Below are 114828 nucleotides of genomic sequence, written 5' to 3'. Positions count from 1 at the left end.
GGCCTGCAGGTCGGGGTTGCGGTACGAGTTGCAGTTCACGAGCGGGCCGAACTCGATGCGGGACGTGCTCTCGGCGATCGCCGCGAGCATCGTCCAGGCCTCGTAGTGCAGGCCGTCGGGATCGCCCGAGAGCGGGAAGAAGTGGTCCCAGTTGAAGACGACGTCGGCGCCGAGGTCCTCGACGCGGCGCACCGCATCCCGGATGACGGCGTAGTCGGCGTGCTGCGGGGCGAGCTGGATGGCGATTCTGATCGGCTTGTCGGTCACCCGTCCACGCTAGCGGCGGCCGAGCATCCTCTGCAGGGCGGCCAGCTCCTCCTCGGTGGGGGGCTTCTGGCCTCCACCGGCGCCGAGGCCGAAGCCGGAGCCCGAGGGAGCGGATGCCGCGCCCGGCTTGACGCCCTGGGCGATCGCCGCGTTCTCGGCGGCGCGCTTGGCAGGGTTGCCGGAGCGCGAGCCCTTCTTCTTGGCCTGCTGCTTCTTGCCGCCGTGCGCGCCGGGGATCGGGCCCATGCCGGGCACCTGCGGCACGCCGCCCTTGGCGACCGTCTTCATCATCTTGGCGGCCTGCTCGAAGCGCGCGACGAGCTGGTTGACGTCCGTCACGGTCATGCCGGAGCCCTTGGCGATGCGCAGGCGCCGCGAACCGTTCAGCAGCTTCGTGTTCTGCCGCTCGGCGGGCGTCATCGACTGGATGATCGCCTCCGTGCGGGTGAGTTCGCGCTCGTCGAAGTTCTCGAGCTGGTCCTTCATGCCGCGGGCGCCGGGCAGCATCCCGAGCATGCCCTTGAGCGAGCCCATCTTCTTGAGCTGCTGCATCTGCCCGAGGAAGTCGTCGAGCGTGAAGGAGTCGGTGCGGAACTTCTCCGCGACCTTGAGCGCCTCCTCCTCGTCGAACGCGGCCTGCGCCTGCTCGATGAGGGTGAGGATGTCGCCGAGGTCGAGGATGCGGGACGCCATGCGGTCGGGGTGGAAGGGCTCGAAGTCGTCGAGACCCTCACCCGTGGAGGCGAAGATGATGGGCCGGCCGGTGACCGAGGCGACCGAGAGCGCGGCGCCGCCGCGCGAGTCGCCGTCGAGCTTGGTGAGCACGACGCCCGTGAAGTCGACGCCCTCCTGGAAGGCGCGCGCCGTGTTGACGGCGTCCTGACCGGTGAGCGAGTCGATGACGAACAGCACCTCGTCGGGGTCGACGGCCTTCCGGATGTTCGCGGCCTGCTTCATGAGCTCGGCGTCGATGCCGAGGCGGCCGGCCGTGTCGACGATGACGACGTCGAACTGCTTGCGCTCGGCCTCCGCGACGCCGTTCTTGGCGACCTTCACCGGGTCGCCGACACCGTTGCCGGGCTCGGGCGCGAACACGGGCACGCCCGCCTGCTCGCCCACCACCTGCAGCTGGGTGACGGCGTTCGGACGCTGGAGGTCGGATGCCACGAGCAGGGGCGTGTGCCCCTCCTTCTTGAGCCACTTCGCGAGCTTGCCCGCGAGGGTCGTCTTGCCGGCACCCTGGAGGCCCGCGAGCATGATGACGGTCGGCGGCTTCTTCGCGAACTCGAGCTTGCGCTGCTGCCCGCCGAGGATCGCGACGAGCTCCTCGTTGACGATCTGCACCACCTGCTGGGCGGGGTTGAGCGCCTTGTTGACCTCGTCCGAGAGGGCGCGCTCGCGCACCCTGCCGGTGAAGTCCTTCACCACCTCGAGGGCGACATCCGCGTCGAGCAGGGCGCGACGGATCTCGCGCACCGTGCCGTCGACATCCGCGGGGCTGAGCTTGCCCTTGGTGCGGAGGTTCTTGAAGGTCTGAGTGAGCCGGTCGGAGAGCGTGCCGAAGGTTGCCATGACCGCCTTATTCTAGGCGCCGTGGGCGCGGGGGTTTCGATACGCCCGCTCCGCGGGCTACTCAACCCGCGGGGGTGGCGCGGTAGCGTGGCGGGATGAGCGTCATCCTGGGCTTCGGCGGTCGCGAGCCGCGCATCGACGAGACGGCGTGGGTCGCGCCGAACGCGACCGTCATCGGCGACGTCGTGCTGCAGCCGGGCTCCTCGGTGTTCTACGGGGCCGTGCTGCGCGCCGACAGCGACACCATCACGCTCGGCGCGGGCTCGAACCTGCAGGACAACGTCGTCGTGCACGTGGATGCGGGCGTGCCGACCACGATCGGTGCGGGCGTCTCCGTGGGCCACGGCGCCGTCGTGCACGGCTGCACGGTCGAAGACGACTGCCTCATCGGCATGAACGCGACGATCCTCAACCACGCGGTCATCGGGCGCGAGTCGCTCGTGGCGGCCGGGGCGCTCGTGCTCGAGGGCACCGTCGTGCCGCCGCGGTCGCTCGTCGCGGGCGTGCCGGCGAAGGTGCGCCGCGAGCTGAGCGACGAGGAGGTCGCCGGCATCCGCCGCAACGCCGAGATCTACCTGGGGCTCTCCGCCCGCCACCGGGAGCTCACGTGACGGATGCGGCACCCGGCGAGCCGCGCACCTTCCACCCGTCCTGGCCCGCCTTCCACCGACGGATGCTCGTGCGGCTGCTCTGGCTCGCCCCGCTGCTGCTCGTGGCGGTCATGGTGGCCGCCTGGCCGAGTTTCGGGCTCGCGCTCGTCGTGCTCGGCGCCGGCATCCTGCTGACGGGGCTCGGTCTCGCCGTGTACTTCGCCCGCGCCCAGGCGAGCGTCGCGGACGGCGAGCTGCGCATCCGGGGTGTGCTGCACACCCGACGCTGGAGCGTGCACTCGATCGGCGCGCTCGTGTTCGTGCCGCTGCCCGGCACGCGGCGGCCGACCCTGTACGGGGTCTCGCCCGTGCGCGAGCGGATGTTCGCGCTCTCGGCCGAGCTGTGGGAGGACGCCGAGCTCGAGCAGCTCGCGACGGCGATCGGCGCCCCCATCGTGCGGGCGCCCGCGGGGCTCACGGCCATCGACCTCACGGAGCGCTACCCCGGCACGATCGGCTGGACGACGCGGCACCCGTGGCTCGTCGTGGCGCTGCTCACGGGCGGCACGGTCGTGCTCATGCTCACCGTCGCGGTCATCTCGACGATCGTGTTGATCGCCACCGGCCAGGTGACGCTGCCGACCGGCTGACGCCTCAGGCGGTGCGCAGGGCGGCCAGCAGCTGACCGGCCAGCTCGGGGCGGATGGGGTAGCTCGCGCTGAACGACAGTCGCGTCGCGAGGCCGCCGAACCGGGCGCGCAGCTGCGCGGCGACCTCGGCGGGCGAGCCGACCGCGGCGAACGCCGCCAGCATCTCGTCGTCGACGTGCTCACCCATCGTCTTCCACTCGCCGCGACGGGCGGCCGCGTTGAGCTTCTCGTGCACGCCCTCCCAGCCGTGCAGGGCGAGCACCGGCAGGTAGTCGGGGGTCGAGCCGTAGAAGGCGATCTGCCCCTTGGTCGCCTGGATCGCCCGGGCGAGCTCCTCATCCGTCTCGCCGATCGCGACGAACGCGGGCACGCTGATGCCGAGCGCCGCCGCGTCGCGACCCGCGGATGCCGCCCCGCGCTCGAGCGCCGGACGCGTCACCTCGCGCAGGTAGCGCTCGGTCGTGAAGGTGTGGGCGAGCAGGCCGTCGGCGACGGCGCCCGCGGTCTCGGTCATCCGCTCGCCGACGGCGGCGATCCAGATCGGCGGGGTGCCGTGCGGGTTGGGGCCCGGCGAGAAGAACGGTGTCATGAGGGTGTGGCGGTAGTGCTCCCCGTCGAAGGCGAGCTTCTCACCCGTCTCCCACGCCGACCAGATGGCGCGCACCGCACCGACGAACTCCCGCATCCGGGCGGCGGGCGCCGACCACGGCATCGAGAAGCGGCGCTCGATGTGCGGCTTCACCTGCGAGCCGAGGCCGAGGATGAAGCGGCCGCCCGAGACGAGCTGCAGGTCGTTCGCGGTCTCGGCGACCGTCATGGGGTTGCGCGCGAAGGCGACCGCGATGCCCGTCATGAGGTCGACCCGCTCGGTGCGCATGGCCGCGGCGGTGAGGGCGACGAAGGGGTCGTGCTTGGTCTCGGCGGCGAAGATGCCGTCGTAGCCGGCCGCCTCGAGGCCGGCGGCGCCGTCGGCGAAGGTGCGGGGTCCGGTGCCGGGGTCGCCTCCCGCGTCGATGAGGAAGGGGGTGCCGGTCGTCGCGTCGTCGCTCACCCGGCCATCCTGCCGCATCCGCCCCGCCGCGTCCGCGTGGCTTGTGCGGGCCCGACATCCGTGCTCGCCGGGAGTTCCGACGTCATGCAGGAGTTCCTACAGACCGGGGCGTCGCGACGGCTAGCGTGGGCGCATGACGGCGCGACTCGAGCGGAGGCTGCGTGCCGCGTTCGGCGGGCGGGTCGTCGTGGTGACGGGCGCCTCGCGCGGGATCGGGGCCGCGGCGGCCCGGATGCTGGGGGCGGCCGGCGCCCGGGTCGTGCTGCTCGCGCGGGATGCCGAGGCGCTCGAGGAGCTCGCGAGCGGCATCCGTGCGGCGGGCGGCGACGCGGCGACCGTCCCGCTCGAACTGCGCGACGCGACCGCCACGGCCGAGACCGCGCACCGCATCCTCGCCGAGCACGGCGCCCCGGCGCTCGTGCTCGCGAACGCCGGCCACTCGATCCGCCGTACGGCGCGCGACTCGGCGGGCCGCGCGCACGACGTGCAGCGCACGGTCGCCGCGAACTACACGGGGCACGCGGCGCTGCTGCTCGAACTGCTGCCCGCCATGCGGGCCTCCGGGCGCGGACGCGTCGTGGTCTCGTCGACCGCGGCGCTCGCCGTGCCGGCCCCCGGCTGGTCGGCGTACGTCGCCTCGAAGGCCGCGCTCGAGCGGTGGATCCGCGACGTCGACGCCGAGACACGGCCCGAGGGCGTGACGTTCGGCGCGGTGCGGCTGCCGCTCGTGCGCACGGCGATGAGCGCACCCACGGCCGCCTACCGCGAGGCCCGCGCCATGTCGGCCGATCGCGCGGCGCGGATGCTGCTCGTCGCCGCGCTCGGACGGCGGCGGCTCGTGCAGGCGTGGTGGGTGGGCCTCGTCGGCTTCGCGGCGACACTCGCACCGGGCCTCGCCGAGCGGGTGGGACGGCGCTGGCAGCGTCGGCTGGCCGCGGCGCAGGAGGCGGGGTGACGACCCTCCGGCCCGGCCCGTCCGCCACCCCGCGGGCGGCCGCGCACCTCGTCCGGCTGCTCCTCGCGACGGGGCCCGCGGCGCTCGGCTGGGGCGCCGCCGCGCCCGTCGCGGTCGCGGCGCGACGCGACCGCGATGCCGTGGCCCTCATCCGCGGAGCCGAGCGGCTCACCGCGGGCGCCCTCGCCGAGCGCGTGCGGGAGCGCGCCGCCGAGCTCGCCGTGCAGCACTCCCCCGGAACGCGGCTCGGCGTGGAGCTCGACGGCGGCATCCCGGGGCTCGTCGAGCTGCTCGCCGCGGTGGTCGCCGGGTGCGACGTCGTGCCGCTCGGTCCGCGCCTCGCCCCGGAGGAGCGCGCGGCCCACGCCGACCCGGTGGTGGGTGCGCCGCGTCGCGGGCCCGGGCGCGTGCGGACGCTGTCCTCCGGTACGACGGGCGTCCCCCGCCCCGGGGCCGGCCGGCTCGGCATCCGGCGCCTGCTGCAACTGGCCGACCTCGACCGCCGCATCGCCCCGCCCGACGGCGCGCTGCTCGTGCTCGCTCCGCCCGACCACGGGCACGGCCTGAGCGCCGTGCTCGCGGGCCTCGCCCACGGGCGGCCGGTCGTGCTCGGCTCCGGGCTGCCGCTCGAGGAGCAACGGGCGCTGCTCGCGGAGACCCCCGCGACCGTCACGGGGGTGCCCGCGCAGCTCGCCCGCCTCGACGCACCGGGCGCGTGGCGGGGGGTGCGGCTCGTCGTGAGCGGCTCGTCGCGGCTCGACGCGGGGCTCGCGGAGCGGATGCGCGCGGAGGGTGCACGGGTGCTCGACGCCTACGGCACGACCGAGGCGGGCACCGTCGCCCTCGACGGGCGCCCGCTCGCCGGATGCCGCATCCGCCTGGCCGCGGACGGCGCGATCGTGCTGCGCTCCCCCGGCGCGCGGGGCTGGCGGCATCCGGGCGACCGCGGCGAGCTCGTCGAGGGCCGGCTGCGCGTGCTCGGCCGCACGGACGGCAGGCTCGACCACGGGGGCGAACTCGTCGACCCCGCCCGCACCGCGGCGGTGCTGCGGGCGATCCCCGGCGTGCGGAGGGTGCGCGTCGAGGCCGAGCCGCACGAGCTGCTCGGCCACGTGCTGACGGCCGAGCTGCACGTCGACCCGTCCGCGGGGCTCGACGCCGACCGCATCCGCTCGCTCGCCGAGCCGCGCCTCGACGCGGCCCACCGCCCGCGCCGCCTCACCCTGCGCTGAGCGACACCGCGCGCCGGGTGGGCACGTCAGCCGATGAGCTGCTGCGCGAACGCGTGCGGCGTGAAGCCCGTGAGGTCGCCGATGCCCTCGCCCTGGCCGACGAGCTTCACGGGGATACCGGTCTTCTCCTGCACGGCGAGCACGAAGCCGCCCTTCGCCGTGCCGTCGAGCTTGGTGAGCACGAGCCCCGTGACGCCCGCGTGCTCGAGGAAGGCGTCCGCCTGGGCGAGCCCGTTCTGCCCGGTCGTCGCGTCGAGCACGAGCAGCACCTCGGCGATCGGCTCGAGCTTCTCGACGACGCGCCGCACCTTGGCGAGCTCGTCCATGAGGCCCGACTTGTTCTGCAGGCGCCCCGCGGTGTCGACGAGCACGATCTCGACGCCCTCGCGCTGCGCGAGTTCGACCGTCTGGAACGCGACGGATGCCGGATCCTGCCCCGCCTGCTGCGGCCGCACGATGCGGGCGCCGGCACGCTCGGCCCACGTCGCGAGCTGCTCGACGGCCGCCGCCCGGAAGGTGTCGGCCGCGCCCACGACGACGCTGCGCCCGTGGTTGGTGAGGAACTTCGCGAACTTGCCGATCGTCGTCGTCTTGCCGACGCCGTTCACCCCCACCACGAGCACGACCGCGGGACGATTGCTGAGGGTGAGGGTCGAGTCGAGGCGCGCGAGGCGCTCCTCGATCGTCTCGCGCAGCATCCGCTGCAGGTCCTTCGGGTCGGTCGTGCGGTAGCGCTCCACCTTGGCGCGCAGCTCGTCGACGATCGTCTCGGTGAGGTCGGGCCCGAAGTCGGCCCCCAGGAGCGCCGACTCGAGGTCGTCCCAGGTGCCCTCGTCGATCGTCGCCTTCGCGAACATGCCGCGCAGCGCGCCGCCGAGAGACCAGGATGCCGCCATGCGCCCAGGCTACCGTCCGGCCGCTGGCAGGATGGTCGGGTGACGCTCGCCTTCATCCGCCATGGCCAGACCGACTGGAATCGGGACGACCGCATCCAGGGTTCGAGCGACATCCCGCTCAACGACACGGGGCGCGAACAGGCGCGGGACGCCGTCGAGATGCTCGCCGACTGGAGCTGGGATGCCGTGGTCAGCTCGCCGCTGTCGCGGGCGCGCGAGACCGCGCAGATCGTCGCCGACGGCCTCGGTCTGCCGCTCGGACCCGCCTACCCCGAGCTCGCGGAGCGCGACTACGGCCCCCTCGAGGGCGCCCCGAGCACGGAGACGATGGCGCGCTGGCCGCGCCGCGACTACCCCGGCGCCGAGCCGCTCGACGCGGTCGTCGAGCGCTGCCTGCGCGGACTCGCCCGCATCGACGAGGACTACCCCGACCAGAACGTCGTGGTGGTGTGCCACGGCACGATCATGAAGTACACGCTCATCCGCCTCACGGGCCACCCCGTCGACGTCATCCTCAACGGCACCGTGTCGGCGATCGAGCGCGAGGGCGACGCCTGGCGCGTGCTCACCATCAACGGCGAACCGGTCGGCTGAGGCGCCTCAGCCCCCGGCCGGGGCGGGCCCCGCGGCCTTCCGGCGCCGCTCGATCACGACGTCGACCGCCCACGCCCCCACCGCGAGCGCCGCGAGCCCCACGAACAGCAGCAGCCAACGGCCGAATCCGCCGCCGATCTCGCCCCACGCCTCGGGGATCGTGAACATCACGAGCACGAACGCGGCCGCACCGACCGCGTAGGCGACCGCCCACACCCACTTGCGCCACGCGAACAGCACGGCCCCGTCGAGGGCGAGCAGCGGCAGCAGCGCGAGCGGCAGCGTCGAGATCCCCTCCACGACGACGCCCGAGCAGAGCTCCACGACGCCGCGCAGCAGCACGCTGCCGGGCACGGCATCCGCGACCGGTGCGAGCGCGCTGAACCCGATCCAGGCGAGCCCGGCCATCGCGAGCGCGGCACCCGAGCCGAGCAGGATGACGAGGGCGTCCCGGGATGCCGCGAGGGTGATCGCGAAGGTGAGGCCGGCGACGAGGCCGAAGACGACACCCGGCTGGAAGTCGAGCAGCCGCGCGACGAGCACCGTCAGGGCGACGACCACGAGCGACCCCCAGCGGAAGGTGATGCGCGGGCGCGCGTCGGGCTGGATGCGACGCAGCACGCCGATGACGAGCAGCCAGCCGACCACGTTGAGCAGCACGAAGGAGATGAGCGCGGTCACGAGCAGCCGCACCGACATCGGGTTGGGGCCGAACGCGGGGTCGACGAAGCCGGAGATGATCGCGGCCGCCACGAATCCCGGCCACACGAGCCACGACGGCGCGCGACGTGCCGGGGCCCCGGCCGCGGCATCCGCGGCGAACGCCGCCTCGGCCGCCGAGCCGGGTCGCGGCGGCTTCGACACCCGGCGCCGCCGCCGCAGGTGCAGCCACCGCGCGAACCCGCTCCAGTGCTTCTCGAGCACCTTGTTGAACAGGTAGCCCGGGAAGCCGACGACGAGCATGAGGAACACGGCCGAGCCGCCGAGGAAGGCGAGCTGCGTCGAGCTCGGCAGGGCCTGCGCGATCGTGCGCAGCGAGCTCAGCACGCTCGGGTCGGATGCGCCGGTCGCGTCGACGGGCGCCCGGAGGTACACCGCGATCTCCAGTGTCGGCGCCTCGAGCCCCGGGTCGACGGCGCCGACCAGGCCGTCCTCGAAGTCGAACTCGATGATGTTCTCGCCGTCGCGGGCGTCGCTGAAGCGCGTGATGATCTGCGAGGGCGGCGGATCCCAGCCGCGCAGGCTGCTCGCCGCCATCCGGTCGTTCTCGGTGCGGCCGTCGGATGCGGTGGCGGAGATCATCTCGGTGCCGTCCAGCCAGCCGGCGTCGGCGAAGCGCTCGAGGATGCCGATGGCGTCGCCCGCGCCGATCCCCGCCCACAGCAGCGTGTAGGAGATGTCGTACCGGCCGTCCTCGAACGGGCGGTCGGCGATGCGGGTGGCGCAGTCCCACCCCGTGCCGCGCAGGGGCTCCGGCACGAAACGCTGCTGCAGCTCGAAGATCGAGTACCCGCCCTGCGCGAGGGAGGCGTCCGCGCAGTCCGCCTCGTCGGCGGCGGCGGGCGAGGCGACCGCGATCGCGCCGAGCAGGGACGCCGCTGCCGCGAGCATCGCCGGCAGGGCGCGCCGCGGGCGTGGGGTCATGGGGGAAAGCTAGCGGAGCGGACCGCCGTCGCGACAGGGGTGCGGAGCGCTCAGCTCGCGCGTTCCTCCGTCGCCACGCGTTGCCCGACGACGGCGCTCACGCCGTCCTGCCGCATCGAGACGCCGTAGAGCGCATCCGCGATCTCCATGGTGCGCTTCTGGTGCGTGATGACGATGAGCTGCGAGTTCTCGCGCAGCCGCTCGATGACGCTCAGCAGCCGGCCGAGGTTGGCGTCGTCGAGCGCCGCCTCCACCTCGTCGAGGATGTAGAAGGGGCTGGGGCGCGCGGTGAAGATCGCGAACAGCAGCGCGACCGCCGCGAGCGAGCGCTCGCCGCCCGAGAGCAGCGAGAGGCGCTCGATCTTCTTGCCCGCGGGCTTCACGGTGACCTCGATGCCCGTCGTGAGCAGGTTCTCGGGGTCGGTGAGGTGCAGCGAGCCCGTGCCGCCGGGGAACAGGATGGGGAACACCTCGTCGAAGGCGGCCTTGGTGTCGTCGAAGGCGGCCGCGAAGATGTCCTGCATCTTCTCGTCGAGCTCCTCGATGATCGTCAGCAGGTCCTTGCGGGTGGCGGTGAGGTCGGCGAGCTGCTCGGTGAGGAACTTGTGGCGCTGCTCGAGCGCGGCGAACTCCTCGAGCGCGAGCGGGTTGACGCGTCCGAGCTGCGCGAACTGCCGCTCCGCCTTGTCGAGGCGGGCCTTCTGCTTCGCCCGGTCGAACGGCTCGGTCCGCAACTCAGGAACATCGACGTCTTCCGGCGCATCGGATGCCGCATCCGTCTGGTTCTCCTGAGTTGCGGAAACAGCGGATGCGGGGGGTGCGTCGACGGGGACGGGCACCTCGGGGCCGTACTCGGCCACGAGCACCTCCTCGACGAGGCCCAGCTCGTCGGCGGCGCGCTCGATGAGGCTCGAGAGGTGCAGCTTCTTCTCGTAGGCCTGCATCTCCAGGCCGTGCACGTTCTCGTTGAGGGCGGTCAGCCGCTCGCGCAGCTGCGCCTCGGCGCGCCGCAGCTCGGAGAGCTCCTCGTTCTGCTTGGCGCGCTCGGCCTCGGCCGCGGCGAGCGCCACACGCGCCTCGGTGACGGAGCGGTCGGCGGTGTCGAGCACCGCGGGCAGCGCCTCGATCACGCCCTCGGCCGCGTCGATCTGGTGGCGGCGGATCACGGCGAGCCGCGCCGCCTCCTCCGCCGCGTGCCGCTCGGCCTCCAGCCGACGCTTCAGCTGCTCGGCCTGCTCACGCTGGGCGCGCACCCGCTCGCGCGCCGTCTCCAGCTCGACGCGGGCACCCACCTCGGCCGCGCGGGCCGCCTCCAGTTCTGCGAGCAGCCCGTCACGGGCCGAGACGTCGAGCATGGGGCGCGGGGTGGCGGCGTGCGCGTCGCGCTCGGCGACCGCCCGCTCGACCACGGCATCCGCCGCCGCGACCTGCTCGCCGAGGCCCGCCACGGCCTCCGCCAGCCGCTCGCTCTCGGCCGCCGAGGCCTCCAACTGCACGCGTGAGCGCCCGAGCGCCTCGCTGCGCTCCGCGAGGCGGGTCTCGAACTCCTTGAGCGCGCCGGAGGCCTGCACGAGGTCGATGCGGGCGAGGTCCAGCTGCTCGCGGTGCTCGGCGAGCTCGCCCGCACGGCGCTCGATCGTGGTCGTCACGCCCACGAGCTTCTCCTGCGCGGCGTCGCGCTCGGCGAGCAGCTCGAGGCGGCTGCGGCCGCCCGCCGAGCCGCCGCGCAGCACGTGCTCGGCGAGCACCTCGCCCTCGCGTGTGATGACGGTGATGCCGCCGGTCTTCGCGAGCGCCGGCCAGGCGGCACGCGCCTCGGCGAGCCCGTCGGCCACGACGACGCCGGCGAGCACCCCGCGGATGCCGTTCGGCCCCGTCACGAGGGAGGCCGCGGCGCGCACGCCCGCGGGCAGGTTCACGGGGTCGGCGGGGGCCGCGGCATCCGCCACGACGATCTCGACGCGCCCCGCCTCCGCGCCGCGGGCATGGTCGAGGGCGGCGACGCCCGCGTCCCAGCTGTCGGCGAGCACGGCATCCGCGAGCGAGCCGAGCGCCGCGGCGATGGCCGCCTCGTAGCCCGCCGCGACCTTGATGTGCTCGGCGACGAGACCGCGGATGCCGCTCAGGCCGATGATCTGCTGGGAGCCGTCGCGCTGATCGGTGGCGAGGGTGAGGGCGCTCGTGCGGGCGGCGAGGGCGTCGCGCTCGCGCTCGGCGGCGTGCAGCTCCTCCCGCAGGGCGTCGACGCGCTCCTGCAGGGCCGCGACGGCGGTCTCGGCCGCCTCGACGGCGCCCGCGAGCTCGGTGTCCTCCGCGGCACCCGCGTCGTCGCCCTCGAGCGCGACGAGCTCGGTGCGGGCCGCCTCGCGGCGCTCCTCGGCGGCGGATGCGGCGGCCTTCTGTCGCTCGAGCTGCGCCACGGTGGCGGCGCGGCGCTCCTCGGCGGCGCGCACGGCGCCCGCGAGGCGCCCCTGCTCGAGGTCGTGCTGGCTCACGAGCGCCGACTGGGCGCTGATCTCCTCGTCGAGAGAGTCGAGACTCGCGCGCGCGGTCGCGGTGGCCGCGGTCGCGCGCCCGAGCACCGCCTCGGCCTCGGCGATGCCCGCCTGCAGTCGCTCGGCCTCCGCGAAGGCGTCGGCGACGGCCGACTCCGACAGCGTCGAGTTCATGCCCGGCAGCTCCGCCTGCTGACCGAGCAGCGAGAGGCGCTGGTTGGCGAGGGTGAAGAGCGAACGCAGGTGGTCCTGCACCTGCTCGAGCCCGAACGCCACCCGGCGGGCCTCGTCGACGGCATCCCCCGTCATCGACTGCTCGATGCGAGCCTGGCGCAGCTTCGACTGGTCGAGCTGCTCCTGCAGCACCACGCGCTCGGTCTTGCGCTCCGACTCGCTGCGGGTGACATCCGTGATCGCGCGGCGCAGCTCGACGACCTCGTCGGCGAGCAGGCGCGCGCGGGCGTCGCGCACGATCGCGGCGATCGTCTGGGCCTCGCGGGCGATCTGCGCCTGCTGCCCGAGGGGCTTCAGCTGCCGCCGGATCTCGCCCGCGAGGTCCGAGAGGCGCGTCAGGTTCGCCTGCATCGCGTCGAGCTTGCGGAGCGTCTTCTCCTTGCGGCGGCGGTGCTTGAGGATGCCGGCCGCCTCCTCGATGAAGCCACGGCGGTCCTCGGGGGTCGCGTGCAGCACCTGGTCGAGCTGGCCCTGGCCGACGATGACGTGCATCTCGCGGCCGAGCCCGGAGTCCGAGAGCAGCTCCTGCACATCCAGCAGGCGGCACTGCTCGCCGTTGATCGCGTACTCGCTGCCGCCGTTGCGGAACAGGGTGCGCGAGATGGTGACCTCGCTGTACTCGATCGGCAGCGCGCCGTCCGCGTTGTCGATCGTCAGCTGCACCTCGGCGCGGCCGAGCGGGCCGCGGGTGGCCGTGCCGGCGAAGATGACGTCCTCCATCTTGCCGCCGCGGAGCGTCTTCGCGCCCTGCTCGCCCATCACCCAGGCCAGCCCGTCGACGACGTTGGATTTGCCGGAGCCGTTGGGGCCGACGACGCAGGTGACGCCCTTCTCGAAGGCGAAGGTGGTCGGCTGGGCGAACGACTTGAACCCCTTGAGGGTCAAGCTCTTCAGATGCACCCGGCCACCTCCTCCACGCGTCGCGGCATCGTCCTACGCTAGCGTGCGGAAACGCTGCAGCGGCACGCCCCGCGCGGCAGTCATCACCGCCGCCCGAAGCCGGACGCTGCAGCGTTTGACACAAGACGGCATGCTGGGGGGATGGGCGGGCTCAGGGTCGAGGAGGTGCCGCTTCCGGCCGCGATCGACGGCTCGGCGGCGGCGGTGGACTTCGCGGCGACGGTCGACATCCGCAACCTCGTCGAGGAAGCCGGATACGGCACCGTCGACGTGCGGGTGACCCCGGAACGACTGCTCGGCTACTTCACGAACCCCTTCGAGCCGCACCGGCTGTTCGTCGCACGCGAGGACGGGCGGGTCGTGGCGCGCGGCCTCTACGAGACCCTCGCCGATCCCGACTCCCCCGTGTGCTGGCTCGACGTGCGGGTGCACCCGGCGCACCGCCGTCGCGGCGTCGGCACCGCGGTCGCCGCGCAGCTGGAGGCCCTCGCCCGCGCCGAGGGCCGCACGCACGCGATCGTCTACATCGTGTCGCCCGAGGGGCCGGGGCCGCGCCTGCCCTCGCCCACCGGATCCGGCTCGCTCCCCGCGGACAACCCCGAGGTGCGCTTCCTGCGGGGGCGCGGCTATCGCCTCGAGCAGGTCGTGCGCGCGAGCCGCCTGCCGCTGCCGCTCGACGCCGGCGAACTCGCCGTGTGGTTGCACGCCGCCCGCGACCGCACGGGCGAGGGCTACTGCGTGCACCGCTGGGAGGGCGTCACGCCCGAGCGGTTCCGCGACGACATGGCGGTGCTGCTCACCCGGATGAGCACCGACGCCCCGCAGGGCGCCCTCGACGAACCCGAAGACGTCTGGACCGCCGAACGCGTCGCCGAGCACGAGACGCGCACGACGGCCGACGGCGCCGAACTGCTCACGAGCGCCGTCGAGCACCTCGGCACCGGCCGCCTCGTCGGCTTCACCCAGCTCGGGCTGCCCGCCGACCGCATCCGTCCGGTCGACCAGTTCGACACGCTCGTGCTGCGCGAGCACCGCGGTCATGCGCTCGGGATGCTGCTCAAGCTCGAGAACCTCGCCGCGCTGCAGTCGCGGCACCCGGGGCGCCCCTCGGTGCTCACCTGGAACGCCGACGAGAACCGGCACATGCTCGCCGTCAACGAGCAGCTCGGCTTCACGCCGATGGGCTACGAGGGGGCGTGGCGCCTCGACCTGTGAGCCGAGGCGCCCGCGACGTCAGCGGCGCAGGATCGCGATGAGGCGCAGGATCTCGAGGTAGAGCCAGATGATCGTGACCATGATGCCGAAGGCGCCGGTCCACTGGTACTTCCTCGGGATGCGGTTCTGCGTGCCCTTCTGGATGAAGTCGAAGTCGAGCACGAGCGAATAGGCGCCGAGCAGCACCGCGAACACACCCAGGATGACACCGAGCGGGATGCCGAAGATCTCGACCCCCGTGCGCAGACCCCACGGGTCGGTCGTCACGCCGAAGACCATGAGACCGACGTTGACGAGCGAGAAGGCCAGGTAGCCGACCATCGCGATGAGGAACACCTTCGTCGCGCGCGCCGAGGCACGCACCTTGCCGCTCGCGAACAGGGCGAGGGTGACGCCGACCACGACGAACGTCGCGAGCACGGCCTGGCTGACGATGCCGGGCCACATCGACTCGTAGAACGCCGAGATGCCGCCGAGGAACACCCCCTGCACACCGGCGTAGCTCAGGATGAGCGCGGGCGAGGGCTCCTTCTTGAAGATGTTGACGAGCGCGAGCACGAAGCCGACGATCGCGGCCCCGATCCACAGCAGCGGCACCAGCGAGACGGTGATCCAGCCGATCGCGGCGCCGACCAGCAGCACGCCGAAGGTGCCGAGGCTGGTGCGCACCGTGCCGTCGACGGTCATCGGGGCGCCGGCCGCCGGGTCGGGCGCCGAGGGCAGGTCGAACTGCTGCTGCAGCTGGTCGGCCGACGGAGTCGGGATCGCGGGCACCCCCTTGCCGTTGAACGCGGGGTTGTTCGTGAAGGCGGGGTTGGCCATGGCGTTTCCTTACGTCAGAGGTCCTGTCCCCCAGGGTACAGGCGCGCGCCCACCGACGGCTGGGCGTCCGCCCAGGGCGATCATGGCATCGGGCGATCAGTCCTCGATCGCGAGCAGCACGCAGACCCGGGCGAGGGTCGTCGTGACGATCTTGTTCTCCGCATCCGCCTCGGTCGCCTCGAACTGCAGGATGCCCGCGTAGGGCCCACCGTCGACGCCCGAGGGTGCGAACGGGCCGTGCACGGCGAGCACGTGGATGTCGTCGCCCTCGGGGAAGAGGATCCCCGAGTCGTTCGGGAAGACCGTGCCGTCCTCGTCGAGGTAGCCGAGCGAGTAGCTGTAGGTGGTGTACTCGCCGCCGCCGCCGTCGGTGAAGGTGAGGCTCTCGCCCTCTTTCGTGAGCGGCACGACATCCGCCGCGGGGTCCACGGTGACGCGCGGGTCGACCATGAGCTCCCAGCCGGCGGTCGTCGCCCCGTCGCAGTTCAGCCCGCCCGCGGCGTCGCCGCCCGACCCGCCGCCGTCGCCGCTGCCGCCCGTGTCGCCGGATGTCGTGGTGGCGCATCCGGAGAGGGCGAGACCCAGCGCGGCGAGCAGGGCCGCGGTGCGGAGGGCGTGACGGGACGAGACGGGCATGGCCTCATCCTGCGGCGCGGGGCGGCGGCGGGTAAGTCGGGTTCCGGCTTATTCGGCGCCTGTGGCGCGGGCGGACGCGACGCGCAGCACGCCGACGCGCGTCGTCACGCCGAGCCTCCGCATCGCCTCGTGCAGGTGCTTCTCGACGGTCTTCGCGCTGATCCCCAGGCGCGCGGCGATCTCGGCGTTGCCCGCCCCGGTCGCGAGCTCGGCGACGACCGCGCGCTGCCGCGCCGTGAGCACGCCCGCGGCGTCGAGTGTCGGCGGCTCGAGCGGAGCGCGCGCCGCGAGCGCGAACCGCGACGGCGCCCCGAACGCGGCGAGCACGCGCGACACGTGCACCCGCACGGTGTGCGGTGAGACGTAGAGCTCGGCGGCGATCTCGGCGTTGGTGAGCCCCTCGAGCAGCAGCTCCGCCACCTGCCGCTCGCGCTCCGAGAGCCCCGCCCACTCGGTACCGGCCACGGGACGCAGCCGCCGGCCGGTCGGTCGCAGCGTCTGGTTCGCGGCCCGCACCGCCGCGTGGTGCCCGATCCGGATCGCCTCGGCCGCCAGCGCCTGCAGACGGCGCTCGGCGGCACCGCTCGCCCGCGCGGCGATCGCGGCCCGCGCGGCGAGGATGTCGGCCTCACTCGCCTCGATCCAGCGACCCTCCGCGCGCGCCCGCTCTGCGGCGCGTTCCGCCTCGGCGAGCGCCGCATCCGCATCGCCGCGGGCGAGCAGGACGCGGCTGCGCACCCGCGCGACGGTCGCGTCGGCGATGGGGCTCGCGGCGAGCTCCTCCGCCCGCGCAGCCCACGCCTCGGCGGCATCCGGGTCGTCCTCCTGCAGGGCCGCGTTCACGAGCAGTTCGAGGCCGATCGCGCGGTCGGTGATCATGAGGCGCTCGAGTCCCGCATCGCCGCCCGCGCGCAGCAGCAGGGCGGCCGAGCCGCGCACGTCGCCGAGCGCGATGAGTCCGTAGCTCGCGAGCAGGCAGCATCCCGCTGCGACGCGGTCGTCGGGCAGCGGCGCCTCGCGCTCCACCCGCTGCACGAGCGCGCGGGTCTGGGCGGGGTCGGCCACGTTGCCGAGCACGAGCGAGCGGGTGGCGTCGAGCAGCAGGGCGAAGAGAGGCACCTCGCTCGTCGCCCCGGCCATCGCCGCGTGCGCGGTCGCGAAGTCACCGTGGAACGCGGCCGCCCGCACGGCCAGCACCGTGAGGATCGCGGCGAAGGGATGCGGGCGTCCCTCCCGCACGAGGAAGACGGCGGGGTCGGGCAGCGGCAGGGTCGCAGCGACACCCACGCGCGCGCAGCTGAGGGCGGCCTCGGCGAGCAGGTAGCGCACGAAGGCGGCCTCGTCGCCCTCACCCAGCCCGTCGAGCATCGGCGCGGCATCGGCGATCGGGTCGCCGGTCGGCGTGAGCCCCGGCGCGGCGTCGGTCCACTCCCCCGCGAGCAGCTCGGTCGTGGCGGCGAAACCGCGGGCCGCGTACGCCGCGGCCCGGTCGAGTGGTTCGGAGACCTCGGTCAGCGCCTCGAGTGCGCGCACCGACAGCGCGGTCGAGGCGGTGTGGTCGAGCCGGTCGTTCGCCACGAACGCGGCGACGGCCAGCTGCCACGGCTCGGCGGCATCCGGTTCCGGGGCCGGCCCGCCGCTGACGACCGCGTCGAGCGCGCGCTCCAGGAAGGCGCGACGGGTGCTCACCTCGCGATCCTGATGCGTTGGCAGCGCGGGCAGAGGTGCGACCCGCGGTTCATGAACACCTCGCGCACGATCGGGGTGCCGCAGCGTGGGCACGGCACGCCCTGCTGCCCGTAGGCGTTGAGCGAGTGCGAGAAGTAGCCGGAGGCGCCGTTGACGTTGACGTACTGGGCGTCGAAGCTCGTGCCGCCCTCGGCGAGCGCCCTGCCGAGCACGGTGCGCACCTCCGCGAGCAGGGCGCGGGCGCGCGGACGGCTGAGGGATCGCGTGGGCTGGTCGTAGTGCACACGCGCGGCCCACAGCGCCTCGTCGGCGTAGATGTTGCCGATGCCCGAGACGAGACTCTGGTCGAGCAGGGCGCGCTTGACGGTCGTGTCACGGCGGGCGAGCCGGTCGAGGAACGCGCGGTCGTCGAAGTGCTCGTCGAGCGGATCGCGCGCGATGTGGGCGACAGATGCCGGCAGCCGCTCGCCGGGCACGTCCGCAGCCGGCACCAGGCGGTCGATCGCCATCGAGCCGAAGATGCGCTGGTCGACGAAGTCGATCCGCACCGGCCCGTACCCCGGCTGCTCGACGTCGAGCACGATGCGCGTGAGCTTCGCGACCTCGGCATCCGGATCCCGCAGCAGCACCTGTCCGCTCATCCCCAGATGGACGACGAGGGCCTCCTCGGACTCCCGGATCGGCATCCAGAGGTACTTGCCCCGGCGGGACGGGTGGGCGAGGGTCGCGCCGGTGAGGCGGTGGGCGAAGTCCTCGGCGGGGCCCGGATGCCGACGCAGCGAACGCTCGTCGAGCACGCGGATGCGGGTGATGGTGGCGCCGGTCACCGCGGGGATGAGGCCGGCGCGGACGACCTCGACCTCGGGGAGTTCGGGCATCGTGGGATCAGCGGCCGGGACGCTGCAGGATCGACCAGGCGGCGAGCGCCGCGGCCATCTCGGCCTGCTTCTTGCTCGTGCCGTCTCCCGAGGCGATCGGGTCGCCGCCGAACGCGACCTCGGCGTGGAAGCGCTTCGAGTGGTCGGGGCCGGAGTCGGTGATGCGGTACTGCGGCAGCCCCTTGCCGAGCCGGGTCGACAGCTCCTGCAGGCTCGTCTTCGGGTCCATCGCGGCGCCGAAGCGGTCGGGGTCGGCGAGCAGCGGGGCGATGAGGCGCATGACGAGCGCCGTCGCCGCCTCGGGGCCGACCGACAGGAAGGCCGCGCCGATGATCGCCTCGACGGCATCCGCGAGGATCGACGACTTCTCGCGGCCTCCGGTGAGCTCCTCGCCGCGACCGAGCAGCAGGTAGCGGCCGAGCCCGATGTGGCCGGCGATCTCGGCGAGCGCCGCCGAGCTCACGAGGCTGGCGCGGCGCTTCGCGAGCTCGCCCTCGTCGACGTCCGGGTTCTCGAGGTAGAGCATGACCGTGACGGCCTGCCCCAGGATCGAGTCGCCCAGGAACTCGAGGCGCTCGTTGTGCGCGATGCCGCCGTTCTCGTACGCGTACGAGCGGTGCGTGAGCGCGAGCGTGAGCAGCTCGGAGCGGATCTCGAGCTGCAGCACCGAGTTCAACTCGGCGGTGTCGACCTCACCATCCGGCGCCGCGGCGCCCGACGGCAACGGCTCAGACGTCGGCGACCTTACGGCCCTTGTACTCCAGGAACAGCGGAGTACCGGCGGAGTCCTCCACGACCTTCGCGCGGTGCGGGAGGCTGTAGGTGACCTTGCCGTTCTCGACGGTCTTCACGAGGGTCGGCACGGAGGCCTTCCACTGCGAACGGCGGGCGTGCGTGTTGGCACGCGACTGGCGGCGCTTGGGAACGGCCATGGCTTCTCTTCTTTCGTGATCGGCGCGCGCGGCGCCGGAGGTCTATTCGTTCTCGGTGGGCTGGAAGCCTTCGAGCGCCGCCCACCGGGGATCGGTCGCCTCGCGGTCGCCCGGCACGGCACCATCCTGCAGTTTCTCCCCCGTGGCGGGGTCGAGACCGGGGCAGTCCGGCCGGCAGACCGGCTGGAACGGCAGTGCCAGCACCACCGCATCCCGCACGACGGATTCGAGATTCACGTGATCGTCTCGAATCGCGAAGTCGAAAGCTTCGTCCTCAGAATACGCGAAAAGCTCCTGGAATTCGACTTCGACCGGGATCTCGACGGGGTCGAGGCAGCGCACGCACTCGCCCGTGGCGACCGTGTCGACGTCGGCGGTGACGAGCACGCCGTCGTGCAGGCCCTCGAGTCGCAGGTCGATGCGCACGGGGGCGCCCTGCTTCACGACCGCGACGGCCTCGCCGAGCTGCTCGGGTGCGTCGAATTCGAGCACGCGTTCACGCAGCTCGCCGGGGCGGTGCATGACGTCGTGCACGGGCACGTTGTACGGGTTGGGTGCGGACACGATCGCCGATTCTACGCGTGAGCTCTGTCAAACGCTGCAGCGCTCGGCCACGCGCGACGGGGATGACCGGCGCGCGGAGCCAGACGCTGCAGCGTTTGACAGAAGGGTCAGTGATCGAGGGCGGTGAAGGCCTCGTCGAGGATGGCGAGGGCGCGCAGGCACTCCTCCGCCGTGACCGTGCACGGGGGCACGACGTGGAGGCGGTTGTCGGCCGCGAAGGGCAGGTAGCCGCGGGCGAGCAGCTCCTTCTTGAGCGCCCCGATCGTCGCGGCGCCCACCGGCTCGCGCGTCTCGCGGTCGGTCACCAGGTCGAGCGCCCAGAAGACGCCGATCCCCCGCACCTCGCCGATCATCGGATGCTGCTCCGCGAGGGCGTGCAGCCCCGGCCCCAGCACCTCGCGGCCGAGCTCCGCCGCGTGCTCGACGATGCCCTCCTCCTCCATCGCGTCGATCGACGCGACGATCGAGGCGGCGGCGAGCGGGTGACCCGAGTAGGTGAGCCCGCCCGGGAAGACCTGGTCGTCGAACTGCGCCGCGATCGACTCCGAGATGATGACGCCGCCCACCGGCACGTAGCCCGAGTTGACGCCCTTCGCGAAGGTCACCAGGTCGGGCACGACGCGCTCGGGGTTGATCTCCGGGTTCTGCCAGGCGAACCAGTCGCCCGTGCGCCCGAAGCCCGACATGACCTCGTCGACGATGAGCAGGATGCCGTACTTGTCGCACAGCGCCCGCACCCCCGCGTACCAGCCGGGCGGCGGCATGATGACGCCCGCGGTGCCCGGGATGCCCTCGAGCAGCAGGGCGGCGATCGACGCGGCACCCTCCGAGACGATGACGCGCTCGAGGTGGTGCAGCGCGCGCTCCCCCTCCTGCTCGGGCGTCTCGGACCAGAACTCGGAGCGGTACGGGAACGGGCCGAAGAAGTGGGCGTGCCCGCGGGCGTACTCGTTGGGCACGCGGCGCCAGTCGCCCGTCGCGACGATCGCGGCGCCCGTGTTGCCGTGGTAGCTGCGGTAGGTGGAGAGGATCTTGTCGCGACCGGTCGTGAGCCGCGCCATCCGGATGGCGTTCTCGTTGGCATCCGCACCGCCGTTGGTGAAGAAGACCTTGCCGAAGGCGGGCCCCGCCTTCGCGAGGATGCGCGCGGCCGCTTCGCCGCGCACCCGGTTGGCATGGGCGGGCGCCACGGTCGGCAGCACGGCCGCCTGCTCCTGGATGGCCGCGACGACCTTCGGATGCGCGTGGCCGATGTTGACGTTGACGAGCTGGCTCGAGAAGTCGAGGTAGCGCGTGCCGTCGTCGTCCCACACCTCGGTGCCGGAGCCGCCGGCGATCACGAGGGGGGCGAGCGAGCCCTGCGCCGACCAGGAGTGGAAGACGTGGGCGCGGTCGAGGTCGAGGGTGTACTGGTTGGTGCTCATCTCTGTTCCCTGGCTGGGCCGCCGGAGGGCGGGGTGCGGGGCGGGCGGCACTCGAACCGCCCGCCCCGCGAGGTGGGTGTTACTGGCCGCCCTCGGTGAGGGTGACGTCGATCGGCGTGTACTCGCCGGACATGTCCACGCCCTCGTCCGCGAGCTCGGCGAGCGCCTTCTCGATGTACTCGTTCGAGTAGGCGGATGCCGGGGGCTCGGCCGTGATGAGGTTGAGGCCGTCCTGGTTGACCGCCGCGAGCGCGCCCGCGACCGTCTTCTTCCAGGCCGCGGAGTCCACGACGCCGAAGTCGGCGCCCGTCCAGATCAGCTTGTTGACCTCGTTCATCATCCACAGCTGGTGCACGGGACCGACCGGGTAGGCGGCCTCGGCGTTCGCGGCGATGTCGTAGACGATCGACGCGGCGTCCTCCGGGTTGTCGCGGGCGTACAGCCAGCCCTTCGCGATCGCCTTGAGGAAGCGCACCGCGGCGTCCGCGTACGCGGGGTCGTCGGAGAGGCGCTGGGTGTCGGCCCAGATGGCGTCCTGCAGCATGGCGCCCTCGGTGTCCTCGTAGTGGATGACGTTGAGGTCGTCGAGCGTGTAGAGCTCACCGGTGGCCGGGTTGACCGTCTCGAGCACCTGTGCGAGCTCGTTGTAGGTCATGGCCTGGGCGGCATCCACGTCGTTGTCGAACAGGGCGTTCATCGAGAAGTCCTGCGTCGTGATCGACACGGAGGTCGAGTCGAGGCCGTCGGCGGCCATGGCGGCGAAGATCTCCCACTCGTTGCCGTAGCCCCACGAGCCGATGCGCTTGCCCTCGAAGTCGGCGACGGAGGTGATGCCGCTGTCCTTCCAGGAGACCTGCGTCGTGCCGGACTTCTGGAAGACCTGGGCGATGTCGGTCAGCTCGACGCCCGCGGCCTCGATGCTGCCGAGCACCTTCGGCACCCACGCGATGGCGAAGTCGACGTCGCCCGCGACGAGCGCGTCCTGGGGCACGATGTCGCCGCCCGAGGGGATGATCTCGACGTCGTCGAAGCCCTCCTCCTCGAAGTAGCCCTTCTCCTGCGCCAGGTAGTAGCCCGCGAACTGGGCCTGCGGCAGCCACTGCAGCTGCAGCTTGATCGAGGTGATGGGGGTGAAGTCGCCGCCGTCGTCCGACGAGTCGTCATCGCTCGGCGTGCTCGCGCACGCGGAGAGCGTGAGCGCGGCCACGGCTGCCGCGGATGCGATGGCGAGACCGCGCCTCTTGCTGAGTCTCATGCTGTTCCCTTTCGTGTGTGGTGTTTCAGGGGTGGTGCGGGGATGGTGCGGATGCCGGTCAGTCCGGCGCATGCCTCGTCACGAGGCGTTCGAGCAGCGAAGTGACGAGGAAGAACACGAGGCCGATGAGGATGCCCCCGAAGACGTAGGCCCAGGCGAGCGCCGCCCGCCCGGATTTGGCGTAGGTGGCGATCGAGGTGCCGATTCCGTCGGCGGGGCCGCCGAAGTACTCGGCGACGAGCGCGGCGATGACGGCGAGCGAGCTCGCGATCCGCAGGCCCGTCATGAGGTACGGCAGCGCCGTCGGCAGCGTGAGCACGCGGAAGGTCTGCGCGCCGCTCGCCGCGGATGCCCGCATGAGGTCGCGGTGCACGGGCTTGGTCTGCCGGAGGCCGCGCAGCACGTTGACGAAGACGGGGATGAACGCCGCGATGGTGGCGACCGCCTGGCGGCCGAACTGGCTCGAGGCGCCGAACATCGTGTTGAGGATGGGCGTGATCGCGACGATCGGGATGACGGCGAGGGCCGCGATGAGCGGCGCCAGCATCCCGTCGATCGGCCGGAACGACGCCGCGAGCCCCGCGAGCAGCACGGCCAGCACGGCGCCGACGGTGAGACCGATGAGGGCGTTGGTGGCGGTGATGACCATGTCGTCCCAGATGATGCCCCAGCGCAGCACGAGCTCCGAGCCGATCGCGGCGGGCCCCGGCAGCATCCGGGGGGCGTCGCCGAACTCGACGTAGAGCGTCCAGGCGGCGAGCAGCAGCACCCCCACCGCGATGGGGGCGGCGACCCGCAGCCACGAGGGGAGGCTCATCGCTCGTTCGCCCTCTCGACCTTGGTGCCGTGCAGCGCCTCGCGCACGGCGGTCACCTTCTCGAAGTAGAGCGGGTTCTCGCGCAGCGCCTCGTCACGGGCGGCGCCGAGGCCCGTAGCGATGACGTCGGTGATGCGTCCCGGGCGCGGGCTCATCACGACGACGCGGTCGGAGAGGAACACCGCCTCGGGGATCGAGTGCGTCACGAACACGACCGCGGCGCCCGTCTCGGAGGCGATGCGGGTGAGCTCGCCCTGCAGGTACTCGCGGGTCATCTCGTCGAGCGCGCCGAACGGCTCGTCCATGAGCAGGAGCTTCGGGCTCGCCGCGAGCGCGCGGGCGATCGCCACGCGCTGCTGCATGCCGCCCGAGAGCTGGTCGGGGAAGCGGTCCGTGAAGTCGGTGAGTCCGACGAGCTCGGCGAGCTCGGCGACGCGCGCCTCGCGGGCGGGCTTCGCGACACCGTGCAGCTCGAGCGGCAGGGCGATGTTCGCCGCGACCGTGCGCCACGGCAGCAGCCCGGCCTGCTGGAACGCGATGCCGTAGTCCTGGTCGATGCGGGCGCGCCGGGCGGGCTTGTCGAAGATCGACAGCTCGCCCGAGCTCGGCTGGTCGAGGTCGGCGATGAGACGCAGCAGCGTCGACTTGCCGCATCCGGAGGGCCCGATGAGCGAGACGAACTCGCCCGCCTCGACCTCGAGATCGACGCCCGTCAGGGCGGTCACGTCGCCCGCCTTGGCGGCGAACACCTTGCCGACGCCGGTGGCCTTCACTGCGAGCGTCATGAGACCGCCTCTCCTCTGCGGTAGCGCCCCAGACCGAGGCCGATGAGCGCGACCGACCCGGCGGCGATGAGGCCGAGCGCGATCGAGCCGAACATGGGGCCCCACGGTGCCGCGGGGTCGCTCGAGCCCTGCCCGGCGAGCTGGATGAGCATGCGCCCGATGCCGCCGCGCATCCCGATCGACACCTCCGCGACGACCGCGCCGAGCACGGCGTTGGCGGCAGCGAGGCGCAGGGCGGGCAGCAGGTAGGGCACGGATGCCGGCAGTCGCAGGCGCAGCAGCGTGGGCCAGTAGCCGGCCGCGTAGCTCGTCATGAGGTCGACGTGGATGCGGTCGGGCGCCTCGAGGCCCTTGAGCACGCCGACCGCGACCGGGAAGAAGGCGAGGTAGGAGGCGATGACCGCGACCGAGAGCCACTGCGGCCACGGCGTGCCCGCGCGGTCGAGCTGGTTGCCGATCGCGTTGACGACCGGGGCGAAGGCGATGAGCGGCACGATCTGGCTCACCACGATCCACGGCAGCAGCCCCCACTCGACGAGCTTCCAGCGCTGCATGAGCAGGCCGAGCAGCGCCCCGACGAGCACACCGATGAGCCAGCCGACGGCCGCCATCCCGAGGGTCACGAGCGCCGCCTGCACGACCGAGACGAACAGCGGGGGCGTCTGCCCGCCGCTCGTGGGCTCGAACAGCCGCGCGATCATGGTCCAGATGTGCGGCATCGCGCGGTCGTGGGTGCGTGGCAGGAGCATGACGCCCGAGCCCGTCTCCCCCTCGACGGCGCCGACCGTGAAACCGTCCGCGGGCCCGAGGAACTTGTAGAGCTCCCAGAGCACCGCGACGGCGATGACGCCGAGCGCACCCCAGGCGGCCGCCACCCAGCCGCGCCCCGTCGTGCGCCGGCGGGCGGCGACGGGGCTCTCGGGGCGGAGGGTGCTCACGACTTGGCCGTCACCGTCTCGCGGAGGGCCGGGATGACGGTCTCGCCGTACACCCGCAGGGTCTCCTCCTTGTTGTCGTGCTGGAGGTAGCCGGCGAACTGGTGCACGCCGATGGACTTCAGCTCCTCGAGCTTGGCGATGTGGTCCTCGGCGGTGCCGAGCAGGCAGAAGCGGTCGACGATCTCGTCGGGCACGAAGTCGACGTGGTCGTTGTGGGCCTTGCCGTGCGAGTTGTAGTCGTAGCCGGTGCGCTTCTCGATGTAGTCGGTGAGCGCCTTCGGCACCGCCCCGCTCGTGCCGTACTTGGCGACGATGTCGGCGACGTGGTTGCCCACCATGCCGCCGAACCAGCGGCACTGATCCCGCATGTGCTCCCAGTCGTCGCCGATGTAGAACGGCGCCGCGACGCAGAAGGTGATCTCGTCGGGGTCGCGGCCGGCGGCCTCGGCCGCATCCCGCACCGTCTTGATCATCCACTTGGCGATGTCGACATCCGCCAGCTGCAGGATGAAGCCGTCGCCCACCTCGCCCGTGAGCTTGAGCGCGAGCGGGCCGTAGGCGGCCACCCACACCTCGAGCTCCGAGCCCGTCGACCACGGGAACTGCAGCTGCGAGCCGTTGTACTCGACGGCGCGGCTGTTGCCGAGCTCGCGGATGACGTGGATCGACTCGCGCAGCTCCGTGAGGGTCGTGGGCCGGCCGTTGGTGACCCGCACCGCCGAGTCGCCGCGCCCGATGCCGACGACCGTACGGTTGCCGTACATCTCGTTGAGCGTCGCGAACACGGATGCCGTGACGGTCCAGTCGCGCGTCGCCGGGTTGGTGACGAACGGGCCCACCTTCACCTTGCGGGTCTCCGCGAGGATCTGGCTGTAGATGACGTACGGCTCCTGCCAGAGGATGTGCGAGTCGAAGGTCCAGACGTAGTCGAACCCGTGGTTCTCGGCGAGCTTCGCGAGCTGCACGGTGCGACTCGCCGGCGGGTTGGTCTGGAGGACAGCTCCGAAGTCCATGTGGTGCCTTCCGTTCAGACCAGGTACTGGGTCAGGCCGCGCTTGACGAAGCGCCCGTCGCCCTTGGAGCCGAGGTACCGGTCGCCGTCGACGACGACCTTGCCGCGCGAGATGACGGTGTCGACGTGGCCGTCGATCTCGTAGCCCTCCCACGCGGAGTGGTCCATGTTCATGTGGTGCGTCTTGTTCACGCCGATCGAGGTGTGCCCGTTCGGGTCGTAGACGACGATGTCGGCATCCGCACCGGGCTGGATGACGCCCTTCTGCCCGTAGAGCCCGAACATGCGCGCCGGGGTGGTCGAGGTGAGCTCGACCCAGCGCTCGAGCGTGATCTCGCCGGTCACGACGCCCTGGTACATGAGGTCCATGCGGTGCTCGACCGAGCCGATGCCGTTCGGGATCTTGCGGAAGTCGCCCAGCCCGAGCTCCTTCTGGCCCTTCATGCAGAAGGGACAGTGGTCGGTCGAGACCATCTGGAGGTCGTTGGTGCGCAGGCCCTGCCACATGGCGTGCTGGTGCCCCTCGGCCCGGGCCCGCAGCGGCGTCGAGCACACCCACTTGGCGCCCTCGAAGGCGCCCCACTCTTCGCTGGATGCGCCGAGCTGCTCCTCGAGCGAGAGGTAGAGGTACTGCGGGCAGGTCTCGCCGAAGACGTTCTGGCCGCGGTCGCGGGCGGCGGCGAGCTGCTCGACCGCCTGCTTCGCCGAGACGTGCACGACGTAGAGGGGGGCGCCGGTCAGCCGGGCGATCATGATCGCGCGGTGGGTGGCCTCCTCTTCCATCTCCCACGCCCGGGCGATGCCGTGGAAGTAGGGGTCGGTCTTGCCGGCCTCGGCGAGCTGCGCCGCGAGCACGTCGATCACGGGACCGTTCTCGGCGTGCATCATCGTGAGCAGCCCCGTGTCGGCCGACACCTGCATGGCCTTCAGGATCTGCGCGTCGTCGGAGTAGAAGACGCCCGGGTAGGCCATGAAGAGCTTGAAGCTCGTGATGCCCTCGTCGACGAGCTTCGGCATGACGGCGAGCGAGTCGGCGTCGACGCCGCCGATGATCTGGTGGAAGCCGTAGTCGATCGCGCACTCGCCCGCGGCCTTCTCGTGCCAAGCGGCGAGGCCGTCCATGACCTTCTGGCCGTAGGTCTGCACGGCGAAGTCGATGATCGTCGTCGTGCCGCCGTGGGCGGCCGCGCGGGTGCCCGTCTCGAAGGTGTCGGAGGCGTTGGTCCCGCCGAAGGGCAGCTCCATGTGGGTGTGCGCGTCGATGCCGCCCGGGATGACGTACTTGCCGCTCGCGTCGACGACCGTGTCGACGGAGGCCGTGAGGTCGGTGCCGAGCAGCTGCGAGCCGGGCTCGAGGACGGCGACGATCTTCTCGCCGTCGACCAGCACATCCGCCGCCGCACGCCCCGTGGCCGACACGACGGTGCCGCCCGTGATGAGTGTGGTTGCCATGGTGACTCCTTCGTCTACGGCTTCGCGATCTCGGTGTAGGTCTCCGGGCGACGGTCGCGGTAGAACTGCCAGTCGTCGCGCATCTCCTGCACGAGGTTCATGTCGAGGTCGCGCACCAGGAGCTCCTCGTGCTCGCCCGAGCCGCGCTCGCCGACGAAGTTGCCGCGCGGGTCGATGACGTTGCTCGTGCCGTAGAAGTTGACCGCCTCGGCGCCGTACTCGTTGTCCTCGAGGCCGACGCGGTTGGGCTGCAGCACGAAGTAGCCGTTCGCGACGGCGGCCGCGGGACCCTCGACCTCCCACAGGCGGTTGGAGAGGCCGGGCTTGGTGGCGTTCGGGTTGAAGACGATGTGGGCGCCGCGCAGGCCGTACTCGCGCCATCCCTCGGGGAAGTGGCGGTCGTAGCAGATGTAGGTGCCGATCGGGCCGACGGCCGTCTCGAACACCGGGTAGCCGAGGTTGCCGGGCCGGAAGTAGAACTTCTCCCAGAACTTCTCGACGTGCGGGATGTGCACCTTGCGGTACTTGCCGAGGATGGAGCCGTCGGCGTCCACCACGACGGTCGTGTTGTAGTACACGCCCGTCTGCTCCTCCTCGTAGATGGGGAGGATCGTCACGACGCCGAGCTCCTTGGCGATCGCGGCGAAGCGCTGCACGATCGGGCCGTCGGCCGGCTCGGCGTAGCGGTAGTACTTCTTGTCCTGCGTGATGCCGAAGTACGGACCGTAGAACAGCTCCTGGAAGCACATGACCTGCGCGCCGTCGGCGGCCGCGTCACGGAGGAAGCCCTCGTGCTTGTCGAGCATGGATTCCTTGTCGCCGGTCCAGGTGGTCTGGCTGATGGCGGCGCGTACGACGGTCATGCGGTGACTCCTTGCAGTTGCTTTTTGTTATCTTTCGACGTAAACATTTCTCTGACGTTACGCACTGTGACGTAGGCGTAAAACTACGGCGGTTTGAGTGAAGTCGGTAGCCCTTTCCATCGAAGAGCGATCCCCGCACGGGATCGCCACCGGGATCGCGCGTCTCATCACGACGGGCGACCTCGCCCCGGGCGACCGGCTGCCCACGGTGCGCGAGCTGGCATCCGAACTGGGCGTCTCCCCCGCGACCGTCTCGCACGCCTGGCAGACCCTCAGCTCGGCCGGGCTCATCACGAGCCGCGGCCGCAGCGGCAGCTTCGTGCGGGCGGAACCGCGCGAGTGGCTGCCCCGGCGCTACCGCGGCCTCGACGGTCAGCTCGACGCGCGCCTCGACCTCTCGCGCGGCACCCCCGACCCGGAGCTGCTGCCCGCGCTCGGCCCCGCGCTCGCCCGGGTGGGGGCGCGCGCCGACACCACGAGCTACCAGGCCAAGCCCGACATCCCCGAGCTGCACGACCTGCTGCGGGCCACCTGGCCCGCACCCGTCGAATCGATCACCGTGCTCAACGGCGCCCTCGACGCGATCGACCGCGCGCTCGCCGCGCTCGTGCGCTTCGGCGACCGCGTCGTCGTCGAGAACCCCACCTTCCCGCCGTTCATCGACCTGCTCGACCACTACGGCCTCGAGCCCGTGGGGGTGGAGCTGGACGCCGAGGGGATGCGGCCGGAGGCGTTCTCGGCGGCGCTCGGCTCCGCCCCCGCGATCGTGCTGCTGCAGCCGCGCGCCCACAACCCCACGGGCATCTCGATGACCGCCGAGCGCGCAGAGCAGCTCGCCGGCATCCTCGAGCGCAGCCGCATCGCGCAGGACGCGATCGTCATCGAGGACGACCACTCGGGCGCGATCAGCTCCTCACCCGACGTGACGCTCGCCCGCTGGCTGCCGCAGCGCGTACTGCACGTGCGCTCGTTCTCGAAGTCGCACGGCCCGGACCTGCGCATCGGCGCGATCGGCGGACCGCGCCCGCTCGTCGACCGCGTCGTGGCGCGGCGCCTGCTCGGGCCCGGCTGGACCTCGCGGATGATGCAGGCGATCCTGCACGAGCTGCTCACACATCCGAGCTCCACGCTCGCGATCGACGAGGCGCGCTGGGCCTACGCGGGCCGCCAGGCGGCGCTCGCCGAGGCGGTGCGCGAGGCGGGCGGCTGGCTCGCGGGCGGCGACGGCATCAACGCCTGGCTGCGCGTCGCCGACGAGCGCGCCGCGATCGTGCAGCTCGCGGCGGTCGGCATCCGCGTGGCGGCGGGCGGGCCGTTCCAGCTCGGCGAGGCGCAGGACCCGCACATCCGCGTGACGGTCGGCGCGCTCCGCGACGAGATCGCGACGGTCGGCGCGGCACTCGCCGTGGCGCAGAACGCGAGCTGACGCCGCGGGCACCCTCCGCGGGTTGAGTAGCCCGCGCAGCGGGCCACCCCTCCGCTGGTTGAGTAGCCCGCGCAGCGGGCGTATCGAAACCCATGCAGACCCGCAGGGTGAGGCCTCACGGAGGAAAGACGCCCCGTCGAGGGGCGCCTTTCCTGGTTTCGATACACCGCCTTCGGCGGCACTCAACTAGCGGGAGGGGTGACGCGCGGCGGCGCGGTATCGTGGGGGCAGCCGGGTCCGACCTGACCCGTCGCACGTCGTTCCCGCCATGAGGTTCGGCTCCCCCTCTATGCCCCTGCCCGCATACACCGGAGAAACCTCATGGCCCCGCGCTTCGCGCCCCTCGCCCTCGTCCCCGCCCTGCTGCTCGGCGGATGCGCCGCATCCGTCGCCGCACCCGAGACGCCCTCGCCGACACCGACGGCCGCGTTCCCGCTCACGATCGACAACTGCGGCACCGAGGTGACCTTCGACGCCGCACCCGAGCGGGTCGTCACGATCAAGTCGACCTCGACCGAGATGATGCTCGCCCTGGGCGTCGGCGACCGCATCGTCGGCACCGCGTTCCAGGACGGCCCCGTGCCCGAGGAGTGGGCGGATGCCGCGAGCGGCATCCCGAGCCTCGCCGACAAGATGCCGAACGAGGAGACGGTGCTCGCGAGCGAGCCCGACCTCGTCTACGCCGGCTGGGAGTCGGCGTTCAGCGCCGACACCGCGGGCGAGCGGGCCGAGCTGGCCTCGCTCGGGGTGGCGAGCTACGTGCAGCCGGCCGCCTGCCAGAGCGCAGGCCGGCCCGCGAAGCTCGACTTCGACGAGGTGTTCCGCGAGATCGAGCAGGCGGGCGACATCTTCGGCGTGCCGCAGGCGGCCGACGAGCTCGTCGCCGCCCAGCAGGAGCAGCTCGCCGCCATCGAGCCCGCCGACGGCTCCCCCACGGCGCTCTGGTGGTCGTCGGGCACCGACACCCCCTACGTCGGCGCCGGCATCGGCGCCCCCGAGCTGCTGCTCGAGACGGCCGGGCTCACGAACATCGCCGCCGACGTCGACGCCACCTGGGCTCCGCTCGGCTGGGAGGCGATCATCGCCGCCGACCCCGACGTCATCGTGCTCGTCGACTCGGACTGGAACTCCGCCCAGCACAAGATGGAGTACCTCGCCGGGAACCCCGCCACGGCGGCCATGACGGCCGTCACGGAGCAGCGCTACATCGTCGTCCCCTTCGCCGCGAGCGAGGCTGGCGTGCGCAGCGTCTGGGCCGCCGCATCCATCGCGAGCCAGTACGCGGAGCTCGGGCAGAAGTGACCCGCATCGTCGTCGCCGCGATCGCGCTCGGAGCGGCCCTCGTCGCCTCGATCACGGTCGCGGTGACGATCGGCTCGGCCGACCTCTCGGTCGCGGACGTGTGGGGTTCGGTGCTCGCGCACCTCACGGGCGGCACCTCGCCGCTCGACCGACTGCACGACGGCATCGTCTGGCAGCTGCGGCTGCCGCGCATCCTGACCGCCGCCGCGGTCGGGGCGGGTCTCGCCCTCGTCGGCGCGGTGATGCAGGCGGTGACCCGCAACCAGCTCGCCGACCCGTACCTGTTGGGCCTCTCCTCGGGTGCCTCGCTCGGGGCGGTGGCGGTGCTCGTGCTGGGCGTCGGCATCCTGCTGCCGGTGGCGGCGTTCGGCGGAGCGATGCTCGCCCTGCTCGCGACCCTCGGCCTCGCCTCCGCGTTCGGCCCGCTCACCCCGACCCGCACCGTGCTCGCGGGCGTCGCCGTCTCGAGCTTCGCCGCCGCCCTCACGAGCTTCGTGATCTTCTGGACGGCCACGGGCGACTCCTACCGCGAGATCCTCGGATGGCTGCTCGGCTCGCTCGCGGGCGCACGCTGGCCCGAGGCCACGATCGCGGGCGTCGCGATGCTCGTCGTGGGCGTGCCGCTCATGCTGTCGGGTCGCGTGCTCGACGCCTTCGCGTTCGGCGACCGCTCGGCGGCGTCCCTCGGCATCCCCGTGACGGGCACCCGCTGGGCGCTGCTCGGTGCGGGGGCGCTGCTCACGGGCGCGCTCGTCGCGGTGTCGGGCTCGATCGGCTTCGTCGGGCTCGTGCTGCCGCACGCCGTGCGGCTCATGATCGGCCCCGGCAACCGTGCGCTGCTGCCGCTCTCGGCGCTCGCCGGCGGCATCTTCCTCGTCTGGGCGGACACCCTCGCGCGCGCCGCCTTCGACCCGCGCGAGCTGCCGGTCGGCATCGTGACGGCCCTCATCGGCGCCCCCGTCTTCGCGGTGCTGCTCGTGCGCCGCCGGAGCGCGGCATGACCGCGGCATCCCCCGGCGCCGTCGAGGTGCGGGCGGTCACGGTGCGCTCGGGCGCCGCGACGCTCGTCGACCAGGTCGCCTTCGACGCACCGGGCGGCGGCTTCACGGCGCTCGTCGGACCGAACGGCGCCGGCAAGTCGACCCTGCTGCGGGCCATCGCGGGCATCGAGCACGCGGCCTCGGGGATGGTGCTGCTGGACGGCGAGGACCTGCTCGCGCTGCCGCGCCGGGCGCGGGCCCGGATGCTCGCGCTCGTCGAGCAGGACTCCTCGACGGAGCTGCCGCTCACCGGGCGCGAGGTCGCGCGGCTCGGCCGCACCCCGCACGAGTCGATCGTCGGAGGCGGCGACCCCGCATCCGACGCCGTCGTCGAGGAGGCGCTCGCGCTCGCGGGGGCGGGCGACTTCGCGGGCCGCGACGTGACGACGCTCTCGGGCGGCGAGCGGCAGCGCGTGCTGCTGGCCCGCGCGCTCGCCCAGCAGCCGCGCGTGCTGCTGCTCGACGAACCCACCAACCATCTCGACCTCGCGGCGCAGCTCGACGTCGTCCGGCTGGTGGGCGGGCTCACCGCGCGCGGGGTGACCGTGATCGCGGCGGTGCACGACCTGAGCATCGCGGCCGCCCACGCCGACGCGGTCGTCGTGCTCGCGGGCGGCCGGGTCGTGGCGGCGGGCCCGACCGAGGCGACGCTCACACCCGAGCTCATCGGCGGGGTGTTCCAGGTGGCGGCGAGCTGGACGCGCAACCCGCTCACCGGCCGGCCGCTGCTCGCCGTGGGGCCCCTCTAGGCTCGCGTCCTCCGGCGCGTCACTCGGCGTCGGGCCGCCAGCGCGCGAGCAGCGACGGCGGCAGCGCGAGCACCCGCAGACGCGTGCGGAGCGAGTGGGTGCGGGCGATCGCCCGCCGCACCTCGGCGAGCTCCGCGACCGAGACGGTCGCCGCATCCGGGCGACCGTAGGCCGAGACCTCGACGCTGCCCCGCAGCGCCCGCAGGGCCGCGACGTCCTCGCCGAGCGTGGGCTGCAGACGTTCGGCGAAGGCGCGCGGGGTCTCGGAGTCGGGGGCCGACCAGCCGAAGTCGCGCGCCGTGTCGCGCAGCTCCTCCCAGGCGGCGGCCGCGGGATCCGGCCCCCGCCGCATCCGCCGGATCCGGCGTGCCCGCACGACCGCGCGGAAGGCGCCCGGAACGGCGAGCAGCGCGATCACCCCGGCGAGCACGGCGAGCGAGATCGCGACCGCGGGGCTCGACTGCCGGGTCTGCTCGTCGGGCAGGGCGCCCGACTCGTCGCGGTCGGGGCGCGCGTCGGGCGCGGTCGTCGCGGTCGGCAGCGGCGTCGGCGAGCTCTCGTCCTCGGGGGTGGTCGGGTCGTCGACGAGCTCCTCACCGTAGTCCGGCACCGAGCCGCGGCCCGGCGTCGGCTCGAAGCGCAGCCACCCGACGCCCTCGAAGTAGAGCTCCGGCCAGGCGTGCAGGTCGTTCGAGCTCACCTGGTACTCCGCGACCCCGTCGACGAGCACGCGCTCACCCGGCTGGAAGCCCACAGCGATCCGCGAGGGGATGCCGAGCACGCGTGCCATGACGGCCATCGCGGAGGCGTAGTGCACGCAGTAGCCGACCTTCTTCTCGAGGAACGCCGCGAGCGCGTCCATGCCCGAGCCGTCGAAGCCCTCCTCGACCGGGGCGTCCTCGGAGTAGGCGAAGGGGGCGGAGCGCAGGTAGCTCTGCAGGGCGAGCGCCTGGGCGTAGGCACCCTGGGCGTCGGCCGTCGCCTGGAACGCGGTCGTCGTGACGATGTCGGGCACCTGGGGCGGCAGCGCGAGTGTCTGGGCCGCGAGCCCCTGCGGCACGGCGACGCGCTCGAGCTGATCGAGGGTCGGGTCGACCTCGAGGAAGTCGACCGTGTACTCCTGGCCGCGCGCGCTCGTGCCGGCGGAACGCACGGAGAGGCCGTCGGCATCCCACGTCCAGTCGCCCACGACACCGTCGACCCTCTGCGCCGGGTACGGCACGGGGAGCCAGCGGCTGAGCACCTGCGCGACGTCGACGTCCACCTGGACCGCCTGGGTGGAGACGGTGGCGCCGAGGCCCGGCGGGTCGGGGAAGTCGCCGAGGTCGCTGCCGGACCCGGTGTCGCCGAAGACGGGGCCCCAGGTGTCGCCGGTGAAGTTGAGCAGCGTCGTGAGCCGCAGGTAGACGGGTTCGGTGGCGTTCGTGGTGTAGCTGAGCGCGAGCACCGGATCGCCGCGGCGCAGATCGTCGCCGAGGGTGACGAGCGGGTTGACGCCCGTGCGGACGCCGGCGACGGGCGCGGAGTCCTCCTGCACGGCCGGAAGCGCGAACGGCGCGACGAGCGATCCGACGAGTGCCGTCGCGCCGACGAGCAGGGTGACCCGTCGGCTGTCGCGACGACGCCCGATGCGCAGGATCGCGAGGTAGAGCACGGCGGTCAGCACGAACCAGAACGTCTCGGTCAGCTCGGCGCGCACCGCCATCGGGATCGCGAGGATGACGCCGAGCGGGAACGCGACGAGCGCGGGCCGCCCGGCGGCGACCACGACGTCGCTGAACCACGCGGAGGCGATCATGAGCATCGCGATGAGCATGACGATGCCGAGTTCGGGGCTCGCGGGCACCCGCTGCTCGACGATCGAGGCGATGCCGGAGCGCAGGATGGCGCCCCACCGCTCGAAGGTGCCCGGCGTCGGGATGACCCCGAGCAGGGCGGTGTCGGCCGCGTAGCCGAGGGTCAGCAGCGCGACGCCCACCGCGAGCGAGACGGCGGGCGGCCAGGCGCGACCGCGCAGCAGCGAGCGCGCGACCCGTGCCGCGAGCAGCACGGCCGCCGCGAAGCCGGCGCCCACCACCCACCAGGTGACGCCCTCGAGCACGGCCGTGAGCCCCGCGAGCGCCGTGAGGAGCGCACCGAGCGGGAGGGTGAACCGCGACCACGGCGCGGGCGGGCGACGCGGTGCGGGGGCGCGCCTGCGGGCGGGCGCGGGAGCGGCGCTCGGCCGCCGGGTGTCAGTGAGCGCCACGGATGAACCCCGCCTCCGTCGCCGAGGATCGCCACGCATCCGCGAGGTCGTCGCGCGAGGTCACGTCGATGCACATCCAGCCCGCGTCGACGAGCCGTTCGCGCGAGGACGAGCGCATGCCGAGCAGGAACGCCGTGCCCGCCTGTCCCGGGCGGCGCTGCCGCAGCACCCAGTCGACGACCTCCTCGGAGGCGTCGCCGAGCACCGCGAACGTGGGACCGGCGGCGTCGGCGGATGCCGCGGGCGGCATCCCCTCGCCCGTCCGGTCGAGCAGCCGCAGCGCCGCGAGGCTCGTGAGGAACGACTCGATGCGCTGCCCGCCCTCCCAGCGCTCGCCGATCGGTTCGATCTGCTGCGCGGCCGACTCCCGCACCTCCACGCGGAAACCCGCCTCGTCGAGGTGCACCGCGAGCGAGGCGAGCATCCGCACCGCCCACTCGAACGACTCCGACAGCGGCGACGGCGGCCAGCCGATGAGGTCGGGCTCGGCATCCGGGTAGCCGCTCAGGCGCGTGTCGATCACGATGCGCGCGTCGGGGTGGCTGCGGTGCTCCTCCTGGCGCACCATGAGCTCGCCGTGCCGGGCGGAGGCCCGCCAGTGCACGCGCCGCAGGGCATCGCCGAAGCGGTACTCGCGCGTGGAGAGGTCGTCGTCGTTGCCGACCGCGCGGCGCTGCACGAGCTGCGCCGTGCCGTCGCCGTCGATGAGCACGGGGCCGCCGTCGGGCAGGTCGACGACGGCGGGCACGACCGTGAGCCGGTCGACGCCGCCGATCGCGGTGAGCGCCCGGACCATGCCGAACGGGTCGGCGTACTCGACCACGAGCGGGCCGATCGGGAACAGCCCGCGCCGGGGCGGGTGCACCTCGTAGCCGATCGTCGCGGTGCGCTTCTCGACCGAGCCGATGCGGATGGGGGCGAGCAGCTGCGCGTCCTGCTCCTCGCGCCACGGGATCGCGTCGTTCCAGAGCAGCGCGGGGGTCGTCGCGGAGCCCGTGTTCCGCACCCGCAGCGTCGCGTGGGCGATGGCGCCCGCCGAGACGACGGGAGGCGAGAACATCCGGATGACGTCGAGCTTCGGACGCCGCAGCCGGCCCACGAGCAGCCCGCCGAGCGACAGCAGCAGCGCGAACGCCCCCACCACGAGCAGTTCCGCGCGCCCGAGGGGGTAGGCGGCCATGAAGCACCCCGCCCCCGCGACCAGGGTCGCCCATCCGCGCGCCGTCAGCCGCAGGCTGCGGGAACGGCGGAGCGGCGACGGCTCGGGCACGGGCGGATGCGGGTCAGGCCGGGCCTGCGGCGCCGAGCGGCACCGGGGTGGCCTGCACGATGCGCGCCGCGATCTCGGCGAGCGCCTCGCGCCCGTAGCCGCCGGAGGACTTCGCGGCCATCAGGCGGTGGGCGAGCACCGGCACGGCGAGCGCGTCGATGTCGTCGGGCAGCACGAAGTCGCGGCCGTCGAGGGCGGCGCGCGCCTTCGCGGCGCGCACCAGCTGCAGGGTCGCCCGCGGGCTCGCGCCGAGGCGCAGCTCCTTGTCGACGCGCGTGGCGGCGGCGATCGCGACCGCGTAGTGCTCGACGGCGGGGCTCACGAACACGTCCCGCACGGTGAGGACCATCTGCCGCAGCCGCTCGATCGTGACGACGGGGCGCAGCTCGTCGAGCGGGCTGCCCTGCTCGCGCGTGCGGAGCATCGCCGCTTCGTTCGCGGCATCCGGGTAGCCCATCGAGATGCGCGCCATGAAGCGGTCGCGCTGCGCCTCCGGGAGGGCGTAGGTGCCCTCCATCTCGACCGGGTTCTGGGTGGCGATGACCGTGAACGGGTCGGGCAGCACGTGGGTGGCGCCGTCGACCGAGACCTGACGCTCCTCCATCGACTCGAGCAGGGCCGACTGGGTCTTGGGGCTCGCCCGGTTGATCTCGTCGCCGATGACGATGTTGGCGAAGATGGGGCCCGGCTTGAACTCGAACTCGCGCTCGGCCTGGTTGTAGACGGACACGCCCGTGATGTCGGAGGGCAGCAGGTCGGGCGTGAACTGGATGCGGTTGACGGTGCAGTCGACGCTCTTGGCGAGCGCCCGGGCCAGCATCGTCTTGCCGACGCCCGGCACGTCCTCCACGAGCAGGTGCCCCTCGGCGAGCAGCACGGTGGTGGCGAGTTCGATCGCGTCGCGCTTGCCGTCGATGACCGTCTCCACGGCCGCCATGACGGCGCGCGAGTCGAGCAGGAACTCGGCGGTGGACAGGGCTCCCGCGGAGGTGTCGGCGTCGATGCCGACGTGCTCCCCGGATTCGGGCAGGCGTTCCATCTCCCGAGTCTCGCACGCCCTTGTAGATCCGTCACGTACCGGCCGCCTCCCGCCCTCCGTGCCACCTCCGTTCGTGTCAAACGCTGCAGCGGTCGGCCACGAGCGGCAGGGATTGCTGACGCCCGACGCCGAAGAGTGGCGCGCGAAGGTCAGTCGGAGTGCGTCGCAAGGCCCGCCGCGTACCCCTCGGCGTAGGCCTCCTGCGAACCCTGGCGGAACATGTCGCGGTCGGATGCGCGCTGCAGGGCCCGCGCACCCGGCACGTCGAGCCCCGTGACGAGGTGCCCGAGGCCCCGGATGACCGCCACCGGTCGGCCGGCCGCCTTGCCCTTGACGAGCTCGGCCGCCGCCGCGAGCTCGTCGGCGACCGCGGGGGCGGTGACGTGCAGGGTCTTGCCGTTCGCATCCGCGGTGCCCGCGAGCTGCTCGAGCACGGTGACCCCCGCCGCGCCGATCGCCTGATCGGTCTGACCCTCGCGCCACGGACGGCCGAAGGTGTCGGTGAGGATGACCCCCACCCGGATGCCGAGCCTGTCGCGCAGCACCTGGGCGATGTGCAGGGCGGAGCGGTCGGGGTTCTCGGGGAGCAGCAGCACATGGCCGTCGGGGGCGTTCGAGGCGTCGACGCCCGCCGCCGCCATGACGAGCCCCTGCCGGTTCTCGACGATGCGCGTCGTGCCCGAGCCGTCGGCGTGCGCCCGCTCGGCGACGAGTCGCACGGTCTCGGCCGTGATCGCGTCCTCACGGTCGGCGGCCGCGACGATGCGACCCTCCGCCTTGCTGACGATCTTGCTCGTGATCGCGACGATGTCGCCGTCGCGCGCGACGCCCGCGAGCGCGTCCCCGAGGATCCCCGCCACGTCATCCCCCGGCCGGAACTCGGGCAGCCCGAGCAGCGCGAACACACTGAACTCGGGCCCCACGTTCGTCACACCCCCATCCTCTCAACCCGTGCCGCTGACCGGTCGGTTTCTGGCCCCAAACCGGCGGTTTGGGGCCAGAAACCGACCGATCACGTGGGTGGGCGCGCACGGCCGGATGTGGCCGAGCGATGGCAGCATCCACGTTGCGGGGTGGCGGCGGGAGGCGGAGAGTGGGGGCATGACCCAGGCATTGCTCGTCATCGACGTCCAGGAGTCGTTCCGCAGCACGGAGCGGTGGCAGACGATCTCGAACCCGTCAGTGGTGGATGCGGTCGCACGCCTCGTCGCGCGGTTCCGCGAGCACGGCTCGCCCGTGTTCTGGATCCTGCACGCCGACCCGGGATCCGGCAACGCCTTCGACCCGGAGAACGGCCTCGTGCAGGTGCTGGCCGAGCTCGAGCCGGCGCCCGGCGAGCAGCTGCTCGTGAAGACCACGATCAACGCCTTCACCTCGACGGACCTCGAGGAGTTGCTGCGCGCGGAGGGCGTCGACGAGGTCGTGCTGTGCGGCATCCGCACCGAGCAGTGCGTCGAGCCGACCGCCCGGATCGCCACCGACCTGGGCTTCGCGACGACGGTCGTCATCGACGCGACCGCCACCAACCCGGCGGGTGCGCTGAGCGCCCGCGAGGTGATCGAGCGCACCGCCGAGGTGCTCGCGGCGCGCGAGTTCGCCGAGGTCGTGACGCTCGAATCGCTCGGGCTCGCGGCGCCGGTCAGCGGCTGAGGCGGGGCAGCACCTCGCGGCCGAAGACCTCGAGGAAGCGCGCCTGCTCGCGCGACACGTCGTGCAGGTAGACGCGGTCGAAGCCGAGGTCGAGGTAGCGCTGGATGTGGGCGCGGTGCACCTCGGGGTCGTCGGAGATCAGCACGCGGCCCTCGAAGTCCTCCGGGCGCACCGTGCGGGCGATCTGCTCCAGCTCGAACGGCGAGCGGATGTCGGACTTCGGGAAGCGCATCCCCGCGTTCGGCCACTCCCGCAGCGCGTTCGCCACCGCCTCCGCGTGCGTCGGCGCCCAGCTGAGGTGCAGGCGGATGATGCGCGTCTGGCCGCGCGGGTCGCGGCCCGCCTCGCGGGAGCCCTCCGCGAAACGCTGCAGCAGCGGCGCCACCTTCTCGACGGGCGCCCCGTCGACGACGATGCCGTCGACCGTGCGGCCCGCGCGCTTCGCCGTCACGGGGCCGGCGGTGCCGATCAGGATCGGCGGGGCGGCATCCGGCATCGTCCACAGCCGGGTCGACTCGAGCTTGTAGTACCGCCCCTCGTGACGTACGTCGCGCCCGGCGAGGGATGCCGTGAACAGTTTCCGGATGATGTCGACCGCCTCGAACATCCGGTCGATGCGCTCGGGCGCCTCGGGCCAGTACCGCCCGACGACGTGCTCGTTGATGGCCTCGCCCGAGCCGATGCCGAGCCAGTGCCGGCCCGGGTACATGGCGGCGAGTGTCGCCGAGGCCTGCGCCACCATCGCCGGATGCCAGCGGAAGGTGGGCGCCGTGACCCCCGTGCCGAGATCCCCCGCCGTGACCTGCCCGAGCGCCGACAGCACGTTCCACACGAAGCTCGCCTGGCCCTGCTGCGGGATCCACGGCTGGAAGTGGTCGGCGGCCATGACACCCGTGAAGCCCGCCGCCTCCGCCTGCTGCGCGAGCGCGATCACCTCGCCCGGCGCGAAGCGCTCGAGCATGGCGGCGTAGCCGATGTGGGGGCGGGTCACTCCCCCATCATCCCGTGTCCATCGCGATCGCGGGTCGGTATCCGGTGTTGCAGAGTACCGGTAGTCAGTGTTACCGTTTACCGGTAGTCAATGACACCGGGTAGTGGAGAGGCGGAACGTGGGCAAGCAGACGACCGAGATGCTCAAGGGCTTCCTCGAGGGCATCGTGCTCGCGGCGATCGGCCGCACCCCCGCACACGGCTACGAGATCACCTCGTGGCTGCGCGAGCAGGGCTTCACCGACCTCGTCGAGGGCACCGTCTACGCGGTGCTGCTGCGCATCGAGCAGCGCGGGCTCGTCGACATCGAGAAGGTGCCGTCGGAGAAGGGCCCGCCGCGCAAGGTGTACACCCTCAACGCGCGCGGCCGCGACGCCCTGGACGAGTTCTGGGGCAACTGGAGCTTTCTGGCCGAGCGGCTGGAGCGCCTGCACGACGAAGGAGAACAGCAATGACCCCGAAATGGATCGAGGCGGTCACCGGATCGCTCGAGCAGAAGAAGCAGTACCGGGCGGCTCGCGCCCGCATCGACGCACTCCCCGAGCCCTACCGCGCCGGAGCGAAGGCGGTCGAGCGCTACCTCATGTACTCGGGCGGCGTCACCGACGGCGACACCCTGGTGCGGATGTCCGGCGACCTCGCCGAGCTGTGGGAGCGCGCCGCCGCCGACGGGACGGCACTGCACGAGATCCTGGGCGACGATCCCGTCGAGTTCGTCGACGCCTTCCGCGCCGCGTACACGGGCACGGAGTGGCTCGACAAGGAGCGCGCGCGGCTGCGCCGGGCCGTCGCCGAGGCGGAGGGCGGCGCGTCGTCATGACCGCGGATGCCGCCATCCGCGTCACCGGGCTCGAGAAGTCCTACGGCAGCCTGCGGGTGCTGCGCGGCGTCGACCTCGAGGTCGCGCCCGGCAGCATCCACGCCCTGCTCGGCTCGAACGGCGCCGGCAAGACGACGCTCGTGCGCATCCTGGCGACCCTCCTCCGGGCGGATGCGGGCGAGGCACGCGTCGACGGGCACGACGTCGCCGCCCAGCCCGCCCGCGTGCGCGAGGCGATCAGCCTCACCGGCCAGTTCGCGGCCGTCGACGACATGCTCACGGGACGTGAGAACCTCGCACTCGTCGCGCGACTGCGCCACGAGACCGACCCGGGTGCCGTCGCCGACGCACTGCTCGCGCGCTTCTCGCTCACCGAGGCGGGCGCGCGCCGCGCAGCCACCTACTCCGGCGGCATGCGGCGCCGGCTCGACATCGCGATGAGTCTCATCGGCAGCCCGCGCGTCATCTTCCTCGACGAGCCCACGACGGGCCTCGACCCCGAGGCGCGGCTCGAGGTGTGGGATGCGGTGAAGGAGCTCGCCCGCGGCGGCACCACGGTGCTGCTGACGACGCAGCAGCTCGAGGAGGCCGAGCAGTTGGCCGACCGGATCGCCATCCTGCACCGCGGGCGGATCATCGTCGACGGCACGCTCGCCGAGCTGACCGCCCTGCTGCCGGCCTCCGAGGTGCAGTACGTGCAGAAGCAGCCGACGCTCGAGGAGATCTTCTTCGCCCTCGTCGGCGAGCGCGAAGGCGGCGAGGAGGACGCGGCATGACCCTCGCACACGCACTCTCCGACACGGCCGCCCTCACCGGCCGCACGCTCCGCCACGTGACGCGCAGCCTCGACACCGTCATCACGACCGCGATCATGCCGGTCGGCATCATGGCGCTGTTCGTGTTCGTGTTCGGCGGCGCGATCGACACCGGCGGCGTCGCCTACGTCGACTACCTGCTGCCCGGCATCCTGCTGATCACCGTGGCGTCCGGCGTCTCGTACACCTCCTACCGCCTCTTCATGGACCTCACGGGCGGCATCTTCGAGCGCTTCCAGTCGCTGCCGATCGCCCGCACGGGCGTGCTCTGGGCGCACGTGCTCACCTCGCTCGTCGCGAACCTCGTGTCGCTCGTCATCGTCGTGGGCGTGGCGCTGCTCATCGGCTTCCGCACGGGGGCGGATGCGGGAGCCTGGCTCGCCGTGGTCGGCATCCTCGTGCTGTTCACACTCGCGCTCACCTGGCTCGCCGTGATCGCGGGGTTGAGCGCGAGCTCGGTGGAGGGTGCGGGGGCGTTCGCCTACCCGCTCATCTTCCTGCCGTTCGTGAGCTCGGCGTTCGTGCCGACCGAGACGATGCCGGGGCCGGTTCGCTGGTTCGCCGAGAACCAGCCGGTCACCTCGATCGTCGACAGCATCCGCGCGCTGTTCGCGCAGCAGCCGGTGGGCTCGGAGCTCTGGATCGCGCTCGCCTGGTGCGTCGGCATCCTGGCCGCCGCGGTCGTGGCCGCCGGGCTCGTGTACCGGCGCCGCTTCGCCTGAGCCTCCGGCGCGCGTCCTACGGGCGCAGCAGCACCTTGATGGCGCGGCGCTCGTCCATCGCGCGGTATGCGTCGGCCACCTCGGACATCGGCAGTTCGAGGTCGAAGACGGCGCCCGGCTGCAGGCGCCCGTCCCACACCTCCGGCAGCAGCTCCTCGATGTAGTTGCGCACGGGGGCGACGCCGCCGCGCACCCCGACGTTGGTGCCGAACATGACGCGCAGCGGCAGCTCGGGGCCGCCGTTCGGCACGCCCACGAAGCCCACCTGGCCGCCGGGCCGCGCGGAGCGGAGCGCCTGATCCATCGACTCCTTCGTGCCCACGCACTCGAGCACCACATCCGCCCCGACGCCGCCCGTCAGCTCGCGGATGCGGGCCACGCCCTCCTTGCCGCGCTCCTCGACGAGCTCGGTCGCGCCGAAACGGCGCGCAAGCGCCTGGCGGTCGGCGTGCCGCGACATGGCGATGATCCGGTCGGCGCCGAGACGCGCGGATGCCAGCACCGCGCACAGCCCGACCGCGCCATCCCCCACCACGACGACCGTCTTGCCGGGCCCCACGCCGCCCGAGACGGCGGCGTGGTGGCCCGTGCCCATGACGTCCGACAGGGTCAGCAGGTGCGGCACGAGCGCGTCGTCCGGCATCGACGGGGTCGCCACGAGCGAGCCGTCGGCGTGCGGAACCCGCACCCGCTCGCCCTGCCCGGCGTCGGCGAAGGCGCCCATCCGGTCGTCCTCACCCCACCATCCGCCGTTCAGGCACGAGGTCGAGAAGCCGTTCAGGCAATTGACGCAGGCCATGCAGCAGTCGTAGAAGGGGGCGATCACGAAGTCGCCGACCTTGATCCTGCGGACCTCTGGCCCCACCTCCTCGACGACCCCCACGAACTCGTGGCCGATGCGGTGCGGCTCGTCCGTCGGCGTGACACCGCGGTACGGCCACAGGTCCGAACCGCACACGCAGGCCGCCACGACCCGCACGATCGCGTCGCCGCCGGTCGACAGCCGCGGATCGGGCACCTCCTCGAAGCGGATGTCGCCGGGGGCATGGATGAGCGTCGCGTGCATGCTCCGAGGCTACGCGGATGCGCGGCGGCCGCGCCCGCGTCCCAGAAGCAGGCTGAAATGGCACTATTGGGGTCGTACCGGCTCGAACAGCGCGATTCACCCTGCTTCCGGTACGCCCACGTTCTGGTCCGCCAGCTCGAGCCGAGACCTCGGCGGCGCTGTCGGCGGCCGGGCGTAGCGTCGGGTACGACCGAAGGAGCACACCATGGTCGACTACCGCATCGAACTCGTCGGACTTCCCGTGTCGGACATCCCCCGCGCACGCGCCTTCTACGGCGACACGCTCGGCTGGCCCGTCGATCACGACCAGGTCGTGAGCGACGACATCCACTTCATCCAGGTCACACCGCCCGGCTCGGCCTGCTCGATCGCCTTCGGCAAGGGCGTCAGCGAGATGGCGCCCGGCACACTCAAGGCGCTGCAGGTCGTCGTCTCGTCGGCGGACGACGCCCTCGCCGACCTCCGCGGGCGCGGGGTCGAGTGCTCCGACATCGACGAGCAGCCCTGGGGCCGCTTCATCTACTTCGCCGACCCCGACGGCAACACCTGGGCGGTGCAGCAGCTGCCCGACTGGTCCGCGAACGCGGGCTGAGCGACGGCGCGGCCGCCCCCATCCGCGTCCGCTACCTCAGAAAATGCAGGAGATTCTGCCGGATGACGGGAGTGAGACCCGGAATCAGTGGGTTCCGGGTTCGCCGCTCCTGCATTCCTGAGGGGTGAGGATCACAGCGCGCGCAGGCGCGGCGCGAGGTCGCGCGCGAACAGCTCCTGGAAGCGGTACTGGTCCGCACCCGGCGCGTGGAAGACCAGGTGGTTGAGGCCCCAGTCGACGTACTGCGCGATCTGGGCGACGACCTCGTCGGGGTCGGAGCCGACGATCCAGCGCGAGGCGATCTGCTCGATCGGCAGCGCATCCGCCGCCCGCTCCATCTCGACCGGGTCGGTGATGTCGTGCTTCTGCTCCTTGCTGAGCGCGAGCGGCGCCCAGAAGCGGGTGTTCTCGAGCGCCACGTCGGGGTCGGTGTCGTAGGAGAGCTTGATCTCGATCATGCGGTCGACGTCGTCGAGGGTCTTGCCGGCCTTGCCCGCGCCCTCCTCGACGGCCGGCATCAGCTCGTCGCGGTAGAGCTCGGCGCCCTTGCCCGAGGTGCAGATGAAACCGTCGCCCGCGCGTCCCGCGTAGCGGGCCACCATCGGGCCGCCCGCGGCGATGTAGACGGGGATGGGGCTCTCGGGTCGGTCGTAGATGGAGGCGTCGACGGTCTGGTAGTACTCGCCCTCGAAGCTCACCCGGTCGCCGGTCCACAGCGCCCGCATGAGGTCGACCGACTCCCGCAACCGCGCGAACCGCTCCTTGAACTCGGGCCACTCGCCCCGCCACCCGGTGGCGATCTCGTTGAGCGCCTCCCCCGATCCGACCCCCAGGAAGATGCGGCCCGGGTACAGCACGCCCATCGTGGCGAACGCCTGCGCGATGACGGCGGGGTTGTAGCGGAACGTCGGCGTCATGACGCTCGTGCCGATGAGCACCTTCGAGGTGCGCTCGCCGACGGCCGTCATCCAGGCGAGCGAGAACGGCGCGTGCCCGCCCTCGTGCCGCCACGGCTGGAAGTGGTCGGAGGTCGTCACCGACTCGAAGCCGTGCTCCTCCGCCGCGACGGCGAACTCCACGAGCTCACGGGGGGCGAACTGCTCGGCCGAAGCCTTGTATCCGAGTCGAAGCGCACGAGTCATACCCCCATTCTGCTCATGGACATTTCCGGATGCTTTCGCGCACCCGGATGCCGGCCCGGCGCGCTAGCGTGGCCGCGATGCTGCTCTTCTACATCGACGAGTCCGGGCACCACCGGATGGCCGCCGATCCGGCCGACCCGACGCGGCTCGCCCGCGACACGACCGACTGGTTCGTGCTGTCGGCGGTCGGCATCCGCGACACCTCCCGACGCCCGCTCGCGGAGGCGATCGACCGCGTGAAGCGGGACCACCTGGGCGCCGGTGCCGACCGCCCGTGGAACGAGACCGAGCTCAAAGGGCGCCGCCTCGCGATCACGCGGCGTCGCGTCGAGGGCGCGCGTACCGACCCGGACGCCGACTACGCCGCGATCACCGACGGTGCAGAACTCGACGCGCTCGAGACGGAGGTCGTCGGGCTGCTCGCACACGCGCACCCGATCGTCTTCACCGTCGCCATCGACAAGCGGGCGCTGTTCGTGGAGCGCCCGGGGGAACCCGCGCTCGGCTGGGCGTACGCGTTCCTGTACCGCCGCATCGCGATGGAGCTCGAACGCCACCACCCGGAGGAGGGCGGCATCCTCGTCGCCGACCAGCAGACCGAGCACGAGAAGGCGTTCCGCGACCACGAGCTCACCCGCATCCGCGACGAGCTGGCCGCGCGCGGCCGCCTGCGCGCCGACTACCGGCTGCTGCTCGACCGTCCACTGTGGATCGATTCGAGCCTCTCCACCTGGGATCGCGAGATCATCCAGCTCGCCGACCTGGTGGCCTTCACCACCCACGAGGGCGTCGACCGCGGCTTCTCCTCCGCCGGGGCCCGGGCGCTCTGGCCGACGGTCCGCGGCCTGCTCGCGCCCGACCCGGCGACCGGCGACCCCGACGGCGAGGGACTCGTCATCTTCCCGAAGCCGGAAGCCTGGCCCGTCACACGGTGACGACGCGCCTAGGCTCGGGCACGTGGACGAGTGGATCGAGCATCGGCGCGGCGACGGTGAGCGCGTGGGGTGGATCCTCCCCGTCGGCGACGGCTTCGTCGCGATCGATCTGCTCGGGCGGGAGCGCACCGGGCAGACCGACTGGTCGAGCGCCGAGAATGCGCTCGAGGAGCTCGGGATCGGCTACCTCGCCGACCTCTACGAACTGCGTCAGTCGGATGGTGCGTGGCTGACGGTGCGCATCGCCGAGGTGTCGAGCACACGCGTCGTCGTGAAGGACGACGACTTCGGCGCCGTCGGGGCTCCGCAGCGCTTCCACGAGCTTCCGCTGCCCGTGGGCGACGAACTGCGGCCGCTGGGCCCGGGCGCGCGGCGCGAGTTCAGGGCGTGATCTCGTCGAGGTAGACGTAGGCCTCCTCGACGAGCGCGAGCCACTCGGCGTCGGATGCCGCGGGGGCCGACACGACCCACTCGCGCAGCTCGCGGCCGCGCATCACCATGCGCACGACCGCACCGTCGGCGACGAGTTCGTCGGCGCGCGGCTCGGGCACCTTGACCATGAGCCCGCCGTCGTGCACCACGACGGCGAAGATCTTGCCGCGGATGCCGAGCCCCTCGGTCGAGAACATGCGGCCCCAGCTCACCCCCGGCCGTGCGAGCAGCGGCGCCGTCAGCGCCCCGAGCCGGGCGCGCGACGCATCCGCCGCGCGGCGCTCCGCATCCGTCACCATGCGGGAAGTGTGCCACCGACCCCGGACACGCGGAAGGCGCGGCCACCCGTGCGGGTGCCGCGCCTTGTCCCGTGGTCAGGCCTGCGCGTGCTCGAGCGCCCAGTCGAGGGCGTACTCGGCCACTTCCTCCCAGCCGTCCTGCGACACGATGCGGTGCGTGCGGCCCGCGTACTCCTTGTACTCGACGAGCGACGGGCTGCCGCTCGCCCGGTACTTCTTCACGATCGCCGTGCCGATGGCCGGCGGCACCACGTGGTCGATCTCACCCGCGATGACGAGCAGCGGGGCACGGTCGGCCTTCGCGTAGTCGACGTGGCTCACGCCGCCCTTCTCGTCGAAGGCGGCCGCGACGCCCTCGAAGAACACCCGGTTGTAGGACGGCACCGCGAACTGCTCCCACAGTTCGTCCGACGCGGCCCGCGAGAGGTCGTTGCCGAAGGTGAAGTGGAAGTGCGCCTTCGAGATCGGCTTCGCGCCGTTCTTGCCGAACGGGTTCGACAGGATCGGGAAGCCCGTGCGCAGCGTCGACGCCGGCAGCGTCGTGATGCCCGCCGGCTGCCCCGGGGTGACGGCGACGTAGGCGACGCCGAGGTCGCGGTCGGCGAGCATCTGGGTGAGCAGGCCGCCGAAGGAGTGGCCCATGATGATGGGCTTCTCGGGCAGCTCGCGGATGATCCGCTCGTAGTGGTCGGCGATCTGCGCGAGGCCGACGCCCTTGAGCGCCTCGGGGTTGCTCCGGATGTCGTCGACCTCCCGGTCGTCGATTCCCGGCCAGCCCGGACGGATCACCCGGTGGCCACGTGCTTCGAAGTACGCGGCCCAGGTGTCCCAGCTCTTGGGGGTCATCCACAGTCCGTGGATGAGCACGATGGGGGTCTTGGTGGCGGTCATGATTCCTGCTCCTCGGGGGTTCGTCGTTCCGTGTCGGTTGGTAGAACGATCGTTCTTTCTTTGACATTCCCGAAGCTAGACCTCGACATCTCGGATGTCAAGCAAAAAGAGAAAGATCGTTCTATCATTTCCCCATGGCCATCTCCGAACCCCGCGAGCGCCTGCTGCGCACGGCATCCGAGCTCTTCTACCGCGAAGGCATCCACTCGGTCGGCGTCGACCGCATCGTGAGCGAGGCCGGGGTCACGCGCGCCACCTTCTACCGCCACTTCCCCAGCAAGGAGGACCTCGTCGAGGCCTACCTCGGGCTCGAGGACGCCCGGCTCCGCGAGGCGTTCGACGCGGCCGAGGCGAGCACCGACGACCCGCGACAGCGGCTCGAACTCGTCATCGACGGCCTCGCCGCCGACGTGGAACGCAACCACACCCGCGGCTGCCCGTTCATCAACGCCGCCGCGGAGTACCCGGATGCCGACAGCGGCGTGCGGCGCACCGTCGACGCCCAGCGCGGCTGGTTCCGCGGCGTCCTCGAAAACCTGCTCACGGCATCCGGAGCACCGGATCCGGCGCGGGCCGCCGGCGAGCTCGTGCTGCTGCGCGACGCCGCACTCGTCGGCGGTTACCTCGACGGCTGGGAACGCGTACGCCCCGCCTTCCTCGACGCGGCGCGCCACGCCGCGGGCCTGTCGCACTGAGGTAGCCCACTTCGGGGGCTAGAACAGACCGGCCCCGCTCCATGACGGTAGTGGTATGGATTCGAGCACTGCGCCTGCAGCGGGGTGGTTCACCGACCCCGAAGACGCAACCACCGAGCGGTGGTGGTCGGGACACGGGTGGACCGAGCACACGCGCGCGCCCCTGGGCGAGGCCCCCGCGGCCGTCGCCGCGCACGTCGACACGCTCGTCGCCGCTCCCCCGGCCCCGCGTGAGCCGGAGCCCTTCGTGTTCGCCATGACCCCGAGCTCCGCCGCGCCGGCCGAGGCCGCGGCACCCGTCCTCACCGCGCCCGCCGCCACCGCCTACGGCGCCCCGGCCGCACCCGTGGCCGCCGCCCCCGCGATGGACGGCTACGTGCTCCCGAACGCCGAGCCGATGGCAGCCGCCGCCCCCGCGTTCACGATGCCCGAGGCGGCCCCGGCCTTCACGATGCCCGAGGCCCCCGTCTTCACGATGCCCGAGGCGCTCGCCACACCCCAGGCGCCCGTCGCACCTCTCGCCGCCGTCGCCCCGGCACCCGCGCCGGAGGCTCCGCAGTTCGTGCAGCCGCAGCAGCCCGCCCCCGCTGCGCCGGCACCCGCCGCCTTCGCGCCGCAGTCGGTCGAGCCCGTGCTGCACGTCCCGGCCCCGCAGCCCGCGGCATCCACCGGCTTCGTGATGCCCGGCGCGCCCGTGCCGCTCGCGGCACCCGGCCCGTCGAGCGACGAGATCGCCGCACGCATCGGCCGCCACGCCGACGTCGTGCCCGAGCCGCCGAAGCCCCCGGTGGCGGCCGCGCCGCGTCCCGTCGGCTACACCGCATCCGCCGACCCCGACATCGCGAACCGCTACCGCGCCGTCATCCATGCGGCCGACCAGGCGGAGGTCGTCCCGGTCGAGCCCGCGCCCGTCACCGGATCCTGGCCCGCACAGAACCCCTCGGCGTTCGCGAGCGTCAACGTGCCCACCTACGCGCAGTACTCCTCGCCGAGCAACCGGCCCGCGAAGACCGCGCTCAGCTTCGGATTCGTCGCGCTGTTCTCGTCGCTCGCCGTCGTCGGGATGCTGCTCGTCGCGCTGCCCGACATCTTCGGACTCGTGCGGCTCGGCCTCGTGGCGCTCGCGTTCGTCTCGGGCCTCGTCGCCATCATCGTCGGCATCGTCGGCCTCGTCGTCGCGCACCGCGTGCGCGTCGGACGCGGTGCGGCCCTCGGCGGACTGCTGCTCGGCGTGCTCGTGTCGATCGTGTTCCCGGCCGGCTTCATCGCGTTCAGCCTGTGGGTCGCAAGCTCGCTGGGGCTGCTCGTCGGCTAGGGGCCGACGGTCGCGTCAGCGCGGCTGCTCGAGGAAGTCCGCGACCACCCGCGGCACGTAGGGCGAGACGTCGCCGCCGAGCGACGCCACCTGCCGCACGAGCGAGCTCGACACGTGCGCGTGCGCGGGGTCGGGCAGCATGAAGATCGTCTCGACCTTCGCGAGGTCGCGGTTCACGATCGCCATCGGCGTCTCGTAGGCGACGTCGACCTGCGAGCGGATGCCCTTCACGAGCACGCTCGCCCCGACATCCGTGCAGTAGTCGACGAGCAGCCCGACGCTCCAGCTGGTCACGAGGATGCTCCCGGGGATGCGGGCCTCCGCGATCGACTCCTGGATGAGCGACACGCGTTGCGCGATCGGCAGCAGCGCCGACTTGTCGGGGTTGTGCACCACGAGCACGTGCAGCTCGTCGAAGAGGTTCGCGGCACGCTCGATGACATCGAGGTGGCCCAGCGTGACGGGGTCGAACGACCCGGGAACGACGGCGATCCTGGTCATGTTCGGATCCTATCGGGCGGATGTGACCGTTTCGTTACACGCCCTCACGCCTTGCCGAGGAACGCGCGCTCGGCCGTGTCGAAGCGGCGCGCGACCGCCTCGCGCAGGGCCTCGTGCCCGACGAGCGCGGGATCGGCGTCGAGCAGCCCCTCGGCCACCGCGCGGGCCTCGGCGATCACCTCCGCATCCTCGATCACCCGCAGCAGCTTGAGCGAGGAGCGCCGCCCCGACTGGGTGCCGCCGAGCACGTCGCCCTCGCGGCGCAGCTCGAGGTCGGCCTGGGCGAGCTCGAAGCCGTCGAGCGTCGCCGCGACGGCGTCGACCCGCTCGCGCGCGAGGCTGCCCTGCTCGGCCCGCGTCACGAACAGGGCGATGCCGGGCACCCCGCCGCGCCCGACGCGGCCGCGCAGCTGGTGCAGCTGGGCGACGCCGAAGCGGTCGGCGTCGAGCACGATCATGGTGGAGGCGTTCGGCACGTCGACGCCCACCTCGATGACGGTCGTCGCGACGAGCACGTCGATGTCGCCGGCGGCGAAGGCCCGCATCACGCGGTCCTTCTCCTCCCCCGACATGCGCCCGTGCAGCGGCTCGATGCGGCGCCCGGCGAGCGAGGGATGCGTGCGCAGCCGGGCGAGCGTCTCGTCGACCGCGGCGGGGGGCACGGCCTGCTCGACGCCCTCCAGCTCCTCCGCATCCGCCTCCTCGAGCTGCCCCGCCTCGATCGCGGGGCACACCACGAAGCCCTGACGGCCCTGGGCGAGCTCCTCGGCGAGGCGCTCCCACACGCGCGCCTCCCAGCCGGGGTGCTCGGCGAGCGGCACGACGTGCGAGGTGATGGGCGCGCGGCCCGCGGGCAGGGTGCGCAGGGTCGAGACGTCGAGGTCGCCGAACACGGTCATCGCGACGGTGCGCGGGATGGGGGTGGCCGAGAGCACGAGCACGTGCGGCGCCTGCCCCTTGAGTCGCAGCGCCTCGCGCTGCTCGACCCCGAAGCGGTGCTGCTCGTCGACGATCACGAGCCCGAGGTCGGCGAAGGTGACCTGGTCGCCGAGCAGGGCGTGCGTGCCGACGACGATCGCGGCGCCGCCGGATGCCGCGGCGAGCAGCGCCTTGCGGCGCTCGGCGGCGGGCAGCTGCCCGGTGAGCAGCGTCACCCGCAGCCGCGCCGCGAGGTCGGGCCCGAGCATCGCCACGATCGAGCGGAGGTGCTGACCGGCGAGCACCTCGGTGGGGGCGAGGAACGCCGACTGCCCACCCGACTCGGCCACCGCGAGCATCGCCCGCAGCGCCACGAGCGTCTTGCCGGAACCCACCTCGCCCTGCAGCAGCCGGTTCATGGGCGTGCCGTCGAGGAACTCCGCCTCGATCTGCTCCCCCACCGCCCGCTGGTCGTCGGTGAGGGCCCACGGGAGCGCGGCCTCGAACGCCTCCGAGAGGGCGCCCGGGATGCGCGGCGGCCCCGTCACCGCGCGCCGCTCGGCGCGCTGCCCGAGCAGGGCCAGCTGCAGCACGAGGGCCTCCTGGAACCGCAGCGCGTCGCGCGCGCGACGCCAGTCGGCATCCGTCTCGGGGCGGTGCACCTTCACGAGCGCGTCGCGGAAGTCCATGAGCCCCCGGGCCGCGCGCACCTCGTCCGGCACCGGGTCGGGCAGCGGCGGCAGCACGTCGAGGATCGTCTCGACGGCCTTCTGCAGCTTCCAGCTCGGGAAGGACGCCGTCGCGGGGTAGAGCGGCACCGGCGTCTCGGCCCAGCGCTGCGCCTGCTCGGCGTCCATGGTGGCCGCCTCGTCGGGGTCGAAGAGCTCGTAGTCGGGGTGGGTGAGCTGCCGCGTGCCGCGGTAGGCGCCGATCTTGCCCGAGAAGATGCCCCGCACGCCCGGCCGCAGCTCGTTCTTGCGGAAGCCCTGGTTGAAGAAGGTGAGGGTGAGGATGCCGTGCCCGTCGCTGATGGTGGCCTCGAGGATCGAGCCGCGCCGGTTCTGCATGCGCCGCTCGGTGACGCTGCGCACCTCGGCGACGATCGTGACCGGCTCGTCGATGCGCAGCTCGCTGAGCGCGGTCAGCTCACCGCGGCGACCGTAGCGGCGCGGGTAGTGCGCGAGCAGATCGCCGACCGTGTGCATGCCGAAGGACTTCTCGAGCACCTGCGCCGTGCGACCGCCGAGCGCGGATGCCAGCCTCTGGTCGAGCGGCGAGTCCACCCTCCGAGGGTAGCGAGCGCCGCCGACCGCTTTCGTTCGGGAGGATGACACGCCGTGGCGGCCCCGGGATCCGCCCGCCGCGCGGCGCGTCGTCCTCCCGAACGAAGGTCAGGCGAAGCGGCGGGCGACGGCCACCATGTCGGCGTCGGCGTGGCCGGATGCCGCGGTCGCCTCGTAGAGGGATGCCACGAGCTCGATGATCGGCGTCGTCGCGCCCGAGGCGCGGGCCGCGTCGAGCGCGAGCATGCAGTTCTTGACGACGTCGGAGACGGCCGCCTGCGGGGTCTCGTCGCCCGCGACGAGCTTCGCGCCCTTCACCCGGCCGATGGCGCTGTCCATGGGGCTCGCCTCGAGCACCCGCAGCACGGCATCCACGTCGAGGCCCGCGAGCCGCGCCGTCGTCAACGACTCGGCGAGGGCCGCGACCATCGCCATCATGTAGTGGTTGACGGCGACCTTGGTGCGCAGCGCCCCCGGAACGGCCCCGCACGGCACGACGGCCCGGCCGAGCGGGGCGAGCAGCTCTGCGGCCTCCGCGAGCGCCGCATCGTCGGCGCCCGCCAGCATCACGACGAGCTCGCCGCGCTCCGCGGGCACCCGGGAGCCCGACACGGGTGCCTCCACGTAGCGACCGCCCGCGGCGCGGATGTCGGCCTCGAGCGCGGCCGAGTAGGCGGGAGAGTTGGTGCCCATGACGATCACGAGGCGCCCCGCCACCCGCCCGGCGAAGACATCCGTGCCGCGGGCGAGCACCTCGTCCGTGGCCGCCTCGTCGCGCAGCATGAGGATGACGGCGTCACTCACCGCGAACAGCGCGCCCGCATCCGGCGCCGCGACCGCCCCGCGGGCGACCAGCTCGGCGCATGCCTCCGGGCGCCTGCTCCACACCGCGAGCGGCACCCCCGCCTCCCGCAGCCGTCCCGCCATCGGGGTGCCCATGATGCCGAGGCCCGCGAATCCCACCGTCATGGCGGCATCGTGGCACGCCGACGGCGCGAACCGCCCCGGCCAGTCGCGCATCCCCGGCCTGTTGCCGGACGGCGCGGGGTGCGAGGATCGCGGCATGGGAACCGTCGACGACTACCTGGCCGACCTCGACGAACCGGCACGGGCGACCGTCGCGCACCTCTACGAGGTGGCGCGGCAGACGGTGCCGGAGGCGGAGCAGGGCACCGGCTACGGGATGGCGGCGCTCGTCTACCGGGGCAAGCCGCTGCTCTCGGTCATGCGGGCGAAGGCGCACGTGGGCATCTACCCCTTCAGCCCGGCCGCCATCGAGGCGATCGCGGGGCTGCTCGACGGGGTCGACCACGCGAAGGGCACCATCCGCGTGCCGATCGACGCGCCGCTGCCCGATGCGACCCTGGGGGCGCTCGTGGCCGCCCGCCGTGACCAGATCGACGCGTGACCGCCGTCGCGCTTTCGCTACCCTGAGCGGGTGACGCGCATCATCGCCGGATACGCCGGCTCGCTCGCCCTGACGGTGCCGAAGGTCGGCACGCGTCCGACGAGCGACCGGGTGCGCGAGGCGATCTTCTCGGCGCTCGACGCGCGGGGGCTCGTCGCGGGGGCGCGCGTGCTCGACCTGTACGCCGGTTCGGGTGCGCTCGGCCTCGAGGCCGCGTCGCGCGGCGCGGCCGAGATCACGCTCGTCGACCATTCGCGGGATGCCGCGGTCGTCTCGCGCCGGAACGCGGAGCGCGTGGGGCGCGCGGCCCCCGCCGACGCGACCCCCCGCATCCGCGCGGTCGTGCAGCCGGTGCAGTCGTTCCTGGCGGCGGCCGCGGGCGGCTGGGATCTCGTGTTCCTCGACCCGCCCTACGACCTCACGGGGGCCGAGCTCGTCGACGACCTGCTGCTGCTGGCCCCGCGCGTCGCCCCGGATGCCGTGATCGTGGTCGAGCGTTCGGCGCGCGACCCGGAGCCGGCCTGGCCCGCCGGGCTCTCCCTCGACCGGCGCACCGCCTACGGCGAGACCGCGGTCTTCTGGCTCTCCCCGCAGTCGGCTCAGCCGACCCCGCCGTCCCAGTCGGCGTAGGGGTCCCAGCCGCCGCGCGCGTCGAAGGGGCGGCCGTCGACGTGCAGCGCCGCCTCGCCCGCCCGCACCGTGCCGATCCGGCGGAACCCGGAGGGCAGGGGCGCGTCGGCCGGGAACGTCGCGAGCAGAGCGTGGTCCTCGCCGCCGGTGAGCGCCGTGCGCGAGCCGACGGCGGCCGAGTCCAGGTCGAGCACGACCCCGGACGCCGCGGCGATCCGCCGCGCGTCGAGCGCGAGCCCGTCGCTCACGTCGAGCATCGCGGTCGCCCCCGCGAGCGCGGCCCGCGCGCCGGCCTCGACGGGCGGCGAGGGCGTCAGCTGTGCGTCGAGCACGCGGTCGAACTCGGGGCGGAGCGCCCGCGCGAGCACGGCATCCGGGGCGCCGCCGGTGTCGACGGCCCGCGCGAACAGCAGCGCGATGCCCTCCCCCGCGAGCCCCAGCTCTCCGCACACCGCCACGGCATCCCCCGCGCGGGCTCCGGAGCGGAGCACGGGGGCCCGGCCCTCGAGGTCGCCGAACGCCGTGACGGCGACGGTCAGCGTGTCCGAGACCGAAAGGTCGCCGCCGACCACCCCGCAGCCGGGCGCGAGCGCGGCGCACCCCTCGCGCAGCCCGTCGGCGAACTCCTCGAGCCAGGCGACGGGCGTCGCGGCGGGTGCGACGAGGGCCACGACGAGCGCCGTCGGCCGTGCCCCCATGGCGGCGACGTCGGCGAGGTTCACGGCCGCCGACTTCCAGCCGAGCTGGTGCGCGCTCGACCACGCGAGCCGGAAGTCCGGACCGTGCACGAGCGTGTCGGTCGTCACGACGAAGCGGCCATCGGGCGCCGCGACCACCGCCGCGTCGTCTCCCGGTCCCACCAGGGCGGATGCCGCATCCGGCAGCCGCGGGAAGATGCGCCCCAGCACGGCGCCCTCGCCGAGGGAGCCGAGGGTCTCGTCGGGCGCGCTCACCGCGCCAGGCTAGCCTGGATGCGATGCGCATCGCCCGAGTCCCCGTCGCCGCCGCCGTCGCGGTGGCGCTCGCCGCATCCCTCTCGGGCTGCACGCCGATCGTCGCGATGGATCCGGCCGACGACGCCAACAACCCCGGATGCGCGGACGTCATCGTGCGTCTGCCCGACACCGTCGGCGACCAGCAGCGCCGGCAGACGAACGCGCAGGCCACGGGCGCCTGGGGCGACCCGGTCTCGGTGCTGCTGTACTGCGGCGTCGAGGTGCCGAGCGCCTCCACGACGCGCTGCATCGAGATCGACGGCATCTTCTGGCTCGTCGACGGCGACGACGCCCCGAGCTACATCCTCACCAGCTACGGCCGCGAGCCGGCGGTGGACGTCGTGATCGACACCGAGAAGGTCGGCTCGACGCCCGTGCTCATGGATCTGCAGCGGGCGGTCTCCTACACGACCCCGAACGGCCACGAGTGCACCGACCTCGACGACGCCGACATCATCGATTCCGACTCGGGGCTGGGCGGCTGACACCCGCCGGTGTCAGCGGCTCGCCGCGAGCCCCAGCTCGACGAGCTCGGTGATGAGCTCCGGATACGACAGCCCGGAGGCCTGCCAGCAGCTCGGGAACATCGAGATCGGCGTGAAGCCGGGCATCGTGTTGATCTCGTTGACGACGAAGCCGTGCTCGGTGAGGAAGAAGTCGACGCGCGCGAGCCCCGCGCCGCCGATCGCCGTGAACGCCTCGGCGGCGATGCGCTGCATCTCGCCGAGCTCGCCCGCATCGAGTGGTGCGGGGCAGATGAGCTCGGCCGCGTCGGGGTCGAGGTACTTGGCCTCGAAGTCGTAGAAGTCCCGACCCGTGACGACGATCTCGCCCGCGACGCTCACCCGCGGGCTCGCGCTCGCCCGGCCCTCGAGCACCGCGCACTCGACCTCGCGGCCGGCGATCGCCGCCTCGACGAGCACGGTCGTGTCCTCGGCGAAGGCGATGTCGACGGCGATCTCGAGCTGCGACCAGTCGGTCACCTTCGTGACGCCCACCGAGGAGCCCGCACGCGAGGGCTTCACGAACACGGGCAGCCCGAGCGCGCGGATGCGGTCCTCGAGCGACGCGCGGTCGTCGCGCCAGCCGTGCGGGGTGAGGGCCACCCAGGGCGCCACCTCGATGCCGACGGCGGCGAGCACGGTCTTCGTCATGTGCTTGTCCATCGCGAGCGCCGAGGCGAGCACCCCGTTGCCGACGTACGGCAGGCCGAGCAGCTCGAGCGCACCCTGCACGGTGCCGTCCTCGCCGAAGCGGCCGTGCAGGATCGGGAAGCACACGTCGATCTCGCCGAGCGACGAGACCGAGCCGTCGGCGTGCACGAGGGTGAACTCGCGCGAGGCCGCCGACTCGGGAAGCCGCACACGCGATCCGTTGTCGAGCACGGTGGGCAGCTCCGCGCGCAGGCCGAACAGCTCCGGGTCGTCCGGCTGAAGCGTCCAGGCGCCGTCGCGCGTGATGCCGATCGGCACCACCTCGAACCGCTCCCGGTCGAGCGCCGACAGCACGCCCGCGGCGGTCACGCACGAGATGCCGTGCTCGCTCGAGCGTCCGCCGAACAGCAGGGCGACGCGGATCATGCGGCCTCCGGGTTCGGGACTGCGCGGGTCATTCGCCCTGCGGCACGTCGGTGTCGGTCGTGAGATGCGGGGCGATGTCCCGCGGCTCCAGCGTACCGGCCAGCACCTCGGCCACCTGGCTCACGATCGGCATCTCGACCCCGACGCTCGCGGCGAGCTCGAGCACCGGAGCCACCGACGACAGCCCCTCCGCGGTCTGGTTCATCTGGGCGATGACCTCCTGGTAGGCGTAGCCCTGGCCGAGGAGGCGACCCGCCGTGTTGTTGCGCGACAGCGACGACTCGCACGTGGCGATGAGGTCGCCGAGCCCCGCGAGCCCCGCGAGGGTCTCGGGCCGCGCGCCGAAGGCGACCGCGAAGTCCGTCATCTCGACGAGCCCGCGGGTGATGATCGACGCCTTGGTGTTCTCGCCATAGCCCACGCCGTCGACGATGCCGATCGCGACCGCGATGAGGTTCTTCAGCACGCCGCCGAACTCGGTGCCGATGACGTCGGTGTTGACGAACGACCGGAAGTAGGGGTTGCTCGCCACCCGGGCGACCGCGGATGCCGTGTCGAGGCTCGCCGAGGAGACGACGGCCGCCGTCGGCTGCTCCTTGGCGATCTCGAGGGCCAGGTTCGGGCCCGAGACGACCGCGATGCGCTCGGGCCCCACGCCGAGCTCCTGCGCGATCACCTCGCTCATCCGGTCGCCGGTGCCCTTCTCGACGCCCTTCATGAGCGAGACGACGGGCGCGCCGTCGGGGATGAGTTCGCGCACGATGCGCAGGTTCTCGCGCAGCGACTGGCTCGGCACCGAGAGGTAGACCTGCTGGGCGCCCTCGAGCACCTCGGGCAGGCGGCTCGAGGAGGCGAGGCCGAGGGGCAGGTTGATGCCGGGGAGGTAGTCGGAGTTGCGGTGCGACTGGGTGATCTCGCGGGCGAGCTCAGGGCGTCGCGCCCACAGCGCCACCCGCGACCCGCCGTCGGCGAGGATCTTCGCGAAGGTGGTCCCCCAGGAGCCGGCGCCGAGCACGGCGACCCGGCGGGGCTCGGCGGCGTCGACGGTCACGGGATCATTCTCCCGCACCGGAGGACGGCGAGGCGTCGAACCGGCCCACCTCGCTCTGGCCGTGCCGTGCCGGATCCCAGCGCTCGAGCGGCGCGGTCTCGCCGCGCAGCTCCTCGAGCAGGGCGGTGATCGCCGCCATCACGGCCTCCGTCGCCTCGGCGAGCAGCGCCGCGTCGACCGGCCTCCCCCGCCAGCGGTCGAGGTCGACGGGCTCGCCGATGATCGCGTCGATCGTCTTGCGCGGGAAGAGGCTGACCTTCTTGGAGTAGCGCGGCAGGATCTGCTGCACGCCCCAGTGCGCCATGGGGATGAGCGGCACGTCGTGCTCGAGCGCCATCCGCACCGCGCCCGACTTGCCGCGCATGGGCCAGAGGTCGGGCTCCCGGGTGAGGGTGCCCTCGGGGTAGATGATGACGGCGAGCCCGTCGTCGACGAGGTTCGCGGCCGCGGCGAGCGACTCGCGCCCCTGCCCGCGGTCGGCGCGTTCGACGGGGATCTGGCCGGTCGCCCGCAGGATCCGGCCGATCACCGGCACCCGGAAGACGCTCGCCTTGGCGAGGAACCGCGGCACCCGGCCGAGCTTCCAGACGATGTAGCCCGTGGTCACCGGGTCGAGGTTCGAGTAGTGGTTGGGCGAGAGCACGAACGCGCCCTGCTTCGGCAGCCGCTCCGGGTGGCGGATGCGGTAGCGCGCCAGGAACAGCAGCGGCGGGATGAGGATCGCCGCGATCACACGCCAGCCGAAGGTCTTCTCCCGCCTGCGCCGCGGGGGCTTCCCCGCCATCAGCCGAGCGTGAACTCGGCGCCGAGCTGCTCGAGCTTCTCCACGAAGCGCTCGTAGCCGCGGCTGATGATGCCGACGTTGGTGATCGTCGAGCGTCCCTGCGCCGTGAGAGCGGCGATGAGGTAGCTGAAGCCGCCGCGCAGGTCGGGCACGTTGACGTCGGCCCCGTGCAGCTGCGACGGGCCGGTGATCACCGCCACCTGCTCGAGCGGGCGGCGCGGCACGCGCCAGTCGGGCGAGTCGTAGCCGTCCCGGTGCACGACGATCTCGGCGCCCATCTCGACGAGCGCGTTCGTGAAGCCGAAGCGGTTCTCGTAGACCGTCTCGCGCACGACCGAGACGCCGTCGGCCTGGGTCAGCGCGACGATGAGCGGCTGCTGCCAGTCGGTCATGAAACCGGGGTGCACATCCGTCTCGACGACGACGGGCTTCAGCTCGCCCGCGCGGAAGAAGCGGATGCCGTCCTCCTGGATGTCGAAGCCGCCGCCCGCCTTGCGGAAGATGTTGAGGAACGTCATGAGCTCCTGCTGCTTCGCGCCGCCGACGAACACGTCGCCGTCGGTCGCGAGCGCGGCCGAGGCCCAGCTGGCGGCCTCGTTGCGGTCGAAGATCGCGCGGTGCGTGTAGCCCTGCAGGGTCTCGACGCCCTCGATGAAGATCGTGCGGTTCGGCTCGACCGAGATGATCGCGCCCATCTTCTGCAGGATCGCGATGAGGTCCATGATCTCGGGCTCGATCGCCGCGTTCTTGAGCTCGGTGACGCCCTCGGCGCGCACCGCCGTGAGCAGCACCTGCTCGGTGGCGCCGACGCTCGGATACGGCAGCTCGATGTTCGCGCCGCGCAAGCCGTCGGGGGCCGTGATCCGGATGCCCTCGTAGCTCTTGTCGACGATCGCCCCGAACGCGCGCAGTGCATCCATGTGGAAGTCGATCGGCCGGTCGCCGATGCGGCAGCCGCCGAGGTCGGGGATGAGCGCCTCGCCGAGGCGGTGCAGCAGCGGCCCGCAGAACAGGATCGGGATGCGGCTGGAGCCCGCGAGCGCGTCGATCTGGGCGAAGTGCGCCTTCTCGACGTTCGACGGGTCGAGCAGCAGCTCGCCCTCGGCAGGGCTCGTGACGGCGACGCCGTAGGCGTCGAGCATGCGCGTGACGACGTGCACGTCGCTGATCTCGGGCACGTTCTGCAGCAGGCTCGGGCTGTCGCCGAGGAGCGCCGCCACCATCGCCTTGGTGGCGAGGTTCTTGGCCCCGCGCACCTCGATCCGGCCGACGAGCGGCTTGCCGCCGTCGACCACGATCCGGTCGGCCGTCAGACCCACGCGCGCTCCCGCCTTCTGGGCGTCACGCGCGAGATTCGTCGCGACAGAATCCACCACTTGCTACCTATTGCCTTGCCTGATGCCCGGTGGGGCTAGCGGACGGGGAGGGTCCGGGGCCGCCAGCTCTCGCGGGTGGTCTCGAACTCGCTGATCCGCGCTTCGTCGCGCAGGGTGAGCCCGATGTCGTCGAGCCCCTCCAGCAGTCTCCACCGAGTGTAATCGTCGATGTCGAATCCGAAGCGGAGCTCGCCCACGCTCACCGTGCGTTCAACCAGGTCGACGGTGGCATCCATTCCCGGTTCGGCCTCGATGCGGGCCCAGAGCTGCTCGATCTGCTCCTCGGGGATGGTGCCGGTGAGCAGCCCCTGCTTGCCTGAGTTGCCGCGGAAGATGTCGCCGAACCGCGGCGAGATGACCGCGCGGAAGCCGAAGTCGCGCAGCGCCCAGACCGCGTGCTCGCGGCTCGAGCCGGTGCCGAAGTCGGGGCCCGTGATGAGCACCTTCGCGCCCTGGTAGGCGGGCTGGTTGAGGATGAAGTCCGGGTCCTGGCGCCACGAGTAGAACAGGGCGTCGTCGAAGCCGGTCTTGGTGACGCGCTTGAGGAACTGCGCGGGGATGATCTGGTCGGTGTCGACGTTCGAGCGGCGGAACGGCACGGCGACGCCCTCGATGACGGTGATCTTCTCCATGGTCAGTTCCCCCCCTCGGACTGCGCCAGATCCCACGGGCTCGACAGGGTGCCGCGGATGGCGGTGGCGGCGGCGACGAGCGGCGACACGAGGTGCGTGCGCCCGCCCTTGCCCTGCCGGCCCTCGAAGTTGCGGTTCGAGGTGGAGGCGCACCGCTCCCCCGGCGCGAGCTGGTCGGGGTTCATGCCGAGACACATCGAGCAGCCGGCGAAGCGCCATTCGGCGCCGAACTCCTCGACGATCTTGTCGATGCCCTCGGCCTCGGCCTCGATGCGCACCCGGGCAGATCCCGGCACGACCATGACGCGCACGCCGTCCGCCTTCTTCCGGCCCTGGATGATCGAGGCGAAGGCCCGCAGGTCCTCGATGCGCGAGTTGGTGCAGGAGCCCATGAACACCGCGTCGACCTTGATGTCCTTCATCGGGGTGCCGGCCTCGAGGTCCATGTACTCGAGCGCGCGCTGCGCCGCGGTGACGTCGTTGGGGTCGGTGTACTGCTCGGGGCTCGGCACGACGTCGGAGAGCGAGACGCCCTGCCCGGGGTTGGTGCCCCACGTGACGAAGGGCTCGAGCTCGTTCGCGTCGAGGAACACCTCGGCGTCGAACACGGCCCCCTCGTCGGTGCCGAGCGTCTTCCAGTACTCGACCGCGGCGTCCCAGTCCGCACCGGCCGGCGCATGCGGGCGGCCCTCGACGTAGTCGAAGGTGATCTGGTCGGGGGCGACCATGCCGGCGCGCGCGCCCGCCTCGATCGACATGTTGCAGATCGTCATGCGGCCCTCCATGGAGAGCGAGCGGATGGCGCTGCCGCGGTACTCGAGCACGTAGCCCTGGCCGCCGCCGGTGCCGATCTGGGCGATGACGGCGAGGATGATGTCCTTCGCGGTGACGCCGGGACGCAGCTCGCCCTCGACGGTGATCGCCATCGTCTTGAAGGGCTTGAGCGGCAGCGTCTGGGTGGCCATGACGTGCTCGACCTCGGAGGTGCCGATGCCGAACGCCATCGCGCCGAACGCACCGTGGGTGCTCGTGTGGCTGTCGCCGCAGACGACCGTGATGCCGGGCATCGTGAGGCCGAGCTGCGGGCCGACGACGTGCACGATGCCCTGCTCGATGTCGCCGAGCGAGTGCAGGCGGATGCCGAACTCCTCGGCGTTCCTGCGGAGCGTGTCGATCTGGGTGCGGCTCGTGAGGTCGGCGATGGGCCGGTCGATCGCGAGGGTGGGGGTGTTGTGGTCCTCGGTGGCGATCGTCAGGTCGGGGCGGCGCACGGGGCGGCCGGCCTGGCGGAGGCCGTCGAAGGCCTGCGGGCTCGTGACCTCGTGCACGAGGTGCAGGTCGATGTAGATGAGGTCGGGTTCGCCGTTCTCGCCCTTGGCGACGACGTGGGCGTCCCAGACCTTCTCGGCCAGGGTGCGGGGACGCTCGGGGATGTGGGCGTCAGCCGCAGGGGTGGTCTCGGTTTCGGAGACGATGCTCATGGATGGGTTCCTTCAACGAAGTGGGTCGGCCCACGGCGAGACTCCGCGACGAGGGAGGCCGGGGCTAGGCCTCGTCGCGGCGACGAAGGAGGAGGCGCCGAACGAGCATCCCCCGAGGATATCACCGCAAGCCGAACGCCTCAGCCGGGATCGTTCCATGCGCCGTATCGCGCTGACAGGAAGGCCTGCTTCAGATGCAGCGAGGTGCCGGCCGAGCCCAGGTGCGATCCCGAGTCGTCGTCGCTCTCAAGACCGAGTCGGGACGCGACGTCCGTGAGGTCGATGCCAGGGTCCGACGAGTCGCCGAATCGTGCGCCGTCCGGCAGCGGGCCGGGTAGTGCCTGGAGCGTGATCCCCTCCGGCTCGTACGGCACGGCAGACCATGCGGCCCCGATGACCTCGTCGGCGACGGCTGCCAGGTCCCCTTGTCCGTTCGCATCGAGGAAGACCTTCATGGTGAGCCCCGACCCGGACAGCCCCGCCGTGTACTGACTGAGGAGAACGCCGTCCACGCCCGGGACGGCCTCCACAGCGGCGACGACAGCTGCGTCCGACTCCGCACGCGGGGGCCTCGTCGGCGCGCAGGCGACCAGGCACATCGCCACGACGGCAGCCGCCACCGCGAGGAATCGTCGTTCGTGACGTCCCGTGGGTCGACGTGTCACGGAGCTCACCCAGCGCGCCCGTCGGCTCCACCCCCCACGCGACGTCACGAGCGTCGCACCCCGAGCACATAGTCGCCCAGTTCGACGGTCGAGCCGTCGGGCACGTTGACGCGGCGACCGGGGACGACCTCTGTCACGTCCTCGCCGTGTACGACCCACACACCGTTCGTCGAGTCGAGGTCGTGCACCCACAACCCCGAGTCGTCTGCTTCGAAGGCGGCGTGCGTCTTGGAAACCGAGTGGGTGGTGTCGTCCACGGGCGACAACGCGGCATCGGGCCATGCATCGAACGGAGCCGGGTTGCGCCCGATGAGCACGGTGCCGCTCACGGCGACCTCAGTTCCGTCCGCGAGCAAGAGCCGCCAGCGCGTGGGCGGGGATGCGGCGGCCAGGGTGGTCGGCGCTGATGCGAGTACGACGGGGGTCTCCGCGGTGACGGCGGCCGGCTCGGCGACGAGCGGTGCCCTATACGGTGAGTCGGCCGGGTCTGCAAAGGATCGCCGAGTCTCGATCGACAACGTCTCCGCCGGGGGTTGCACCGCGAGGCCCTCATCCGCGGGCCCGGTCGCCGCGGAGACGGACTCGGGCTCCGGGACGGCGGGCTGCATCCCGGGCGTCGTGGGAACGAAGACGATCTCCTCGCGCTCCACGCGAGGGCGTTCCGGCTTCGGCGGCAGCTTGAAGGTGCCGGAGTCGAAGATGCCCGGCGGCATGCCGATGAAGCCGTCGTCGTCCGTGTCCGCCACCGTCACCTCCCGTGGGCCAACGCCCCGTTTGAGGCTAGCGGACCCAGTAGCTCACCTCGATGATGGCGTCGAAGAGGTCGAGCATGATCTCCTCGATCCCACCGAGAGCGGTGGCGAAGCTCACCAACACGACGCGTTTCGTGTCGGGCACCGTGAGCCAGTAGTCGACGACGAGGGTGTCGAGCTGCCGCTGCGGCTCGCCCTCCTCCGTCGGCACGTCGACCGCCTGATGACGGTGGGTGCGCAGCGCGATCGACTCCTCGGAGGCGACGCGCACGACGGTGGCGCCCGGATCCGCCTGACGCAGTCCGGTCTCGAACACCCCGGCGACCGCATCGGCGGAGGTGCCCACCGCGCCCGAGATCGGCTGGGCCGGCAGATAGACGGTGTAGTAGGCCGACAGCGGCAGTCCCTCGATCTCGAGCGCGACGAACAGCGCGATCGCCCCGCTCTCGACAGCAGACTGAAGGCGATCGGTCAGAGCCGCCCGCAGTTCTCCGCGCAGTGCCGCGCGTTCGTCCTGCCGCCCCACCTGGCGTTCGATGAGCGCCTTCACGTCGGCCCGCGCCGTCTCCGGGTCATCGAGGCGCACCTGCTGCCACGCCCCCGGCAGCCGGAACCGCAACTCAGGAAGCGTCTGGCGCTCGTCTGAGGTGGTCTCGGCGATCGTCTCGTTCACTCCGCACGCTCCCCGTACCGGGCCTCGAGCTCCGCGCGCTCGAGGCGGATGTTGCCGAAACGCCGCACGTCGGCGGCGAGACCGAGCAGCACCGCAGGGACGTGCAGATCCGCATAGTCGAGCACCTCGTCGATCGCGGGCAGCTCGCTCCTGCGCGCGACCGCCACGGAGACCGCGTCCGGCGTCCTCGGGCACGCGCGCCACACGCTCGCGAACACGGAGTCGATGATCTGCGCGAGACGCGCGTCGTCGACGGTGGTCGCGAGCTCGACTCGTACGCCGAATCCGGGGATACCGGTCGACCAGGCCCGCACGCGGACCTTCGCATCCGGTGCCGCGGCCACGGCGGCGAGATCGACAGGGTGCTCGGACGGGGGCAGAGGTGCACCGCCAGGCTGTGGTGCACCGAGAGCGCGGGCGATCTCCTGCGCGACACGTCCGTAGGGGTTGAGGGTCATCGTGGCTCTGCGCCCGAGTAGAGGGTCGACCGCTCGTTCTGGCTGAAGAACATGTCCTGCTCTTCCATGATCTCGCGCACGAGCGGGTCGCCGAGGCCGTCGAGCTTCCGGGCGGTGTCGCCGTACAGCAAGGCATTATGCGGCTGGTCGGTCGCGACGGGTGGATCCTCGTAGTACGTGTACCAGTTGTCGCCTCGGTGGCTCGAGTTCGAGAGCGGGCCATCGAGCATGGGAACCACATCTCCTGTGTGCTGCAGCGAGAGCACGGCCACATCGTCGGGGATCTTCATGCCGTCGATCGACGCACCCGCGGCGAACACCGCCTGGATGTTGAAGGGCGAGTTCGGATCGGCCGCCATCTTGCCGGCGAGGATGCCGCCCTGACTGAACCCGCACAGCATCACCGGGTCGTCGGGACCGACCCCGGCCTTCTGCATCGCCTGGATGACGGCGCGCTCGTACGCGGCCTGCTGCTCGGGGGTCAGCATGAGCGCGAGGTTCGAGCCCCAGTCGTTCATCGCGCCCTTGTCACCCGTCGGGTCGTTGCCGACGATCGGCCCCGCCTCCTGCCAGTCCTGAGTGCTCGGCAGGATGACGCGCCAGCCGATCCGGTTGCCGTTCTCGTCGAGCACCTCGATGACCTCGACGACGGTCATGTCGGCGCCGCCGAGCTCGTCCAGGTCGTTGTCGTCCGACATGACCTGGGCGTACCGGTCGCCACGGCCCTCAGCGGATTCACGCGATACCGGTGTCTTGTTGACGGGGGTCATGACGGGGGTGGGTTGGTTGAGATCTGCCGCGAGCGACTGGGTGAGCAGGAGGACGACCGCCCCGAGGACGCCGATGATCAACGAACCGAGGACGACGCCGACAACCCCGCCGAAGAGGATGAGTCCGACGCCGGCGAGGAGCACCAACCACATCTCGGGTGGCAGGTGCTGCAGCACCTGCACCAGCAGGCTCACGAAGGTGATCAGGTAGCCGATTCGCGACACGATCGTCGCGATCGCCTCCTGTATCGCCGTGATGAGCGGCACGAGGATCGCCTCGACCCAACGGCCGATCTGCTGCAGGAAGCCCGGTAGCGAATCGACCCAGGCGTGGAAGACCGAACCGAAGGTGTCCTTGAGGTCCTCCAGCACGGGCGAGATGGCCTCGATCGCCGTGCGCGCGGCCGCGTCGCGGTACTCGACGGCCCGGTGGTAGGCCTGTTCGGCCTCGCGCACCTCCCCGTCGAGTTCGTTGACGCGGTGCGTCTCGTAGGCGATCCGGTCCCGCAGCTCGTCGGCATGCTGCGCGTCGCCGGCCATGATGGCGGTCTGGCGCTCGTCGATCAGGTTCTCGAGCCGGTAGCGGTGAGTGTTCAGGCTGCCCTGACGGCTGCTCTGCTCGGATGCGGCGCCCGCCGCAGAACGCTGCGCCTCGCGCAGAGCGACCGCGTAGGTGCGTAATGCGCTGCCCGTCGTCGAATAGCGGGGCTTCGCCCTCCCGAGTTTGTCCGCGACACCCTCTGCCCGCTCCGCGAGCGCCGTCACCGTATGCCCGCGACCGCTACCGTCCGTGACCTCGCGCAGGCGGGCGACGCTGCGAGCGATCGCCTCCGCGATGTGCTCGTAGCCGCTGCCCGCGGCGGCGACCGCGTCAGGGTCGCCGGGAAGTGTGGCGAGGCTCATCCGTCCGTGTCCTCCGAGTCGTCGGATCCTGTGGGGACCGAGGCTGCGAGCTCGGCGTCGAGCTCGTCGAGTGTCTCGCGGATCGTCTGCACGACATCCACGAGTCCGCCGAGTTCCTCGATGAGCTCCTCCCGGCGCACATCCCAGTTCTCGCCGAAGCGGCGCACGACGTCCGCGAGCCCGGGGTGACCCACCTGATCGGCGACGTGGCGCGCCCCCTTCTCGGCGTTCTGGAACTCGGTGCGTACGCGACGCAGCCGCGTCTCGAGCTCCTCAAGCCCCTCGTCGTCGATCACGAGATCGCTCATGACCGTTGCTCCTCTCGGACGTCCGCGGCGACCTCCCAGCGGATCGTGGACACGACGGCATCGAACAGTTCGAGCATCTCCTCCTCGTACTCCGCGTACGCGGTGGTGAAGGTGATCATGGCGAGCCGCGCCGGTGCCGCAGCCGCGATCCAGTAGTCGGCCTCGATGAGATCGAACTCGCGCTCGACGTCACCCTCCGAGACGAGCCGACTTCGCCGCCAGGTGTGCCGGACCGCGTGGATCGGCGTCGGCGAGGCGATGTCCTCGCGCGACGTCTCGCCACCCTCTGGTGCGGCTCCGACGGCGGCGTCCAGCACCTCGCGCAGCTTCTCGATGCCGAGGGCGGCGAAGTCGGTGCTGCCGATCTCCATCTCGAAGACCGCGATCCAGGCAGGCAGGGGAATGCCGGGGGCGATGCTGAGACCCGTGTAGAGGTCGCTCGCGCCCCCCTCACGCGCGACCTCAGCGGCCTTGAGGAAGCGGTCGCGCAGCTCCGCGCGCGTCGAGGCCAGCTCCTCCTTGCGCCCCGTCACCTGCTCGGTGAGCCGGCGGATCGACTTGCGCATGCTCGTCTCGTTGGTGAGGTTCACGCGACCCCATTGCCCCGGAAGGATGAACCGCGGTGCGCTCACGAGGCCGCCTCCAGCTCGAAGGACGCCGGAACCCCGGGGTTGTCGCCCGATACGACGGCAAGCGCGTAGTCGACGAGATCGGGGAAGAGGGCGAGGTTCTGTGTCGCGAACAGGAACTCGACCATCGTCGGCTCCGGGGCAGGCGGGAACAGGGCGACGACGCAGCGCTCCATCGCCGGCACCATGGGCCCGGCGTCGTCCAGTGGCAGCACGAAGTGATGCACGACGATCGCCTCCCCCGTCGGCAGCGTCGCGCGCTCGATGCGCTGGTTCACGACCTCGACGCCGTCGGGCACCGTCGCCTCCACGAGCGCCGCGTGGTACTTCTCGGCGAAATCGACGCTCACGCGCGTGATGCGCGCACTCAGGAGCGCCTCGACCTGCCCGCGTTCGACGTCACGGACGAGCGCGAAGCTCGTGCGGCGTCCGTCGCCGAGCCGATGGGTGTAGTCGAGGACCGCGGAGAGGCCGTGCCGCAGTCGCTCCTGGGCTGCGGACGTCGCACCGGATGTCGCGAGGTGGGCGGCGATGATCGCCTGCGGGTCCTCGATGGGCGCGCCGAGATGCCACCACTCACTCGGCAGGGTCACGTCGAGGCTCACGCGGCACCCACCAGGCTCTGCACACCGGCGATCCCGTCGAACACGGGGCCGGCGACGCCGCCCGTCATCCCGGACACGATGCCCTGGCCGAGGGGCACAGCCCAGGTCTCCACGTCCCAGTTCCACATCTGGTCGCCTTCCGAGAACCAGGTGGACTCGCCGGGCTCGGGGAAGGCGTCGAAGCGCACATCGAGCGCCGAGTCGATCACGCCGCGGCCGAAGTCGCTCACGAGCGTGATGCCGAGCTCCTTCGAGAATAGCTCCCCGCCGACGTCGAGGGCGCAACCGGCCAGCACCTCGGCCGTATGACCGCCTTCGATCGCCGTCGCGAACGAGAAGGCGAGCTTCACCTCGGCGGCGCCCTGGACCCACGCCGCCTTGCTGAACGCCTGCATGGCACCCGAGACCGCGGGGCCCGGCTTGAAGACGTTGACGCCGCCCATCTTCGCCGTGACGATGCCGACTGCGACGTTGATGGCGTCGGCGAGCAGCCGGCCAAGCGACTCGCGTCCGAGGATGACGAGCGCGAGCGAGCAGAGGAAGATGGCCGCCGCGAGCGCGACCGAGATCACCGTGAGCGCGGCCGCGAGCGGAGCGAGGAACGGAAGGAAGATCGCGAGGATCGTGACGATGAGGCACAGGATGTCGACGATCGATTTGAGGATCTCGAGGATCGCCCGCAGCTTCTCGATGAGTGGCGCGAGGTACTGCTGCGCGAGCTCGTAGACGAACTCGAGTACGGCACCCGCCCGATCCCAGAAGCCGTCGTTGAGGCCGGATCCGTCGGCGGCCGCCTGCAGGGCGTTCGCCGCCGCGATGGCCGCGTCGTCCTTGTCCTGTACGGCTGCGTCGTACTCCTTCAGAGCGGCGAAGTACTCGGCGTCGTAGCGGGCGACGTGATCCCTGGCCTGCTGATAGTCCTCGACGGTCTCCTGATCACCGGCGCCGTTCGAGATGGTCTCGCGAAGCTGTTCCTTGCGTCGGCGCCAGTAGCGCGCCTGCGCGTTGTTGGCCTCGATGCGGCCGCGCGCCGCATCGGCCCGCTGCTGGGCGGCGACGAGGGCGGTGCGGTATCCGGAGACGGCATCCGCCGCGCCACGATAGCGGGACTCGACCTTCTCTGCGTCGACGCGCGCCTCGCTCGCCTTCTCGCGGACCTCGTCGGCGGCCTCGCTGATCGTGATGTGCTCGGAGGCGAGGGCGCGCAGCTCGGTGATCGCGTCGAGCAGGGCGTCGGCCGTCGTGGCGAGCCTGCGGGCCTGGATGCCGATGGTTGCGACGTTCCCCGGCAGCGGGTCGGGGATCGGGTCGTCGATGCTCATTTCAGCCCTTCAGCCCCTTCGCGAGATCGCTGTCGGTCGCCTCGAATTCGGTGTGGATCTGCTTCACGGAGTCGCGCAGCCAGACGAGGTTCTCGCGGATGTGGCCACGGTGCACCGCCCAGCCGTGGCTGTAACCGCGGATGCGGTCGGCCAGTCGCGCGTCACCCACCGCGCCCGCAAGGGTCTCCGCCGATTCGCCGTCGTGCTCGAGCGCGGTGATCGCGCGCGTGAGCCCGCTGTCGAGCGTGGCGAGATCGTCGTAGTCGATCCGGAGTCTGTCGGCCACGGGTGGATCCTCTCGGGCGGCGGTGGGCGGTGGTGGTATGGCCGGTGGTCCCCACCTCGAGGCGGGGACCACCGTGACGCGGACTAGCCGCGGATGGCGTTGGCCAGGCCCTCGTCGGTCTGCTGCAGCGCGTCGGCCGCCGAGACGAGGAAGTTGGCGAGGCCCTCCAGGCCGTCGATGGCCTGCGAGGTGCCCGTGCGGAACTGCTCGAACGAGTCGCGGTACGCGGCAGACGACTGCTCGGCCTGGAAGCCGGAGGCGGTGAGCGACTGCACGAGGTTCGACAGCTCGGCGAGCTTCGAGTGCAGGTCGTCCTTGCCGGCCTGGAGACGGCGGGCGGCGTCGCGAAGCTCGTCGTAGGTGACGTTGAGGTTGGCCATGATGCTCCTTCTAGTGGTTCCCGCGAGGCACGGGGGCTGGTGTCTTCGACAGTATTCAATTGTTGAGCAAGCGTCGATGGGGATGACTCCCCATGGCGTCTCCTCAGTCCGGCGCGAGCGGCAGCTGAACTCGTACCGCCTTGCCACGGGCGATGAAGAACCCGCGGCCGGGCGGGAAGTCCCCACGCGAGACGCGGGGCAGCGAGGTCTTGAGGATCGTGTCGCCCTCCATCGACTCCGGTTGCAGCAGGAAGCCCGTGCGCGCCGCCTTGACCTCCTGCAGGAGCGGCCAGGACGAGCCCCAGCCACCGCTCTCGTTCTCGGCGATCAGCAGGTGGTCGCTGCGCTTGATCGCCTTGATCATCTCGACCATGGCCGAGTCCGCGGAGGTCGAGAGGAAGTCGCCGATCTGCTCGATGACCACCAGGATCTTCTCGTCACCGCCTGTCTCGGCGACGGTCGCCGTCACCTCCTTGGCGAGCGCGGCGGCATCCTCGACGGTGAGCGCCTTCGCCTCCCACCCCGGCCGCTGTCCGATCTCCGAGCGGGGCGATCCGAAGTAGTAACGGGCGATCTTCGGGTGCGCGCGCGCGACGGATGCGATGAGCCAGCGCAGCGCGTTGGTGCGGCCCGAGGCGGGGGGCCCCGAGAGCACGATCGCCCCCGAGGGCTCGAAGCCCACCGGCTGGAGCGTGTCGTCGGAGACGCCCAGCACCGGCAGCCCCCCGACCTCTGAGGGAAGCGTCGCCGCGGGGATCTCGGTGCCGAGGGTGCCGACCTCGGCGGCCTCGGCGCGCCCGGTGCGGCGGATCGCCTCGCCGAGCGCCGTGATCGCCTTCGCCTGCTCCGCCACGCCGACCTCGCCGCCCACGATCGCGAGCTGTGCCTCGGCCCCGTCGATGACGGCGCGGCCGGGGGGCGAGGAGGCCGAGAGGATGTCGGCAGGTGCATCGAGCAGCATGTAGCCGCCCTCGTCGGCGAGACGCAGCGCCACCCGGCGCTGGAATGCCGAGGAGATGCCCGTGGGCACCGAACCCGGACGGTCGGCGGTGATCGCCACGTGCATGCCGAGGCCGCGCCCCTCCCCCAGGATCTGCTGGAACACGCCGTACCAGGGGGCGCGCGTCGCACCGATCTCGAAATCGTTCTTGAACGACGGGAAGTTGTCCACGAGCAGCAGGATGCGTCGCTCCTCGGGCATGCCCGCGATCCGCCGGTAGTCGACGATGGAGCCCGCATCGACGGCCGTGTACGCCGCGCTGCGGCGCTCGAGCTCGTCGCGCAGCAGCCGCAGCAGCCGCACGACGCGCTCGGGGTCGTCGCCCGAGACGATCGAGCCGACGTGCGGGAGCGCCTCCAGCATCCGGAGCCCGCCGGTGCCGAAGTCGAGGCCGTACACGTCGACGGGGCCGCCGCGCGGGGTGATGCCGGCCGCGGCGGCGAGACTGCGGAGCGCGACCGTCTTGCCCGCGCCGCCTGCGCCGTAGTACGCGATGTGGCCGTCGACGTCGGGGCGGAACACGACCTCCTGCTGGCGCTGCAGCTGCGGCAGGTCGACCACGCCGAGCACGAGCTCGGCGTCGGTGCGCTGGTGCAGCCGGGTGAGGTCGAAGACGGGGGCCAGCTCGTCGAGCCACGGACGCCGCGGCGCCGGGATGCGCGCCTCGCCCGCCGCGGCGATGAGGTTCGCGACGAGCCGGGCCTGGTCGGTGGGGCCGGGATCCGCCTGCGTCTCGGCGGCGACCGCCTCGTCCTTGCCGGGCTGCTCCCACTGGTGCTCGGCTCCGAAGCGCAGCTCGGCCACCTCGACGCTCGGCGCGACGGGGGTGTCGCTCGTCCAGCCGCCCGCGTACGCGGACTGGAAGGGGGTGAGCCGCCCGGGGCCGGTCTTCGCGATGCCGCGCCCGGGGATCGAGGGGTCGAAGGTGCCGGCGATCTTGTCGCCCACGACGTCCATCGAGTCCGACTCGTCGGCCATCCGCAGCGCGATGCGCAGGTTGGTGTTGGCGCGCAGGTTGTCCTTGATGACACCCGCGGGGCGCTGGGTGGCCATGATGAGGTGGATGCCGAGCGAGCGCCCGCGCTGGGCGATGTCGACGACGCCGTCCACGAACTCCGGCACCTCGCCCGCGAGAGCCGCGAACTCGTCGATGACGAGCACGAGAGCGGGAGGCGCATCCGGGTCGCCGCGCTTCTCGAGGTCGAGGAGGTCCTTCGCCTTCTTGCGGTTGAAGAGGTGCTCGCGGTGGTGCAGCTCGGCGCGCAGCGAGGTGAGGGCGCGGCGCACGAGGTGCGGGCTCAGGTCGGTGACGAGGCCGACGCAGTGCGGCAGGGCGACGCAGTCGGCGAACGCCGAGCCGCCCTTGTAGTCCACGAACAGGAAGGTGACCCGGTCGGGGCTGTACTCGGCCGCCATGCCGAGCACCCAGGCCTGCAGGAACTCCGACTTGCCGGATCCGGTGGTGCCGCCGACGAGGGCGTGCGGTCCCTGGGTGCGAAGGTCGAGGTGCATCGCGTCGACGCCCGCCGAGCCGACGATCGCACGCAGCTTGCCGGCGCGGCGCCGCACGAGCGGCCCGCCGGAGCGGTCGTGGATGGAGTCGTTCTCCCGCCAGCGACCCACCGCCGCCGAGGGGCTCGTCGCGAGCGACGGGCCGACGAGGGAGAGCATCATGATCGATCGCGGCAGGTCGCTCGAGTCCTCGACGAGGGCGCCCGCATCCGTCACGGGGGCGAGACGACGGGCGAACCACAGGGCCTGCTCGCGCGTGACCGGCTCGGTGCGCACGTCGGTGATCGCGTCGCCCAGCCGGACGAGACCGACCTGGGCGGTCGAATCGTCGCCGAACGCGACGTAGGTGCGGGCGACGGCGGGCAGCTGCGCCTGCGCCGGAGAGACCCAGATCGGGTACACGCCCGCGTCGGCGGCGCGCTCCGCGAGCTGCACGAGGCGCGCGCGGTCGACGGGGGCGTCGTCGGAGATGAGCAGCGCGACCGCCGGCGTGGCCGCGGGTGGCGGGGCGACCTCGTCCGCGCCGTCGCCGGCCGACGCTCCCGCGACGAGCGCGGACTTCTCGAGCATCTTGGCGCCGCGCAGCTCGCGGTCCTTCGCGCGGGTGGCGATGAGCTCCTCGATGGCCGAGAGCAGGGCTCCGCCGGTCGCCTGGCTGTTGGCGAGGTGCACGGCATCGAGGGGGCTGTGCGGGGATGCCGTGTGCGGCAACCACTTGAGCCACTCGAACTCGTTCGTCCAGGTGCTCGAGACGACGGCGGCCACCACGAGCTCGGCGGGCGAGTGCAGCCCCGCGAGCTGCACGATCAGACCGCGCGCGGCGTCCGCGGCGACCGGCTGCGGTCCCGCGATGCCGAGCGCACCCGAGAAGTACAGGTTCTCGGTGACGGGTACGCCCGCGATGTGGCGGTAGGCGTCCTGGGTCTTCTTGACCCGCTCGACGTACTCGGGGAGTCCGGTGTCCTCCTTGGAACTCGTCACCCGGTTGCGCGACTCCATGGTGCCGATGCCGAGGTTGACCGAGAGGAACTGCCAATGCTCGGGCCGACGGGTCCATAGCAGCGGGCCGAGCTCGAGCGCCTGCTGGTACACCTCGGCCGTCGACGGGCTCTCGGCGAGGCGCACGGCGCGCTCGCGCTCGACCTCCTCGGCGAGGGTCTTCTCGAGCGCCTCGGATCGGGCGTCGAAGTTCTCGATGTCGAGTTTGCGCTTGCGTTTGCGGGTCGAGCGCGCCGTCCACCAGGTGCCGAGCATGAGGATCGGCGAGGCGAGCACGAGGAGCAGCATCGCGGGGTTGCGGTTCATGAAGAAGATGCCGACGACGCCGATCGCGAGCGGGGCGACGAGCGCGAGCCAGGGGAAGGGCTGCGCGTCCTGCTCGGCGGGCGGCGCGGGGGCCGCGAACTCCTGCCCGGGGTAACGCGACTCGACGCGCGGCGAACGGTTGAAGGCGATCGGGCCGGGCGGCGGTCCGGAAGGGGCGGCCGCGACGGGCGCGGAGATCGCGGCCCGCAGCACCGTGTCGCCGAGACGCACCGTGTCGCCATCCTCGAGGTCGACGCGCGTCACGAGCCCTCCGTCGACCTCGATGCCGTTGGCGGAGTTGAGGTCGACGAGGCGGATGGCGTGACTGAACACGTCGACACGAGCGTGGCGCTTCGACACGAGCGAGTCGGCGAGCACCAGGTCGGCGCTCGCCGCGTCGCGGCCGATGAAGACGGTGCCGGGCACGAGCGCGAACTCGGCACCGGCATCCGGCCCCTCGACGACGACGAGTTTCGCGGCCGCGGCCGTCTTCGCGGGCTGCACGCTCGTGCCCTCCGGCACGATCGAGATCGTCGCGCCCGAACCGACGGCCGCCTCTGCGATCGCGAAGTCGGCGTCGAGCACCCGAGGCGCCGTCCCGCCTGCGTCGGTGACGGTCAGCGTGACCGGACCGCCCGACGTCGCGCCGAGCTTGGCGAGGTAGGGGTCGCGCGCCTGGATTCCGGCGGCGACGTCGGCGACGGTGGCGCCGGCGTCCGCGGTGACGACGATGTCGGCCTCGGGCCCGGAGGGCCGCTGGAGGGTCAGCTTGAGTTTCAGTGCTCGCTCCTTCGCGGTGCGGTGGTGGTGAGGCGCGCCGCGAGGTCGCGTGCGGATCGGATGCGGTAGCGGCTGAGCAGGCGCACGCGCGCGGGGGCTGCGGCGCGGGCGGCGCCCACGGCGCCGAGGGCGTCATCCCACAGCGCCGTCCCCTCCTCGGCGGCACCCTCGCGGCCGGAGAAGACGAGCTCGTCGGTCTCGGAGGCGAGCACCCGCAGGCGCGGCGGCGCCTGCTGCTCGCTCGCCGGGAACTGCGCCTCGAGGCGCGAGGCGAGCAGCGGCCGGGTGAGCTTCGGCGGCACCTGGTAGCCGAGCTCGGAGTACCGGTCGGCGAGCTCCTCCCAGGCGCCGGCCGCCTGGTCGGCGACGGGTCCGCGGCGGCGCTTGCGCAGGCGACGGGCCTTCACCGTCCCCACGATGAGCAGCGGTACGAACACCACCGCGAGCAGCGAGACGAGGCCGATGCCCACCCCGTAGGCCCAGCCGGGGATGACGAAGTCGACGTCGTCCTCGTCCGGGTCCTGCTTCTCGAGCTCGACGGGCGTGAGCAGGTCCTCCGGCTCCTTGTCGGAGCGCGGGGGCTGGCGCACCTGCGGCTGCGGCTCGCTCTGCGGCTTCGGCACCTGGTCCTGCGGGATGTCGGTCTCGTCGGGCGTCGGGTCGAACGGCACCCAGCCGACCCCCTCGAAGGCCACCTCGACCCACGCGGTGACGTCGTCGCCGGTGACCGAGACGGTGCCGCCGCCCTCGCCGACCTCCGGGGCGAAGCCCATGACGACGCGCGCCGGGTAGCCGAGACTGCGCGCCATGAGGGCGAAGGCCGAGGTGTACTGCTCCTCGTCGCCGATCATCTGGGTGGCGTCGAGCAGGTCCGAGATCCGGTCGGCGCCGTGTCCGGCACGTGAGGGCACCGCGTCGGAGGCGCGCCCGTGGCTGAGGAAGCCTGTGGTCACGAACTTCAGCCGGATCGCCTCGAGCTGCTCGGCGGGCGAGACGGCACCGGTGGCCCACTCCTGGGCCTTCGACGACACGATGTCGGGCACGCCCGTCACGGGCGGCAGCTCGACGTTCGCCACCGGGACCGACGACAGCTCCTCGATGCTCGGCGCCTCCTGGGTCACCGCGTCGATGCGGTAGCTGTCGCCCTCGTGCAGCCCCGTGGTGAGCACCATGCTGCCTGTGGAGGCGTTGTAGCGCAGGTCGTCGGAGTGCGTCTTCGCCTCGCCGCCGGTGAGCTCGAAGTCGGTGGGATAGCCGACGCCCGGCACCCAGACGTCCTGGTAGCCGGTGATCGTGATGTCGACCTCGGGGTGCGCCACCGGGGTCACGAGGGGCGCGGACGGCAGGCTCCGGCCGACGAGCTCGTACGAGCCCGACCCTGCCGCGCTCGCGTTCGAGTCGGTGACGTTCCAGAGCTTGCCGGTGTAGGAGTCGAGGGTCGCCATGCGGATGCGGTCGCCCGGCTGCAGCCCGGTCGCCGTGAACTGCTCCTCCTCGTCCACCTGCTTGGTGAAGTGCCGGTAGCCGGCGAGGGGGCTCGGATAGTCGAGCGGGTCGAAGGGCGGCTCGATCTCGTCGCGCAGCACGAAGCGCTGGTCCTTCGCGGGGGCGAGCCAGTATCCGGCCGCCCCGCCCGCGAGCACGGCGACGAGCACCACGGCGACCGTCCCCGCGATCTTGCGGGTGAGCAGCGAGCGGTCGGCCGTCGCGGCGACGCCGCCGACGGGCGTGCGCCAGCCGAGCCAGACGAGCACGAGCACCGCGAAGGCGACGCCGCGGATGCCGGCCTGGTACGCCTCGTCGGTGCCCACCAGGATGCCCACCAGGTAGAGCACGGTCGCGGGCACGAGGGCCACCCCGAACCGCCAGGCCGTGCGCGGCCGGTGGGCCAGCCAACGCGTCGCGAGCAGGGTCGAGACGAGGGCGACGACCCAGCTCGCGGCGTACGGGACGACGGCGATGTAGGCGGGTGCGCCGACCGGGGTCGAGAGCGTGAGCAGGTCCGCCCAGCCGTAGACCGTGCCGATCGCGAGGCTCGCGAGCGACTGCAGCGTCGGCACGACGCCGAAGATCGTCTGGCTCGGCACCGCGACCGCCGAGCCCACGACGAAGTACCCGACGATCGCCACCGCGAAGGTCAGCAGCCCGCCGAGCCGGAAGACGCTCGTGAACACGCCCGTGAGCGCGCCGAGCACGAGCCCGCCGATCCCGGCCGCGAGGAAGCTGTAGCCGCCGTACGACGGGGTGAAGCCGATGACGCCGAGCGCGGCGAGCGCCAGCAGCACGGTGATGTCGAGCCAGGTGCGACCCCCGGGCCAGGCGAGCGCCGAGGTGCGGGGGGCGGATGCCGCGGCGGTCGTGGTCGCGGCGGTCACGAGCTGAGCCCTCGGAACAGGCCGGGCAGGTCCTCGAGCCGGCCGACGGTGAGCATCGTCATCCCCGCGACCGAGCCGAGCCGCGGCTGGGCGCCGAGCTCGGCGGTGACACCGAGGTGGGTGGTGTCCGAGCCGAACAGCGTCTGCACGCTGCGGATGTCGCCGGGCGACAGCTTCGAACCGCCGACCGTCACGACGACGCTCGGGGCGGGCAGGCGCTTGGTGCGCTCGCGCACGAGGTCGCGCAGCGTCGTGAAGCCGCCCGTGTGGCCGTACTCGAGACGGCTCGAGGAGTCGAGCATCGAGGTCACGGTGCGGGTGCGCCACGGCCCGGCCTCGCTCACGACGTCGAGCTGGGTGCCGTCGCGGATGATCTGCGAGGCGATCGACGCGGCCGCCGAGACGGCGAGCTCGAACTCGTCCTCGCCCGCGAAGAACTGGGCGCCGGTCGGCTGCACGACGATGATCTGCGAGCGCCGGGTCTCCTGGAACTGGCGCACCATGAGCTGCCCGATGCGCGCCGAGGTGCGCCAGTGCACGTAGCGGCGGTCGTCGCCCGGCACGTAGGGGCGCAGCGCGTGGAAGGCGAGGTCGTTGTTGGTGATCTTCGACGACACCTGGCCCTCGAGATCGCGCACGAGGCCCGCGGCCGAGGAGGCCAGACGCACCGTCCGCGGATGCACGAACAGGTCCACGGCATCCGCCCACTTCACGGCACGGCGCAGCAGGCCGAGCTGGTCGCCCCGGATCGACTCCACCGGGCCCGCGACGATGACGGCACGCCGGTTGGTGGGCACCTGGAAGAGCTCCTCCTCCTCCTGCTTGGGCGTCATCGCCGGCAGCTGGAACTCGGCGACGCCCTTGCCGACGGGCAGCTCCATGCGGGTCGGCGCGAGTCGGCGCGCGCCCGTGTTGGTGACCACCATGCGGCCCATCGCCCGCTCGCCGACGACGACGCGACGCGGGTTGAGCTCGATGAGCACGCCGTAGCTCGAGCGCCCGACGAGGAAGAACGCGGCCACGACGACGGAGGCGAGCAGCACGAAGCCGAGGAAGGTGAACTCCTGCCAGTCGAACACGAGGCTCAGCACGATCGCGAGCGCCCCGAGGCCGAGCACGACCCAGCCGGCCCCCGTGATGACCCGCAGCACCGGCCCGACGATCCGCCACACGACCCGCGCCGCGGGTCGCACGACGTTCGCGACGCCCGTGCCGAAGCGGCGCAGGCTCGCGCCCGCGGGGCGCAGCAGGGCGGTCGCGGTGTCGAGTCGGGTGGCGATGGTCATGCGTTCAGGCGGCGCGGTAGGCCGGGGGCTCGATGTCGACGAGGATGCGCGAGACGACGTCCTCGGCCTTGACGCCCGCGAAGTCCGACTCGGGGTCGATGACGAGGCGGTGGGCGAGCACCGGCACGGCGAGCTCGCGCACGTCGTCGGGCGTCACGTAGCTGCGACCCTTCGAGATCGCCCAGGTCCTCACGGCGCGCGCGAGCGCCATGGCGCCGCGCATGCTCACGCCGAGCACGACGTCGCGGTGCTTGCGCGTCGCGTCGACGATGTCGGAGAGGTACTGCATGACGGCCTCGTCGACGTGCACCTCGGAGGCGAGCGCGCTCATCGCGACGATCGACTCGGGCTTGATGATGGGCGAGACGAGCGAGGCGCGGGCACGCGTCGAGGAGTCCATCAGCAGGCTGACCGCGGTCTTCGTGTCCGGGTAGCCGAGGCTCGTCTTGATGAGGAAGCGGTCGAGCTGCGCCTCGGGCAGCTTGTACGTTCCGGCCTGCTCGACCGGGTTCTGGGTCGCGATGACGAGGAACGGGGCACCGACGGCGTGACCCTCGCCGTCGATCGTGACGACGCCCTCCTCCATGACCTCGAGCAGTGCCGACTGGGTCTTCGGCGAGGCGCGGTTGATCTCGTCGGCGAGCACGATCGAGGCGAAGATCGGGCCCGGGTGGAACTGGAAGCGCCCCTTGCCCTGGTCGTAGATCTGCACGCCCGTGACGTCGGAGGGCAGCAGGTCGGGCGTGAACTGGATGCGGCTCGTCGTGCCGTCGAGGGTGTTAGCGAGCGACTTCGCGAGCACCGTCTTGCCGGTGCCCGGGTAGTCCTCGAGCAGCACGTGGCCGTCGGAGATGAGGGCGGTCAGCACGAGCGTGATGACGTGGTCCTTGCCGACGATCGCCTTGTCGACGTTCGCGACGAGCTTCTGGAAGGCGTCGGCGAACCAGGTCGCCTGCTCCTGGGTGACGGGCATGTCTCTCTCTCGTTTCAGGTGGTGGGGATCGCAGCCCATTGAGCGCGGGTGAGGTATCCGGTGTCGAAGGAGCCGGAGGGCCCGGTCACGCGGATGATGAGCCGTTCGTTCGTCGGCAGCGTGCCGGTGGCACCGCTGGTGCGCAGGGTGCCGCCGGACGAGACGTATCCCGACTTGGAGTTGTCATCCCACCCGCTCTCCCACGCCATGACGATGGTGTACGTGCCGGCCGAGATGTTGTCGAGTCGGACGTTCGCCGCATAGCAGCCCGACGAGCAGCCATCCACTGCCTGGGCGGTCTTGCTGACGATGGTCGCGGTCGGCGGAGGCGGGCTCGTGACCGTGCCCTTCACGGGGCCCGTCGCACCGGACGACCCCGCCTTGTTGACCGCGCGCACCCACAGGCTGTACTCCCCCTGCGCCAGTCCCGATCGCGCGTGGGAGAGCGTCCCGTTGTTGGGGCTGACCCAGTTCGACCCGTCGGTGCTGACCTGGTAGCTGAGGTTGGCCGTCCCGCCGGTCGAGGCGCTCGTCGCGTTCCAGTTCCACCGGATCGCACCCGGGGCCTGACTGTCGGTCACGGTTGCCGTGAGGCCCCCGGGAGCGTTCGGCACGGTCTGCGTCTGGATGCTGCGCACCTCGGAGTCGTGCGCGCCCTCCTTGCCGCCGGAGTTCACCGCGAACACCTCGAAGGTGTGGTTGCCGCCCTGGACGGTCTGATTGCCCGTGCTCGTGCCGGTCGTCGAGTTCCACGAGCCGTTGTCGAGCCGCCAGCGGTAGCTCACGCTGCCGCCGTTGGCGGAGACGCCCGACCAGCTGGCGCTGATGACGGCGTTCGGCGCCCACTGGTCGGAGACGGCGATCGCCACGGTGGGAGTGCCGGGGGTGCCGTAGGGGATCACGGCGTTCGACCACTCGGACCACGCGCCGGGCCCGTGCTCGTTGATCGCGCGCACCGAGAACTGGTAGCTCGTGCCGTTGGTGAGGCCCGTGATGGTGCACGAGGGCGGGCCGCAGTTCGTCGGCATGGTCGCGGAGGGCGTCGACCGCACCTCGTAGGAGGTGATGGGCTTGCCGTTGGTGGCGGGCGCCTGGAACCCGATCTGCACGGTGCCCTCGTCGCCCTGGGTCGGCACCGTGGGCTTCTGCGGCTGGTCGGGCACGTCGCTCACGACGACCGTGATCGTGCCGGTCGTCTGCCGGTCCGGATCCTCGGTCGCGTCCTGGATCGTGTAGAAGACCACGACGGTGCCGGACTTGAGGCTCGCGTTGGGCGTGATCCGCACCGTGTCGTCGGTGAAGGTGACGACCGCGGGCTCGCCCGAGTTCTGCACCTCGGCGCCCACGATCGTGAGCGGCTCGCCGGAGTCGCCGTAGGGGTTCGAGTCGTTCACGAGCGGGCTCGCGACGACGGCCCCGTCGCCGCGTTGGGTCTCGTAGTCGTCCGCCACCGCGACCGCGGGGGCGCGCGTCGACCCGACGACGGTGACCGTGATCCTGCCGGGCACGACGAACTTGTCCCAGCGCAGCGTCACGTCGAGCTCGAACGTCGTGCCCTTGGGGGTGTTGCGCGGGGTGCTCACGGTGAGCGTCGAGCCGTCGAGCGAGCCGGTGATCCGGCCGCCGATGCCCTGCAGATCCGAGTAGGTGACCTCCTGGCGGATCTGCTCGTTCGGGTGGCCCGTCGCGGTGCGCAGGTCGAAGGTGGAGGTCTCACCGACCTCGAGCTGGATGTTCGGGGGCGTCCAGGTGGGCGGGGTGTCGCGGAACTCCGGGTCGCCCACGATGATCGTCATCGTCAGCGGGATGGTGTTGCCCTTGGGGTCGTCCTTCGACGCGCCGTCGGTGACGGTGAAGCTGATGGATGCCGGCCCGCGGTAGTCGAGGCCCCCCTGGAAGCGGATGGTGCCCTTGTCGACGTAGTTCGAGGTGCCGTCCGACTGGATCGAGGAGACGGTGCTCGCATCCGGGATCCACGCCTCGCGGCCCGAGGGCACCTCGAGGATGTCGGACAGCTTCCACTCGCGCGCCTCGTTCATCGACACGTACTGGGTGGGCAGGTTCGGGTCGATCCGCGGCGGATCGTCGTAGGAGTCGTCGACCGCGGCGGGCACGAGCAGGAAGGCGGTCGCGCTGAGCTTCGTCTCGGGGTCGGTGACCCGGTACGCGATCGCCTGGCGACGCTCACCGGGCGTCACCGAGATCTTGCCGTGCTGGTCCGGCACGAGCTCGGCGGAGGACGCGTTCGGCCCCTCGAGCGACACCTCGAGCGCGTCGTTCGAACCGGCGGGGTTGAACGCCGAACCGTCGAAGATGTCGACCGTCACCGACTTCTTGCCCGCGATGTCCTTGAGGGTGAGGGCGAGGTCGTCCGCGGAGGGCGGCAGCAGCGGCGCGGTGGGCGTCACCTGCACGAGCACGTAGGTGACGGCCGATCCGCCCGTCCCGTTGGTGAGCGTGTAGCGCAGTGAGAAGGAGCCCTCCTCCTTCGGCGCGGTGAGCACGAGGTACCGGTGGCCCACGACCTCCGCCTCGATGCCCTTCGGCACGTCGATGAGGTCCTCGGAGACCGAGATGGGCGAACCCTGCGGGTCGGAGTCGTTGAGCGTCAGGTCGACCTGGGCGATCTTCCCCGGCCGCACCGAGACGCTGTCGGGCACCGCCGAGGGGTTGCCCGGCTCGTCGGGCTGCGGGATGACGGCGATGCGGATCTCGGCCGTGCCCGTGGCGCCGAAGGTGTCGTAGACCTGGTAGCTGAAGGTGTCGGTGCCGGATGCCGCGGGCGAGGCGGTGTACTCGAAGAAGTCCTCGCCCTGATCCGTGATGCTGCCCAGGGTGGGGCCGGTCGGGAACCGCAGCAGCTGGGTCGAGTCGCCGTCGGGGTCGATCTGCTGCAGGGGCAGCGGGATCGTGATGGTGCCGCCCGCGAGCACCCGCGCCACGACGGGTTCGGGCTTCGGGTCGCGGTTGCCGTCCTCCGAGAACGGCGTCACCGTGAAGACGACGCTCGCCGCGGCCGACTCGCCGTAGGCGTCGAGCACGCGGTAGTCGGCGCGGTACTGGCCGGGCTCGGTCGGCGCCTGGAAGCGCACCTTGTCGTCGCTCACGAAGGCGATGCCCGCGCTCGGCTCGGCGATGAGCGCCTCGTCGAGGAACATCCGCGAGTCGTCGGGGTGCCGGTCGTTGGCGAGCACGTCGACCGTGACGATGTCGCCGGCCCGCACGGTGACGAAGTCGTCGAGGGCGACGGGCGGCTGGTGCTTGGTGAGCGGGGCGACCGGCACGACGGTCACGCCCGCCGTCGCCGTGTTCAGGCCGTCGGAGATCGTGTAGGTGAAGCTCACCTGCGAGGTGAGCGCCTGCGGGGAGGTGATCCGCACCTGGGTCGCCTCGAGCAGTTCGACGACGACGCCCTTCGCGGTGAGCTCGGGCGGCACCTGGATGCTCTGCACCGCGAGGATGCGCCCCGCCGGGCTCACGTCGTTGGTGAGCACCGAGACGGTGGTGGGTTGGTCGCCGCGCAGATAGGCCGTGTCCTTCACCGCGATGGGCGGCAGGGCCTGCTCGGCCGGGACGTCCTTGACGTCGACCCGGATGATGCCGACGCTCGGGATGCCGTTGCCGACCAGGGTGTACTCGAAGTAGTAGACGTCGGCCTTCGAGGCACTGAAGCGCACCGCGTTCTTGTCGGTGTCGAGTGTCGCCGACGCGCCCTCGCCCGGGTCCTCGATCCCCGTGATCGCGAGCAGCGCGCCCGAGGGCGAGATGTCGTTGCCGAGCGGCTTGAGGGTGATCTCCTCACCCGTGAACGCGGTGGCGAAGTCGGGCGTGCCGACGGGCTTCTGCGATCCGGCGGGCTGCACCGTCACGGTGAGCGTGCCGGTCGTGATGCCGCCGTCGGTGCCGTCCGAGACCTGGAACTGCACCTCCTTCTCGCCGAGCTCCGAGGTCTGGTGCGTGAAGGTGATGACGCCGTCGGGCGTGAACTGCACGAGGTCGCCCGAGGTCGGGGCCGCGCCGACCACGATCATGTCGTCGCCGTCGGGGTCGCGCCAGTTGGCGAGCACGTTGTACTCGACGGTCTGGTTGGCCTCGACCGTCACGGCCGAGCGTCGGAGCTCGACGGGCGCCTCGTTCGACCCCTCGGGGACGACGTGCACCGAGACCTGCGCGGTCGCGTGACCCCCGCGTCCGTCGTCGACGGTGTAGCTGAAGTGGAGGGTGCCGGAGGCCGTGGGCGACGGCGTGAACTGCAGTGCCCGGTCGCCGTCGATGAGGTCGAGGGTGCCGGAGCTCTCGGCGACCGACCCGAACTCCGAGACGATGAGCACGTCGCCGTCCGGGTCGGAGTCGTTGTCGAGCACCGAGAGGATCGTGGTGCGGCCGGGGCGCGCACCGAACGCGTCGTCGACGGCGGTCGGGTCGCGGTTCTCGTCGGTGCGCTCGGCGAGGGTGTCCTCGAAGGACTGCAGCGCCGACTTCTCGTCGCCCTCCTCCTCGGTCTCCTCCTGCTCGGGCGGCGTGATGTCGTCCCAGTTGTCGACGAGACGCATGTTCTCGGACGGCACCCAGACGTTGCCGTTGCTGAGGTTGTTGAGCACCACGATGCTGCGGTTGACCCGGAACTCGAGGCGGTCGCCCGCGGTCGGCTGCTCGATGTCCTGCGTCGCCGGCTGCTGGCCCTGGCACGCCAGCATGTACAGCTGCGCGTGCGCCCAGGCGCCGTGCGCGCAGCCGTCGAGGTTGACGGGGGCCGCCACGTCGTCGGGGTCGTTCGAGGAGGCGCCCCCGGCATCCAGGGTCTCGACCTCGCCCGAACCGAGGGCGACCCGCAGCAGCCCCGCGCCGGTCGCGAGGATCGCGAACTCGGAGGCCGGGCCGCTCTGCTGGAGCTTCAGGGCGCGCTCGTCGCCGAGCGGGCGGACGGTGCCGTCCTCGGTGACGAGCTCGTTGGTGGAGGTGTCGAGGGCCACGACGGTCTCGCCGATCGCCGCGAGCTGGAAGTCGCCGATCTTCGGGAAGGCGGATTCGACGGGCACGTCGGCGAGGGTCGGGATGCGGTAGAGCGTCTTGTCCTGCGGGGAGACCGCGACGATCGCCCCGCTCGCGGTGACGACCGCGTGGCCGCCCTTGCCGAGGTCGAGCAGCGGAGGTTGGGAGACGGTGTTGAGCTGCAGGTCGCCGACCGCGGGCAGCGCCCAGAGCTTGCCGCCGGAGACCACGGCGAGCACGTCGCCCCCGTAGCTGACCTCCGCATCGGCCGGCAGGTCGACGGAGCTCGTGACGGAGGTGGTGGCCGGGTCGACCGACTCGAGGTGCAGGTTGTCGGGGTCGACGAGGAACAGCGCGTCGCCGTCCTGCAGCACCTCGAAGTTCGGGGAGGCCGCCGTGACCGAGCCGTTGAGCTCGTCGATCTGGCGGTTGAGCCGCCCGCCGAGCTGCTGCTCGGCGTTCGTCACCCAGACGTCGCGGGAGGTGAGGTCGACATCCGTCACCGGGAATCCGGGGTGCAGCGCGGCCACCGTCAGCGTGCCGCCGGCGACGAGTGCGACGACCGCCGCGGATGCGATCGTCTTGCGGCGCGCGCGCTGGATCCCCCCCATCACGTGCTGAGATCACCCCTCGGAATCGCGTGTTGTCTGCCCCCGTCCGGGGTCGAGCCGGTTCAGGCTAACATGCGAGCGCTGTTCGTTTTCTGCCCGCGAACGGGGACTACTCCCCATCCCCATCCGCGTGCGCCGCGGCTCCCGCGGAGGTGTTGCGGTCGAGCAGCACGAGGTCCTCGCGGCTCACCAGGTGGCTCGCGACGGCGTACTCGACGAGCCGCGCACGGCGGTTGGTGGCGAGCTTGCCACGGCCTCCGCGCAGCCCCTGCACGCCCACCTTGTCGAGCTTCTCGCACACGTTGTCGAGTTTGCGGTTGAACGTCGTGAGCGGCCAACCGAGACGCTCCGCCGCCTCCGCCGAGCTCGGGATCTCGCCACGGCCGGGGGAATCCTGCCGCAGCACGTGCTCGGACAGCGCCACGACGAGCAGGCGCTGCGAGCTGGTGAGCGGCACCACGCCGATCGTCGTCGTGCCGGATGCGCCCGAGTGGATGTTGGTCGTCGAGAAGTACTGCTCGTCGTTCTCGATCGTGAAGTCGTAGGTGGTGGAGCCCGCGCTGAACAGCACCTGCACGAGCGGGAACACGACGGGCAGCCGGGCACCGGGCGGCAGCCAGGCCTGCACCCCGCCCGAGCCGTCGGTGATCGTGGCGGAGAGCAGGCTGCCGACGTTGCTGATCCACCACAGTCCCCGCTCCTCGTCGATGGCGAGGAAGCGGCGGTGCAGGTAGGGGTTGTCGTCGATCTCGAGGTCGCCCTCGCGGCCGATGACGAACGTCTCCCCCGGCGTCGCGGTGTACCGCTCGCCGCAGAACTCGATGCGGAGGGCGGTGCTCATGCGGGCGGGTAGCAGGTCGTGAGCGGATCCGACGTCTTACCGGCGCGGAGGATCATGATGTCGACGCACAGCGGCGTGCCCTCGGTGTAGCCGTCGACGACCACGGCATCCCCCTCGGCGGTCTTCAACTGGGGCTGGTCTGCCCGGCTGAGCCGCCACACGAGCCGGTCGCCGTCCTCGGGGTCGGGGTTCGTCACCGGGAAGGTGACGACCGTGCCCTCGGCGGTCGCCGCGGAGGCGAGCTCCGGCACCGGGATGATCGTCGGCACGACGGCGTCGGGACTCGAGCTGGCCCCGGGCGTCGGCCCCGCCTCCTCGGGCGATCCCCCGAACAGCACGATCCCGACGACCACGGCCGCGACCACGAGCGCCGCGAGCACACCCACGACGATGCCGACGACGCGTCCGCGGCCCGAGCGCGTGGGCGCGGGGTCGACCGACTCCACCTGAGCCGGCGGCGGCTGCTGCGGCGCGGGTCCGCGCGGCCGCACGACCGTCTCGGACGGCAGTGCGTCGACGACGACAGGCGGGGTGACCGGTGCCGACGGGGCGGCCGGCGGCATGGAGACGTGGGCTGCGGACGGCTGCGCCTCGATCGTGGTCGTCGACCGCACGCGCGTCTCGTCGGCGCCGCCGGGCGGCGGGGCTGCGGCGACAGGCTGCGCCTCGATCGTCGCCACCTGCCGCACGCGGGTCTCGTCCGCTCCCCCGGTGTCGGCGGGCCGCTCGGGCGCCTCGAGGTGCAGGTTCGGCACCTCGAGCTCGGTGCGCGCGTAGCCCAGCTCCATCTCGACCCGCTGCAGCGCGCGCCCGAAGTCGAGGGCGCTCGCGAAGCGGTCCTCGCGTTCGGTCGCCATGCCCTTCTGCAGCACCGCGATGAGCGAGCGCGGGATGTCGGTGCGGTCCATCGGGGTGATCGCACCGCGCTCGATCCGGCCGATGAGGTCGAGGGTGCCGTTGCCGCGACCCTTCACCTCGAAGGGGGTCTGGCCTGCCAGCACCGTCCAGATCGTCGCGGCGAGCGAGAACACGTCGCTGCGCACGTCCGGATCGGGATCGTCCTCGAACATCTCGGGCGGCGACCACGGCACCGAGAGGCCCACCTGACCGCTCGTACCGCTCGTGCTCGTGTCGCCGACCGCGCCCGCGACGGTCGTCGTGTGGGCGGGCAGAGCGTCGTCGACCGCCGAGGAGATGCCGAAGTCGGTGAGCGCCGGCCACCCGTAGTCGTTGCTGAGCACGTTGGCGGGCTTGATGTCGCGGTGCAGGATGCCGGCCTGGTGCGCCGTCTGCACGGCGCTCGAGAGCCGCACCCCTGTGCGCAGCGCATCCGCGACCGCGAGCGGCGCCTGCTTGTAGCGCTCGCCCAGGCTCGGGCCCGAGCAGTACTCCATGACGAAGTAGGGCCGGTCGTCGGAGGCGACGTCGGCGTGGTAGATCGTGACGATGTAGGGGTGCGCCGAGAGCTGCGCCATGAGGTTCGCCTCGGCGACGAAGGCGGCGCGGTTGGCGGGGGTGAGCTCGTCGAGCAGCAGCACCTTGACGGCGACGCGGCGCTTGGGCAGCTGCTGGTCGTAGAGGAAGACGTCCGAGAACCCGCCCGAGCCGAGCACCCGCACGTAGCTGTAGCCGGGCAGTTCGGGGGGCGACGACGTGGGCCGACGCATCAGACCTCCTCGAGTCGCAGCTCGACGCCGCCGCCGAGATCCACCACGGTGCCCACGATCACGGGGGTCGGCTCCCCGCCGCGCAGCTTCTGGGTCTCGCCGTTCGGCAGCACGATCGTGGTGCCGTTGCGCGAGTGCAGGTCGGTGACGACGACGGTGCCGCCCTCGAGCGCGAGCCGCACGTGCGAGCGCGAGATGTCCTGGTCGCCGCCCGTGACGGTCACGAGCCGCGGCAGCTGCGCCGCGGGCACGCCCGAGACGCTCGGCGCGCGGCCGATCACGATCGCCTGGTCGAGCGGCTCGCGCGTGCCGTTCGGCAGCACCACGAAGACGGATGCGGGGGGCGGCGGGGCGGGCGCCTCGCGCGCGGCGCGCTTCGAGCCGCGCGTGCGGGTGATCGAGGAGGCGAGCACGGTGCTGCCGTCGTGGTCGCCGCCGGCGGCGGGCGCCTCCTCCTCGGCCTCCTCCGGCTCCTCGGCGCGCACCGCGGCGTCCTCGACCGAGCGGTACATCGTGTCGCCGAACAGGTAGTCGTAGCCGCCCGCGGGCGCCGCGGCGTCCTCGGCGGAGGCCGCGGGCGGCAGCCCGACCTCGTCGACGCTCACGACGGTCTCCTCGGAGATCTCCGATGCGACGGGTTCGGGTGCCGCGGGTGCGGGCTCGGCGACGGCTGCGGGTGCGACGACGGGGGCCGGCGCGGGCGCCGGCGACGGGTCGGGCGCGGGAGCGGCGGGCTCGGCGACCGGTGCGGGTGCCGGTGCCGCCGGTGCCGGTGCCGCGAGCGCGGCGCTGCCGCTCGCGAACGAGCCGGCGCGCACGACGCCCGCCTCGATCGGGAGCTCGAGCGACCCGGTGCCGGAGAGCGTGACCCCGACGGAACCGCCCGGCAGCCGGCGCTCGATCCAGGTGGTCGCCCCGGCGCCCGAGACCTGCTCGGCGCCCGCGCGCACCACCGCGTCCCCGCGGACGATGACGCCCACGGTGCCGTCGCCGGCCTCGACGAAGGCGAACGGCGGCGTCGCGAACAGGCCGTTCGCGGTGAGCGCCTCGAGGATCCCCGCGGGGCCGCGCTCGTCGCGCATCCGCGCCCAGAGCCGGTCGATCACCGCCGGGTCGAGCTCGGCACCGACGAACAGCTGACGCCCCGGCGTGACGAACGCGAGCCAGCCGTCACCGGCCGCGGTGTAGCGATGGGTCATGGTCAGGCTCTCGGCATCGTGTCTTCGAACAGGCGGGGATCGCGGTCGACGGTCTCGCCGAGCTCACCGGGCACCCCGGCGAGCTCCGACTCCACCACGACGACCGTCACGTTATCGCGTCCCCCGGCCGCGATGGCCGCCCCGACGAGCCGCTCGGCGAGCGTCGGCCCGTCGGGCTCGCGCGCCGCCTGCTGGTCGTGGAAGACGATGATGCGGGCGATCTCCTCGTCGTCGAGCTCCTTCGTGAGCCCGTCGCTGCACAGCAGGAACGTCTGCCGACCCCGCAGGGGCAGCAGCCACACGTCCGCCTCGACCTCCGCCTCCGCGCCGAGCGCGCGCGTCACGACGTTGCGCTGCGGATGCGCGGCCGCCTCGGCGGGGGTGATGATGCCCGCGTCGAGCAGCTCCTGCACGGCCGAGTGGTCGACGCTCTGCTGCTCGAGGCGGCGGCCGTCCCAGCTGTAGGTGCGGGAGTCGCCGACGTTGAACGTCATCCAGTGCGGGCCCGCGCCCTCGATGTCGACGAGCGCGACGCCCGTGAGGGTCGTGCCGGCGATCGTCTCCTCGCGCAGTTCGCGCACGGCCGCGTTCGCGGCGCGCACGGCGTCGACGACGGCACGCGCGTTCGTCGCGGAGCCGGCCGCGAGCGCCTCGAAGGCCTGCACCGCGGAGCGGCTCGCGAGGTCGCCGTGGGCGTGACCGCCCATGCCGTCCGCGACGATCCAGAAGGGCGGGGCCGCGAGGAAGCTGTCCTCGTTGTTCGCACGCACCGAGCCCACGTTGCTGTCGCCCGCGTAGCGCAAGTGCACGGCGATGTCGCCGATCGCGAACTCCTCGCGAACCTCCACCGGCACTCCCCTCAGCAACGCAGTCCGCCCCACCGTAGCAATCCGGCGGACCCTCCTCCTACGCGGGCACCGGGGAGAACTCCCCATGCATCGCGCGCGGCACCCGCGACGACCGGGAGCGGGACCGGCGAGGCGGGCCGCGCTCAGGAGACCTGGTCGACGCCGAGCAGGTAGGAGCCGAGCTCGACGACCGCACCGTCGGGCACGGGCGAGAACTCGGTCGAGGTGACGGGGGTGCGCTTGCGGTTCGCGACGACCGCCACCCCGTTCGTCGAGTTCAGGTCGAGCACGAACAGGCCGCCGTCGTACGGCAGCAGGATCGCGTGGTTCTTGGAGACCGTCTTCTCACGGTCGACGACGCTCACGAGCTTCGCGCCCGGGAACCCCTCGACCTCGAAGGGCTTGCGCCCGATGACGATCGGGCCGTCGACCGCGACACGGTCGCCGTCCGCGAGCAGCAGCACCCAACCCGCGCTCACGTGCCGCGGCGGACCCCCCGGGAAGAACACGGGCTCGGACGGGTCGCGGGGCGGAAGCCCCCGGCCGACGAGCTTGGTGCGGGTGTCGACGAGTTCGGGCGCGAGCTCGTCGCCCGCCTCGCGCAGCCACGGCGGACGCAGCGGCTGTTCGGGCGGGAAGTACCCCGGCGGACGCTCATCCATTCCCCGATCATTTCCAGCCGGGACGTTCACGTCAAGAGCGCTCGCCGTGCTCCCCGGACTTCGCCTCCGCCCGGGCCTCGACCCGCATCCGGACGAGGCTCGCCACGACCGCCACCGTCATCGACGCCACGATCACCGCGAGCGAGGTCCAGGTGCTGATCTCAGGCGCCCACTCGATGGCCTCGCCGCCGTTGATGAACGGCAGCTCGTTGGCATGCATCGCGTGGAAGACGAGCTTCACGCCGATGAACAGCAGGATGAAGGCGATGCCGTACTTGAGGTAGTGCAGCTTGTCGACGAGGTCGCCCAGCAGGAAGTAGAGCTGCCGCAGCCCCATGAGCGCGAAGACGTTCGCCGTGAACACGATGAACGGGCTGCGCGTGATGCCGAAGATCGCCGGGATCGAGTCGAGGGCGAAGACGAGGTCGGTCGTGCCGAGCGCGATGAGCACCATGAGCACCGGGGTGAACACCCGGCGGCCGTCGACCGTGGTGCGGATCTTCGCACCCTCGAAGGTGTCGGTGATGGCGATGCGCTTGCGCACCCAGCTGAGCATGCGGCTCTCGCGCTCCACCTCGTCGTGCGGACCCGTGCGCACCTGCTGGATCGCCGTGTACACGAGGAAGGCGCCGAAGATGTAGAACACCCAGCTGAAGTTCTCGATGAGCGCGGAGCCCAGCAGGATGAAGATGCCGCGGAACACGAGCGCGAGGATGATGCCGATCATCAGGAGCTCCTGCTGGTAGCGCCGCGGCACCGAGAAGCGCGCCATGATCAGCAGGAACACGAACAGGTTGTCGATCGACAGGCTGTACTCGGTGAGCCAGCCGGCCACGAACTGGCCGGCGTGCTCGGCGTCGCCGAGCCACAGCATGAGGCCCGCGAAGGCGAGCGCCAGCACGACGTAGAACGCGATCCACAGCGCCGACTCGCGCGTGGACGGCACATGCGGACGCTTGAAGGCGAGCGTCAGGTCGAAGGCGAGGATGAGCGCGAGCACCGCGTAGGTGCCGATCTCGAACCAGAGGGGCAGGGCCGGCACGGGGATCCTTTCGGGGACGGGAGAGACTCGAACGTCTCTCCCGCACGGCGGATGCCGTGGCCGCGACCGGGGCTGCGGCGTCGGAGCCCGTGATGACGGTCGCGACGAGGTGGGATACTCCCCTTCGCTCGCGCCAGTCTAGCCCTGCATCGGGCCGCTACGTCGCCTCGGCGTCGAAGGGCGGCACCGCACCCCGCCCGAGGCGGCGCTGCCGCAACTCGTAGGCGGTCGCCGAACCGCGGCGCGGCGCGGCCGCGGGCCCCGCGATCGCGGGAGCCGCCGCATCCTCGTCGAGCAGCGCGTCGCGAATGATGCGCCGCGGGTCGTACTTGCGCGGGTCGAGCTTGGCCCAGTCGACCTCGTCGAACTCGGGCCCCATCTCCTCGCGCATGCGATCCTTGGCGCCGTTCGCGAGGTCGCGCAGCGAGCGGGTGAGGCGCGCGAGCTGGGCCGCGTAGCCGGGAAGCCGTTCGGGGCCGACCAGGAAGACCGCGATCACCAAGATGATCAGGATCTTGTCGAAGGTCAACCCGAAGGACACCCGCCCAGGATAACCGGCACCGCCTGGGCGCGGGCCTACGCTGGGGGCGGAGGAGATGTGAGCGACAAGGACCTGAGCTGGAAGTTCGCGGAGGAGTTCCCCGTGGAACCCGCCGCGACGCAGACCGCCCGACAGCACTCGCTCGAGCTCGGCATCGAGCCCGTCTCGCCCGCGGTGGGCGCGCAGCTCGCGGTGCTCGCGGCGGCGACCGACGCGAAGAGCATCCTCGAGATCGGCACGGGGGCCGGCGTCAGCGGCCTGTGGCTGCTGCAGGGCGCACCCGCGGCGACCCTCACGACGATCGACGTCGAGATCGACCACCAGAACCGCGCCCGCCAGGCCTATACCGACGCCGGCATCGCCGCCGCGCGGGCCCGGCTCATCGCCGGACGCGCCACCGATGTGCTGCCGCGCATGAACGACGGCGCCTACGACCTCGTGCTCGTGGACGCCGACCCGGCATCCGTGCTCGACTACGTGGAGCACGGCCTGCGGATCGCGCGGCGCGGCGGTGTCGTCGCGGTCGCCCACGCCCTGTGGCGGGGTCGCGTCGCCGACCCGGCGCAGCGCGACGAGACGGTCGCCGACTTCCGGGCGCTGCTCGCCACCATCGCCGAGTCGAGCGCCGTGACGGCCGCGCTGAGCGTCGCGGGCGACGGCCTGCTGCAGCTCGTCAAGACGGGCGACTGACGCCCGAGACCCCCGCGAACGCAGACGCCCCGCCGATCCGGGGATCGGGCGGGGCGTCTGCGGTTCAGGATCGGGTCAGCCCGCGATCACGCTCGCGAGTGCGTCGTGCAGCTCCTTGGCCTCGTCATCGTTGACGGAGACCACGAGGCGCCCGCCGCCTTCCAGCGGAACGCGCACGATGATGAGGCGACCCTCCTTCACAGCCTCCATCGGGCCGTCACCGGTCCTCGGCTTCATGGCTGCCATGGTCGTCCCCTTTCGATGGTTGCTCAGTCCATTATCCCGCCCAGTCGCTGGCACCGCGAATCGAGTGCCCGCTCACGGCGGCGACCAGTCGCCCGGCATGCGCAACCAGTACCAGTGGATCCACAGCAGCTGCCCGGCGATCCCGAGCACCACGAGCGCCGTCCGGAACACGCGCGAGCGGGGCACCGCGAAGGCGCCGAGGGCGGGCGAGAGGGGCAGCAGCAGGCGCCAGGTGCTCGACTGCGGGAAGAACACCGCGAGCAGGTAGACGAGGTAGCCGACGAGCCACCACCGCAGCTCCATGCCGAGGCGCCGCGCCCACGGGGTGACGAGGAAGACGCCGAACAGCGCCACCGCGAGCAGCGTCAGCACGACCGCCGCGGGGAGCATCGCATCCGCCGGCTGGGCGCCGTAGAAGCCGAGCCAGAACGCGATCCCGTGGAACCAGTCGACGAACGGCTCGAAGCCGCCCGTGCCCACGTAGCCCGAACGCCAGGCGAGCTCCGTGTCGGTGTAGGCGGTCGGCGAGCCGGTCACCGCCCACGCGATCGCCGGCCACGCGAGGCCCGCCGCCGCGCTCGTGAGCCCCGCGACGATCAGCGCGGCCGCCTCCCGCGGGGGCAGCGGATGCGACGCCGGCGTGCGGATCGCGCGCACCACGCGGGTGACGAAGTACAGCAGCAGGAACAGCGCGAAGGCGAGCCCGCTCGGACGCGTGAGAGCCATCACGACGAGCACCGGCAGCAGCACGACGAACCGCCGACGCACCACGAGCAGCAGCGCGAGGAACAGCAGCGCGAGACCCAGCGCATCCGCGTACGTCACCTGGAAGATCGGCGACACGGGCGCCGTGCACAGCAGCACCACGGCGAAGAGCGCGGAGCCGGGAGCGAACCCGTTCTCGCGCAGCAGCACGAAGAACAGCAGCGAGGCGGCGGCCCCCGCGGCGAGCGTCAGCACCACCCCCGCGAGGGCGAAGGGGATGCCGGCGCGCACGAACGGCGCCAGCAGGAACGGGTAGACCGGCAGGAACGCCCACGCGTTCTGCTGCACCACCCCGTCGTGGCCGACCGGCAGCTCGGTCGGGTAGCCGAAGCTCGCGATCCACGCGTACCACTTGCCGTCCCAGTTGTTGGCGAAGGTCAGCGGGTCGGGCACGACCGTCTGGTTCAACTGCGCCTCGACGACCGCGAAGCACAGCATCGCGACACCCGTGACCGCACGGGACGCCGCGAACACCAGCAGCACGCGGCCCCACCACGGCGTGAGCCGCCAGCGCACCCGCGCGGCGAGGCTCAGACGGCCGAGGCCAGCCATCGGCGCAGGCCCGCCTCGACCCGCTCGATCTGCGCGACCGGCACCCGCTCGTCGTCGGCGTGCGCGAGGCCCGGGTCACCCGGGCCGTAGTTGACGGCGGGGATGCCGAGCGCGCTGAAGCGGGCGACATCCGTCCAGCCGTACTTGGGGCGGGCCTCGCCGCCGACCGCCGCCACGAACTGCTGCGCGAGCGGGGCGTCGAGGCCCGGGCGGGCACCCTCGGCGAGGTCGGCGACCGCGATCTCGACCGGCAGCCCCGCGAACAGCCGCTCGAGGTGCGCGAGCGCCTCGGCGCCGCTCCGGCTCGGGGCGAAGCGGTAGTTGACGTGCACCGTGCACTCGTCGGGGATGACGTTGCCGGCCACCCCGCCCGAGATGCGCACCGCCGAGAGGCTCTCGCGGTAGACGAGACCGTCGACCTCGACGCTCTCGGCCTCGTACGCCGCGAGCCGTTCGAGCACGGGGGCCGCCGCGTGGATCGCGTTCTCGCCGAGCCAGGCGCGCGCCGAGTGGGCGCGGCGGCCGCGGGTGGTGACGTCGACACGGATCGTGCCGTTGCAGCCGCCCTCGATCTCGCCGTTCGAGGGCTCGCCGAGCACCGCGAAGTCGGCCACCAGCAGCTCGGGCCGCTCGCGCGCGAGGCGGCCGAGACCGTTGAGGCTCGAGTCGACCTCCTCGTTGTCGTACCAGACCCAGGTGACGTCGACCGCGGGAGCCGTGAGCTCCACCGCGAGCGCGAGCATGACGGCGCAGCCGCCCTTCATGTCGACCGTGCCGCGGCCCCAGAGCGTCGCCCCGCCGTCATCCCAGCGCGAGGGCAGGTTGCCGTTCACCGGCACGGTGTCGATGTGGCCCGCGATGACGACCCGCTGGGGCCGGCCGAGCGTGGTGCGGGCGACCACGGCATCCCCCTCGCGGATCACCTCGAGGTGCGGCTGGGCGCGCACGACCGCCTCGATGGCGTCCGCGAGCGCGGCCTCCTCGCCCGAGACCGAGAAGACGTCGACGAGCTGCCGGGTGAGCTCGGGGGTGCTGACGGACAGGTCGAGGGCGGGCACGGCTCAACCCTATGACGGTCCCCGATAGCCTGGAGCCATGACGACCGCCTGGGGCCACGGACTCGCCACGATCGCCGCCGACGGGACGGTGCTCGACACCTGGTTCCCCTCGCCCGCACTCGGGACGCCCGCGGGCGACGTGCCCGCATCCGTCGCCGAGGAGGTCGGTGCGGACGAGGTGCGCGACGTCACGACCGAAGCGGTGCTGGTCGAGCTCGACACGGATGCGGCGCCCGCCTCCACGCCGGACGCCTACCTGCGGCTGCACCTGCTCTCGCACCTGCTCGTGCGGCCCAACGAGGTGAACCTCGACGGGATCTTCGCCCACCTGCCGATCGTGGCGTGGACGACCGCCGGGCCGGTGCATCCGGGCACCCTGCGCGGCGCGCGGGCGCGGCTGCAGCGGGCGGGCGTCTCGGTGCTCGGGCTCGACAAGTTCCCGCGGCTCGTGGACTACGTCGTGCCGGACCGGGTGCGCATCGCCGACGCCTCGCGCGTGCGGCTGGGCGCGCACCTCGCACCCGGCACGACCGTCATGCACGAGGGCTTCGTGAACTACAACGCGGGGACGCTCGGCACCTCGATGGTCGAGGGTCGCATCTCGCAGGGGGTCGTCGTGGGCGACGGCTCCGACATCGGCGGCGGCGCCTCCATCATGGGCACCCTCTCGGGCGGCGGCACCGAGCGCGTCGTCATCGGCGCGCGGGCGCTGCTCGGGGCGAACTCCGGCATCGGCATCTCGATCGGCGACGACTCGGTCGTCGAGGCGGGGCTCTACGTGACCGCCGGCACCAAGGTCACCTACCTGCTGCCCGCCGGCCCCCGCACCGTCAAGGCGGTCGAGCTCTCGGGCGTGCCCGGCATCCTCTTCCGCCGCAACTCGGTCACCGGCGCCGTCGAGGCCCTCCCCCGCACCGGCCACGGCATCCAGCTCAACGACGCCCTGCACGCCTGACCGGCCGCGCCGCCGCCGTCGCCGTGCGGCCACCGCCGCCGCCGCCCTCCGCACTCAGTCCTCGGTCCTGCGTCCTGCGTCCTCCGCGCTCCAGAAATGCAGGAGATCCGCTCCCGCCCGAGTGACGGCTCCCGGAATCGGTGGCCTCAGTGCGCATCCCTCCTGCATTTCTGACGGTGACCGGTCCTCCACAGCGGTGCGTGTGGTCGGCACTCCACGGTTGCGGGAGTTCGAAGCGGATGCGACTCCGGAATCGGCGACGGTCGCAGGATGGACCTCCACGACGCCATCCGAACCCTCGGCGGACTCGCACCCGCCTTCGCGCTCCTCCGACTCGGTTGGAGCTACAACTCGCTCAGCTACGCTGCACGCCACGGCGTGATCGTGCGCATCCGGCAGGGTTGGTACGCGCTGCCCGGCATCGACGAGCTGCTCGCGTCCGCCTGGCGCGTCGGAGGGCTGCTCGGCTGCGCAAGCGCCGCCCGCACCTTCGGCATGTGGGTTCCACCCGACGACCGGCTGCACGTCTGCGTTCCCCCGCGGCACGCCCGGATGCGCACCGCGCACGACATGCGGGTGCGGATCGCGGACGAACCCGACCCTCGCGTCCGGATCCACTGGCGCCGCCGCCCCTCATCCGACCGCTACCGGACCACGCCCGAAGCGTGCATCCTCGACCTCGCGACGTGCTTCCCCGCCGAGTGGGTGCTGGGGGCTGTCGACAGCGCGCTCCGGCTCGGCCTCATCCGCCGGAGTGCACTCCCCGAACTGGCGCGTCGCCTCCCCGCGGCCTCGAGATGGATCGCGGATGCCGGCGACCCGGCATCGGGGTCGTTCCCCGAATCAGTCTTGCGCGGTCTCCTCATCCGTGCGGGAATCGGCTTCCGCATCCAGGAGTGGATCGACGACATGAGGGTCGACTTCCTCATCGGAGATCGGCTCGTCATCGAGGTCGACGGTCGCGAGTTCCACGGTGCCCATGCGGGCTTCGAACACGATCGGATGCGCGATGCCAAGCTCAGCGTCCTCGGCTACCGGGTGTTGCGCTTCAGCTACGCGCAGGTCGTCTATCGTCCGGACGAGGTGCTCGCCGCCATCCGCGCCGCGCTCGTCCGCAACGACCACAGCTGACCACTCCAGAAATGCAGGAGAGTCTCGGTCCGCTCTCTGCTGCCACGGCATCCGCCAGCCGCCGCGACCCGAATCTCCTGCATTTCTGGACGGGCAGTGACGCTCACGCCCTCAAGCCGAGGCGCCACCCTCGGCCTCCCGAAGTGGAGATGTGTGTGGAGAAATGCAGGAGATTCAGCGGTTGCGCGGGTGCTGGCGCGGAGATCCGGGGGGAGGTGGGGCGGATCTCCTGCATTTCTGGGGAAGCGGGCCCGTGAGGAGGAGGAGGAGGAGGAGGAGGCGCGGCGGAGGAGAGGGGCGGCGGCGCGCTCAGCGGCCGGTGGGCCAGGGGCGGGCGGCGGGCCCGACGTAGAGCTGCTGGGGGCGGCCGATCTTGGTGCCGGCGTCGGCGTTCGCCTCGCGCCAGTGGGCGATCCAGCCGGGGAGGCGGCCGATCGCGAAGAGCACCGTGAACATGCGCGTCGGGAAGCCCATCGCCTTGTAGATGACGCCCGTGTAGAAGTCGACGTTCGGGTAGAGCCGGCGCTCCTTGAAGTAGTCGTCGTCGAGGGCGATCTGCTCGAGCTCCTTGGCGATGTCGAGCAGCGGGTCCTTCACGCCGAGGTCGGCGAGCACCTCGTCGGCCGACTCCTTCACGAGGCGGGCGCGCGGGTCGTAGTTCTTGTAGACGCGGTGCCCGAAGCCCATGAGGCGGATGCCGTCCTCCTTGGCCTTGACCCGCTCGACGAACTTCGAGACCGACTCGCCCGACTCCTGGATCTGCGCCAGCATCCGCAGCACCGCCTCGTTGGCGCCGCCGTGCAGGGGGCCGTAGAGCGCGTTGATGCCGGCCGAGATGGAGGCGAACATGTTGGCCTCGGTCGAGCCGACGAGCCGCACGGTGGAGGTGGAGGCGTTCTGCTCGTGGTCCTCGTGCAGGATCAGCAGGCGGTCGAGCGCCTTCACGAGCACGGGGTTCACCTGGTACAGCTCGGCGAGGTTGCCGAAGTTGAGCTTGAGGAAGTTCTCGACGAAGTCGAGCGAGTTGTCGGGGTAGAGGAACGCCTGCCCGAGCGTCTTCTTGTGCGCGTAGGCGGCGATCACCGGCAGCTTCGCGAGGAGGCGGATGGTGGAGAGCTCGACCATCTCGGGGTTCTTCGGGTCGAGCGAGTCCTCGTAATAGGTCGAGAGCGCCGACACGGCGGCCGACAGCACCGACATGGGGTGCGCCGTGTGCGGCAGGGCCGAGAAGAAGCGCTTGAGGTCTTCGTGCAGGAGCGTGTGGCGGCGCACCTTCTCGGAGAACTCGGCGAGCTCGGACTGCGTCGGCAGCTCGCCGTAGATGAGCAGCCAGGCGACCTCGAGGTAGGTGGAGTTCTCGGCGAGGTCCTCGATCGCGTAGCCGCGGTAGCGCAGGATGCCCTCGTCGCCGTCGATGTAGGTGATCGCGCTGCGGGTGGCGGCCGTGTTGACGAAGCCGGGGTCGAAGGTGTTGTACCCGGTCTGCCTCGTGAAGCTCGACAGGTCGACCGCGTCGCGCCCGTCGGTCGCCCTCAGCACCGGGAAGTCGGCGACCCGATCGCCGAGGTTCAGGGTCACCTTCTCGCTGCTCGTCGCGTCGCTCACCATGACAGCCTACCGGCGCCCGCGGTCACCGGGCGCCGAGGCGGGAGACCGCCTCGTCCACCCGCTCGTCGGTGGCCGTGAGGGCGACCCGCACGTGACGCGCCCCGGCATCCCCGTAGAACGCGCCGGGCGCGACGAGGATGCCGAGCTCGGCGAGGGCCGCGACGGTCGTCCAGCAGTCCTCGTCGCGCGTCGCCCACAGGTAGAGCCCGGCCTCGGAGCCGTCGATGCGGAACCCGGATGCCGTGAGGGCCCCGGCGAGCGCGTCGCGGCGCCGCCGGTAGCGCTCCTTCTGCTCCGCCACTCCCCGCTCGTCGGCGAGCGCCACGAGCATGGCGGCCTGCACGGGCGCCGGCGGCATGAGGCCGAGGTGCTTGCGGGCGGCGAGCAGCTCGCCGACGAGGTCGCTGCATCCGGCGACGAACGCGGCGCGGTAGCCGGCGAGGTTGGACTGCTTCGAGAGCGAGTACACCGAGAGGGTGAGGCGCCGCGAGCCCTGCGTCACCTCGGGGTGCAGGATGCTCGGGGTCGGCTCGTCGGAGCCCCAGTCGAGCTCGGCGTAGCACTCGTCGTTCGCGATCACGGCGCCGAGTTCGCGCGCCCGCACGACGGCGCGACGCAGGAACGCGAGCGAGTGCACCCGGCCGTCGGGGTTGCCGGGGCTGTTGAGCCACACGAGCTTCGTCTCGGCGGGCCACTCCTCGGGCTCGTCCGACGACAGCACGGTCGCGCCGACGACCGCCGCGCCGACCGCGTAGCTCGGGTAGGCGGCGGTGGGCTGCACCACGACATCCCCCGGGCCGAGCCCGAGCAGCGTCGGCAGCAGCGCCACGAACTCCTTCGAGCCGATCGTCGGGATGACGTTGTCGACCGTGAGGTCGGGCACCCCGCGCCGACGGCGGTACCACTCGACGATGGCCTCGCGCAGGGCGGGCGAGCCGGCGGTCGCCGGGTAGGCGTGCGCGTCGGTGGCGGCGGCGAGCGCCTCGCGCACGGATGCCGGGGTCGGGTCGACGGGCGAGCCGACCGAGAGGTCGACGATGCCGCCCGGATGCGCGCGGGCACGGTCGCCGTACGGCGTCAGCAGGTCCCAGGGGAAGTCGGGGAGCGCGAGCGCCACGGGCTACTCGCCCTGCGGCGGGAGCGCGGCGACGAGCGGGTGGTCGCCGGGGATCACGCCGACCTTTGCGGCGCCGCCGGGCGATCCGATCTCCTCGAAGAACTCGACGTTGGCCTTGTAGTAGTCGGCCCACTGCTCGGGCAGGTCGTCTTCGTAGTAGATCGCCTCGACGGGGCAGACCGGCTCGCAGGCGCCGCAGTCGACGCACTCGTCGGGGTGGATGTAGAGCATCCGGTCGCCTTCGTAGATGCAGTCGACGGGGCATTCGTCGATGCAGGCGCGGTCTTTGACATCCACGCAGGGAAGGGCGATGACGTAGGTCACCCGTCCATCTTAGGCGTCGGTACCGGGGCGCTCCGGACGCGCGCGGGGCGACGGCCAGGCGACCGCGCCGACGCACAGCACGGCCGTCGCGACGAGCCAGGTCCAGCCGAGCTCGTCGTCCGCGACGAGCACGGATCCGGAGCCGACGGGCAGCGCGAGCACCCCCACCGCGGCCAGCACCGCGAGGGCCGCGACGGTCGCGACGAGCCGCCCGGCGACGGCGAGCCGCAGCCCGGCGAGCAGCGCCGCGATGACGAGCAGCCCCGCGATGAGCCCCCACGGCGGCAGCTGCCGGTGCGTGAAGGTCGTGACGAGCCCGACGAGCCCGCCCGCGATCGCGCCCACGAGCGCCGCGCCGATCCGGCCGAGCAGGTGCGTGTCCACGTCGTCACGATAGCCCGCGGATGCCGTGCGCGCGCCGGGTGGACAGGACGCCGATCCCGGGGGTAGCGTGTCATCCGCGGTAAGGATCGCCTTACCTAATCCCCATCCCCCTCACCCGGAAGTCCCGTGCTCGCCAACGCGCTCATCGGCCTGCGAGAAGGCCTCGAGGCCGGCCTCGTGGTCGGCATCCTGATCGCCTACCTGCGCAAGCTCGGGCGCGCCGACCTGCTCCCCCGACTCTGGATCGGCATCTCGCTCGCGATCGCCGCCTCGCTCGCGGTCGGCGCGATCCTCACCTGGGGCCCCTACGGGCTGAGCTTCCAGGCGCAGGAGCTGCTCGGCGGCGGGCTGTCGATCCTCGCGGTCGCGCTCGTCACCTGGATGATCTTCTGGATGCTGCGCCACGCGCGCGGGCTGCGCGGCGAGCTCGAGCACCAGCTCGACGAGACCCTCGCCCGCAGCGCGACGGGCAGCGGATGGGGCCTCGTGCTGCTCGGCGTCGTCGCGGTCGGCCGCGAGGGGATCGAGACCGCGCTGTTCGTGTGGGCGAGCGTCAAGTCGACGGGTGAGCCCGTGCTCGGCACGATCGGCGCCGTCGCCGGCATCCTCGCGGCGGTCGTCATCTCGTACCTGATCTACCGCGGCTTCGTGCGCATCAACCTCGCCGTCTTCTTCCGCTGGACGGGCGTCTTCCTCATCCTGGTGGCGGCGGGCGTGCTCGCGTACGGCGTCGGCGACCTGCAGGAGGCGGGCCTCATCCCCGGCTGGGGCCAGCCCGCCTTCAGCCTCGCCGCGGTCATCCCGCCCACCAGCTGGTACGCGACCCTGCTCGCGGGCATCTTCAACTTCACCCCGGAGCCCACCTGGGCCCAACTCATCGCCTGGCTCGCCTACATCGTCGTGACGAGCATCGTGTTCCTCCGCCTCAGCCGCCGTGCACCGCTCCCCCGTGGGGCGACGCCGACGGCCGCCGCGGCGGAGCCCACCGCCTGACCACGCGATCCACCCCGCCCGATGTCGGGCATCCCACCACCGAGGAGACCCATGCCCAGCCGCCCCACCGTCCGCACCCCCCTCGCCGCCGGCGCGGCCGTCGCCGTCGCCGCGCTCGCGCTCGCCGGCTGCGTGCCGAACAACCCGACCGGTACCGCGCTCACCGTCGACATCACCGACACCGGATGCGCGGTCTCGGCGAACACGGCCGCCGCGGGCCCGGTGACGTTCTCGCTCACCAACAACGGCACCGACGTCAACGAGTTCGAGATCCTCGCCGAGGACCAGCTGCGGATCGTCGGCGAGAAGGAGAACGTGACCCCGGGGCAGACGGTCGACTACGTCGCCCAGCTCGACCCCGGCACCTACTACACGGCGTGCAAGTTCCAGCTCGTCGGCGCCCCGACGGGCCTCGCCGAGTTCACCGTCACGGGCGAGGCCGCCGCCGTCGACGAGGACCGCCAGGCCCTCGAGGACGAGGCCGTCACCAACTACGTCTCCTACATCCGCTCCCAGGTGGGCGAGCTGCTGCCGCAGGTGCAGGCCTTCGTCGACGCCTACACCTCGGGCGACGACGAGACCGCGCGTTCGCTCTTCGCCTCGACGCGCGTGTCCTACGAGCGCATCGAGCCGACCGCCGAGGCGTTCGGCGACCTCGACCCGAAGATCGACTACCGCGAGGTCGACGCGGTCGCCGAGGGCCTCGACTGGACGGGCTTCCACCGCATCGAGAAGGACCTCTGGGTGCCCGCCGAGGACGCCCTCAACTCGGACGGCACGAGCGCCTGGCTCGACTGGCAGCCCTCGAGCACCGAGCAGCGCGCCGAGTTCGGCGAGCAGCTCGTCGCCGACGTGCAGCAGCTGTTCGACCTCGTGTCGGACCCGTCGTTCACGGTGAGCCTCTCCGACATCTCGAACGGCGCCATCGGCCTGCTCGACGAGGTCGCGACCGGCAAGATCTCCGGCGAGGAGGACTGGTGGAGCCACACCGACCTCACCGACTTCGCCGCGAACGTCGACGGCGCATCCGTCGCCTTCGGCAACGTGAAGAAGCTCGCCTCCGAGACGGATGAGGGCGCCGCCCTCGTGACGGAGATCGAGAAGCAGTTCTCGGCCCTGCAGGACGAGCTCGCGGAGTACGGTTCCATCGCCGACGGCTTCACGTCCTACGATCAGGTGACCGACGCGCAGCGCAAGGACCTCTCGGACGCCGTGAACGCGCTCGCCGAGCCGCTCTCGCAGCTCACCAGCACCGTCCTCGGAGTCTGATTGCCTGAACCCTCCCCGTCCGACCTCTCCCGCCGCGGCCTGCTCGGTCTCGCCGCGGCGGGGGGCGTCGGCGCGGTCGCGGGCCTCGCAGCGGGTGCCGCGGCCGTCTCGGCGGCGGACGGGGGCGGCGGGTCCGCCTCCGCCCGCCGGTACGACTTCTACGGCAGGCACCAGGCGGGCATCACGACGCCCGCCCAGGACCGGCTGCACTTCGCGGCGTTCGACATGTCGGCGGACGCAAGCCGCGACGACCTCGCGGCACTGCTCGCCGACTGGACGGAGGCGGCCGCGCGGATGACGCAGGGTCTCGAGGTGGGCGAGTCGGGCGCCGTGGGCGGCTCCCCCTACGCCCCGCCGGAGGACACCGGCGAGGCGCTGGGTCTTCCGGCATCCGGTCTCACCCTCACCTTCGGCTTCGGCCCGACCCTCTTCGAGACCGCCGACGGCGTCGACCGCTTCGGCATCGCCGACCGTCGACCCCCGGCGCTCGAGCCGCTGCCGCGGTTCACGGGCGACGCGCTCGTGCCCGAGAAGAGCGGCGGAGACCTGTGCGTGCAGGCCTGCGCCGACGACCCGCAGGTGGCCGTGCACGCCATCCGCAACCTCAGCCGCATCGCTTTCGGCCGCGCGAGCCTGCGCTGGTCGCAGCTGGGCTTCGGCCGCACCTCCTCCACCTCGACGAGCCAGACGACGCCGCGCAACCTGTTCGGCTTCAAGGACGGCACCGCGAACATCAAGGCTGAGGAGCCGGATGCGGTCGCCGAGCACGTCTGGGTCTCCGCGGATGACGGCCCCGGCTGGTTGGCGGGCGGCAGCTACCTCGTGGCGCGCCGCATCCGGATGATCATCGAGAGCTGGGACCGCGTTCAGCTCGCCGAGCAGGAGGACCTCGTGGGCCGCACGAAGGGCGAGGGCGGCCCGATGTCGGGCGGCGGCGAGTTCACCGAGCTCGACCTCACGGCGACCACGCCCGACGGCGCCCCCGCGATCGCCGACGACGCGCACGTGCGGCTCGCGCATCCGGACGTCAACGGCGGCATCCGCCTGCTGCGCCGCGGCTACAACTTCGTCGACGGCAACGACGAGCTCGGCAGGCTCGACGCGGGCCTGTTCTTCCTGAGCTTCCAACGCGACCCCGCCCGCTTCGTCGCGGTGCAGCGCTCGCTCGCCCGCGACGGCCTCAACGAGTACCTGCGCCACGTGGGCTCGGCGGTGTTCGCCGTGCCGCCCGGCGTGCAGGCCGGCGCCTCGATCGGCGACGGCCTGCTCGGCTGAGCCCACCACCACGTGCCGAACGCGGCCGCGCCTGGTGGCACGCGTTCGCTTCTACGGAACGCGAAGCTCCTTGAGCGGATCACGCCGGGCGGCGATGAGCGCGGGTACGACTGCGGCGACGACGCTGACCATCACGGCCAGGAACGCGACGGCCGCGGTGAAGGCGGCACCCGGGAGCGGGTCGTCCCCCGCAAGCAACACGACGAGCGCGACCGCGACCCCTACCAACGCCCCCATCGACGCCAGGAGAAGGGACTGCACCAACAGGATTCCGACGACAAGGGCACGGGTGGCTCCCAGCGCACGGCGACGGCCGAAGTCCTTGCGCCGCTGGATGACCAATCCTGTGAGGATCGCCGCGACGAGGATGCCGCTCACTGCGAACACGAGTATGACGAGCCCCCGCCCGAAGGAGCCGAGCTGCCCTTGGACGAGCGCCCGTAACTGCGCGAGTTCCTCGCTCGTCGTCACCGTTACCTGGCTCGGGTCGTCCACCGCCAGCACCGCTTGCACAGCGGAGGCGACCGGTGCAACCAGATCGGGCCGTTCCGCAATGACCACCAGCACCGTGACCGGCTGCTCCGGCTCCGTGTCGGGGATCAAGACGACCGGAGCGAGGAAGACTAGCCAGCTTGGCACTCGCAACTCCCCCGCCACCGCATAGTCCTCTCCGAGTGAGGTCGTGACCGACCCGATGCCGCCGCGCATCCCCAGCCGGCTGAGGGCATCGCCAGAGGCCCATGCGCTTGGCACCGGAGACGCGATGGTCATTCCTAACGTCTCGAGATCCCCGCCATAGACCTTCCGTGCAGCCACCCTGTTTCCATCGGGAATACTGCTGTTGGTGACGTCGTACGCCTGACCGAACGCGACGGCGGACTCGATGCCGTCGATCGTCGCAAGTCGTGTCAATACGTCACTCGTGAGTCCAGCGCCACCCTGCGCACGGACTACGATCGCCCGGGTTCCCGCCGAATCGATCGAATCGATCACGGCTTGCTCAGCACCTACCGTGCGGCCCGTCGTCAGAAGCACGATCGCGCACATAGCGGCGACAACTACGAGCGTCACCACGGCGCTGATGGGGCTCGAGATCGTCGACGCCAGGGCCTCGCGCCCGAGTGCAAGAAGCCTGCGTATCCCGGTCATAGCGCGATGCTCCGATCGCATCGCGCGACGAGCTGGGCATCATGGCTCACGATCAGGACTACCGAGCCTCTCTCGGCATGTTCGCGGAACGCGCGGACGACGACCTCTGCTGATTCCGAGTCCAGGTTTCCGGTGGGCTCATCCGCGAGAAGGATGCGGGGCCGACCCAGCAGCGCACGGCACAACGCGATCCGCTGCGCCTGCCCCCCGGAAACCTGACCGGGTTTCGCATTCGCGCGCAGTTGCACGCCGAAGCGCTCCAGGAGGTCCATCGCGAGCGGCACCACATCGCGCCGCGCCTCCCCCCGGTACAGAGCCGTCTCGACAACGTTGTCGAGTACCGTCCGGGTCGCGTCGAGGACGGCATCTTGGAACACGAAACCGAATTTCTGCGCCCGGAGCCTGGAGCGATAGGAGTCGGAAAGCGAGTGCACCGGTTGCCCGTCGACGAGGAGCGAGCCGTCATCAGGACGAAGCATGAGTCCAAGAAGGTAGAGCAGCGTCGACTTCCCGCGACCCGAGCTTCCCGTGATACCGACGACCTCGCCCTCACGAAACGAAGCCGACCACTCATTCAGCAGCCTCACTCGCGGCGAGTAACCGAACCCGATATCGATCGCTTCGAGGATCGTGGTCAATGACTCGCCTCGGCGGGCAGACGGACGCGGAGGCCCGCGTCGACGCCTTCGATGACGGACATGCCGTGAGCACTCGCGACGACGGAGACCTCGTGCTCGACGCCGGTCTCATCGATCACGGCGAGCGAGCCGTCGACCTGCGAGACGAGCGCCGCGCTCGGCACGACCAATCCGGCCACCGTCTCGACCGTCACCACCCTCGATCGCAACAGCGCCTCTCCCGTGACGGGAATGGTCCCGCAATCGCCACCGCAGACGGCACTTCCGTCCCTCCTTCCGAGGACGATGTCGACCGAACTCCCCTCCTGGGCGTCCTCAACACGATCCACCACGAATGCTTCCCAGTTCTGACCATCCGGACCGGTGACCTCCACCCGGGTGCCGTTCGGCATCATCCTCGACTGCGAGTCGGCGACGGAGAGCACGAAGCGCGGCGCCGGGGGCAGTCCGGACACCACCGGCTCGCCTCCGGACAGTCCGGCGCCGACCTCGACGACGTCGACGTCGAGCGCGATGCGCGTCGGAAGGCTGGGTACGAAGACAACATCCCCCACGCCGACGACACCGTCGCCAGCTACACCGATGCTCTTCTGCCACGCCCGGACCGCCTGCCGGGTGCTCCATCCGAAGCTGCCGTCGGCCACACCGTGGTAGAACCCCATCCCCGTGAGCAGCTGCTGGAGTTGTGCTACATCGGAGCCGGCCGTGCCGACGGCCAGGGAGCGGTAGGCGGGCACAGGTCCAGGGGCGATGACGACGGGGCGTTCATCCACCCAGTAGAGAACGTCTCCGCCGGTCACCTCTTGTCCGGATGTGACCGTCACTCGGGTGACGGTACCCGCCGCCTGGTTCCTCCCGATCAAGACAGGACTCCACGCCGCCGTCGTGATCAAATCGATGCTCGCGCCGACTTCGCCCTGGACTATCTCCGCCGTCGTGAATCCGGTCGAGTCGAGAACATCGGCAGGAGGGGAGAACACGATCGTGATGGCCCAGACGGAGCCACCGCCTGCAAGCAGGCAGGCCACGGCGATCGCCGCGACGGTGAACCAACCGGGTCTGCGGACCGTCGTCGGTGCGCCGGGTTCGCCCTGGCGCGCCGCGCTAGCCATATAGCCCCGGCGGATAGGGCGGGCAGTTCGCGCTGATCTCGTCCCATTTCTCAGACGAGTCGATCGCATGAGTCGGGTCCGCGTAGGGGTTCCAGGCTTCGACTCCACCGTGCGCGTCCAGATATACCTGCAGGCTCGGGAGGTCGGGCACGACCAACCCCTGAGCCTCCAGGCACGGCTTCAACGTCTGGGAACTGTACGCATAGAGCTCGGCCAGCTGCTCATCTGTGAGCGGCTGCAGGTACCTCGGATCGACGGGGTACTTCGTCGTGCAGACGTAGAGCGCCATGGCGTAGGCCGCCCGCTGCGATCCGTAATCGTAGAAGATGCCGCCGTCGGGTTTGGCTTCTGCGTCGAAGCCCTCCTCCGAGAGACAGGCAACCACGGTCGTGGCCCATTCCTCATTTCCGACAAACCGCTCCATCGCAACATCCGGGCGCTCCGCGTCTGCATCGACATCGAGCACCCTCTCCCAGGCCGCGTCGGACTGCGCCTTCCACGAGTAGTCGTCCGGCTCCGATGCAGGTGTCGTCGCGCGCGTCCCGGGGGGGGTGACTGCGCATCCAGATAGAACAACTGCGACAAGCACAAGACCAAACAGTACGGTCCGACGTCGCCCACTCGTGGCCCTCGCGGCACACCGGTGCGTTCGCCACTCTTGCGTGCCGACCATGGGGCGAGCATACCGAATAGCCAAGAAGTCGTCAGGTTGAAGGGAGCATGCGCATGGGGTACAAGATCAAGTCTGCGACTGCACTGGGAGCAAGTCTCCTTCTGGTGCTGACAGTAGCCGCAAGTCCTGCCACCGCAAACGATGACGGCAGCGGTTATAAGCACTGTCCAGGGGGTGCCCAAGTGGTTGGCCTCAATACCTGGACCCTCAGCGGAACCACCTATCACGAGATCGGGACGGGGCAGTGGAGCTGGGCGTCTGGTTATGCACACTCCAGCATCTCGAACGCAACGGCCGCCAGCTGGTATGCGCACACGAGCGGCACATTCGACGCGCGCCCGCAGGCGGTTTGCATCTAGGGCTTCGGTCCGAACGGGTAGGCCCGCCAACGCACTCTCGCACGTCCTTCGCGGACGACCCGCGGGTCGCCGTGCACTCTACCTGCAACCTCAGCCGTGGCGCCTTCAACCTCACGACCGAGGAGCCGGATGCTGTCACCGAGCACCTCTGGCCTATTTCTGCACGACGACGTACGCGATGGTGTAGCCGTCGTCGGTGTCGCCCCACTGGACGACGACCGTGTAGCGGTCGTTCTCGTAGGACGTCGAGCCCTCGAACAGCGGGGTGAACCCGGCCGATTCGAGCAGGGTGGTGGACTGCTTCGCGGCCGCCTCGTCGGCGACGAGGATCGTCGCACCCCAGGCGGTGTCGGTGGTCTTGAGGCCGACGAGGATCGTGCCGTCGACGACGGGCACCTCGCTCGGCCAGTCGGCGGGCAGCGAGCCGAGCGGGTTGTCGTTGCCGCTGTCGCCGCCGCCGTTCTCGACGATGTCCTTCACGGGGTTCGGGATGAGCGAGCAGCCGGCGAGGCCGCCCGCCGTGAGGGCGAGCGCCGCCAGGGCGGCGGCCAGGCGGATGCGGGTGGTGGTGGTGCGGTACACGGTGACCTCCGGGAGGGATGCGGACACTCTCACGACGCGCCGCACCCCCTCGGAGGTTGACGTGGTCAGGCGTTCGCGTTCTGGCGCTTGAGGCGCGAGGCGGTGCGGGCGCGCTCGGTCTGGTCGAGCACGACCTTGCGGATGCGCACGATCTCGGGCGTCACCTCGACGCACTCGTCCTCGCGGGCGAACTCGAGGCACTCCTCGAGGGTGAGCTCGCGCGAGGGCGTCATCTTCTCGAAGTTGTCGGAGGTGGAGGAGCGGATGTTGGTGAGCTGCTTCTCCTTGGTGATGTTCACATCCATGTCGTCGGCGCGCGAGTTCTCGCCGATCACCATGCCCTCGTAGACCTCCTGCGTCGGCTTCACGAAGAACGACATCCGCTCCTGCAGGGCGACGATCGCGTTCGGGGTGACGACGCCCGCGCGGTCGGCGACGATCGAGCCGTTGACGCGGGTGGTGATGGTGCCCGCCCACGGCTCGTAGCCGTGCGAGAGGGCGTTCGCGATGCCGGTGCCGCGGGTGATGGTGAGGAACTCGGTGCGGAAGCCGATGAGACCGCGCGAGGGCACGATGAACTCCATGCGCACCCAGCCGGTGCCGTGGTTGGTCATGCCCTCCATGCGGCCCTTGCGGGCGGCGAGCAGCTGGGTGATGGCGCCGAGGTGCTCCTCGGGCGCGTCGATCGTGAGGTGCTCGAAGGGCTCGTGCACCTTGCCGTCGACCTGGCGGGTGACCACCTGCGGCTTGCCGACGGTGAGCTCGAAGCCCTCGCGGCGCATGTTCTCGACGAGGATCGCGAGCGCGAGCTCGCCGCGGCCCTGCACCTCCCACGCGTCCGGGCGGCCGATGTCGACGACGCGGATCGACACGTTGCCGATGAGCTCGCGGTCGAGGCGGTCCTTCACCATGCGGGCGGTGAGCTTGTGCCCCTTCACCTTGCCGACGATGGGGCTGGTGTTGGTGCCGATGGTCATCGAGATGGCGGGCTCGTCGACCTCGATGGCGGGCAGCGGGCGGATGTCGTCGGGGTCGGCGATCGTCTCGCCGATCGTGATGTCCTCGATGCCGGCGACGGCGACGATGTCGCCCGCGTGGGCCTCCTCGGCGGGGTAGCGGTCGAGGGCACGGGTCTTCAGGAGTTCGGTGATGCGCACGTTCGAGTGGGTGCCGTCGTTGCGCACCCAGGCGACCGTCTGGCCCTTCTTGATCTGGCCGGCGAAGACGCGCAGCAGCGCGATGCGACCGAGGAACGGCGAGGAGTCGAGGTTGGTGACCCAGGCCTGCAGGGGGGCCTCGTCGTCGTACGTCGGCGCGGGGACGTGCTTGAGGATCGCGTCGAAGAGCGGCTCGAGGTCGTCGTTGTCGGGCAGCTCGCCGTCGGCCGGCTGGTTCCAGGAGGCTGCGCCGTTGCGGCCGGAGGCGTAGATGACGGGCAGTTCGAGCAGGGAGTCGACGTCGAGGTCGGGCATGTCGTCGTGCAGGTCGCTCGCGAGGCCGAGCAGCAGGTCGTGGCTCTCCTCGACGACCTCCTCGATGCGCGCATCCGGACGGTCGGTCTTGTTGACGGCGAGGATGACGGGCAGCTTCGCCTCGAGCGCCTTGCGCAGCACGAAGCGGGTCTGCGGCAGCGGCCCCTCGGAGGCGTCGACGAGCAGCACGACGCCGTCGACCATCGACAGACCGCGCTCGACCTCGCCGCCGAAGTCGGCGTGTCCGGGGGTGTCGATGACGTTGATGGTGACGGGGCCGTCGGTCGCGTGGAGCCCCGAGTAGGTGATCGCCGTGTTCTTGGCGAGGATCGTGATGCCCTTCTCGCGCTCGAGGTCGTTCGAGTCCATGGCCCGCTCCTCGACGTGCTCGTGCGAGCCGAAGGAGCCGGTCTGACGGAGCATGGCGTCGACGAGCGTCGTCTTGCCGTGGTCGACGTGGGCGACGATGGCGACGTTCCGCAGGTCGGAACGGTGGGCGATGGGCATGCGGGAACCTCGGAGTGGATGAGAGGGAAGTCGGAGAGCGGCGTCGACGACGGGCCGCAACCTCACCATCCTACCCGCCTCGGTACAGTGGCGCCGTGACAGAGCGCTCCGACGACCGCCTCCGCGCCTTCGCGGACCTCGACTTCACCCCGCTGCAGCATCCGCCCGCCTGGGCGAAGCCGGTGCGACGCCTCACGCGACGTATGCCCCCGTGGGTGGAGACCGTGCTCGTCGCGCTCGCCCTCGGATCCGGCTCGACCCTGCTGCTGCTCCCGTTCTTCTCGGGCGTCCTCCTGGCGAGCCCGGCTCGCACGGTGTACGGGGTCGCGGTGGCGGCGCTGTCGATCGCGGTGCTGGTCGCGGTGGTGCTCGCCTTCCGGGCGTGGAACCGTCGCCATGGCCGACTGCTGATACCGGTCGGTCCGGAGCTGCCCGAGTTCGCCGCCGCCAACGACATGGTGTTCGGCCGGACCAGCACGGGCGCCGAACTTCCGGCACCCGCCGGGTTCGAGCAGGCGGAGCAGCGGATCTCGATGCGGCTCGAGCCGGCACCCGGATCCAGCTGGCCTCCTTTCGTACTCGGCAACCGGTCGTTTCTCGCCCCGAAGTCGGCCGACCACGATCTCGACCGGGATGGTCCGAGACCCGTGACACGGGACGACGGCCTCTTCGTGGCGGTACCGCTCGGGCGGCGGCTCCCGAACATCGCCCTCCTCCGGCACGACGAGCTCTCCGGCTCGAACCTCGATCTCCGCACCGCCTACTCGATGGGCCTCGAGTTCGATCGCGCCTTCGTGCTGCTGTGCCCGCCCGGCTACGAGCGCGACGCCCTCTACCTGTTCACACCGGATGTCATGGCCGCGATGATCGACGACGCCGCCGCGGCGCAGTGGGGCGCGGAGGTCATCGACGACTGGGTGTTCTTCTGGTTTCCCCCGTCCGCCCAGCCGGGCGCCGTCTTCGAGGAGGACATCCGTCGCGCGTTCCTGATCGTCGAGCGCACCGGTGCGGAACTCGCGAAGCAGGCTGGCAACTACCGGGACGAGCGCGTCGGCGATCGTGCGGCGAACCTCGTGGCGGAGCCGGGCCGCCGGGTGCGGACGCGCATCGCGCCGACGACCCGCATCGCGATCGTCGGCGTCGTCTGGCTCATCGCCGCCCCGACCCTCGCCCTTCTCGGCGGCGCGCTGTTCTGACGAGCGGAACTCAGCCCTCCGGGGGTTCGGTCGCCGTCGCGGGGGTCCAGGCCCACGCATCCCACAGCACCCCGCGCGCGAGCGGCGAGCGCGTGACCCCTTCCACGCGATCCGAGACGACGGTCAGCGTCGGATGCGCGTAGAGCGGCACGCCGTAGGCCGCCTTCCACAGGATGCCGTCGAGCTCGGTGAGCGCGGCCACCTGCGCATCCTGGTCGTCGGTGCCGGTGACGGTGTCGACGAGGGCGTCCGCCTCGGGGTCGGCGAAGTGGTTGAGGTTCGCGATCGTGGAGTCGCTGCGGAAGACGGCCGCGACGGCGCCCGGACCGAGACGCGTGGTGTCCCAGGCGAAGAGCGCCGCGTCGTAGGCGCCTGCGACGCCGAGCAGCGAGCTCCAGTCGCCGCGGGAGCAGTCGGTGACGCGGAAGCCGGCGCGGGAGGCCGAGGCCTGGATGAGCTCGAAGGTCGCGACGCGTCGGGCGTCGGCCGGGTCGAACAGGATGCACACCTCGGGGGACGGGACCCCCGCCTCGGCGAGCAGCTCGCGCGCGGCGTCGACGTCGGTGGTGCGGTATGCGTCGGAGCCGTTGTCGGCCACCGCGTCCTCGTAGCCGGGGGCGCCCGGACGCAGCACGAAGGAGTCGAGCAGGCTCGCATCCGCCTGCACGGGCGTGACGAGCTCCTCGAGGATCTGCTGCCGCGGCACGACGTGCAGGAAGGCCTCGCGCACGCGGACGTCGGAGAACAGCCCCGACTTCGAGTCGGCGAACTGCAGGTCGAGGTGCTCGAAGGTGCTCTCGGAGCCGGCCGCGACGCTCACCCCCGGGATGCCGGAGAGCTCGGCCGCGAGCTGCGCGTCGGGCGCGGGGGTGGCGATGTCGACCTCGCCGTCGCGCACCCGGCGCACGAGCTCGGCCGGGTCCTCGACGGTCTCGAGCACGATCGTCTCGATCGTCGGGGCGCGCGAGCCGCGGTAGGCGGGGTTCACGGTGAGCGTGACGCGGCCGTCGCCGACCTCCGACACCCGGTAGGGGCCGCTCGCCACGAGCAGCTCGGGGTCGGGGGCGGTGCCGGTGAGGTCGAAGCCGCTGTTCCAGACGTCGGCGATCGGGGTGAGCGCGTCGGCGTCGGCGTCCGTGATCGCCGTGCTCAGCGCCGCGACCGCGGTGCCCGCGAGGGTGCCGTCGGGGTCGGCCGTCTCGGCGGCGTCGTCGGCCCGCAGCGGCATCCCGAGGGCGCGCGAGGCGACGATGTGCGCCGGCAGCCCCGGCGCGAGCGCCGTGCGCCAGCCCGGGGTGAAGGTGTCGTAGTGCACGAACAGGCTGCGGCCGTCGTCGCCGAGCTGCGGCGTCTGGGTGGCGAGCTCGAGGCCCCGGCCGACGGCCCCGTCGAAGTACACGGTGCCCTCCGGCAGCTCGCCGAGCCGGCCCGTCTCCGGATCGACGTACTGCTCGACGTCGACATCCGGTGAGTCGAGCGCCCCCGAGTTCGCCGCCCACGCGAGCAGCAGGTCCGCGGGGGTGACCGGCACCCCATCGGACCAGTTCACGCCGTCGGCGATCGTGTAGCGCACCGTGAGCGGGTCCTCCGCCGTGATCTCGGCGGTGCCGAAGCTCGTGTCCTCGATGAGCTGATACGAGCCGTCGACGTAGGCGAAGGAGCTGCCCGTGAGGTAGGCGACGTCGGCGTCGAGCGCGGATGCGCGCCCGTAGGAGCTGTTCGCGTTGAGCGAGGTGAGCGTGCCGCTCACCGCCACCGTGACGCTCGAGCCGTGCACGACCCGGTCGGACTCGGTGCAACCCGCGAGCGGGATCGCGGCGACGACGGCGACGGCCGCCATCACCGCGATCCTCGAGTGCTTCACCGCATCCACCCTAGGCGAGCGGGTCTCGCGACACGCCCGCCCCGGACGGCTCAGCCCGCGAGCGGGATGTCCGCGCCCGGGATGGCCGCGAGCAGGTCGCGCGTGTACTGCTGCTGCGGGTTGCCGAACACCTCGTCGACGCTCGCCTGCTCGACGATGCGACCGCGCTCCATGACGCTCACGTAGTCCGCGATCACGCGCACGACCGCGAGGTCGTGGGTGATGAACAGGTAGGTGAGCCCCAGCTCCGACTGCAGCTCGGCGAGCAGGTTGAGCACCTGCGCCTGCACGAGCACGTCGAGCGCCGAGACAGCCTCGTCGAGCACCACGATCTCGGGCTTGAGCGCGAGGGCACGGGCGATCGCGACACGCTGCCGCTGGCCGCCCGAGAGCTCGTTCGGGTATCGGGTGAGCACCGTGGTGGGCAGCGCCACCTGGTCGAGCACCTCGAGCACGCGCGCCTTGCGGGATGCCGCGTCGCCCACCTTGTGCACCCGCAGCGGCTCGGCGATCGTGTTGCCGATGTTGTGCAGCGGGTCGAGCGAACCGTACGGATCCTGGAACACCGGCTGCATCTTGCCGCGCAGCGCCAGCAGCTGGGGGCGATCGAGCGTGTCGACGTCGGTGCCGTTCACGAGGATCGTGCCCGAGGTCTTGTCCTCCAGGCGCAGCAGGAGCTTCGCCGCGGTCGACTTGCCCGAGCCCGACTCGCCGACGAGCGCCATGGTGGAGCCCTTCGGCACCTGGAACGACACCTGGTCGACCGCGGTGAACGCGACCGAGCGCGGCCCGCCCGTGCGGATCTTGAACACCTTCGTGACGTCGCGGAACTCGATCACGGGGGGCGCATCCGAGGGCACCGACGCCCCGCTGCGCTCGGCCACCGTCGCCAGATCCAGCGAGGCCGGAGCCCCCTCCACCTCCGCCGAGTCGAGCGAGGCGCCCGTGTCGACGGCGGCCTGGATGCGCTTGGAGGCGAGGCTCGGAGCCGCGGCCACGAGACGCTGGGTGTAGGGGTGGCGCGGATTCTGCAGGATCTCGACGGCCGGGCCCGACTCCACGATGAGCCCACGGTGCATCACCAC

General features: G+C 71.9%; 108 protein-coding genes (2 of these 108 only partly in view). 30 read left to right on the top strand and 78 right to left on the bottom strand.

The annotated features are described in order from the left end of the window. Positions 1–267, bottom strand: partial view of an LLM class F420-dependent oxidoreductase gene (locus tag D7I47_RS10130; RefSeq protein WP_120762930.1) — the beginning only. 540 nt of this gene lie to the left of the window's left edge; 267 of the gene's 807 nt are visible here — the first part of the coding sequence; its start codon is at positions 265–267; the stop codon falls past the left edge of the window. Positions 268–276: 9 nt separating this feature from the next. Further along, a complete protein-coding gene (gene ffh / locus D7I47_RS10125) occupies positions 277–1839 on the bottom strand; it encodes a signal recognition particle protein (protein ID WP_120762929.1) in 1563 nt (520 codons plus the stop codon). A 95-nt stretch (positions 1840–1934) separates the two neighbouring features. Here ffh and D7I47_RS10120 point away from each other — a divergent pair, with 95 nt between their 5' ends. Further along, entirely contained in the window at positions 1935–2450 is a 516-nt protein-coding gene (locus D7I47_RS10120) for a gamma carbonic anhydrase family protein (RefSeq protein ID WP_120762928.1), read from the top strand. Further along, positions 2447–3079 carry a hypothetical protein gene (locus tag D7I47_RS10115; RefSeq protein ID WP_120762927.1) on the top strand — a complete coding sequence of 211 codons (633 nt, stop codon included), beginning with the start codon at positions 2447–2449 and terminating at the stop codon, positions 3077–3079. Before D7I47_RS10120 ends, D7I47_RS10115 begins: the two co-directional genes overlap by 4 nt. 4 nt (positions 3080–3083) lie before the next feature. Here D7I47_RS10115 and D7I47_RS10110 read toward each other — a convergent pair whose 3' ends face one another. Beyond that, positions 3084–4130, bottom strand: coding sequence for a TIGR03617 family F420-dependent LLM class oxidoreductase (locus D7I47_RS10110; RefSeq protein ID WP_227000602.1), 1047 nt, complete (start codon positions 4128–4130; stop codon positions 3084–3086). Positions 4131–4263: 133 nt separating this feature from the next. Here D7I47_RS10110 and D7I47_RS10105 point away from each other — a divergent pair, with 133 nt between their 5' ends. Both D7I47_RS10105 and D7I47_RS10100 read left to right on the top strand, forming a co-directional pair. Further along, positions 4264–5085, top strand: a complete 822-nt coding sequence (locus D7I47_RS10105; protein WP_120762925.1) for an SDR family NAD(P)-dependent oxidoreductase — start codon at positions 4264–4266, stop codon at positions 5083–5085. After that, positions 5082–6317: an AMP-binding protein gene (locus D7I47_RS10100; RefSeq protein WP_157981698.1), complete on the top strand. Its 1236-nt coding sequence runs from the start codon at positions 5082–5084 to the stop codon at positions 6315–6317. Before D7I47_RS10105 ends, D7I47_RS10100 begins: the two co-directional genes overlap by 4 nt. Before the next feature lie 26 nt (positions 6318–6343). On the opposite strand, the gene ftsY is transcribed toward D7I47_RS10100, so the two are convergent. Continuing rightward, on the bottom strand, positions 6344–7213 hold the full coding sequence (ftsY, locus tag D7I47_RS10095; RefSeq protein ID WP_120762923.1) for a signal recognition particle-docking protein FtsY: 870 nt from the start codon (positions 7211–7213) through the stop codon (positions 6344–6346). Positions 7214–7252: 39 nt separating this feature from the next. Between ftsY and D7I47_RS10090 the strand changes: the two genes are divergently transcribed. Then, entirely contained in the window at positions 7253–7807 is a 555-nt protein-coding gene (locus D7I47_RS10090) for a histidine phosphatase family protein (RefSeq protein WP_120762922.1), read from the top strand. Positions 7808–7813: 6 nt separating this feature from the next. Here D7I47_RS10090 and D7I47_RS10085 read toward each other — a convergent pair whose 3' ends face one another. Next, positions 7814–9451: a hypothetical protein gene (locus D7I47_RS10085; protein WP_120762921.1), complete on the bottom strand. Its 1638-nt coding sequence runs from the start codon at positions 9449–9451 to the stop codon at positions 7814–7816. Positions 9452–9501: 50 nt separating this feature from the next. Next, a complete protein-coding gene (smc, locus tag D7I47_RS10080; protein ID WP_120762920.1) occupies positions 9502–13080 on the bottom strand; it encodes a chromosome segregation protein SMC in 3579 nt (1192 codons plus the stop codon). Positions 13081–13221: 141 nt separating this feature from the next. Between smc and D7I47_RS10075 the strand changes: the two genes are divergently transcribed. Beyond that, a complete protein-coding gene (locus D7I47_RS10075) occupies positions 13222–14295 on the top strand; it encodes a GNAT family N-acetyltransferase (protein WP_120762919.1) in 1074 nt (357 codons plus the stop codon). A gap of 18 nt (positions 14296–14313) precedes the next feature. Here D7I47_RS10075 and D7I47_RS10070 read toward each other — a convergent pair whose 3' ends face one another. The 15 genes from D7I47_RS10070 to D7I47_RS10000 all read right to left on the bottom strand — a co-directional run bounded on the left by D7I47_RS10070 (position 14314) and on the right by D7I47_RS10000 (position 28362). Beyond that, positions 14314–15117, bottom strand: coding sequence for a Bax inhibitor-1/YccA family protein (locus tag D7I47_RS10070; RefSeq protein WP_120762918.1), 804 nt, complete (start codon positions 15115–15117; stop codon positions 14314–14316). A gap of 96 nt (positions 15118–15213) precedes the next feature. Further along, the gene (locus tag D7I47_RS10065) at positions 15214–15753 is read right to left on the bottom strand and encodes a hypothetical protein (RefSeq protein WP_120762917.1); all 540 of its coding nucleotides are present in this window, start codon (positions 15751–15753) and stop codon (positions 15214–15216) included. 48 nt (positions 15754–15801) lie between these two features. After that, positions 15802–17442: a helix-turn-helix transcriptional regulator gene (locus D7I47_RS10060; protein WP_120762916.1), complete on the bottom strand. Its 1641-nt coding sequence runs from the start codon at positions 17440–17442 to the stop codon at positions 15802–15804. Continuing rightward, complete coding sequence (mutM, locus tag D7I47_RS10055) at positions 17439–18320, bottom strand: bifunctional DNA-formamidopyrimidine glycosylase/DNA-(apurinic or apyrimidinic site) lyase (RefSeq protein ID WP_120762915.1); 882 nt, start codon at positions 18318–18320, stop codon at positions 17439–17441. The genes D7I47_RS10060 and mutM overlap by 4 nt, the downstream gene beginning before the upstream one ends. A 7-nt stretch (positions 18321–18327) precedes the next feature. After that, positions 18328–18996, bottom strand: a complete 669-nt coding sequence (rnc, locus tag D7I47_RS10050; protein ID WP_227000977.1) for a ribonuclease III — start codon at positions 18994–18996, stop codon at positions 18328–18330. Between the two features lie 52 nt (positions 18997–19048). Next, a complete protein-coding gene (rpmF, locus tag D7I47_RS10045) occupies positions 19049–19252 on the bottom strand; it encodes a 50S ribosomal protein L32 (RefSeq protein ID WP_120762913.1) in 204 nt (67 codons plus the stop codon). A gap of 42 nt (positions 19253–19294) precedes the next feature. Next, positions 19295–19816 (bottom strand): YceD family protein, encoded by a 522-nt coding sequence (locus D7I47_RS10040; protein WP_227000600.1) that lies wholly within the window; start codon positions 19814–19816, stop codon positions 19295–19297. A gap of 107 nt (positions 19817–19923) precedes the next feature. Then, a complete protein-coding gene (locus D7I47_RS10035) occupies positions 19924–21240 on the bottom strand; it encodes an aspartate aminotransferase family protein (RefSeq protein WP_120762912.1) in 1317 nt (438 codons plus the stop codon). Between the two features lie 79 nt (positions 21241–21319). After that, positions 21320–22495: an ABC transporter substrate-binding protein gene (locus D7I47_RS10030; protein WP_120762911.1), complete on the bottom strand. Its 1176-nt coding sequence runs from the start codon at positions 22493–22495 to the stop codon at positions 21320–21322. 58 nt (positions 22496–22553) lie between these two features. Beyond that, on the bottom strand, positions 22554–23312 hold the full coding sequence (locus D7I47_RS10025; protein ID WP_120762910.1) for an ABC transporter permease: 759 nt from the start codon (positions 23310–23312) through the stop codon (positions 22554–22556). Then, entirely contained in the window at positions 23309–24097 is a 789-nt protein-coding gene (locus tag D7I47_RS10020) for an ABC transporter ATP-binding protein (protein WP_120762909.1), read from the bottom strand. Before D7I47_RS10020 ends, D7I47_RS10025 begins: the two co-directional genes overlap by 4 nt. Then, complete coding sequence (locus D7I47_RS10015) at positions 24094–25035, bottom strand: ABC transporter permease (RefSeq protein WP_120762908.1); 942 nt, start codon at positions 25033–25035, stop codon at positions 24094–24096. Before D7I47_RS10015 ends, D7I47_RS10020 begins: the two co-directional genes overlap by 4 nt. Further along, positions 25032–26048, bottom strand: coding sequence for a TIGR03842 family LLM class F420-dependent oxidoreductase (locus D7I47_RS10010; protein WP_120762907.1), 1017 nt, complete (start codon positions 26046–26048; stop codon positions 25032–25034). The genes D7I47_RS10015 and D7I47_RS10010 overlap by 4 nt, the downstream gene beginning before the upstream one ends. Positions 26049–26062: 14 nt before the next feature. Continuing rightward, a complete protein-coding gene (gene hydA / locus D7I47_RS10005; RefSeq protein ID WP_120762906.1) occupies positions 26063–27499 on the bottom strand; it encodes a dihydropyrimidinase in 1437 nt (478 codons plus the stop codon). Positions 27500–27513: 14 nt separating this feature from the next. After that, positions 27514–28362 (bottom strand): nitrilase-related carbon-nitrogen hydrolase, encoded by an 849-nt coding sequence (locus tag D7I47_RS10000; RefSeq protein WP_120762905.1) that lies wholly within the window; start codon positions 28360–28362, stop codon positions 27514–27516. Between the two features lie 97 nt (positions 28363–28459). On the opposite strand from D7I47_RS10000, the gene D7I47_RS09995 reads away from it, so the two are divergent. The 4 genes from D7I47_RS09995 (at position 28460) to D7I47_RS09985 (ending at position 32879) form a co-directional block, all read left to right on the top strand. Continuing rightward, positions 28460–29788 (top strand): aminotransferase-like domain-containing protein, encoded by a 1329-nt coding sequence (locus D7I47_RS09995; protein WP_227000599.1) that lies wholly within the window; start codon positions 28460–28462, stop codon positions 29786–29788. A 321-nt stretch (positions 29789–30109) separates the two neighbouring features. Beyond that, positions 30110–31090 carry a putative F420-0 ABC transporter substrate-binding protein gene (locus D7I47_RS15075; RefSeq protein ID WP_227000597.1) on the top strand — a complete coding sequence of 327 codons (981 nt, stop codon included), beginning with the start codon at positions 30110–30112 and terminating at the stop codon, positions 31088–31090. Continuing rightward, positions 31087–32091: a putative F420-0 ABC transporter permease subunit gene (locus D7I47_RS15070; RefSeq protein WP_227000596.1), complete on the top strand. Its 1005-nt coding sequence runs from the start codon at positions 31087–31089 to the stop codon at positions 32089–32091. Before D7I47_RS15075 ends, D7I47_RS15070 begins: the two co-directional genes overlap by 4 nt. Further along, entirely contained in the window at positions 32088–32879 is a 792-nt protein-coding gene (locus D7I47_RS09985) for an ABC transporter ATP-binding protein (protein ID WP_120762904.1), read from the top strand. Before D7I47_RS15070 ends, D7I47_RS09985 begins: the two co-directional genes overlap by 4 nt. Positions 32880–32898: 19 nt before the next feature. Here D7I47_RS09985 and D7I47_RS09980 read toward each other — a convergent pair whose 3' ends face one another. The 4 genes from D7I47_RS09980 to cofE form a co-directional block, all read right to left on the bottom strand. After that, entirely contained in the window at positions 32899–35127 is a 2229-nt protein-coding gene (locus D7I47_RS09980; protein ID WP_120762903.1) for a transglutaminase TgpA family protein, read from the bottom strand. Further along, positions 35114–36397 carry a DUF58 domain-containing protein gene (locus D7I47_RS09975; RefSeq protein ID WP_120762902.1) on the bottom strand — a complete coding sequence of 428 codons (1284 nt, stop codon included), beginning with the start codon at positions 36395–36397 and terminating at the stop codon, positions 35114–35116. The genes D7I47_RS09980 and D7I47_RS09975 overlap by 14 nt, the downstream gene beginning before the upstream one ends. 13 nt (positions 36398–36410) lie before the next feature. Next, the gene (locus D7I47_RS09970) at positions 36411–37334 is read right to left on the bottom strand and encodes an AAA family ATPase (protein WP_227000975.1); all 924 of its coding nucleotides are present in this window, start codon (positions 37332–37334) and stop codon (positions 36411–36413) included. 251 nt (positions 37335–37585) lie between these two features. Continuing rightward, a complete protein-coding gene (cofE, locus tag D7I47_RS09965) occupies positions 37586–38368 on the bottom strand; it encodes a coenzyme F420-0:L-glutamate ligase (protein ID WP_227000594.1) in 783 nt (260 codons plus the stop codon). Positions 38369–38537: 169 nt separating this feature from the next. Here cofE and D7I47_RS09960 point away from each other — a divergent pair, with 169 nt between their 5' ends. Next, entirely contained in the window at positions 38538–39086 is a 549-nt protein-coding gene (locus D7I47_RS09960; protein ID WP_120762900.1) for a cysteine hydrolase family protein, read from the top strand. Here D7I47_RS09960 and D7I47_RS09955 read toward each other — a convergent pair. Further along, positions 39076–40047 (bottom strand): TIGR03557 family F420-dependent LLM class oxidoreductase, encoded by a 972-nt coding sequence (locus D7I47_RS09955; RefSeq protein ID WP_120763908.1) that lies wholly within the window; start codon positions 40045–40047, stop codon positions 39076–39078. The two genes, D7I47_RS09960 and D7I47_RS09955, sit on opposite strands and share 11 nt — an antisense overlap. Before the next feature lie 148 nt (positions 40048–40195). Between D7I47_RS09955 and D7I47_RS09950 the strand changes: the two genes are divergently transcribed. From D7I47_RS09950 to D7I47_RS09935, 4 genes are read left to right on the top strand one after another with little or no spacing between them, the layout of a single operon-like run. Then, on the top strand, positions 40196–40531 hold the full coding sequence (locus D7I47_RS09950; protein ID WP_120762899.1) for a PadR family transcriptional regulator: 336 nt from the start codon (positions 40196–40198) through the stop codon (positions 40529–40531). Continuing rightward, a complete protein-coding gene (locus tag D7I47_RS09945; protein ID WP_120762898.1) occupies positions 40528–40896 on the top strand; it encodes a DUF1048 domain-containing protein in 369 nt (122 codons plus the stop codon). Before D7I47_RS09950 ends, D7I47_RS09945 begins: the two co-directional genes overlap by 4 nt. Beyond that, positions 40893–41672: an ABC transporter ATP-binding protein gene (locus tag D7I47_RS09940; RefSeq protein ID WP_120762897.1), complete on the top strand. Its 780-nt coding sequence runs from the start codon at positions 40893–40895 to the stop codon at positions 41670–41672. The genes D7I47_RS09945 and D7I47_RS09940 overlap by 4 nt, the downstream gene beginning before the upstream one ends. Next, a complete protein-coding gene (locus tag D7I47_RS09935; RefSeq protein ID WP_120762896.1) occupies positions 41669–42433 on the top strand; it encodes an ABC transporter permease in 765 nt (254 codons plus the stop codon). Before D7I47_RS09940 ends, D7I47_RS09935 begins: the two co-directional genes overlap by 4 nt. 16 nt (positions 42434–42449) lie before the next feature. On the opposite strand, the gene D7I47_RS09930 is transcribed toward D7I47_RS09935, so the two are convergent. Next, positions 42450–43499: a zinc-dependent alcohol dehydrogenase family protein gene (locus tag D7I47_RS09930; RefSeq protein ID WP_120762895.1), complete on the bottom strand. Its 1050-nt coding sequence runs from the start codon at positions 43497–43499 to the stop codon at positions 42450–42452. A gap of 205 nt (positions 43500–43704) precedes the next feature. Between D7I47_RS09930 and D7I47_RS09925 the strand changes: the two genes are divergently transcribed. After that, positions 43705–44091 carry a VOC family protein gene (locus tag D7I47_RS09925; protein WP_120762894.1) on the top strand — a complete coding sequence of 129 codons (387 nt, stop codon included), beginning with the start codon at positions 43705–43707 and terminating at the stop codon, positions 44089–44091. Between the two features lie 131 nt (positions 44092–44222). Here D7I47_RS09925 and fgd read toward each other — a convergent pair whose 3' ends face one another. Further along, positions 44223–45233, bottom strand: a complete 1011-nt coding sequence (fgd, locus tag D7I47_RS09920) for a glucose-6-phosphate dehydrogenase (coenzyme-F420) (protein ID WP_120762893.1) — start codon at positions 45231–45233, stop codon at positions 44223–44225. A 77-nt stretch (positions 45234–45310) separates the two neighbouring features. Between fgd and D7I47_RS09915 the strand changes: the two genes are divergently transcribed. After that, the gene (locus tag D7I47_RS09915; RefSeq protein ID WP_170154374.1) at positions 45311–46168 is read left to right on the top strand and encodes a DUF3800 domain-containing protein; all 858 of its coding nucleotides are present in this window, start codon (positions 45311–45313) and stop codon (positions 46166–46168) included. A gap of 22 nt (positions 46169–46190) precedes the next feature. Continuing rightward, on the top strand, positions 46191–46559 hold the full coding sequence (locus D7I47_RS09910; protein ID WP_120762891.1) for a hypothetical protein: 369 nt from the start codon (positions 46191–46193) through the stop codon (positions 46557–46559). On the opposite strand, the gene D7I47_RS09905 is transcribed toward D7I47_RS09910, so the two are convergent. Both D7I47_RS09905 and D7I47_RS09900 read right to left on the bottom strand, forming a co-directional pair. Beyond that, positions 46549–46899 carry a TfoX/Sxy family protein gene (locus D7I47_RS09905; RefSeq protein ID WP_157981697.1) on the bottom strand — a complete coding sequence of 117 codons (351 nt, stop codon included), beginning with the start codon at positions 46897–46899 and terminating at the stop codon, positions 46549–46551. The genes D7I47_RS09910 and D7I47_RS09905 overlap by 11 nt on opposite strands. A gap of 75 nt (positions 46900–46974) precedes the next feature. Next, complete coding sequence (locus D7I47_RS09900) at positions 46975–47790, bottom strand: alpha/beta hydrolase (protein WP_227000593.1); 816 nt, start codon at positions 47788–47790, stop codon at positions 46975–46977. Positions 47791–47924: 134 nt separating this feature from the next. Here D7I47_RS09900 and D7I47_RS09895 point away from each other — a divergent pair, with 134 nt between their 5' ends. Beyond that, positions 47925–48485 carry a TetR/AcrR family transcriptional regulator gene (locus D7I47_RS09895; protein WP_120762889.1) on the top strand — a complete coding sequence of 187 codons (561 nt, stop codon included), beginning with the start codon at positions 47925–47927 and terminating at the stop codon, positions 48483–48485. A 55-nt stretch (positions 48486–48540) separates the two neighbouring features. Next, positions 48541–49800 (top strand): DUF2510 domain-containing protein, encoded by a 1260-nt coding sequence (locus tag D7I47_RS09890; RefSeq protein WP_120762888.1) that lies wholly within the window; start codon positions 48541–48543, stop codon positions 49798–49800. A 15-nt stretch (positions 49801–49815) separates the two neighbouring features. Here the strand turns inward: D7I47_RS09890 and coaD are convergent, their stop codons facing one another. From coaD to D7I47_RS09875, 3 genes are all read right to left on the bottom strand, one after another. After that, the gene (coaD, locus tag D7I47_RS09885) at positions 49816–50301 is read right to left on the bottom strand and encodes a pantetheine-phosphate adenylyltransferase (RefSeq protein WP_120762887.1); all 486 of its coding nucleotides are present in this window, start codon (positions 50299–50301) and stop codon (positions 49816–49818) included. A 44-nt stretch (positions 50302–50345) separates the two neighbouring features. Further along, positions 50346–52502 carry an ATP-dependent DNA helicase RecG gene (locus tag D7I47_RS09880; RefSeq protein WP_120762886.1) on the bottom strand — a complete coding sequence of 719 codons (2157 nt, stop codon included), beginning with the start codon at positions 52500–52502 and terminating at the stop codon, positions 50346–50348. 108 nt (positions 52503–52610) lie between these two features. Continuing rightward, on the bottom strand, positions 52611–53471 hold the full coding sequence (locus D7I47_RS09875) for an NAD(P)-dependent oxidoreductase (RefSeq protein ID WP_120762885.1): 861 nt from the start codon (positions 53469–53471) through the stop codon (positions 52611–52613). Positions 53472–53565: 94 nt separating this feature from the next. Between D7I47_RS09875 and D7I47_RS09870 the strand changes: the two genes are divergently transcribed. Both D7I47_RS09870 and rsmD read left to right on the top strand, forming a co-directional pair. Then, positions 53566–53910 carry an iron chaperone gene (locus D7I47_RS09870; protein ID WP_120763906.1) on the top strand — a complete coding sequence of 115 codons (345 nt, stop codon included), beginning with the start codon at positions 53566–53568 and terminating at the stop codon, positions 53908–53910. Between the two features lie 30 nt (positions 53911–53940). Beyond that, positions 53941–54540, top strand: a complete 600-nt coding sequence (gene rsmD / locus D7I47_RS09865) for a 16S rRNA (guanine(966)-N(2))-methyltransferase RsmD (RefSeq protein WP_120762884.1) — start codon at positions 53941–53943, stop codon at positions 54538–54540. On the opposite strand, the gene thiL is transcribed toward rsmD, so the two are convergent. Beyond that, positions 54510–55493, bottom strand: a complete 984-nt coding sequence (gene thiL / locus D7I47_RS09860; RefSeq protein WP_120762883.1) for a thiamine-phosphate kinase — start codon at positions 55491–55493, stop codon at positions 54510–54512. The genes rsmD and thiL overlap by 31 nt on opposite strands. 23 nt (positions 55494–55516) lie before the next feature. Here thiL and D7I47_RS09855 point away from each other — a divergent pair, with 23 nt between their 5' ends. Then, positions 55517–56020 (top strand): DUF3515 domain-containing protein, encoded by a 504-nt coding sequence (locus tag D7I47_RS09855; protein WP_120762882.1) that lies wholly within the window; start codon positions 55517–55519, stop codon positions 56018–56020. 12 nt (positions 56021–56032) lie between these two features. Here D7I47_RS09855 and D7I47_RS09850 read toward each other — a convergent pair whose 3' ends face one another. From D7I47_RS09850 to D7I47_RS09710, 29 genes are all read right to left on the bottom strand, one after another. After that, positions 56033–57115: a D-alanine--D-alanine ligase family protein gene (locus tag D7I47_RS09850; protein WP_120762881.1), complete on the bottom strand. Its 1083-nt coding sequence runs from the start codon at positions 57113–57115 to the stop codon at positions 56033–56035. Between the two features lie 28 nt (positions 57116–57143). Beyond that, a complete protein-coding gene (locus D7I47_RS09845) occupies positions 57144–58166 on the bottom strand; it encodes an NAD(P)H-dependent glycerol-3-phosphate dehydrogenase (RefSeq protein WP_120762880.1) in 1023 nt (340 codons plus the stop codon). A gap of 4 nt (positions 58167–58170) precedes the next feature. After that, the gene (locus D7I47_RS09840) at positions 58171–58950 is read right to left on the bottom strand and encodes a lysophospholipid acyltransferase family protein (RefSeq protein ID WP_120762879.1); all 780 of its coding nucleotides are present in this window, start codon (positions 58948–58950) and stop codon (positions 58171–58173) included. Further along, on the bottom strand, positions 58950–60269 hold the full coding sequence (murA, locus tag D7I47_RS09835) for a UDP-N-acetylglucosamine 1-carboxyvinyltransferase (RefSeq protein ID WP_120762878.1): 1320 nt from the start codon (positions 60267–60269) through the stop codon (positions 58950–58952). Before murA ends, D7I47_RS09840 begins: the two co-directional genes overlap by 1 nt. Positions 60270–60361: 92 nt before the next feature. After that, the gene (leuD, locus tag D7I47_RS09830) at positions 60362–60958 is read right to left on the bottom strand and encodes a 3-isopropylmalate dehydratase small subunit (RefSeq protein ID WP_120762877.1); all 597 of its coding nucleotides are present in this window, start codon (positions 60956–60958) and stop codon (positions 60362–60364) included. A 2-nt stretch (positions 60959–60960) separates the two neighbouring features. Further along, positions 60961–62439 (bottom strand): 3-isopropylmalate dehydratase large subunit, encoded by a 1479-nt coding sequence (gene leuC, locus D7I47_RS09825; protein ID WP_120762876.1) that lies wholly within the window; start codon positions 62437–62439, stop codon positions 60961–60963. Positions 62440–62579: 140 nt separating this feature from the next. Then, positions 62580–63059 carry a hypothetical protein gene (locus tag D7I47_RS09820; protein ID WP_120762875.1) on the bottom strand — a complete coding sequence of 160 codons (480 nt, stop codon included), beginning with the start codon at positions 63057–63059 and terminating at the stop codon, positions 62580–62582. A gap of 89 nt (positions 63060–63148) precedes the next feature. Further along, positions 63149–63850 (bottom strand): FHA domain-containing protein, encoded by a 702-nt coding sequence (locus tag D7I47_RS09815; RefSeq protein WP_157981696.1) that lies wholly within the window; start codon positions 63848–63850, stop codon positions 63149–63151. Between the two features lie 34 nt (positions 63851–63884). After that, positions 63885–64529, bottom strand: a complete 645-nt coding sequence (locus D7I47_RS09810; protein WP_120762873.1) for a hypothetical protein — start codon at positions 64527–64529, stop codon at positions 63885–63887. After that, on the bottom strand, positions 64526–64873 hold the full coding sequence (locus tag D7I47_RS09805; RefSeq protein ID WP_120762872.1) for a hypothetical protein: 348 nt from the start codon (positions 64871–64873) through the stop codon (positions 64526–64528). Before D7I47_RS09805 ends, D7I47_RS09810 begins: the two co-directional genes overlap by 4 nt. A gap of 110 nt (positions 64874–64983) precedes the next feature. After that, complete coding sequence (locus D7I47_RS09800; RefSeq protein ID WP_120762871.1) at positions 64984–66660, bottom strand: alpha/beta hydrolase family protein; 1677 nt, start codon at positions 66658–66660, stop codon at positions 64984–64986. Then, positions 66657–66968 (bottom strand): hypothetical protein, encoded by a 312-nt coding sequence (locus D7I47_RS09795; RefSeq protein WP_120762870.1) that lies wholly within the window; start codon positions 66966–66968, stop codon positions 66657–66659. Before D7I47_RS09795 ends, D7I47_RS09800 begins: the two co-directional genes overlap by 4 nt. Beyond that, complete coding sequence (locus D7I47_RS09790) at positions 66965–67600, bottom strand: hypothetical protein (protein ID WP_157981695.1); 636 nt, start codon at positions 67598–67600, stop codon at positions 66965–66967. Before D7I47_RS09790 ends, D7I47_RS09795 begins: the two co-directional genes overlap by 4 nt. Then, positions 67597–68202: a hypothetical protein gene (locus tag D7I47_RS09785; protein ID WP_120762868.1), complete on the bottom strand. Its 606-nt coding sequence runs from the start codon at positions 68200–68202 to the stop codon at positions 67597–67599. Before D7I47_RS09785 ends, D7I47_RS09790 begins: the two co-directional genes overlap by 4 nt. Further along, positions 68199–69524, bottom strand: a complete 1326-nt coding sequence (locus D7I47_RS09780; RefSeq protein ID WP_120762867.1) for a 6TM ABC transporter family protein — start codon at positions 69522–69524, stop codon at positions 68199–68201. Before D7I47_RS09780 ends, D7I47_RS09785 begins: the two co-directional genes overlap by 4 nt. A 1-nt stretch (position 69525) precedes the next feature. After that, on the bottom strand, positions 69526–69810 hold the full coding sequence (locus D7I47_RS09775; protein WP_120762866.1) for a hypothetical protein: 285 nt from the start codon (positions 69808–69810) through the stop codon (positions 69526–69528). Positions 69811–69893: 83 nt separating this feature from the next. Further along, positions 69894–70190, bottom strand: a complete 297-nt coding sequence (locus tag D7I47_RS09770) for a WXG100 family type VII secretion target (protein ID WP_120762865.1) — start codon at positions 70188–70190, stop codon at positions 69894–69896. Positions 70191–70293: 103 nt separating this feature from the next. After that, positions 70294–74592, bottom strand: coding sequence for an FtsK/SpoIIIE domain-containing protein (locus D7I47_RS09765; protein WP_227000592.1), 4299 nt, complete (start codon positions 74590–74592; stop codon positions 70294–70296). A gap of 191 nt (positions 74593–74783) precedes the next feature. Beyond that, entirely contained in the window at positions 74784–77162 is a 2379-nt protein-coding gene (locus D7I47_RS09760; protein WP_120762863.1) for a transglutaminase domain-containing protein, read from the bottom strand. Continuing rightward, positions 77159–78448, bottom strand: a complete 1290-nt coding sequence (locus D7I47_RS09755) for a DUF58 domain-containing protein (RefSeq protein WP_120762862.1) — start codon at positions 78446–78448, stop codon at positions 77159–77161. The genes D7I47_RS09760 and D7I47_RS09755 overlap by 4 nt, the downstream gene beginning before the upstream one ends. A 4-nt stretch (positions 78449–78452) precedes the next feature. Beyond that, positions 78453–79421 carry an AAA family ATPase gene (locus D7I47_RS09750; RefSeq protein WP_120762861.1) on the bottom strand — a complete coding sequence of 323 codons (969 nt, stop codon included), beginning with the start codon at positions 79419–79421 and terminating at the stop codon, positions 78453–78455. Between the two features lie 14 nt (positions 79422–79435). Beyond that, a complete protein-coding gene (locus D7I47_RS09745) occupies positions 79436–85024 on the bottom strand; it encodes an Ig-like domain-containing protein (RefSeq protein WP_120762860.1) in 5589 nt (1862 codons plus the stop codon). Positions 85025–85133: 109 nt separating this feature from the next. After that, the gene (locus D7I47_RS09740; protein ID WP_120762859.1) at positions 85134–85865 is read right to left on the bottom strand and encodes a hypothetical protein; all 732 of its coding nucleotides are present in this window, start codon (positions 85863–85865) and stop codon (positions 85134–85136) included. Beyond that, positions 85862–87532 (bottom strand): serine/threonine-protein kinase, encoded by a 1671-nt coding sequence (locus tag D7I47_RS09735; protein ID WP_120762858.1) that lies wholly within the window; start codon positions 87530–87532, stop codon positions 85862–85864. The genes D7I47_RS09740 and D7I47_RS09735 overlap by 4 nt, the downstream gene beginning before the upstream one ends. Further along, positions 87532–88731: an FHA domain-containing protein gene (locus D7I47_RS09730; protein ID WP_120762857.1), complete on the bottom strand. Its 1200-nt coding sequence runs from the start codon at positions 88729–88731 to the stop codon at positions 87532–87534. The genes D7I47_RS09735 and D7I47_RS09730 overlap by 1 nt, the downstream gene beginning before the upstream one ends. A 2-nt stretch (positions 88732–88733) precedes the next feature. Continuing rightward, positions 88734–89579, bottom strand: coding sequence for a PP2C family protein-serine/threonine phosphatase (locus tag D7I47_RS09725; protein ID WP_227000590.1), 846 nt, complete (start codon positions 89577–89579; stop codon positions 88734–88736). 143 nt (positions 89580–89722) lie between these two features. Beyond that, on the bottom strand, positions 89723–90241 hold the full coding sequence (locus tag D7I47_RS09720) for an FHA domain-containing protein (RefSeq protein WP_120762855.1): 519 nt from the start codon (positions 90239–90241) through the stop codon (positions 89723–89725). A 31-nt stretch (positions 90242–90272) separates the two neighbouring features. Beyond that, entirely contained in the window at positions 90273–91283 is a 1011-nt protein-coding gene (locus tag D7I47_RS09715) for a TerC family protein (protein ID WP_405083430.1), read from the bottom strand. Between the two features lie 157 nt (positions 91284–91440). Next, positions 91441–91824, bottom strand: a complete 384-nt coding sequence (locus D7I47_RS09710; protein WP_120762853.1) for a Sec-independent protein translocase family protein — start codon at positions 91822–91824, stop codon at positions 91441–91443. A gap of 57 nt (positions 91825–91881) precedes the next feature. Between D7I47_RS09710 and D7I47_RS09705 the strand changes: the two genes are divergently transcribed. Further along, complete coding sequence (locus tag D7I47_RS09705; protein WP_120762852.1) at positions 91882–92514, top strand: O-methyltransferase; 633 nt, start codon at positions 91882–91884, stop codon at positions 92512–92514. 75 nt (positions 92515–92589) lie between these two features. On the opposite strand, the gene D7I47_RS09700 is transcribed toward D7I47_RS09705, so the two are convergent. The 3 genes from D7I47_RS09700 to dapE all read right to left on the bottom strand — a co-directional run bounded on the left by D7I47_RS09700 (position 92590) and on the right by dapE (position 95135). Further along, a complete protein-coding gene (locus D7I47_RS09700) occupies positions 92590–92760 on the bottom strand; it encodes a DUF3117 domain-containing protein (protein ID WP_120762851.1) in 171 nt (56 codons plus the stop codon). A gap of 72 nt (positions 92761–92832) precedes the next feature. Continuing rightward, on the bottom strand, positions 92833–94077 hold the full coding sequence (locus D7I47_RS09695) for a hypothetical protein (RefSeq protein ID WP_120762850.1): 1245 nt from the start codon (positions 94075–94077) through the stop codon (positions 92833–92835). Beyond that, positions 94056–95135 (bottom strand): succinyl-diaminopimelate desuccinylase, encoded by a 1080-nt coding sequence (gene dapE, locus D7I47_RS09690; protein ID WP_120762849.1) that lies wholly within the window; start codon positions 95133–95135, stop codon positions 94056–94058. The genes D7I47_RS09695 and dapE overlap by 22 nt, the downstream gene beginning before the upstream one ends. 37 nt (positions 95136–95172) lie before the next feature. Here dapE and dapD point away from each other — a divergent pair, with 37 nt between their 5' ends. Next, positions 95173–96090 (top strand): 2,3,4,5-tetrahydropyridine-2,6-dicarboxylate N-succinyltransferase, encoded by a 918-nt coding sequence (gene dapD / locus D7I47_RS09685; protein WP_120762848.1) that lies wholly within the window; start codon positions 95173–95175, stop codon positions 96088–96090. 270 nt (positions 96091–96360) lie between these two features. Next, positions 96361–97221, top strand: a complete 861-nt coding sequence (locus D7I47_RS09680) for a DUF559 domain-containing protein (protein ID WP_120762847.1) — start codon at positions 96361–96363, stop codon at positions 97219–97221. A 309-nt stretch (positions 97222–97530) separates the two neighbouring features. Here the strand turns inward: D7I47_RS09680 and D7I47_RS09675 are convergent, their stop codons facing one another. Genes D7I47_RS09675 through D7I47_RS09660 form a run of 4 tightly spaced genes read right to left on the bottom strand, consistent with a single transcriptional unit; the run spans position 97531 to position 100654 of the window. Beyond that, positions 97531–98826 carry a citrate synthase gene (locus D7I47_RS09675; RefSeq protein ID WP_120763905.1) on the bottom strand — a complete coding sequence of 432 codons (1296 nt, stop codon included), beginning with the start codon at positions 98824–98826 and terminating at the stop codon, positions 97531–97533. A gap of 25 nt (positions 98827–98851) precedes the next feature. Next, positions 98852–99946, bottom strand: a complete 1095-nt coding sequence (gene dapC / locus D7I47_RS09670; protein WP_120762846.1) for a succinyldiaminopimelate transaminase — start codon at positions 99944–99946, stop codon at positions 98852–98854. Positions 99947–99949: 3 nt separating this feature from the next. Then, positions 99950–100270, bottom strand: a complete 321-nt coding sequence (gene fdxA / locus D7I47_RS09665; protein ID WP_120762845.1) for a ferredoxin — start codon at positions 100268–100270, stop codon at positions 99950–99952. Positions 100271–100279: 9 nt separating this feature from the next. After that, positions 100280–100654, bottom strand: a complete 375-nt coding sequence (locus D7I47_RS09660) for a hypothetical protein (RefSeq protein WP_120762844.1) — start codon at positions 100652–100654, stop codon at positions 100280–100282. A 126-nt stretch (positions 100655–100780) separates the two neighbouring features. On the opposite strand from D7I47_RS09660, the gene efeU reads away from it, so the two are divergent. Genes efeU through efeB form a run of 3 tightly spaced genes read left to right on the top strand, consistent with a single transcriptional unit; the run spans position 100781 to position 104191 of the window. Next, positions 100781–101647, top strand: a complete 867-nt coding sequence (gene efeU, locus D7I47_RS09655) for an iron uptake transporter permease EfeU (RefSeq protein ID WP_120762843.1) — start codon at positions 100781–100783, stop codon at positions 101645–101647. 51 nt (positions 101648–101698) lie between these two features. After that, positions 101699–102916, top strand: a complete 1218-nt coding sequence (gene efeO / locus D7I47_RS09650; RefSeq protein ID WP_120762842.1) for an iron uptake system protein EfeO — start codon at positions 101699–101701, stop codon at positions 102914–102916. Further along, positions 102917–104191, top strand: coding sequence for an iron uptake transporter deferrochelatase/peroxidase subunit (gene efeB / locus D7I47_RS09645; RefSeq protein ID WP_120762841.1), 1275 nt, complete (start codon positions 102917–102919; stop codon positions 104189–104191). 51 nt (positions 104192–104242) lie between these two features. Here efeB and D7I47_RS09640 read toward each other — a convergent pair whose 3' ends face one another. From D7I47_RS09640 to typA, 6 genes are all read right to left on the bottom strand, one after another. Further along, a complete protein-coding gene (locus D7I47_RS09640; RefSeq protein ID WP_120762840.1) occupies positions 104243–105340 on the bottom strand; it encodes an ABC transporter permease in 1098 nt (365 codons plus the stop codon). Further along, the gene (locus D7I47_RS09635) at positions 105337–105978 is read right to left on the bottom strand and encodes an ABC transporter ATP-binding protein (RefSeq protein ID WP_120762839.1); all 642 of its coding nucleotides are present in this window, start codon (positions 105976–105978) and stop codon (positions 105337–105339) included. The genes D7I47_RS09640 and D7I47_RS09635 overlap by 4 nt, the downstream gene beginning before the upstream one ends. Then, positions 105975–107006 (bottom strand): peptidoglycan-binding domain-containing protein, encoded by a 1032-nt coding sequence (locus D7I47_RS09630; protein WP_170154373.1) that lies wholly within the window; start codon positions 107004–107006, stop codon positions 105975–105977. The genes D7I47_RS09635 and D7I47_RS09630 overlap by 4 nt, the downstream gene beginning before the upstream one ends. A gap of 76 nt (positions 107007–107082) precedes the next feature. Further along, complete coding sequence (locus D7I47_RS14770; protein WP_157981693.1) at positions 107083–107763, bottom strand: hypothetical protein; 681 nt, start codon at positions 107761–107763, stop codon at positions 107083–107085. A gap of 512 nt (positions 107764–108275) precedes the next feature. Continuing rightward, positions 108276–108731, bottom strand: a complete 456-nt coding sequence (locus tag D7I47_RS09625; RefSeq protein WP_120762837.1) for a hypothetical protein — start codon at positions 108729–108731, stop codon at positions 108276–108278. A gap of 38 nt (positions 108732–108769) precedes the next feature. After that, on the bottom strand, positions 108770–110683 hold the full coding sequence (gene typA, locus D7I47_RS09620) for a translational GTPase TypA (protein WP_120762836.1): 1914 nt from the start codon (positions 110681–110683) through the stop codon (positions 108770–108772). 95 nt (positions 110684–110778) lie between these two features. On the opposite strand from typA, the gene D7I47_RS09615 reads away from it, so the two are divergent. Continuing rightward, positions 110779–111879, top strand: a complete 1101-nt coding sequence (locus tag D7I47_RS09615; protein ID WP_120762835.1) for a hypothetical protein — start codon at positions 110779–110781, stop codon at positions 111877–111879. A 10-nt stretch (positions 111880–111889) separates the two neighbouring features. Here D7I47_RS09615 and D7I47_RS09610 read toward each other — a convergent pair whose 3' ends face one another. After that, complete coding sequence (locus tag D7I47_RS09610; RefSeq protein WP_120762834.1) at positions 111890–113743, bottom strand: ABC transporter family substrate-binding protein; 1854 nt, start codon at positions 113741–113743, stop codon at positions 111890–111892. Between the two features lie 50 nt (positions 113744–113793). Beyond that, positions 113794–114828, bottom strand: partial view of a dipeptide ABC transporter ATP-binding protein gene (locus tag D7I47_RS09605; RefSeq protein WP_120762833.1) — the 3' portion only. Its footprint extends 687 nt past the window's final position; 1035 of the gene's 1722 nt are visible here — the last part of the coding sequence; its start codon lies off the right edge, out of view; the stop codon is at positions 113794–113796.

This window comes from Protaetiibacter intestinalis (assembly GCF_003627075.1).
Taxonomy (GTDB): Bacteria; Actinomycetota; Actinomycetes; order Actinomycetales; family Microbacteriaceae; genus Homoserinibacter; species Homoserinibacter intestinalis.
This window is presented reverse-complemented; position numbering and strand designations above follow the sequence as displayed.

What these genes read in the sequence shown, in the direction of transcription:
- D7I47_RS09770 (WP_120762865.1), bottom strand. Translation starts at nt 70,190, where the DNA reads ATGGCCAACCTCAACGTCACCTACGACGAGCTTCGCGACGCCGCCCGC.
- D7I47_RS09750 (WP_120762861.1), bottom strand. Translation starts at nt 79,421, where the DNA reads ATGCCCGTCACCCAGGAGCAGGCGACCTGGTTCGCCGACGCCTTCCAG.
- D7I47_RS09800 (WP_120762871.1), bottom strand. Translation starts at nt 66,660, where the DNA reads ATGAGCCTCGCCACACTTCCCGGCGACCCTGACGCGGTCGCCGCCGCG.
- leuC (WP_120762876.1), bottom strand. Translation starts at nt 62,439, where the DNA reads ATGAGCATCGTCTCCGAAACCGAGACCACCCCTGCGGCTGACGCCCAC.
- D7I47_RS09890 (WP_120762888.1), top strand. Translation starts at nt 48,541, where the DNA reads ATGGATTCGAGCACTGCGCCTGCAGCGGGGTGGTTCACCGACCCCGAA.
- D7I47_RS09840 (WP_120762879.1), bottom strand. Translation starts at nt 58,950, where the DNA reads ATGGCGGGGAAGCCCCCGCGGCGCAGGCGGGAGAAGACCTTCGGCTGG.
- D7I47_RS09720 (WP_120762855.1), bottom strand. Translation starts at nt 90,241, where the DNA reads ATGGATGAGCGTCCGCCGGGGTACTTCCCGCCCGAACAGCCGCTGCGT.
- D7I47_RS10000 (WP_120762905.1), bottom strand. Translation starts at nt 28,362, where the DNA reads ATGACCGTCGTACGCGCCGCCATCAGCCAGACCACCTGGACCGGCGAC.
- D7I47_RS09905 (WP_157981697.1), bottom strand. Translation starts at nt 46,899, where the DNA reads ATGGTGACGGATGCGGAGCGCCGCGCGGCGGATGCGTCGCGCGCCCGG.
- hydA (WP_120762906.1), bottom strand. Translation starts at nt 27,499, where the DNA reads ATGGCAACCACACTCATCACGGGCGGCACCGTCGTGTCGGCCACGGGG.
- rpmF (WP_120762913.1), bottom strand. Translation starts at nt 19,252, where the DNA reads ATGGCCGTTCCCAAGCGCCGCCAGTCGCGTGCCAACACGCACGCCCGC.
- D7I47_RS09935 (WP_120762896.1), top strand. Translation starts at nt 41,669, where the DNA reads ATGACCCTCGCACACGCACTCTCCGACACGGCCGCCCTCACCGGCCGC.
- D7I47_RS10075 (WP_120762919.1), top strand. Translation starts at nt 13,222, where the DNA reads ATGGGCGGGCTCAGGGTCGAGGAGGTGCCGCTTCCGGCCGCGATCGAC.
- D7I47_RS09795 (WP_120762870.1), bottom strand. Translation starts at nt 66,968, where the DNA reads ATGAGCGATCTCGTGATCGACGACGAGGGGCTTGAGGAGCTCGAGACG.
- D7I47_RS10025 (WP_120762910.1), bottom strand. Translation starts at nt 23,312, where the DNA reads ATGAGCCTCCCCTCGTGGCTGCGGGTCGCCGCCCCCATCGCGGTGGGG.
- leuD (WP_120762877.1), bottom strand. Translation starts at nt 60,958, where the DNA reads ATGGAGAAGATCACCGTCATCGAGGGCGTCGCCGTGCCGTTCCGCCGC.
- D7I47_RS09855 (WP_120762882.1), top strand. Translation starts at nt 55,517, where the DNA reads ATGCGCATCGCCCGAGTCCCCGTCGCCGCCGCCGTCGCGGTGGCGCTC.
- D7I47_RS09985 (WP_120762904.1), top strand. Translation starts at nt 32,088, where the DNA reads ATGACCGCGGCATCCCCCGGCGCCGTCGAGGTGCGGGCGGTCACGGTG.
- D7I47_RS15075 (WP_227000597.1), top strand. Translation starts at nt 30,110, where the DNA reads ATGGCCCCGCGCTTCGCGCCCCTCGCCCTCGTCCCCGCCCTGCTGCTC.
- fgd (WP_120762893.1), bottom strand. Translation starts at nt 45,233, where the DNA reads ATGACTCGTGCGCTTCGACTCGGATACAAGGCTTCGGCCGAGCAGTTC.
- D7I47_RS10070 (WP_120762918.1), bottom strand. Translation starts at nt 15,117, where the DNA reads ATGGCCAACCCCGCCTTCACGAACAACCCCGCGTTCAACGGCAAGGGG.
- D7I47_RS09700 (WP_120762851.1), bottom strand. Translation starts at nt 92,760, where the DNA reads ATGGCAGCCATGAAGCCGAGGACCGGTGACGGCCCGATGGAGGCTGTG.
- D7I47_RS09640 (WP_120762840.1), bottom strand. Translation starts at nt 105,340, where the DNA reads ATGACCGGGATACGCAGGCTTCTTGCACTCGGGCGCGAGGCCCTGGCG.
- coaD (WP_120762887.1), bottom strand. Translation starts at nt 50,301, where the DNA reads ATGACCAGGATCGCCGTCGTTCCCGGGTCGTTCGACCCCGTCACGCTG.
- D7I47_RS14770 (WP_157981693.1), bottom strand. Translation starts at nt 107,763, where the DNA reads ATGGTCGGCACGCAAGAGTGGCGAACGCACCGGTGTGCCGCGAGGGCC.
- D7I47_RS10010 (WP_120762907.1), bottom strand. Translation starts at nt 26,048, where the DNA reads ATGGACTTCGGAGCTGTCCTCCAGACCAACCCGCCGGCGAGTCGCACC.
- D7I47_RS10120 (WP_120762928.1), top strand. Translation starts at nt 1,935, where the DNA reads ATGAGCGTCATCCTGGGCTTCGGCGGTCGCGAGCCGCGCATCGACGAG.
- ftsY (WP_120762923.1), bottom strand. Translation starts at nt 7,213, where the DNA reads ATGGCGGCATCCTGGTCTCTCGGCGGCGCGCTGCGCGGCATGTTCGCG.
- D7I47_RS09755 (WP_120762862.1), bottom strand. Translation starts at nt 78,448, where the DNA reads ATGACCATCGCCACCCGACTCGACACCGCGACCGCCCTGCTGCGCCCC.
- D7I47_RS10065 (WP_120762917.1), bottom strand. Translation starts at nt 15,753, where the DNA reads ATGCCCGTCTCGTCCCGTCACGCCCTCCGCACCGCGGCCCTGCTCGCC.
- D7I47_RS09730 (WP_120762857.1), bottom strand. Translation starts at nt 88,731, where the DNA reads ATGACCCATCGCTACACCGCGGCCGGTGACGGCTGGCTCGCGTTCGTC.
- D7I47_RS09915 (WP_170154374.1), top strand. Translation starts at nt 45,311, where the DNA reads ATGCTGCTCTTCTACATCGACGAGTCCGGGCACCACCGGATGGCCGCC.
- D7I47_RS10105 (WP_120762925.1), top strand. Translation starts at nt 4,264, where the DNA reads ATGACGGCGCGACTCGAGCGGAGGCTGCGTGCCGCGTTCGGCGGGCGG.
- D7I47_RS09735 (WP_120762858.1), bottom strand. Translation starts at nt 87,532, where the DNA reads ATGCGTCGGCCCACGTCGTCGCCCCCCGAACTGCCCGGCTACAGCTAC.
- D7I47_RS09970 (WP_227000975.1), bottom strand. Translation starts at nt 37,334, where the DNA reads ATGGCGGCCGTGGAGACGGTCATCGACGGCAAGCGCGACGCGATCGAA.
- D7I47_RS10085 (WP_120762921.1), bottom strand. Translation starts at nt 9,451, where the DNA reads ATGACCCCACGCCCGCGGCGCGCCCTGCCGGCGATGCTCGCGGCAGCG.
- D7I47_RS09940 (WP_120762897.1), top strand. Translation starts at nt 40,893, where the DNA reads ATGACCGCGGATGCCGCCATCCGCGTCACCGGGCTCGAGAAGTCCTAC.
- D7I47_RS09895 (WP_120762889.1), top strand. Translation starts at nt 47,925, where the DNA reads ATGGCCATCTCCGAACCCCGCGAGCGCCTGCTGCGCACGGCATCCGAG.
- D7I47_RS10020 (WP_120762909.1), bottom strand. Translation starts at nt 24,097, where the DNA reads ATGACGCTCGCAGTGAAGGCCACCGGCGTCGGCAAGGTGTTCGCCGCC.
- D7I47_RS09945 (WP_120762898.1), top strand. Translation starts at nt 40,528, where the DNA reads ATGACCCCGAAATGGATCGAGGCGGTCACCGGATCGCTCGAGCAGAAG.
- D7I47_RS09850 (WP_120762881.1), bottom strand. Translation starts at nt 57,115, where the DNA reads ATGATCCGCGTCGCCCTGCTGTTCGGCGGACGCTCGAGCGAGCACGGC.
- D7I47_RS09695 (WP_120762850.1), bottom strand. Translation starts at nt 94,077, where the DNA reads ATGGCTGGCCTCGGCCGTCTGAGCCTCGCCGCGCGGGTGCGCTGGCGG.
- D7I47_RS09930 (WP_120762895.1), bottom strand. Translation starts at nt 43,499, where the DNA reads ATGCACGCGACGCTCATCCATGCCCCCGGCGACATCCGCTTCGAGGAG.
- D7I47_RS09955 (WP_120763908.1), bottom strand. Translation starts at nt 40,047, where the DNA reads ATGCTCGAGCGCTTCGCGCCGGGCGAGGTGATCGCGCTCGCGCAGCAG.
- typA (WP_120762836.1), bottom strand. Translation starts at nt 110,683, where the DNA reads ATGCCCATCGCCCACCGTTCCGACCTGCGGAACGTCGCCATCGTCGCC.
- D7I47_RS10030 (WP_120762911.1), bottom strand. Translation starts at nt 22,495, where the DNA reads ATGAGACTCAGCAAGAGGCGCGGTCTCGCCATCGCATCCGCGGCAGCC.
- D7I47_RS10035 (WP_120762912.1), bottom strand. Translation starts at nt 21,240, where the DNA reads ATGAGCACCAACCAGTACACCCTCGACCTCGACCGCGCCCACGTCTTC.
- D7I47_RS09780 (WP_120762867.1), bottom strand. Translation starts at nt 69,524, where the DNA reads ATGAGCATCGACGACCCGATCCCCGACCCGCTGCCGGGGAACGTCGCA.
- mutM (WP_120762915.1), bottom strand. Translation starts at nt 18,320, where the DNA reads ATGCCCGAACTCCCCGAGGTCGAGGTCGTCCGCGCCGGCCTCATCCCC.
- dapD (WP_120762848.1), top strand. Translation starts at nt 95,173, where the DNA reads ATGACGACCGCCTGGGGCCACGGACTCGCCACGATCGCCGCCGACGGG.
- D7I47_RS09925 (WP_120762894.1), top strand. Translation starts at nt 43,705, where the DNA reads ATGGTCGACTACCGCATCGAACTCGTCGGACTTCCCGTGTCGGACATC.
- efeO (WP_120762842.1), top strand. Translation starts at nt 101,699, where the DNA reads ATGCCCAGCCGCCCCACCGTCCGCACCCCCCTCGCCGCCGGCGCGGCC.
- D7I47_RS09680 (WP_120762847.1), top strand. Translation starts at nt 96,361, where the DNA reads ATGGACCTCCACGACGCCATCCGAACCCTCGGCGGACTCGCACCCGCC.
- D7I47_RS09870 (WP_120763906.1), top strand. Translation starts at nt 53,566, where the DNA reads ATGGGAACCGTCGACGACTACCTGGCCGACCTCGACGAACCGGCACGG.
- D7I47_RS09745 (WP_120762860.1), bottom strand. Translation starts at nt 85,024, where the DNA reads ATGGGGGGGATCCAGCGCGCGCGCCGCAAGACGATCGCATCCGCGGCG.
- D7I47_RS09875 (WP_120762885.1), bottom strand. Translation starts at nt 53,471, where the DNA reads ATGACGGTGGGATTCGCGGGCCTCGGCATCATGGGCACCCCGATGGCG.
- D7I47_RS09740 (WP_120762859.1), bottom strand. Translation starts at nt 85,865, where the DNA reads ATGAGCACCGCCCTCCGCATCGAGTTCTGCGGCGAGCGGTACACCGCG.
- ffh (WP_120762929.1), bottom strand. Translation starts at nt 1,839, where the DNA reads ATGGCAACCTTCGGCACGCTCTCCGACCGGCTCACTCAGACCTTCAAG.
- D7I47_RS09960 (WP_120762900.1), top strand. Translation starts at nt 38,538, where the DNA reads ATGACCCAGGCATTGCTCGTCATCGACGTCCAGGAGTCGTTCCGCAGC.
- D7I47_RS09900 (WP_227000593.1), bottom strand. Translation starts at nt 47,790, where the DNA reads ATGACCGCCACCAAGACCCCCATCGTGCTCATCCACGGACTGTGGATG.